Below are 103092 nucleotides of genomic sequence, written 5' to 3'. Positions count from 1 at the left end.
AAGGTCGCCCTGGTGGCTTGCATGCGCAAGCTGCTGACCACGCTCAATGCCATGGTCCGGTCCGGAAAACCTTGGGACAAATCGCTTCACGGCGCTTGACTCGGAAGACGGTTACTCAGTGCTGCCACCGCGCGTACTCTTTCAGGGGCAAGAAGGGCCGCATTCCAGGCCAAGACAGCTCCGAAATCGTGGCCCACCAGCACACTTTGCTTTTCGCCCAGAGCATCGAGCAGACCCTGGATGTCAGCGACCAGATTCCTGATCGAGTAATCCGCCAGGCTTCCTGAGCCGCCGGTTCGCCCGTAGCCACGCAAATCGGGCGCCACTGCTCGATAACCTGCTTGAGCCAACGCAGGCAGTTGATGGCGCCATGAGTACCAGAGTTCAGGGAATCCGTGCAGCAACAGAACCAGTGGCCCAACCCCTTGTTCCACATAGTGCATGCGAAGGCCGTTGACATCGGCAAAGGCGCTCTTCCATGGCCCAGCCGGCACTGGATCGGCCATCTCTTGCTCCTGTGCATGGCACGCGCCGTAGGCGGCAAGGCCCAGCAAGGCCGCCAGGGTGCGACGGCGGACGCGAGCGTAGGGTAGGTGGCGGAGATGACTTGGCACTTTTCCTCCTGATGACGATGGAAAGGGACCAGGGACTGAGGGGCCCAATGTTTGGTGTCACTCGAGCGCAGGGAGGGCAAGCTTGGCGTTCGGTTCTCCCAGAGCCAGCCACATATGAACCTTCGACCTGTCACCCCTGGGTGTGGCGATGGCCATTGGCTCGACGCCGAACTGCAGGAAGCCGCAACGTTCGTACAGGCGGATGGCCGGTGAATTGCCCTCGGTGACCGTGAGCGTGACAACGCGGATCTCAGAGCGATCCCTGGCTGCAGCGAGCACAGCTCGGGTCAGCATCGCACCGGCACCAAGACCACGAGAGGATTCGTGGACGAACATGCCAACGAGTTTTGCCTTGTGCCTTGTCTTGAGTCGGGTGTTGAACTCGGCCGCTACGGTACCCATGAGCCTGCCATCCTGGAATGCACCGAAAACCAGGCTTTGTCCGCTGGGGTCGGCGATGCGCTTGAGCCACCACGCATCGGGCTCTGCAGCGCGCTCTTCAGGGGTAGACGTGAATGCGTCTGGGGCTGTGGCATAAGCGTGAAGCATGAGTTCGCGATAGCGCGGTACATCCGAAGCAACAAGCTGTGCGACGTGCATGGGGGTGCGACCTCACGGCTGGGTTCAACGGCGCCTGCGCCGCAGTCTTCTTGGCAGTCTATCGTTCACGCGTCCGCTCAACGAGGTTCTCGGCACGCGTCCGGCTCTGGCGCAAAGTCGCCTGGGCGGTGGGGGCAGCTGAGCCGGCATGGATTCAGCGGGCGTGGCAGGGCGTGGAATCAAAAAAGACCGCCGGGGATTCGATTGGCGCATCGTGGTGCCCGCAGCCGCCAATTCAAGCCGCCTAGAATTTCCCGGATGGGTGCGCCGTCCAGATTTCTCCCTCTCCTCCACGAAGGCGCCTGCGGCGTGCTGAGCCAACGCCATACGCCATGAACCGGTCTGCCAAAGCCACCCCACCCCATCAGCCCCTGCCCGAACGCCTGCGCCCGCGCACGCTGGGGGAGGTGGTGGGGCAACAGCATCTGCTGGGCGAGGGCATGCCGCTGCGCATCGCGTTTGAATCGGGTCGGCCGCATTCGTGCATCCTGTGGGGGCCGCCGGGCACGGGCAAGACGACGATTGCGCGGCTGATGGCCGATGCGTTCGATGCGCAGTTCATCGCCATCAGCGCGGTGCTGGGCGGCGTGAAGGACATCCGCGAGGCCGTGGAGCGCGCCACGCTGGCGCGCGACGGGCTCACGCAGCAGCAGACCATCGTCTTCGTGGACGAGGTGCATCGCTTCAACAAGAGCCAGCAAGACGCCTTCTTGCCGCATGTGGAAAGCGGCCTGTTCACCTTCATCGGCGCGACCACCGAGAACCCTTCGTTCGAAGTCAACTCCGCCTTGCTGTCGCGTGCGGCGGTGTATGTGCTGCAGTCGCTGACCGAGGACGACCTCAAACAGATCGTGGCGCGCGCGCAGGCCATCGATGCGGTGCCGGCGATCGAAGACGCGGCGCTGGATCGGCTGATCGCCTATGCCGATGGCGATGCGCGTCGCCTGCTCAACACGCTGGAAACCCTGGCCGTGGCGGCAGGCGCTGAAAAGCTTCAGCGCATCGACGATGCCTGGCTGCTGCGCGTGCTGGGCGAGCGCATGCGCCGCTACGACAAGGGCGGTGAACAGTTCTACGACACCATCAGCGCGCTGCACAAGTCGGTGCGCGGCAGCGACCCGGACGCCGCGCTGTACTGGTTCGTGCGCATGCTCGACGGCGGCGCCGACCCGCGCTACATGGCGCGCCGCCTGGTGCGCATGGCCAGCGAAGACATCGGCCTGGCCGATCCGCGCGCGCTGCGCCTGGCGCTGGACGCGGCGGAAACCTACGAGCGCCTGGGCACGCCCGAAGGCGAACTCACGCTGGCGCAATGCGTGGTGTATCTGGCCATCGCGCCCAAGTCCAACGCGGTCTACCAGGCCTACAACGAGATGCGCGCCTTCGTGAAGAAGGACGGCACGCGGCCCGTGCCCATGCATCTGCGCAATGCGCCCACCCAGCTGATGAAGCAGCTGGACTATGGCAAGGGCTATCGCTATGCGCACGATGAAGAAGGCGGCTTCGCCGCGGGCGAGCGCTATTTCCCGGAGGGCATGACGCCACCGGCCTTCTATCGCCCGGTAGAGCGTGGGATGGAGATCCGCATCGCCGAGAAGATGCGCGAGCTGCGCCGGCTCAACGAGCAGGCCGATCCGGACTGAGCGCGCCGCTGCCGCCGCATCAGCCGCATCGCACCGGCCCGCGGCTGGGCCGCAATCCCCCGTATGTGGTGCATGCATGCCCGCATGCACAGAAGAGGCGCACCGTCACGGGAAAACCCGCCCATCGCCTGCACCAAAGCGGCTCAAAGCCGTGCCTAAAATTCCGCCCACTTCGGCCCGCAGCCACCATGCTGGCGGGTTTTTTGCTACATGAGGCTCAAGTGCCCACCCGCGCACTGGCTGGTAGGAACGCCGCTCAACCGAGCGCACATGGAAGGGAATTTTCTTTATGGATATCTTGCTGCAGCAGATCATCAACGGTCTGGTTCTCGGCAGCATGTACGCCTTGATAGCCTTGGGCTACACCATGGTGTACGGCATCATCAACCTCATCAATTTCGCGCATGGTGAAGTGCTCATGGTCGGGGCTCTGACGAGCTGGACCGTGATCGGCTGGATGCAGGAGTCCATGACGGGATCGCCAGGCTGGCTGATCCTGCTGCTGGCGCTGATCATTGCCTGCGTCGTCGCCGCGACGCTGAACTTCGTGATCGAGAAGGTGGCCTACCGGCCCCTGCGCAACAGCCCCAAGCTGGCGCCGCTGATCACAGCCATCGGGATGTCCATCCTGCTGCAGACGCTGGCCATGATCATCTGGCGGCCCACCAACAAGGCTTACCCCACGCTGCTGCCCAGCGAGTCGATCAAGTTGGCCGGTGCCTCCATCTCGCCCACGCAGGTGATGATCCTGGTGGTCACGGCGATCTCGCTGCTGATCCTGATGTGGCTGGTCAATTACACCAAGCTGGGCCGCGCGATGCGTGCCACGGCCGAGAACCCGCGCGTGGCGGCGCTGATGGGCATCCGCCCCGACACCGTGATCTCCGCCACCTTCATCATCGGCGCCGTGCTGGCCGCCATTGCAGGCGTGATGTACGCCTCCAATTACGGCATCGCGCAGCATGCGATGGGCTTCATTCCGGGCCTCAAGGCCTTCACGGCGGCCGTGTTCGGCGGCATCGGCAACCTGGGCGGAGCGGTGGTCGGCGGCATCCTGCTGGGCCTGATCGAGGCCATCGGCGCGGGCTACCTGAGCGACGTGACCGGCGGCATCCTGGGCAGCCAGCACAGCGACATCTTCGCGTTCATCATCCTGATCCTCACGCTCACGGTGCGCCCCTCGGGGCTGCTGGGTGAGCGCGTGGCGGACCGTGCCTGAGGAGATACCCCATGCCGGACATCAAGAAACTCGTCGTCTTCCTGGTCGCTGCTGTGGCACTGGTGGCGCTGCCGCTGGTGCTGCAGACCCAGGGCAATGCCTGGGTGCGCATCGTCGACATCGCGCTGCTCTATGTGCTGCTGGCGCTGGGCCTGAACATCGTGGTGGGCTATGCGGGCCTGCTCGACCTGGGCTACGTGGCCTTCTTCGCCATCGGTGCCTACCTGTTCGCGCTGCTGGGCTCCACGCAGCTGACCGACAACTTCGCCGCCTTGAAGGCGATGTTCCCCAACGGCTTCCACACCTCGCTGATCCTGGTCATTCCGGCGGCGCTGGGTGTGGCGGCCCTGCTGGGCATGCTGCTGGGGGCGCCCACGCTCAAATTGCGTGGCGACTACCTGGCCATCGTGACGCTGGGCTTCGGTGAAATCATCCGCGTGTTCCTGAACACGCTGGACCACCCGTACAACATCACCAACGGCCCCAAGGGCATCACCTCCATCGACTCGATCAAGTTCTGGGGGCTGGACTTGGGCCGGCCGCTGAAGCTGGGCGACTTCACGATCTCGTCGGTGTCGCTGTACTACTACCTGTTCCTGGTCCTGGTGGTCTTCACGGTCATCATCTCGTACCGCCTGCAGAACTCGCGCGTGGGCCGCGGCTGGATGGCGATCCGCGAGGACGAGATCGCCGCCAAGGCCATGGGCATCAACACGCGCAACATGAAGCTGCTGGCCTTCGGCATGGGCGCGAGCTTCGGCGGCGTGGCGGGTGCCATGTTCGCGGCCTTCCAGGGCTTCGTCTCGCCCGAATCCTTCAGCCTGATGGAGTCGGTGATGATCGTCGCGATGGTGGTGCTGGGCGGCATCGGCCACCTGCCGGGCGTGATCCTCGGCGCGGTGCTGCTGGCGGCGCTGCCCGAAGTGCTGCGCTATGTGGCCGGCCCGCTGCAGGCCATGACCGGCGGCCGCCTCGATGCGTCCATCCTGCGCCAGCTCTTCATCGCGCTGGCCATGATCATCATCATGCTCACGCGCCCGCGCGGCCTGTGGCCCTCGCCGGAGCACGGCAAGTCGCTCAAGAACCGCAAGGCGCCCGACCCAGTGCCCGGCTCCACCCAAGCCATCGAGCCCGGCGTGGACACGCCGGCCGACGAGATCGCCGGCGGCGCGAACCGTCCGATGTCGATCAACCCCTGAGCGGACGGAGCACCAAGAACATGGCAGACACCATCCTCCACGTCAGCGGCATCTCCAAGCGCTTCGGCGGGCTGCAGGCCCTGTCCGACGTGGGCATCAAGATCCACCGCGGCCAGGTCTATGGCCTGATCGGCCCCAACGGCGCCGGCAAGACCACCTTCTTCAACGTGATCACCGGGCTGTACACGCCCGACAGCGGCACCTTCGAGCTGGCCGGCAAGCCCTACCAGCCCACGGCCGTGCACGAAGTGGCCAAGGCCGGCATCGCGCGCACCTTCCAGAACATCCGCCTCTTTGCCGAAATGACGGCGCTGGAGAACGTCATGGTGGGGCGCCACGTGCGCACGCACTCGGGCATCTTCGGCGCGGTGTTTCGCACCGGCGCCTTCAAGGCCGAAGAAAAGGCCATCGCCGAGCGCGCCCACGAACTGCTGGAATACGTGGGCGTGGCCAAGTACGCCGACTACAAGGCCCGCACGCTGAGCTATGGCGACCAGCGCAGGCTGGAGATCGCGCGCGCGCTGGCCACCGACCCTCAACTCATCGCACTCGATGAACCCGCAGCCGGCATGAACGCGACCGAGAAGGTTCAGCTGCGCGAGCTGATCGACCGCATCCGTCGCGACGACCGCACCATCCTGATCATCGAGCACGACGTGAAGCTGATCATGGGCCTGTGCGACCGCGTGACGGTGCTGGACTACGGCAAGCAGATCGCCGAAGGCACGCCCGCCGAGGTGCAGAAGAACGAGAAGGTGATCGAGGCGTACCTCGGCACCGGCGCACATTGAGAAAAGGCCACGCATGGCACAGACACTGTTGAAAGTCAGCGGCCTGAAGGTCGCTTACGGCGGCATCCAGGCCGTCAAGGGCGTGGATTTCGAGGTGCAGGAGGGCGAACTGGTCTCGCTGATCGGCTCCAACGGCGCCGGCAAGACCACCACCATGAAGGCGATCACGGGCACCCTGCCCGCGCTGGAGGGTCAGATCGAGTTCCTGGGCAAGAGCATCAAGGGCCGCGGCGCCTGGGACCTCGTCAAGGAAGGTCTGGTCATGGTGCCCGAAGGGCGCGGCGTGTTCACGCGCATGACCATCACCGAGAACCTGCAGATCGGCGCCTACATCCGCAACGACAAGGCCGAGATTGCCAAGGACATCGAAAAGGTGTTCGGCATCTTCCCGCGCCTGAAGGAACGCGCCACGCAGCTGGCCGGCACCATGTCGGGCGGCGAGCAGCAGATGCTGGCGATGGGCCGCGCGCTCATGGCGCGCCCCAAGGTGCTGCTGATGGACGAGCCCACCATGGGCCTGTCGCCCATCATGTGCGACAAGATCTTCGAGGTGGTGCAGAACGTCTACGAGCAGGGCGTCACGGTGCTGCTGGTGGAGCAGAACGCCAGCCGCGCACTGCAGCTGGCCAACCGCGGCTATGTGATGGAGTCGGGCCTGATCACCATGAGCGGCGACGCCAAGGTGATGCTCAACGACCCGAAGGTGCGCGCGGCCTACCTGGGCGAATAGGCGCTTTCCTGCGCATCCATCAGGCCGTGGCCGCCGCAAGGCGCCACGGCCTTTTCTTTCTTGGCAAGCAGAGGCCTACTTCCGCACTGCCTCGATCTGCGCCACGATGCGCACGGACTTGCTCATGCCCATGTTCACCGCATAGTCCAGGCCGAAGGCCGTGCGGTCGATGGTGGTCTCGAAGTCGCCGCCGCAGACTTCGGCCTTGAGCATGGGGCTCTGGTAGCAGTTGAACTGCCTGGCCGTGAAGGTCACGTTCTGGCTCTTGCCCTTGAGCGTGAGCTGGCCTGTCACGCTGCGCACCTTGTCGCCTTCGAAGACGAACTGGTTGCCCTTGAAGGTGGCGGTGGGGAATTTGCCGGCGTCGAAGATGTCGGCGCTGAGCAGGTGCTTGTCGAAGTCCGGCGTGCCGGTGCTCACGGAGCCGATGTGGAAGGTCAGCTCGAACTGGCCCGTCTTGGCCTTGCGGTCCAGCTCGATGAAACCTTCCTTGCGGTCGAAGCGACCGCGGTTCATGCTGGCGCCGAAGTGGTCGATCTCGAAGGTGGCGAAGGTGTGGGTGGGCTCCACTTCATAGCGCACGGTCTGGGCTTGGGCGCTGCCAAGGCCCAGCAGGGCGGCGCAGGCCAAAGTGACGGAGGCGAACGAGGGCAGGGTGGCGAGCTTCATGATGGCGACGCTGAAAGCAAAGCTGGCCATCTTGCCCGCGGATGCTGTCAATGCCCTGCAGCCTCCCCACAGGGTCTCAGGCTTTGGCGCTGACAGCGGCGCAAGCTGTGCGCCTTCACGGCAGGTTCTCCCTGAAGATCACCTGGCTGCGCGTGCTTTCCACGCCTGACAGCGGCGCGCGCCCTTCGCGCACGTTGACGAAGATGCGCACCGCGCTGGCCAGCGCAGCCTGCGGGCTCTGGGTGATGACCGCGTCCATGCTGCCGTCGATCAGCAGGGCGCGCGTGTCGGGCGTGAGGCCGTGGCCGATGAACACCACCTTCTGGTCGCGGCCCGCGTCCTTGAGCGCGCGGGCCACGCCGTCCGATGCGCCGCCGATGTTGTAGATGCCGGCAAGCGCCGGGTGCTGCTCCAGCAGCGAACGCGCCTGCAGGTAGTTCTGCTCCGAATCGTCATGGCCTTCGCGCAGGCCCACCACTTCGATCTGCTCGAACATCTCGGACAGCACATGCAGGAAGCCGGCCTCGCGCTCCTCGTGCGCGCGGTAGCTGCGGCTGCCCGCGATCAGCGCCACCTTGGCCGGGCGCTGGCCGATGAAGCGGCCGATCAGGTAGCCCGCCGTGCGGCCGGCCGCACGGTTGTCCAGCCCCAGGTAGGCCGTGCGGCCTGAGTTGGACAGGTCCGAGATCAGCGTCACCACGGGCACGCCGGCCGCCACCAGTTCGCTCACGGCCTCGCGCACGGCCGGGTGCTCGAGCGCCATCAGCGCGATGCCGTCCGCACGCTCGCCATGGCGGCGCAGCGCCGCGGCCAGTTCGTGGGGATTGAAGCTCTCGATGAACTCGGTGCGGCAGCGCACGTTGAAGGGCGTCCAGTGCTCCTGCGAGTAGTGGACCATGTCGCCCAGCATGCGGATGAAGCGGTTGTTGCCCGCGGGCAGCAGAAAGCTCAGCCGCATGGGGCGCGGCGCGGCCGCAGGCCCGGGCGCCCCGCCATCCTCGGCACCGGCCGTGGCCGGCAGGTATTCCAGCTCGGCCGCCGCGCGCATCACGCGCTGCACGGTGCCGGCCCGTACACCTGCGCGGCCGTTCAGCACGCGGTCCACGGTGGCGGTGGACACCCCGGCCAGGCGGGCGATGTCGGGAATGCGAGGGGCCTTGGGCATGATTAAATCAATCAAAAACAATCAAATGAGTGACTGGTCATTTGATGGGTTGGCCGATACTATCACTCGCAGTTCGATGGATCTATCCATCAAATTTAATCAGGGTTAACCCTCGAAAGAGCGGTTCCCGCTGAAGGAGACATGCGATGCCCCTTGACCTTGGTCCCACCCGGCCCGGCGTGCTGCCACGCGCTGTGGCGGGCGGCGGCCGTCGGCCAGGCTGAGGCATCCGCGACCACGCATCCATGGGCTACGACTTCGACTTCGCCAGCGTGCTGGGCGCCTGGCCCCAGTTTCTGGAAGGGGCCTGGCTGACCATCCAGCTGTCCTTCCCCGCCACCGTGATCGGTTTCGTGATGGGCACGCTGTGCGCCATCGGCCGGCGCAGCAGCGTGCGCTGGCTCAGCCAGGCCTGCGGCGCCTATGTGGAGGTGATCCGCAACACGCCGCTGCTGGTGCAGGTGTTCCTGGTCTTCTTTGGCCTGGCCACCTTGGGCTGGAAGGTGCCGGCCTTCACGGCCGCGCTGGTGGCGCTGGTGATCAACGTGGCGGCCTACTCCTGCGAAATCATGCGCGCGGGCATGGACTCCATCCACAAGGGCCAGCTCGAAGCGGCCGAATGCCTGGGCCTCACGCGCCGGCAGGTGTACTGGCACGTGATCCTGCGCCCGGCGATGGAGAAGGTGTACCCGGCGCTCACGAGCCAGTTCGTGCTGCTGATGCTGGCCACGTCCATCACCTCGCAGATCTCGGTGGAGGAACTCACGGCCATCGCGGCGCGCGTGCAGTCCGAAACCTTCCGTCCCTTCGAGGCCTACATCCTCGTGGCCGTGGCCTACCTGGGCCTGTCGCTGCTGATGCGCCTGGGCCTGTGGCTGTTCGGCCTCGCGGTTTTCACACGCAAGCGCCGCCTGGCCGCTGCAGGAGGGGCACGCGCATGATCGACGGCGGCCTGAACATCCATCACCTGCAGTTCCTGCTCGTCGGCGCGCTGTGGACGATCTGCCTGTCCGTCATCGCCTTCGTGGGCGGCGGGCTGGCCGGCGGCGTGATCGCGCTGGCGCGCATCAGCCCCGTGAAGGCCGTGCGCTGGCTGGCCATCGGCTGGATCCAGCTGATCCAGGGCACGCCGCTGCTGGTGGTGCTTTTCGTGTGCTACTTCGGCCTGTCCATCCTGGGCCTGGAGCTGCCGGGCCTGGTGGCCGCGAGCATCGCGATGATCGTCTACGTCAGCGCCTACATGGGCGAGATCTGGCGCGGCTGCATCGAATCGGTGCCGCGCACGCAATGGGAGGCGGCCGAGTGCCTGGCGCTGTCGCGCACCCAGCGCATGCGGCTGGTGGTGCTGCCGCAGGCCATCCGCATCGCCACGCCGCCCACGGTGGGCTTCATGGTGCAGATCGTCAAGAACACCTCGCTGGCGTCCATCGTCGGCTTCGTCGAGCTGGTGCGCGCAGGCCAGCTCATCAACAACTCCATCTTCCAGCCCTTCCTGGTCTACGTGCTGATCGCGGTCCTGTACTTCGCCATGTGCTATCCGCTGTCGCGCTGGAGCCGCCGGCTGGAGCAGCGCCTGAACTTCGGCAGCCGCGCCACCCCTTCCGCGAACGAGGCATGAGACAAGAAGCCCCTATGAATCCCATCGTCGAACTCACGGACGTCCACAAGCGCTTCGGCAGCAACCATGTGCTGCGCGGCGTGTCCTTCGCCATTCCCAAGGGCCAGGTGGTGGCCATCATCGGCAAGAGCGGCTCGGGCAAGAGCACCGCGCTGCGCTGCATCGACCGGCTCGAGGTCATCGACAGCGGCAGCATCAAGGTCTGCGGCCATGCTGTGCATTCGCCCGATGTGGACCTGCGCAAGCTGCGCCAGGACGTGGGCATCGTGTTCCAGAGCTACAACCTGTTCCCGCACCTGACGGTGGAGCAGAACATCACGCTCGCGCCCAAGGCCGTCAAGGGCCTGGCGGGCGCCGAGGCCAAGGCGATCGCGCAGCGCACGCTGGTCCAGGTGGGCCTGGCCGACAAGGCGCAGGCCTACCCGGAGCAGCTCTCCGGCGGCCAGCAGCAGCGCGTGGCCATCGCACGGTCGCTGGCCATGCAGCCGCAGGTGATGCTGTTTGACGAGGTGACCTCGGCGCTGGACCCGCAGCTCACGGGCGAGGTGCTGCGCGTGATCGAACAGCTGGCCCAGGGCGGCATGACCATGGTGCTGGTGACGCACGAAATGGAATTCGCCGCGCGCGTGGCCGACACCATCATCTACATGCACGAGGGCAAGGTCTGGGAGACCGGCCCCGGCGACATGCTGCGTAACCCGCAGACCGCCGAACTGCGCGACTTCCTCTCGCACGGCCTCTGAGCTCTTTTCTTGAATCGAACACCACCAGGAGACATCTGCATGACCGCTTCCCGCATCCTCCGCCGCACGCTGCTGGCCGCCACCGTGGGCGCGCTGTGCCTGCCGGCCATGGCCGAGCTGGCCGACATCAAGGCCGCCGGCAAGATCCGCATCGGCATCGACCTGAGCGCGCCCTTCTATGGCTACGTGGACGACAAGATGGCGCCCGCCGGCTCCGACGTGGAAGCCGCGCAGCTGCTGGCCAAGGACCTGGGCGTGCAGCTGGAGATCGTGAACACGACCAACTCGGCGCGCATTCCGAACCTGCTGTCGAACAAGGCCGACCTGATCATCTCCTCGCTCTCGATCACGCCCGAGCGCCAGAAGGCCGTGGACTTCTCCATTCCCTATGGCGCCATCCAGGCTGCCGTGGGCGCGCCCAAGAGCCTGAAGATCAGCAGCATCGAGGACCTGGCCGGCAAGAGCGTGGCTGTCACGCGCGGCGGCCCGCAGGACAAGATCGTGACCGAGCGCGCGCCGCAGGCCAAGGTGGTGCGCTTCGACGATGAAGCCGCTTCCATCACCGCAGCCGCCAGCGGCCAGACCGACATCGTGGCCATCACGCCGCCGATCATCGCGGCCATTGCCAAGCGCAGTCCGCAGCGCGAGTTCGAGGTGAAGTTCATCCTCCAGTCCTACCAGCTGGGCGTGGCCATGCGCAAGAACCAGCCCGAGCTGCAAGGCTGGGTCAATGGCTGGATCAAGACCAACCTGGCCAACGGCAAGCTCAACGCCATCCACGTCAAGCACGCCGGCGTTCCGATCCCGAAGGAAATCGTCGACGGCGCCAAGTAAACCCCGCCGGTCCGCTCTTCTCTTTCTTCCCGCATGCACCTGCATGCCTTCGGGCATGCGGGCAGGGCGCTGCTGCGCCCGCGCGGCGGCAAGGCGCAGGCGGATCGACCCATTCACACAAGGAAATCTCTCATGAGCCGTCATTTCGGCGCCATCCGCCAACTGGGCTATGTGGTCCACGACATCGAAGCCGCGATGGACTACTGGAGCCGCACGCTGGGCGTGGGCCCCTGGTTCTACAACCCGCGCGTGCCCATCGTGAACTACGAATACCGCGGCGAGAAGCACGAGCCGCACAACTCGGTCGCGCTGGCCAACTCGGGCTATGTGCAGGTCGAGCTGATCCAGACGCGCAACGACGTGCCCTCGATGTACCGCGATTTCCTGCAGGCCGGCCGCACCGGGCTGCAGCACGTCGCCTACTGGACCAGCGACTACGACGCCGACCTGGCGCGCCTGCTCAAGGAAGGCTTCAAGCCCGTGATGAGCGGCGAGGTGGGCGAGCGCGGCCGCTTTGTCTACTTCGACACCGAGTACCACCCCGGCACCGTGATCGAGCTGTCGGAAGTGGCCGGCCCCAAGGGCCGCATGTTCGACCTGATCCGTGCGGAGTCTGAAACGTGGGACGGCAAGACCGCCCCGGTCCGCCCCTTCCCCGACCTGAGCAAGATTTAAGAGGGCAACCCCCAGGCCGCTTCGCGGCTCCCCCTTCTGCTGCGCGAAGGGGGCGCACCCGACGGCCGGGCAAAGCCCGTTCCGTGGGTGCCCTGAGGGCATCGCGGTGCGCGCCAACCGGGCTCGGTGGCCGCACTTCATGGGCATTCGAAAGAGCAAGATGGATTCAACACGCATTCACGCCAGCTACCTGATCGAAACCCCGCTCGCGCCCGAGGCCGTGGCCGAGGTGATGGCGGGCGAGCAGTCCTGCGGCACCTTCAAGCGCGTGGAAGGCGAGACCGACGCACTGCGTGCACGGGCCCGCGCGAACGTGGAGCGCATCGAGCTGCTGGAAGCGGTGGCCGCACCCAGCCTGCCCAACGCGCTGCTGGAGCGCCAGGGCAACCCCGGCCCGTGGCAGCGCGCGCGCGTGCACCTGTCCTTCCCGGTCGCGAACATCGGCGCCAACCTGCCCACCCTGGCCGCCACCGTGGCCGGCAACCTCTACGACCTGGGCGAAAGCACGGGCATGCGGCTGGAGACGCTGCAGGTGCCGGCCGCCTACCGCCAGCGCTTCGAGCTTCCGCGCCAGGGCATCGCCGGCACGCGCGCGGCCACGGGCGTGGCCAGCGGCGCGCTGGTGGGCACCATCATCAAGCCCAACGTGGGTTTCTCGGCCGCGCAGACAGCCGAACTGGTGGGCCGCCTGTGCGCGGCCGGCGTGGACTTCATCAAGGACGACGAGGTCTGTGCCGACCCCGACCACGCGCCGCTGGCGCAGCGCGTGCCCGCCGTGATGGCCGTGGTGCGCGAGCACCAGCAGCGCACCGGCAAGCATGTGATGGTGGCCTTCAACATCACGGACGAGGTGGATGCGATGCGCCGCCATGCCGACCTGGTGCAGCGCGAAGGCGGCAGCTGCGTGATGGCCAGCCTCAACTGGTGCGGCTATTCGGCCATCCAGGCGCTGCGCCGCCACACGCCGCTGGCGCTGCACGGCCACCGCAACGGTTTCGGCGCGCTGTCGCGCCACCCGCTCTTGGGCATGGGCTACCAGGCCTACCAGGTGCTGTGGCGCCTGGCCGGCGTGGACCACATGCATGTGCATGGCCTGGAAGGCAAGTTCTCGCAGTCCGATGTCGAAGTGATCGAAGGCGCGCGCGATTGCTACACGCCCTTGGCCGAGGGCCTGGACGACACCGTGATGCCGGCCTTCTCTTCGGGCCAGTGGGCAGGCACCGTGCCGGCCACCTGGGCCGCGGTGCAGCGCGACGACCTGCTGTTCATGTCGGGCGGCGGCATCCTGGCGCACCCTGGCGGCGCGGCAGCGGGCGTGGCCAGCATCCGCCAGGCCTGGGCCGCGGTGCGCGCAGGCCAGTCGCTGCAGCAGGCGGCGGCCCGGCATGCCGAACTGGCGCAGGCACTGGCCTTCTTCGGCCGGGGCTGAAGGCCACGACATGCCGGACGCGCCCGCCATCCTCTACTACGGCGACGACTTCACAGGCGCCACCGACACGCTGGGCACGGCCGCGCGCGCCGGCCTGCGTGCGCTGCTGTTCCTGCGCCTGCCCGATGCGGCCCAACTGCAGGCGGCCGGCGCGCTGGATTGCGTGGGCGTGGCCGGCGCAGCGCGCGCGATGAGCCTGGCCGAGATGCAGGCCGAGCTGCAGCCCATCGCGCAGCTCTTTGCGCGCCTGGGTGCGCGCGTGCTGCACTACAAGCTGTGCTCCACCTTCGACAGCGCCCCCGAAGTGGGCAGCATCGGCGTGGCGCTTCAGACCTTGCGCGCGGGTCTGCCGGCCGGCACGCGCACGGCCCTCGTCGGCGGCCAGCCGGACCTGGGTCGCTATTGCCTGTTCGGCAACCTCTATGCACGCGCGGGCAGCACGGGCGAGGTCTTTCGCATCGACCGCCACCCGACCATGAGCCGCCACCCGGTCACGCCCATGCACGAGGCGGACCTTCGGCGCCACCTGGGCGCGCAGGGCCTGCACGATCTGCGACTCGCGCCCTGGCTGCTGCACACGGGCGAAGGGGCTGCGCTGACGCAAGCCTGGGACGCAGCTGCCCATGCCGACGGCCTGCTCTTCGACGTGCGAGACAACGAGGACTTGCAGCGCATCGGTGCGCTGCTGTGGCGCGCGGCGCAGCAGGCGCCCGTGCTGGCGGCTGGCGCAAGCAGCGTGGTGCAGGCGCTTGCGCCTCAGCTGGTGCAGCACACGCCCACCGCGCAAGCGCTTGCGCCCGCCACTTCACCAGTGTTTGCGATGGCCGGCAGCCTCTCCCCCGTGACGGCCGCGCAGGTGGCGGCCGCGCAATCCTTTGAACAGGTCTGGGTCGACCCGCAGGCGCTGTGCACCGACGCCGCCTTCCTGCAAACGCAGGCGGCTGACATGGCCGCGCGCCTGCAGGCTGGGCGCCATGTGCTGGCCTGCACTGTGCGGCCAGGCCAATCACCCGCGGCCGACACGGGCGTGAGCGGGCGCGAGCTTGCTTTGGCTGGCGGCCGGCTGCTGCGCGCCGTGTTGCAGCAAGCGCCGGATGTGCGGCGCGTGGGCGTGGCGGGCGGCGACACTTCCAGCCACGCCGTGCAGGCGCTCGACGCCTGGGGCCTGTCGTACCGGGCGGTGGTGTCCACGGGCGTCTCGCTGTGCCGGCTGCACAGCGACGATGCGCAACTCGACGGACTGGAGATCGCCCTCAAGGGCGGCCAGATGGGCGCGCCCGACTTGTTCGAGCGGCTGTTGCACGGCTCCTGAAAACGCAGCGCCCATGAAAAAACCCGCCAGCGGCGGGTTTCTTCTTTGGGAGCCGTTGTGGGGCTCAGGCCGCAGCCAGCATGCGCGCGTCGTTGGCGGCGCTCAGGCGGTCGGCGTGCATCCAGGCGCGGCGCAGCACGGCGGGCGAACGCGATTCCTCGGGAATCAGCAGGTAGCTGCGCTCACGCATCTGCGTGCCCAGCGCGATCTGGCTGGTGATCACGGCCATCGGGATGGCCAGCAGCAGCGGCAGGCCCACCGGCAGCAGCCACATCAGCGCGCTGGCGTCGATGGCGGCCACACCCAGTGCCAGAGCAGCGATCACGCCGCTCATCGGCAGCAGGCGGGCGGCGGCTTCACGCCACGGCACGGCAGCGGCTTCCCGCGGAGGCGACTTCCAGTCCAGCTTGATGCCGGTGAGCGCCACCACCACGAACAGCGAGTGGGCCAGCATGCGAACCGGGGCCTGCACGATGGCCATGCCGGCTTCCAGCACCGCGCTCTTGAGCAGGGCGCCCACGCCACCGTACTGCTTCTGTTCGCCCTTCATCAGCACGGCCGCCAGGCCCAGCACGCGGGGCAGGAACAGCAGGCACAGGGTCCACAGCCACAGCGCGGCCAGTTCCATGGGCATCACCATCCAGTGCGAGATCAGGCTCGAGCCCGACAGCCACAGCGCGGTGCCCAGCGTGAGGAAGGCCAGCCACAGCGGCGCGGAGACATAGGCCATGGTGCCGGTCACGAACATGGCGCGGTGCACCGGGGCGATGCCGGGCTCGGCCATCAGGCGGGCGTTCTGCAGGTTGCCCTGGCACCAGCGGCGGTCACGCTGCAGCTCGGCCAGCAGGTCCGGCGGTTGCTGCTCGTAGCTGCCGACCAGGTCGGACACCAGCCACACGTGGTAGCCGGCGCGGCGCATCAGGGCGGCCTCGACGAAGTCGTGGCTCATGATGCCGCCGGACATGCCGCCCGTGCCCTTGATGGGGGCCAGCGCGCAATGCTTCATGAAGGGCTCGACGCGGATGATGGCGTTGTGGCCGAAGAAGTGCGATTCACCCAGCTGCCAGAACTGCATGCCCAGGGTGAACAGGCGGCCCGTCACGCGGGCGCCGAACTGCTGGGCGCGAGCGTGCAGGGTCACGTGGCCGATGGCCTGGGTGGCAGTCTGAATGATGCCGGCCGAGGGGTTGGCTTCCATCAGCTTGACCATGTTCACCAGGCATTCGCCGCTCATCACGGAGTCGGCGTCGAGCACGACCATGTAGCGGTAGTCCTTGCCCCAGCGGCGGCAGAAGTCGGCCACGTTGCCGGCCTTGCGGTGCGTGCGGCGGGTGCGCAGGCGGTAGTAGACCTCGACCTGTGGCTGGTTCAGATGCTCGGCCAGCGCGGCACGAAGCTCTTCCCAGGCGGCACGCTCGGCCTTGGCGATCTCGGGGTTGTAGCTGTCGGACAGCACGAACACGTCGAACTTTTGCGCGTGGCCCGTGTTGGCCACGGATTCGCAGGTGGCGCGCAGGCCGGCGAACACCGTGGAGACGTCCTCGTTGCAGATGGGCATCACGATGGCGGTGCGCGCATCGGGGTTCATCGGGTGGTCTGCCACCTGCTTGGCCGACAGGGCGTGCTTGTCGCCGCGCACGGAGACATAAAAGCCCATCAGTGCGGTGACGAAACCGGTCACCACCCAGCCCGACAGCAGGCCGTACAGGGCGATCTGGCCCCATTCCAGCAGCTTGTTGTCGTAGTTGGGCTGCACCTGCGCGAACAGCGTGGAAGCCAGCACCGTGCTGAGCACGGCCAGCAGCGTGAAGATGGCGCGGCGCTGCTTGGCGGCGCGCTGCCATGCCTGCTGCGGGAACTGCTGGCCGGGCACGGCGTCGTGCTTGTTGCCGGCGCCCATCTTCAGGAGGGCAGCGGTACCCAGGCTGTTCCAGAAGCCGCGCCAGGGGCGGGGCGTCATGGAGCCACGGTTGATGGGCGGTGCGGTGACCGAGTTGGGATGACGCTCTTCGCGCAGCGTGCTGCGCTGGGAGGCCACGGGGGTGATCTGGTGCAGGGTCATGGCCGGGTCCTCAGGCGTTGGCGTGCAGTGCCGGCGTTTCGCCGATGGTCGGAAGGCGCTTGAACACGCTGTCCGACGCACTGCCATGGCCAGCGGCCAGGGCAACGGGAGCGCCGCCCAGGGGGCGGGCGCGGGTCACGGAGTTCTGCTTGTGCCGCAGGCTGTCACGCTGCGGGCGCAGTGCGAAAGAAGGGCGAGAGAGTGTGTTCATGCCAGCTATAGGGCAAACCCCGTGCCAGCATGATTAATCTGTTTTAAATCAACGGCTTGTGTTGATTTTTGGTGGTGACTTGGCGGCTCTGTCGCCGCTCCGGACTCAAATGTGGCCGATTCTGTCGCCTAAGCCCGACAAGCCCACCGGCCCACCTGACCAAGCTCAATGAAATCAAGCACTTAGCCCTGTCGCTACTCGGCGACAGGCTCGGCACCCCCGGCGACACCTTCCCCCTTGAAGTGACCCGGTGTGAGTGCGTGCTTCTGCAGCAGGCGATAGAACTCGGTGCGATTGCGATCGGCCAGCCGCGCGGCGTCGGCCACGTTTCCGTCCGTCAATTTCAGCAGGCCGACCAGGTACTCGCGTTCGAAGCGCTCCTTGGCCTGGGCATAGGTCTGCACTTCCACCGTGGCCACGCGCAGGGCGCGCTGCACCAGCGCCAGCGGGATCAGCGGCGAACTGGACAGGGCGCACACCTGCTCCACAACATTGAAAAGCTGGCGCACGTTGCCGGGCCAGGGCGCGGTGGTGAGCGCCTTGAGCGCCTCGGGCGCAAAGCCCGACAGCCGCTTGCCGTACTTGCCGGCCAGCTTGTGCAGGAAGTGGTTGGCCAGAAGCGGGATGTCCTCGCGCCGGGCCGACAGCGGCGGCAGGGTGAGCGTGACCACGTTGAGCCGGTAGTACAGGTCTTCGCGGAACTGGCCGGCTTCCATGGCCGCTTCCAGGTCGCGGTGCGTGGCCGAGATGATGCGCACGTCCACCGCGATGGACTGGGCCGCGCCCACGGGCCGCACCGCGCGCTCCTGCAGCACGCGCAGCAGCTTGACCTGCAGGGCCGGCGGCATGTCGCCGATCTCGTCGAGCATCAGCGTGCCGCCGTCGGCCTGCTGGAACAGGCCCTTGTGGTTGGCATGGGCGTCGGTGAAGGCGCCCTTCATGTGGCCGAACAGCTCCGATTCGAGCAGGGCCTCGGGGATGGCGCCGCAGTTCACGGCCACGAAGGGCTTCCTGGCCCTGGCACTGGCCTTGTGGATCGCGCGGGCCAGCATCTCCTTGCCGGCCCCGCTGTCGCCGCGCAGCAGCACGCTGGCGTCCGACTTGGCGACCATGCGCGCCTCGGCCAGCACCTCGGCCATGCGGCTGGAGCGGCTGACGATCTCGCTGCGCCAGCTTTCGTCACCGCCGGCCGCAGGGGTGGCTGCGGGGGCGCCCAGCGCCAGGGCCTGGGCGATCTTGTCCAGCAGCTCGCGTGCGTCGTAGGGCTTGGTGAGGTAGGTGAACACGCCGCGGGCCGTGGCCTCCACCGCGTCGGGAATGGTGCCGTGCGCCGTCAGCAGGATCACCGGCAGCGTGGGGTGGCGCTTGCGGATCTCGTCGAAGAGCTGCAGGCCGTCGCGCCCGGGCAGCCTCACGTCGCTGAGCACCAGGCGCGGATGCTCGATCTCCAGCTGGGTGAGGGCCGATTCGGCCGAAGTGACGGCCGTCACCTGATAGCCCGCGCCCGTCAGGCGCAGCGACAGCAGGCGCAGGATGTCCGGGTCGTCGTCCACGACCAGGATGCGGGCGCCGGTGGCGGCGGGCTGGGTGGGCGTGCTGGTGTTCATGGGCAGGATCAATGCGGCGGCGGCGCGCCGCGAGGGGTGCTGCCGTTGGCGGGGGCCGGGCGGCCGAAGCTGCGTTCGATGGCGCGCAGCGCCTCCAGCCGGTCGGTGAGCTGGTCGATGCGGCGCTGCGCCTCCTTGACCTGCTGGGCCTGGCGGTCGCGGTCTTCCTCCACGCGGCGCTGTTCCTGGTAGCGCGCCGCCAGCAGGCGCGCCAGCGGCTGCAGCGCCAGGCCTGCTTCGCTGTTGTCGCTGGCCACGCGCTGCATCAGGCCCAGCGCGCGCGCCAGGTCTGGTGCGTTGCGCGTCTGCGCGAGTGCAATGGCGTGCTGCATCACCAAAGTGGGGTTGGCGCCGGGGGCCGAAGCCGCATCGCCCAGGCGCGCAATCTCGGCGCTCAGGTCGGCTGGCGAGAGGCTGCGCACGCGGTCGGCATGCGCCAGCATGTTGCTCAGCGGGCCGGGTGCGCGCGGCTGCATCTGCGTGGCGGGTGCCTGCGGTTCGGCCTCCACGGGGCGCAGCGCGGGCGGTGCTGGCGGCGCGGGTTGGGCGGCGGGTGTGGCCGCCGCAGCAGGTGGGGTCGTGCCGGTGTTGGGGGCGGTGGCCGGCAGGGTGCAGGCGCTCAGCAGCGCGCTGGCCGACAGCAGCAGACCAAGGTTGCGGGCCTGGGGGGGCAGGCTGAAAAATCGTTGGGACATGTGGGAGGGATTCAGACGGAGTCGCGGCTCAGCTCGAGCGCGGCAACTCGATGCGAAAGTGCGCGCCGGGGCCGTTGGGGTCGTTCGGCAGCAACTCGATGCGGCCCCCATGGGCCGCAATGTACTCCTGCACGATGGACAGGCCGATGCCCGTGCCCTTGACCGCATGCTCGGGCTGGCGCTCGCCGCGGTAGAAAGGTTCGAACACGCGCTCGCGGTCTTCGGGCGCCACGCCCGGGCCGGCGTCCTGCAGGTCGATGCAGACCGTGTCGGCCGTGGCCGAAACGGTGAAGGCGATGGTGCCGCCGCGGGCCGAAAAGCGGATCGCGTTGGACAGCAGGTTGCCGATCACGGTGCCCAGCTTGGTCGGGTCCACATGCACGGCCACGGGCTCGCCTTCGGCGCGCACCTGCAGGCCCTGGGCCTGCCACTGCAGGCGCTGGGCCTCGATCTGCGATTCGATCAGCGGCAAAAGCGGCGTGCGCTCGCGCTGGAGCTGGCGCGCCTCGAAGGCGGCTGCGTTGAAGCGCAGCAGCGCCTCGATCTGGCTTTGCAGGGCCACAGTGTTCTGCTGCAGGATCTGTGCGACCTCGCGCTGCGCCGGGTTCAGCGCGCCGGTCACGCCTTCCTCCAGCAGCGACACGCCTTCGCGCAGGGCGGCCAGCGGTGTCTTGAGTTCATGCGAGACATGTCGCAGGAAGCGTGCCTTGTCGGCATCCAGCTCCATCAGCCGCAGGCGCAGCCAGTCCAGCTCCTGCGAGACGCGGCGCACGTCCGCCGGGCCGCGGATGTCGATGGGCTCGTCCAGCCGGTTCTCACCCAGGCCGTGGATGGCGCGCTCCAGCCGCTTGAAGGGCCGGGCCAGCCAGATGCCGAAGGCCAGCGCCATCGCCACCGCCAGCGCGCTGGCGGCCACCACCTGCTGCATCAGCCGCCGCTGTGCGCCTTCGAGCCGCTGCGACAGCGCGTTGTTCTGCGCCTCGATCAGGAATTGGGCCTGCTGGGCGATCTGGGTGTTGATGGTCTCGAGCTCGCGGAACTGCATCGCCATCGAGCCCTCGCGCGCCAGCGCCGTGTCGGCCGGGCCGGTGAGCAGCTCCTCGATGATCGCCATCTGCGCGCGCCACAGCTCGGCCGATTGCGGCAGCAGCCCGTTGTCCACCAGGCGCTGCACCACGGCCTGCGCGTCGCGCGAGGCCTCGTTGAAGCGCCGGCGCAGCACCGCGTCGTTGAGCACCAGCGACTGGCGGCCCGAGCGTTCCATGGCCGCGCTGCGCTCGGCCAGCGTCTGGGCCGCGCCCGAGAGCTGCAGCGCGCTGCGCGCGGTGTCGCGGCTTTGCTTCATCAGCTCGTCGTACTGGAACACGGCGCGCAGCGCCACGGCCAGCAGCAAGGCGGTGATGAGCAAGAAGGCGAACAGCAGCAATTGCTGGAAGGAGCCGCGCGCGCGGCTGCGCCCGCGCGGGCGCGGGCCTGCGTGCAGCAGCGGCGCTGCGGCGCTGTCGGGGGCGTGTGCCGTGCTGCTCATCAGACGGGCTGCGGATGGGCCTGCGCGTGCAGCGGCGGGTGGTCACGCACGAGATCTCGCGTCACCACCTCGCCGCGCAGGGTGTGCGAGAGCGAGCGCGTGATCTTCACGTCCACCATCTGACCCACCAGCCGCGGCGGTGCCTCGAAGTTGACGACGCGGAAGCAGTCGGTGCGGCCCATGAGTTCCTTCGGGTCCTTCTTCGACGGACCTTCCACGAGGATGCGCTGCGTGCTGCCCACCATCGCGTCGGACAGGCGCTTGACGTTGTCCTCGATGGTCTTTTGCAGATGCTGCAGGCGCCGGAGCTTGACCTCGTGCGGCGTGTCGTCGTGCAGCGCGGCGGCCGGCGTGCCGGGGCGGGGGCTGAAGATGAAGGAGAAGCTGGCGTCGAAGCTCAGGTCTTCGATCAGCTTCATCATGCGCTCGAAGTCCTGCTCGGTCTCGCCGGGGAAGCCCACGATGAAGTCGCTCGAGAGCGCCAGTTGCGGGCGGATCGCGCGCAGCTTGCGGATCGTGCTCTTGTATTCCATGGCCGTGTAGCCGCGCTTCATCGCCATCAGGATGCGGTCGCTGCCGTGCTGCACGGGCAGGTGCAGGTGGCTCACCAGCTGCGGGATGTTGGCGTAGGCCTCGATCAGGCGCGGCGTGAATTCGTTGGGGTGGCTGGTGGTGTAGCGGATGCGCTCGATGCCCGGGATCTCGGCGATGTACTCGATCAGGAGCGCGAAGTCGGCGATCTCGCTGGTATCACCCATCTTGCCGCGATAGGCGTTCACGTTCTGGCCCAGCAGCGTGATCTCGCGCACGCCCTGTTCGGCCAGGCCCGCCACTTCCACCAGCACGTCGTCCAGCGGGCGGTTCACCTCCTCGCCGCGGGTGTAGGGCACCACGCAGTAGCTGCAGTACTTGGAGCAGCCTTCCATGATCGACACATAGGCCGTGGCGCCTTCCACGCGCGCGGGCGGCAGGTGGTCGAACTTCTCGATCTCGGGGAAGGAGATGTCCACCTGCGGGCGCTTCTCGGCCTCGCGCCGCGCCAGCATCTCGGGCAGGCGGTGCAGGGTCTGCGGGCCGAAGACAACGTCCACATAGGGCGCGCGCTTGATGATGGCATCGCCCTCCTGGCTGGCCACGCAGCCGCCCACGCCGATCTTCACGCCCTTGGCCTTCAGGTGCTGGACGCGGCCCAGGTCCGAGAACACCTTTTCCTGGGCCTTCTCGCGCACCGAGCAGGTGTTGAACAGGATCAGGTCGGCTTCCTCCACGTCCTGCGTGGGGGTGTAGCCCTCGGCGGCGGCGAGCAGGTCGGCCATCTTGTCCGAGTCGTACTCGTTCATCTGGCAGCCGAAGGTCTTGATGAAAACTTTGCGGGACATGGGGTGTACCTCGGGGCGAGGAAATGAGTCGTGGGCCGCGGGGCCTGAACAGGCCGCGCTGGCAAAAAAAGGAGAAAGTGGCAATGGCTGCGCGCGCTGGCGCAGGCCTTACTCGTTGGCGCCGCGCGAAATGAAGGGCCAGAAGTTCAGGAAGGGCGCGCCGCCGGCCGACGCGCGCGCGCCGCTGGCTTCGTCGGGCGTGAGGATCCACACGTCGTTGACCATGCCGGCCGCGTCGCGGCGGTAGTTCACGGCCAGGTACTGGCCGCCCACCGCGCTGGGCACCACCAGCAGGTTGCGCGGATCGCGGATGCGCGCGCCCGGGGCGAGGCGCTCCGCCTTGCCATCGAGTTCCACTTCAGGGAACACACCGAAGGCCATGCGCCCGCGCAGGGTGCCCACAGGGAAGTTGCGCCCACCCAGCGCGGCTTCGTTCTGGGTCTGCACTTGCGCGGCGATGTCCTGGGCGCGGGCCTGCAGGGGCAGCAGCACTGCGGCCAGGGCCAGTGCAAGTGCCAGCAGCAGGTGCGGCCGGACTTTGTGGAAGAGGGGGTTTTGATGCGTGGGGCAGCGGTTCATGGGGTTCATCCAGAGGCTGGCAACCGCGCATTTTAGAAGCTGCCCACTGGCCTCAACCGCCAGCGCGGGCCGGGCTCAGCTCGTGGACTCGTCCAGCACCGTGCCCTGTTGCAGGTGGGCGTCGTCGTTCCAGCCCACGAGGCTGAAGCCCTGCGGCGTCCACAGCAGGCGGTTGACCGTCGCATTGCCCAGCTGCCAGCTGCGCGGCGCCTGCAGCTCCTGCGCGGTGGCGGCGCGATAGAGCAGGTCCATCACGCCGCCGTGGGCCACCAGCAGCACCAGCTGACCCGGGTGGCGGGCCGCGAGTTCGGCCGCCGCCGGCACCACGCGTTCGCGGAACTGGATCAGGCTCTCGCCGCCGCCCGGCGGGGTGAATTCGGGGTCGCGCTGGCGCCAGCGGCGGGCGTCCTCGGGCAGCTCGGTTTCGATCTGCGCGAAGCTGCGGCCCTCGAACTCGCCGAAGGCGCGCTCGCGCAGCCGGACATCGGCCTGCACGATGGGGGGCTGGGGCTGCGCCTGGGCAATGGCCTGCGCCGTCTGCCAGGCCCGCTGGAGGTCGCTGGCGTAGATGGCGCCGATGCTTTCGTCCGCCAGGGCGGCGCCTGCGCGGCCGGCCTGCCAGAGCCCTTGTTCGTTGAGCGGAATGTCCAGATGGCCCTGGATGCGGCCATCGGCGTTCCACGCAGTCTCGCCGTGGCGCACGGCTAGGAGTCGGGTCACCTGCATCGGGTCATTCTAAAGTTACGACTGGCAACAGATTTCAGGGCTTGCCGGCGGGCTTGGGGCCGCCCAGCGGAATGTCCACGCGCCTGTCGCCCGCGGGCGGGTTCGGAAAGCCCTGCAGCGCCGCGCTGAACATCACCGGCAGCACATGCTGGCTGATGTTGTAGGGGCCGTCGTGGCGCGCGCGGGTCTCATAGACCACCGTGTTGCCGGGCAGCTCGCGCATCACCAGGCTGACTTCGCGCAAGTACCAGGGTTGGCGCGGCGGGCCGAAGAAGGGGTCGTTCCAGCCGCCGCCGTACCAGACGCTGCCGTGCCAGCCCCAACCGGGGTACCAGGGGCCGCCCCAGCGCGGGCCCCAGCCGTCGCGCATCCACGGGTCGTCCCAGGGCGAGGCCACGCGCATCACGCGCGCGTTGACCTGCACGCTGTAGCGGGCGGCGGCTTCGTCCTGGCGCAGGCCGGCCGCGGCCAGCGCCGGCGCGGCCATGGCTTCGAGCTCGGTCTGGGCCTGGCGCGCGCGCTCGGATTCGGTCTGCGAGGGCAGGCGCTCGAAGCGATAGCTGGCGCCGGGCGCGAAGCCCTGCAGCCTGGAATGGCTGTTGACCTCGCTGTCCACCACCCAGGAGGTGGCGCAGCCCGAGAGGGCGGTGAAGACCGCCAGAAGGCAAAGGATCTTGAGCGAACGCATGGCTGGCATCCAGGTCTGGCGCCTCGCACGCACGCGTGGTGCAGGGCGCCGGGGCCGTCTTCAGCGCTGGCTGGGGTGCGCGGTGCGCGCGCCTGGCGGGCTGGTGCGGCGATCAGCCGATCTTCACCACCTGCAGTGCCGGCAGGCCGGCGGCAGGCGAGGAAGGCGGCAACTCCGGCGGGTCGAAGGCCTTGTCGCCGTTCTCGTCGGCCACGCCGGTGGGCTTGAGACCCTTGAAATCGTGCAGGGTTCCATCGAGCAGGTGCGAGGGCGCGATGTTCTGCAGCGCGCTGAACATGTTCTCGATGCGGCCCGGGTGCTTGCGCTCCCAGTCGCGCAGCATGTCGCCCACCACCTGGCGCTGCAGGTTTTCCTGGCTGCCGCACAGGTTGCACGGAATGATCGGAAAGCCGCGGTGCTGCGCCCAGCGGACCAGGTCCTTCTCGGCCACATAGGCCAGCGGGCGGATCACCACATGCCTGCCGTCGTCGCTCACCAACTTGGGCGGCATGGCCTTGAGCTTGGCCGCGAAGAACATGTTGAGGAAGAAGGTGGCCAGGATGTCGTCGCGGTGGTGGCCCAGCGCGATCTTGGTGGCGCCCAGCTCATCGGCCACGCGGTAGAGGATGCCGCGGCGCAGCCGCGAGCACAGGCCGCAGGTGGTCTTGCCTTCGGGCACCACGCGCTTGACGATGCTGTAGGTGTCCTGTTCCTCGATGTGGAAGGGCACGCCCACCTGCTTCAGGTAGGCCGGCAGCACGTCTTCGGGAAAGCCGGGCTGCTTCTGGTCGAGGTTGACCGCGATCAGGTCGAAGTGCACCGGCGCGCGGGCCTTGAGCTTGAGCAGGATGTCCAGCATCCCGTAGCTGTCCTTGCCGCCCGACAGGCACACCATCACCTTGTCGCCGGCCTCGATCATGTTGAAGTCGCTGATCGCACGGCCCACCTCGCGGCACAGGCGCTTTTCGAGCTTGTGGGCCTCGCGCTCGATCTTGGCGCTGTTGGCCGTGCCCGCGGGCGCTGCGTCGGCTTCGTCGTTCCAGACGGCACTCATGATGCTCATTTGCTCCTGAAGACTTCCACGCCCACGGCTGCGCAATCGGGGTACACGTCGGGCTTGGCGGTGGAAAGGCGCACGGCCTGCACCTTGGGGTGGTCCAGCAGCTGCGTCAGCAGCTCGTCGCACAGCGTTTCCTGCAGGTGGATGTGGCCCTTGGACAGGCGCTGCGCGATGGTGCGGCGGATGAAGTCGTAGTCCACCACTTCTTCGAGCTCGTCGGCCCTGGGCGTGGACAGCGCCAGCGGCACCCACAGGTCCACGTTGATGATCACGCGCTGCTCGGCGCGCTTTTCGAATTCGTGCACGCCGATGTTGATCCACACCTCGTAGTCGCGCAGGAAGAGACGGCGGCAGTTCGCCAGGAGCGGGTCGGGGGCGGTCATGAAGGCAGGTGTTTCTTGAGCAGTTCGTCGGTCACGAACATGATGTCGCGCGGCAGCGGCACGAGGTGCTGCCCATTGTCGACGCAGACCGTGCTGCCCGTCAGGCTGGGGGTTTGGGCCATGAACAGGCAGGTGGCGGCCACGTCGGCCGGGTCGATGGGGCGGCGCAGCAGGTTGGCGTGGGCGGCCACCGCGAAGTTGTCTTCGGCCTGCGGCCCGCTGGCATAGAGGATGCCCGGCGCCACGCCGCACACGCGCAGCCGCGGCGCCAGCGATTGGGCCTGCAGCGCCACCGCGCGTTCCAGCGCGAGCTTGGAGACGGTGTAGGAGAAATAGTCGGGATTGAGGTTGTAGACCTTCTGGTCCAGCACGTGGATGGCGCAGCACTCGTGGCTGCCGGGCTGGGCTGCCAACTGGCGTGCAAGGTCCAGCGGCGCGATCAGGTTCACGCCGATCTGCGCCATCGCCGCGGCCTCGTCGAAGTCCGCGCCCGTATCGGCCTCGAAGGCCGAGGCGTTGTTCACCACCGCGTGCAGCGGCCCCTGCGCCGTCACCTGCTGCATCAGCGCCTGGCGGCCCTGCGCCGTGGTGATGTCGGCTGCCACGGCCTCGATGGCATGGCCTTCGGCGCGCAGGCGCTGAACGAGGCTTCGGGCCTCGTCGCCCGAGGCGCGGTACTGGCACCACACCTGCCAGCCCGCGCGCGCGAAGGCTTCGCAGATGGCGGCGCCGAGCCGCCGGGCGCCGCCCGTCACGAGCACGGCACGCTGCGGGGAAGGGGGAGCGTTCATGGATGGGTGCAATGGAAGGAAAAGGTGCGGCGCGCCAGAGGGCGGACCGGCGCTTCGATAATGCGGCGATGACTCTGGAGCCCGGCGCGCAAGGCGCCTCCCCTGATGCCACGCCCTCGGACGCGATGGCGCGGATTATCGACGCCGCCCTGGCGCGGCACGACGGCTGGCTGCCCTTCGACCAGTTCATGGCGCTGGCGCTGTACGCCCCCGGCGCCGGCTACTACGCACACGGCAGCCGCAAGTTCGGCCACCTGCCCGGCTCGGGCAGCGACTTCGTGACCGCGCCCGAGCTTTCCGAACTCTTCGGCCAGACCCTGGCCGTGCAGGTGCAGGAGGCCCTGGCCCACAGCGGCACCGACGAGGTCTGGGAATTCGGCGCCGGCAGCGGTGCGCTGGCCGCGCAACTGCTGGGAGCCCTGGGCGATGGCCTGCGGCGCTACACCATCGTCGACCTCTCGGGCGCGCTGCGCGAGCGCCAGCGCGAGCGGCTCGCGGCCTGGGGCGAGAAGGTGCGCTGGGTCAGCGAACTGCCCCAGCGCATCGAAGGCGTGGTGGTGGGCAACGAGGTGCTGGACGCCATGCCCGTGAAGCTGCTGCACCGCGTGCGCGGGGTCTGGCACGAGCGTGGTGTGGTCCGCCCGGTGGGCGCCGCTGACCTGGCCTGGGAAGACCGCCCCACCGACCTGCGCCCGCCGCTGGAGATCGACGGCCCGCAGGACTACCTGACCGAGATCCACCCGCAGGCGCGCGCCTGGGTCGCCACGCTGGCCGAGCGGCTGGCGCGCGGCGCGGCCTTCCTGATCGACTACGGCTTCCCCGAGGCCGAGTACTACCACCCGCAGCGCCACATGGGCACCGTGATGTGCCATCAGGCACACCAGTCCGATTCGAACCCGCTGGTGGCCGTGGGCGACAAGGACATCACGGCGCACGTCGACTTCACCGGCATCGCGCTCGCGGCGCAGGACGCAGGCCTCGCGGTGCTGGGCTACACCAGCCAGGCGCGCTTCCTCTTCAATTGCGGCCTGGGCCCGCGCCTGGACGCCGCCACCCTGGCCGAACGCACGCTGGCCGCCCGGCTGGTGCACGAGCACGAGATGGGCGAACTCTTCAAGGTGCTCGGCCTGGCGGCCGGCGAGCCCTGGGAGCCGATCGGCTTTTCGCACGGCGATCGCAGCCACACGCTCTGAGGGGGCCTAGACCTCATGACCGGCGCCATCACCTTCGGGAGATGGTGTCCGGCGGGACACATTTCTATAAACGGTCGCTTTCTTAACCCAGGAAAGTCAGACATGGCCGTAGATCACGTACAGGTGTTTCAGCTCATTGCCCATTACCAGGCTCGCGCGTCGTCGGAACCGGATCCGATCAAGGTCAACGAAGTCGCCTTCCGCGAGATCCAGCGCTACAGGCAAACCCCGGGTGTCTCGACCCATGAATCGGTCGCTGCGGCAGAGCACTACCTCTTCGCGCGCTTCATGGTCAGCACCGGCACCGTCAGTCGCGATCAGATGGACGCGATGGTCATGGGCTATGACGGCGTCAAGTTCCTCGCGCAACAGACCGAGACCACGGAAAAGTGGATGCGCCACAACCCGGCGAACCCGACCTCCAAGGTGTCCGCCGCCTCGGTGGTGTGGGGCCTCAAGGGTTGCGCCGATGGCGAGGCCGACCGGATCAAGCATCTGCCTGGCGTCAAGGTTCCCACCTGGAATTGGGACGCGATGAAGTTCGGCGGTTTCACGGACAAGGTTGCCAACGTCGGCAGCGCCGTGACCGGCAGCCGCTACTGAAAAAGAGAGGGGAAGGCGCCCGAATGTTCGGGCACGCCCTTTGGGGCATGGGCTCGGGTCTAATCGGTGCATCCCGATCTGCACCGCATCGCCTTGAACACATCTGCCTCCGACCTTCTGCACACCGCCCACGCCCTGGCCGATGCCGCCGCCGCGCAATCGATGGCCTGGTTCCGCCAGCCGCTGGAGGTCATCACCAAGGCGGATGAAAGCCCCGTCACGATGGCCGACCGCGCCGCCGAGACGGCCATGCGCGCCGTGCTGGCCGCCCAGGCCGCGGCCGACGGCATCTACGGCGAGGAGCACGGCCAGGAGCGCCTCGACGCCGAACGCGTCTGGGTGCTGGACCCCATCGACGGCACGCGCAGCTTCATCACCGGCTCGCCGCTGTGGGGCACCTTGATCGCCGCGCTGGAGGCCGGCCGTGTGACGCTGGGCATGATCGACATGCCCGTGCTGGGCGAGCGCTGGATCGGCTTCGACGGCGTGGCCACGCGCAACGGCCAGCGCGTGCGCACGCGCGCCACCACCGAGATCGCGCAGGCCCGCATCGTCACCACCTCGCCCGACATCTTCAATGCCGCCGACTGGCAGGCCTTCGATACGCTGAGCCGCCAGTGCGCGATGCGCCGCTTCGGCGGCGACTGCTACGGCTATGCGCAACTGGCCGGCGGCACCATCGACCTGGTGGTCGAAACGGGCCTGCAGCCCTATGACTACCTCGGCCCGGCCGGCGTCATCGAGGCCGCGGGCGGCGTGGTCACCGATTGGGAAGGCCGCCCGCTGGGCCTGGTGCCCGACTGCCGCGTGATTGCCGCCGCCACGCCCGAGCTGCACCGGGCCGCGCTGGCCGTTTTGCAGCAAAGAAACTGATGCTGCGCTGGCTGCTGGTCGTCGCGCTGGCCCTGCTGCTGATGCAGGGGCTCACGGGCTGGCTGCGCAAGCTCGGCTTCGGCAGGCTGCCCGGCGATTTCGAATTTCGCGCCTTTGGCCGACTGTGGCAGTTGCCGCTGGCCAGTACCGTGGTGCTGAGCATGATCGCGGCCGGCATTGCGCGCCTGCTCTGACTTCTGAACAACGCAAGGAAACCCCGCACGATGAAAGCCTGTGTCGATATCGGTGGCACCAAGGTGGCCGTGAGCCTGGCCGAAACCGGCAGCCGCGAACTGCTGCACCGCCACACCGAGCCCACCGCCAAGGAGGGCGCGAACGACGCAGTGGCGCAGCAGGTGCTGCGGCTGATCGATGCCGCCTGCGCGGCGCAGGGCGTCAGGCGCGAATCGCTCACCGGCGTGGGCGTGGCGGCGCCGGGCCCCTTCGTGCTCAACGGCGGCTGCGTGGAACTCACCACGCCCAACATCTGCGGCGGCATGGCCGGCGTCTCGCGCGGGCTGCCCAACGACTGGGTCACGGCCGCGCTGGAGGCGCCGCTGCGCCAGCATTTCAGGCAGGTGCGCGTGGCCAACGACGCCGTCGCCGCGCTCGAGGCCGAGCGCCGCTGGGGCGCGCTGCAGGGCCTGGATCACTGCGCCTACGTGACCTGGAGCACCGGCGTGGGCGTGGGCCTTTGCGTGGACGGCCATGCGCTGGCCGGCAAGAACGGCAACGCCGGCCATGCGGGCCACAGCTTCGTGGCCGATGACGACAACCACGACGCGCTGTGCGGCTGCGGCAACCGCGGCGACGTGGAGGGCCTGATCGCGGGCAACTCCATCGAACGCCGCTTCGGCCGCACGGCCGCCCAGCTGTTCGCGGCCGTCTCGCAGGGCGACAAGGCCGCGCTGGACATCGCCGAGGGCCTGGTGCGCGTGATGGGCCGGCTGCTCTACAACCTGATAGCGACGCTGGACCTGCAGTGCGTGAGCCTGGGCGGCAGCGTGTTCTGGCACAACCGCGACTGGCTGCTGCCGCGCCTGCAGGCCCAGGTCAACGGCAAGCTGCCGGCCATCACGAGCGGCGTGCAGCTCGTGGCCGCCGGGCTGGGCGACAAGGTGGGCGACTACGGGCCGCTGGCGCTGATGGACTGAGTGCACGCGGGTTTGGCAGATTCACGCGAAATGGCGCAAAATGCGCCAAAAAGGAGTCTGCCATGCCCGCATCCTCTTCCACCTTTGCCTCCGTCAAACTGCCCGTCGCGCTGGTGGACCGCGCCCGCCAGTCGGCGCAGCCGCTGCGCCGTTCGGTGGCCAGCCAGATCGAGTACTGGGCCACGCTGGGCCAGATCGTCGAAAGCACCGGGCTGAGCGTGCAGGAGGCACGTGCCGCGATCGAGGCGCACGAAGCCCAGGAGGCGCAGAAGGCCCCGGCCGATGTGCTGCAGGTGGACGCCATCGCCGCGCGCTTTTTGGCCGTCGAGGCCGACGGCAGCCTGGCCCAGCGCGTGCGTGAGGCCGTGGCCCAGAACCGACGCGGCGCCACCCCGGCCAAGGCGCCGGCTTGAGCGAGCCCGAACGGGCGCGGCGCCCCAGGCGCACCCTGCGCGCGGTGCCGCCGCCGGCCGAGCGTCCGGTCTTCTACCTGCTGGCCGGGCCCAACGGCGCGGGCAAGAGCACGCTCTACAAAGCCCTGGCCGCCAACGGCACGCTGGCGCCCGGACTTGAATTCATCAACGCCGACCTGCACGAGGCCGCGCACCTGCAGCACATCCCCGAACCCCAGGCCCGCTCGGAAGCGGCCCGCGTCTGGGCCGAACAGCGGCGCACGGCCTTGCTGGGCGAGCGGCGCTCCTTCGTGAGCGAGACGGTGTTCTCGCACCCTTCCAAGCTGGCCCTGATTGCCGAGGCCCAGGCCGCGGGCTTTCTGGTGGTGCTGATCGTGGTGGCACTCGATGAGCCGCAGCGGCTTCTGGCGCGCGTGCGCCAGCGCGTGGCCGAAGGCGGCCATGCCGTGCCCGACGACCGGGTGCTGGCGCGCTACCCGCGCACCCTGGCGCTGTTGGCGCAAGCCGTGCGCCAGGTGCCGCTGGCGCTGCTGTATGACTCCGAAGTGGTCGAAGCCGGCACGCACCGGCTGGTGGCGGTCTGCCGTGCGGGCGTGGCCCAGCCCCAGGTGACGCCCCTGCCGGCCTGGGCCGCCACCCTGCTGGCTGCATGACCGGCCCTGCGTGCCGCAGAGCGCGCATCGATTGCGGTCGGGCCTGAGGTGGCGCCGGATTCCTGCGCCACAGGTGGGGATGAAGCACCCATTTGCAGGAATGAGGCGCCGCACTTGCCTAGGATTCAGGCCTTGATCCGCATCCCCCGGCATGGGCTCCCCACATGACGATCCCAAAAAAACTCTCAGAAGCCGAACTCCAGACCTTTCTGGCGCGCGCACCGCACTGGCAGCACAGCGAGGAACGCGGCGGCCTGATCAGCCGCGAATTCCGGTTCGCCGATTTCTCCCAGGCTTTTGCCTTCATGACGCAGATCGCGATGGCGGCCGAGCGCATGAACCACCACCCCGAGTGGTTCAACGTCTACAACCGCGTCAGGATCACCCTGACCACGCATGACGCCTCGGGCCTGTCGGCCAATGACGTTGAAATGGCCGGCCTGGCCGACCGACTGGCCGCTGCCGCACAGCCTTGATTTCGATACCTGCAGACCATGAACTCGAACCCTTCTTCCGTCGTCATGATCACCGGCGCGGCCGGCCATCTGGGCCGCGCGGTGGCCAAAAGCTTTGCCCAAACCGGCGCGCAGCTGGTGTTGCTGGACCGCAGCGTGCCCGCCGAACCCGAAGCGCCGGCCGGCGCCGCGCCGCTGTGGCTGGCCGCCGACCTGGGCCAGGCCGAGCAGGTGCAGGCGGCCGTGCAGCAGGCCGTGGCGCGTTTTGGCCGCATCGACGTGCTGTGCAACCTGGCTGGCGGCTTCCGCATGGGCGAGGCCGTGCATGAAACCAGTGCCCAGACCTGGGACTTCCTCTTCGACCTGAACGCGCGCTCGCTGGTGCACACGGCCCAGGCCGTGGTGCCGCAGATGCTGCGCCAGGGCGGCGGGAAGATCGTCAACGTGGCCGCTTTCGCGGCCCTGCGCGGCGGCGCCAGGATGGGCGCCTATGCGGCGTCCAAGAGCGCGGTGATCCGCCTGACCGAAGCCATGTCGGCCGAGCTGCGCGAGCAGGGCATCAACGTGAACTGCGTGCTGCCCACCATCATCGACACGCCGCCCAACCGGGCCGACATGCCCCAGGCCGACCCCGCGCGCTGGGTCGCGCCCGAAGACCTGGCCAGCGTGATCCGCTTCCTGGCCTCGCCCGAGGCCAGGGCCGTGCACGGCGCGGCCTTGCCGGTCAGCGGGCTCAGCTGAGGACGCGGGGCGCCCTAGAACCTTGCTTCGAGGCCCAAGCGGAACTGCCGCGGCGTGCCGTAGTAGCTGTTGCCCGTGGTCGCGTAGTAGCGCTTGTCGAACACGTTGTTGACGTTGAAGGTGGCCAGCAGGCGCGGCGTGAAGGCGTACTTGAGGAACAGGTCCGTCACGGCGTAGGAAGGCTGCACGAAGCGCACGCGCGCCGGGCCCTGGTTGTCGCTGTAGATCTCGCTTTGCCAGCGCAGCGCGCCGCCCACTGTCAGCCCGTTGCCCACGCCGGCAATGCGGTAGCTGGTGGCCAGCTTGAAGGTGTTCTGCGGCACCTCGGTGCGCAGGCGCGCGCCGGTGCGGTCGCGCGTCATGTTGCGTGCAAAGCCGGCTGACAGCTGCCAGCCGGGCCGCACCTCGCCATTGACCTCGAACTCGAAGCCGCGCGTGCTGGTGCCGGACTTGGCCTCATAGGCCGTCGATCCGTCGGGGGCGAAGGTCTGCGGCACGATCGCCACGGCCAGGTTGTCCTGCTTGGCCTTGTAGATGGCCGCGCTCACGTTCAGGCGCTCGTCCAGCAGGCTGCCCTTGATGCCCAGCTCGTAGCTGGCGCCGGTTTGCGGGTCCAGGAAGTCGCCGTTGAGGGTCTTGTTGTTCTGGGGCTTGAAGATGTCGGTGTAGCTCGCGTAGGTGCTCCAGTCGCGCGCGAAGTCCCACACGATGGCGGCGTAGGGCGTGACCTCGCCGGTTTCGCGGCGGTCGTTGTAGGTGGTGCGGCCGGTGCGATAGGTGGTGGTGCTCTGCGCGCGGCTCCAGTCGGTCACGCGCGCGCCGGCCAGCACGGCCAGCGAATCCAGCGGCTTGAAGCGCAAGGTGCCGTAGACGCTGTTCAGGCGCTCGTCCGAGGTGCCCGAGCCCACGGCGGGGTTGTAGGGGGCCAGCGGGTAGCTGCCGTTCCAGGTGTAGATGTTGGGGATGGCGCCGCTCCAGCCGGCGTGCGTCCAGTTGGTGTAGTTGGGCGTGTTGTAGGTCGAGCGCGAGGCGTCGGCGCCAAAGACCAGGTCGTGCTTGCGGCCCAGCAGATCGAACTTGCCGTTGACCTGCACATCGATGGTGTCCTGGCGCGGGTCCGAACTCCAGCGGCCGGCCCAGATCGATGCGCCGGCGCCCGTGAAGCGGTTGGGGTTGCCGCCGCTGCCGTAGCCCAGCACTTCGTCATAGATGGACCAGGCGCGGATCACCGTGCCCTTGATGCTCCAGTCCGGTGCCAGCTGATGCTCCACGCCTGCGAACAGGCTGGCATAGCGGCGGTACGAGGTGCCCCAGTCGGCGGCTGCGGAATCGGAGACGTCCCAGCGCGTGCGCGTGCCATCGCTGAAATAGGCCGGCAGGCCGCCGCGCGCATGGCCCGTGGCTTCGAAGCGCTGGTACGACAGGCCCGCATGCATGCGCGTGTCGCGCGTGATGTCGGCTTCCACCACGCCATACAGCGCCTGGCGCTCTTCCTTCAGGCGGGCTATGTACGCGTTGTTCTTCTGCGCCGCCGCCACCAGCCGGCCGCGCACGTTGCCGGCGTCGTTGAGCGGGGTGGAGATGTCCACCTCGGCCCGGCGATGGGCCCAGGAGCCCAGCTCGCCGCGCACCGTGGCCTGGAAGGCGCTGGTGGGGCGCTTGCGGATCAGGTTGATGGCTGCGCCGGGCGTGCCCACGCCGTTGATCAGGCCGCTGGCGCCGCGCAGCACCTCCACGCGGTCCACCGTGGCCACGTCGTAGGTCTGGAACATGTCGGTGTAGCCCGAGTTGAGCTGGCGCACGCCGTCGACCATGTAGGTGTCCACACCGAAGCCGCGCGAGTAGATGGGCGAGGTGTCGCTGCCTGTGTTGCCGCCCTGCGCCAGGACCAGGCCGGGCGTCTGGGTGATCACGTCGGTCAGTTGCGTCAGGCCCTGGTCCTCGATGCGCTGGCGCGTGATCACGCTGACCGACTGGGGCGTCTCGCGCGGGGCCAGGGCCAGACGCGTGGCGGTGTTGGTCTGGCGCGTGGTGTAGGAGCCCGTGCCTTCGGTGGTGGCGCTGCGCTCGGCAGCGGCAGAGACGGTGACGGCCGCCAAGGTGGCGGCGGTCGGTGCCGCGGGGCGCACGGTTTCGGGCGCCACACCCGCGGCCGGGGCGGGCACCAGCGTGTAGCCGGCACTGCCTCGCTGCGCGGCCAGGCCCGAGCCGCGCAGCAGTTGGGCAAAGCCCTGGTCCACGCTGTGGCTGCCCTGCAGGCCGTTGCTTTGCAGGCCCTGCACGCGGCCGGCGTCCAGCGCCAGCGCCACGTTGGCCTGCTGCGCAAAGCGCGTCAGTGCCTGCGCCAGCGAGCCGGCCGGCACATTGAAGCTTTGCGCCACGGCGGCGCTTTGTGCGCCAGCCACCAGCGGCTGGCCCAGGCCGGCGGCCAGCGCCAGCCCGACGGCCAGCGCCGTGGCGCGCGGGGTGGGGCGATGCACGGCCGCACGGGCGGCGCGCGAAAGCGGGGAAGGCATGGTCGATTCCTGCAGAGGAGAAGGGTGAGAGAAGAAGGCGTCTGCGGGATATGACGGACCAGCGCGGCGATGCGGAACCGCGGCGCGCAGATAAATTTCCGGGCTGGCTAACCGGCGCGTCCGCGCACGGTGGGCGTCTGCAGGTCGATGGACACCCAATAGTTCGTGAAGCGGCTCATGCGCAGCTGCGGGAAGCTGGCGGCCAACAGGGCCAGCGCGCGCTCGGGCTGGTCCAGCGGCAGCACGGCCGTCACGCGCAGATGGGCCAGTTCGCTCTCGTCAAAGCCCAGCCGGCCGGGGCGGTGCCGCGCCAGCGTGCGCAGGACCTCGGGCAGTGGCTGGTCGATCACCACCAGCTCGCGGCGCAGCCATTCCTGGCGCAGTTGCTGCGCGTCCAGGGTGGTCAGGGGCTGAACCTGGCCCTGGCTCAGGCGCACCTGTTCGCCGGTTTGCACCACCACTTCGGGCGCAGACGCGCCACCGTGCGCCTGCACGGCGGCCGAGGATTCCAGCAGGGTCAGTCGCGTGGCATCGGGCTCGCGCTGCACCAGCAACTGCGTGCCCAGCGCGCGGATGCGGCCCTGGGGCGTGCTCACCAGCAGCGGGCGGGTCGTGTCGGGCGCCACATCGACCAGGATCTCGCCTTGCAGCAGCTGCAGCCGGCGCTGGCGCGCGTCGAAATGCCAGTCGACCGCGCTGCCGCTGCCCAGTGCCACCCGGGTGCCGTCGGGCAGGGTGCGCTGCTCCCACTGGCCTGGCGCGGTGCGCAGGTCGGCGTGGAGGGCCTGGCCCCATTCGCTGCCGAACCAGACTTGCGCCGTGCCCAGGGCCAGCAGCGCCGCCGCTGCACAGGCCAGCACGGTGCGGCGCCGGCTGCGCTGGCTGCGCGTGGCCGTCGCACCCGCGCGCGCGCCGGCCTGCAGCGCCTGGCGGACGGCCGCGGCCTGATCCCCGTCCTCGCGCCAGGGTTGCATCTGGGCCAGCAGCGCTTCCAGTGGCGCGGCGGCGGCGGCATGGCGCGGGTCGGCCTGCTTCCAGTGCGCAAAGCCGGCCTGGGCGCGCGCGCGTTCTTCGGCGTCGTCGGCGTCCAGCGCCACCAGCCATTCGGCGGCCTGCTGGGCCAGCAAGGGCGACGGGGCGGCGGCGGGTGTCATGGGCTCAGGCGTGCTCGGGCGCCAGCGTGGCGCATTGCAGCAGCACCTTCGCCAGGTACTTGCGCACCATACGGTCCGACACGCCCAGCTGCCGCGCGATGTGGGCGTGGGTCTGGCCGTCCAGGTAGTGGCGCATGAAGGCTTCGCCTGCCTTGGCAGGGCTGGCCGCGAGGGCGCGGCTGAGCTGCTCGAGTGTGCGCAGCGCCATGACGGCCATTTCAGGCGCGGGGTAGTGGCCGCCCAGCGCGGCACGTGTGGCCCATTCGGCCTGCCAGGCGCGCTCCAGCGCCTCCCGGCGCGCGCGGTCCACCAGCAGGTGGCGGGCGGTGGTCAGCAGGTAGGCGCGCGGCTCCTGCAGCGCCGGCAGCGCATCGCGCAGGGCAAGCACACGCACGAAGGTGTCCTGTGCCAGATCGGCGGCGTTGTGGGCGCAGCCCAACTGGCGCCGCAGCCAGCTGCGAAGCCACGGATGGTGTTCGGTGTACAGCGCCTCGACGTCGGCAGCCGGGGCGATCTCCGCGGCTGGCATGCAAAGGCTCTCCAGGAGGCACGGGTTCTTTGAGAATACAAATGATAATTTATGTCATTCATTGACGGTGGCGGCTGTGGCGATGGCACCACGCCGAGGGTCCGCCGGGGCCGCGGCTGCCAATGACGAGGTGATCTTGCCCAGGCGGCGCAACCCCGCTTCCAGCGCCGGCGACCAGGGCCAGCCGCAGTTCAGCCGCACGAAGTGGTCGCAGCGCGAGGAGTTGGAAAAGAGCGTGCCCGGGGCCACCAGGATGTGCTCGCGCAGGGCGGCATCGAAGACCCGGTCGGCCGACAGCCGCTCGGGCAGCTCCACCCACAGCTGCAGGCCGCCGGGCGGCAGGTTGATGCGCGTGCCGGCCGGGAAGTGCCGCGCCACGCTGTCGGCCGTGCGTGCGCGCTGTGATCGCAGCTGGTCGCGCAGATGGCGCAGGTGCCGGTCGTAGGCGCCCGTGGCCATGTACTGCCCGGCGGCCCACTGCGAAAGCTCTTCGTTGCTGCGCGTCTGGGTGTACTTGAGCATTTCCACGCGCGCATGCCAGCGCCCCGCGTTCACCCAGCCCAGGCGCATGCCCGGCGCCAGCACCTTGTGCAGCGAGGCGCAATGGATCACGTTGCCGCTGCGGTCAAAGGACTTGAGCGCGGGCGGCACGAGCGGCGCGTCCAGCAGCTCGGTGTAGGTGTCGTCTTCGATCAGCGCCATGCCGTGCTGCTCGCACAGCGCCACCAGCCGCGCCTTGTGGCTGTCGGGCATCACGCTGCCCAAGGGGTTCTGCAGGTGCGGCACCACCACCACGGCCTTGATGTTGCCGTAGGCCCGCACCGCCAGTTCCAGCGCCTCGAGCGACAGCCCGGTCTGGGGGCTGGTGGGGATCTCCAGCGCGCGCATGCCCAGGCTTTCGAGCACCTGCAGCAGGCCGTAGAAGGTGGGCGATTCCACGGCCACCGTGTCGCCGGGCCTCGCGACTGCGCGCAGCGCGAGGTTCAGCGCCTCGATGCAGCCGTTGGTGGGCAGCACCTCGTCGGGCGACAGGCGCATGCCCGCGCGCAGCGCGCGCTGGGAAATGGCTTCCCTGAAGGGCGTGCGGCTGCGCGAGGGGGCGGCCGTGGTCAGCATCTGCGGGCGCTGGCGCAACAGGCGCGAGAGGCTGGCGCGCAGCGCATCGGCCGGGTAGAGCGAAGGCGCGCCGCGCGCCACGGCCAGGTCCAGCTGCACGCCGCCATAGCGGCGGCGCATCACGAACTCAGAAACCTTCTCATGGATGCCCACGTACTGCGCCGGGTCGGGCGCGCGGTCGGTGGCGGGCTCGTCCATGGGCGGCGTGGCCAGGCGCGTGGGCCGACGCACGAAGTAGCCCGAGCGCTCGCGGGCCTCGGCCCAGCCCTCGCTCTCGAGCGTGCGGCAGACCTGCAGCGCCGTCGACAGGCTGATGCCATGCTGCTTCATGAGCGCGCGCAGCGAGGGCAGCCGGTCGCCGGCCTGCAGGGTGCCGGCCTGGATCGCCTGCAGGTAGTGCAGCGCCAGCTGGCGGTAGCGCGGGGAGGAATCCATGGCGGCAATGGTGCGGTCTGCGAGCCGGCCGCAACAGATGCAGTTGGGCGGCAAATCGACCATAACAGATGGGCTGGACGCCGCCCTGTTGCGGCACAGATCGATGGCGCGTGTGCCTGTTGCGCAAGGGGCGGGATTCCTAGCATGAAGCCTTCGGATCCCGCCCTTTCATGCCCTCAGGAGCCTCTGCCATGCAACCCGCTGCCGCTGCCCTTCAAGAAGGCGCTTGTGCCACCACCCGCCTGTCGCCGGGCCAGAGCCTTCGCACCGCCGTGCCCGCCGGCACGGTGCTGTGGGTGCGCGAAGGCCGCCTGCGCATCGACGAGGCGCCGCAGTGGCTGGCCGAGCGCTGCGTGAGCGCCAGCCACACGCTGGCCGCGGGCGAGCAGCATGTGCTGAGCCGCTCGGGCTGGATCTGCCTCACGGCGCCCGCCGCAGGCCCCGTCGCCACGCTGAGCCTGACGCCGCCGTCGGCCCCGCGGCCCGCCGCGCGTGCGCCGTGGTGGCTGGCCGTGCGCCGGCTGGCGGGTTTCTGAAGCCCGGCTTCAGAGGAACATGCCGCCCGAGACTTCCACGCGCTGTGCCGTCATCCAGCGGTTGCCGGGCTGCAGCAGCGCGGCGATGGCGGCGCCGATGTCGTCGGGCAGGCCCACGCGGCCCATCGCGGTCTGGCCTGCGATGGCGGCGTTCAGCTCCTTGTTGTCGCGCACGGCGCCGCCGCCGAAGTCGGTCTCGATGGCGCCCGGGGCGATCACGTTCACCGCAATGCCGCGCGGCCCCAGCTCCTTGGCCAGGTAGCGGGTCAGCACCTCGATGCCGCCCTTCATGCTGGCGTAGGCCGCATAGCCCGGCAGCGCAAAGCGCGCCAGCCCGCTGGACACATTGAGGATGCGCCCGCCGTCGGCGATCAGCGGCAGCAGTTGCTGCGTGAGGAAGAAGGGGCCCTTGAGGTGCACGGCCACCAGCGCGTCGAACTGGGCTTCGGTGGTGTTGGCAAAGCTTTCATGCACGCCATGGCCCGCGTTGTTGATCAGGTAGTCGAACTGCGTGCGCTGCCAGGTGCTAGCCAGCGTGTTCTTCAAGGCGGCGGCAAAGTCGCCGAAGCTGGCGGACTGTGCCACGTCCAGCGGCAGCGCCGCGGCGCGGCGGCCCAGGGCCGTGATCTCCTGCACCACGGCTTGCGCTTCTGCGGCCTGGCTGCGGTAGGTCAGCACCACGTCCACGCCCGCGCGGGCCAGGTGCAGCGCGGCGTTGCGGCCCAGGCCGCGGCTGCCGCCGGTGATCAGGGCGATGGGGGTGGAGGCGGGGGGTGTTGCGTTCGTCATCTCGGTCCTCGGAAAGAAGGGTTGCTTGTTCTTGCGATGGACTGAACTTTATGAATGAACAATGGGCAGATAAAGTCTGCACGAATCGCTTCACTGTTCATTTCTGATTGACAAACAAAGCCGCCATGGACCTGAATGCCCTGCGCATCTACCTGCTGGTGGCCGAGAGCGCCAGCTTCACCCGCGCGGCCGAGCGCCTGGGTCTGACGCGGGCCCGCGTGTCGGCCGTGGTGCAGCAGCTCGAAGCGGAACTGGGCACGCGCCTGCTGGCGCGCACCACGCGCAGCGTGCGCGTCACGCCCGATGGGCAGCTTTTTGCCGAACGCGCGCAGGCCTTGCTGCTCGATTCGGAAGAGCTGCAGGCCCTGTTCCAGCGCCAGCCTGCGGCCTTGCGCGGGCGCCTGCGCGTGGACATGCCCGGCCAGCTGGCCAGCCAGGTGCTGATCCCGCGGCTGCCCGAGTTCCTGTCGGCGCATCCGCAGATCGAGCTGGAGCTCAGCAGCACCGACCGGCGCGTGGACCTGGTGCATGAAGGTTTTGATTGCGTGATCCGCGCGGGCAGCCTGCGTGAATCCGGCCTGGTGGCGCGCCCGCTGGGCTGCATGCCGCAGATCAATGTGGCCAGCCCGGCCTACCTGGCCACTTACGGCGTGCCACGCAGCCTGGAGGATCTGGCGCAGCACCGGCTGGTGCGCTATTCGTCCACGCTGGCCGGCGCGGTGCAGGGCTGGGAGTACACGCAGGATGGCGAGCCGCGCATGCTGCCCATGGCGGCCGTGCTCACCGTGAACAACACCGTGGCGTACGAGGCCGCCTGCCTGGCCGGCCTGGGGTTGATCCAGGCGCCCGCGCAGGGCCTGGGCGAATGGTTGAAGCAGGGCGCGCTGGTGGAGGTGCTGCCCGAGCACCGCGCCGAGCCGCTGCCCGTGACCCTGCTGTACGCGCACCGCCGCCAGGTGGCGCGGCGCGTGCAGGCCTTCATGGACTGGGTGGCTGGCGTGCTGGGCGAGGTGCTGGCACCGCCCTGAAGCGCGCGGCCTCTACCGCTCGGCCGGCGCCTCGCGCAGCGCTTCCAGGAAGCTGCGGCGCCACCAGTGCACGTCCTGCTCGCGCACGCGCTCGAGCAGGCGCTGGTGGCGCACCCGCCGCTCGGCCAGCGGCATCTGCAGCGCCTGCTGCAGGGTCTCGGCCGTGCCGTGGGTGTCGTAGGGGTTGACCAGCAGCGCTTCCTTGAGCTGCTCGGCTGCGCCGGCAAAGCGCGAGAGCACCAGCACGCCAGGGTCGTCAGGGTCCTGCGCGGCGATGTATTCCTTGGCCACCAGGTTCATGCCGTCGCGCAGCGGCGTGACCAGGCCCACGGCCGCGGCCCGGCACAGCCCCGGCACGCGCTTGCGCGCCACCACGCGGTGGATGTAGCGCACGGGCATCCAGTCCAGCTCGCCGTAGTCGCCGTTGATGGCGCCGCACAGCGATTCGAGTTCGCGCCGGATGTCGCCATACGCGTCCACGTCCTCGCGCGTGGGCGAGGCGATCTGGATCAGGGTGGCGCTGCGCCGGTTCTCCGGGTAGTTGGCCAGCAGCTCGCGAAAGGCCTGCACGCGCTGCGGAATGCCCTTGGAGTAGTCGAGCCGGTCGATGCCCAGCAGCAGGCGGCGCTGCGAGTATTCGCGCCGCATGGTCTCGAACATGTCGCGCGATTCCTTGGCCGCGGCCAGCGCATTGAATTCGTCCACATCGATGCCGATGGGGAAGGCGCTCGCGCGCAAGGTCTGGCCCCAGGCGCGGAAATGGTCGCCGTCCAGGGCCTGGCCCTGGGCTTCGTTGATCACGTAACGCCTGAAGTGCTCGACGTCCTGCTCGGCCTGCAGGCCCACCAGGTCGTAGGCGAAGAGCGAGCGCATCAGCCACTCGTGCTGCGGAATGGCCGCGATGGTGATCTGCGGCGGCAGCGGGATGTGCAGGAAAAAGCCGATGCGCTGCCGGCAGCCCATCGCGCGCAGCTCGGCGGCCAGCGGGATCAGGTGGTAGTCGTGGACCCAGAGGATGTCGTCGTCCTTGAGCAGCGGCAGCAGCTTGCGCGCGAAGAGCTGGTTCACGCGCCGGTAGCCGCCGATGTAGTTGGACTCGAAATTGGCCAGGTCCAGCCGGCCGTGGAACACCGGCCACAGTACCTTGTTGCTGTAGCCCAGGTAGTAGCTGTCGTGGTCTTCGCGGCTGAGGTCCAGCGTGGCCAGGGTGACCTTGCCGGCCTGCTGTTTGTGCAGCTCGCCTTCGCCCGTGGGGCCGTCTTCGACGATGGTGCCGCTCCAGCCGAACCACAGGCCGCCGGTCTGCTGCAGCGATTCACCCAGGGCCACGGCCAGGCCGCCGGCCGCGGCCTTGCGCGGATCGGCCACGCGGTTGGAGATGACGACGAGTCTGGACAAAGGGTCTCCTTGGAAAGCGGGTGGATGGGGCGGCGGGCCGGGCTTCAGATGATGGAATCCCAGGGCGCCGAAAGGCGCACCGCCGCATTGATGATCCCCACCATGGAATAGGTCTGCGGGAAGTTGCCCCACATCTCGCCCGTCACCGGGTGCGTGTCTTCAGACAGCAGGCCCAGCGGGTTGCGCGCGGCCAGCATGGTCTCGAAGATCTGGCGCGCCTGCGCCTTGCGGCCGATCTTGGCCAGCGCGTCGATGCGCCAGAAGGTGCAGATGTTGAAGGCGGTCTCGGGCTTGCCGAAGTCGTCGGCCGCTTCATAGCGGCGCATGTAGGGGCCGTCGCACAGCGTCTTTTCCATGGCCTCGACGGTGGAGATGAAGCGCGGATCGCGCGCATCGATCAGGCCCACCTCCACCATCAGCAGGATGCTGGCGTCCAGCTCACGGCCGCCGAAGCTTTCGGCAAAAGCCTGGCGCTCTTCGCTCCACGACTTGGCCAGAATCTCTTCTCGCATGCGCGCCGCATGCCCATGCCAGTAGGCCGCGCGCTCGGGCAGCTCCAGCCGGCGTGCGATCTTGGCCAGCCGGTCGCAGGCGGCCCAGCTCATCAGCGCGCTGCTGGTGTGAACCCGCGCGCGCGTGCGCAGCTCCCACATGCCCGCATCGGGCGTGCCATACACGCGGATCGCCTGCTCGCCCACCGCCTCGAGGTGCGGGAACTCGTCTTTGCCTGCGCGGTGCAGCAGCCGCTGGTCGTGGAAGGACTGGGCCGCGCCGAGCACGATGTTGCCGTACACGTCGTGCTGGAAGTGCTCCTGCGCCTGGTTGCCCACGCGCACCGGACCCATGTCGCGGTAGCCGCCCAGGTGGCCGATCACGGACTCGGGCAGCTCGCGCTCCAGGCCGATGCCGTACAGCGGCTGGATGTGTTCGCCATGCGAGCCGATCACCACGTTCGACAGCCAGCGCAGGTAGTCCTCCATCGTGCCCACTTCGCTGAGCGAGTTGAGCGCGCGCACCACGAAGAAGGCATCGCGCAGCCAGCAGAAGCGGTAGTCCCAGTTGCGCTGGCTGCCCGGCGCCTCGGGGATGCTGGTGGTCATCGCGGCCACGATGGCGCCCGTGTCCTCGTACAGCGAGAGCTTGAGCGTGATGGCGGCGCGGATCACCGCGTCCTGGTACTCCAGCGGAATGGCCAGGCGTTTGCTCCAGGTGCGCCAGTAGGCAATGGTTTCCTGCTCGAAGCGGCGCGCCGTGTCGGCGATGCCGTCGTTCAGCGTCTCGTCGGCGCCCAGCAGGAAGTTGTGCTCGCGCGAGAGCACGAAGGGCTGGCCCGACAGCAGGTGCGAGATGGGCGCATCGCTGTTCAGGCGCAGCGTGAACTCGGGCCCGATGTAGCGGATGTGGTTGCTGCCGCGCGTGATCTCCACCGGCGGCTGCGCCCCCCACTGGAAGCGCGGCTGCAGCCGCACGCGGATGCGCGGCGTGCCCGCGATGGGCCGCACGCGGCGCACCAGGGTCAGCGGCCGGAAGTAGCGCGAGCGGCTGAAAAAGCGCGGTGCGAAGTCCGTGATCTCCAGGCCCTGGCCGCGGCTGTCGAAAAGCTGCGTGCGCAGCACGGCCGTGTTCGGCTCGTACCACTGCCTGGCATGGTCGAAGTCCTCGATCTCGATGCTCCACGCGCCGGCATCCTCGCCCGTGTGCAGCAGCGCGTTGAAGACCGGGTCGCCGTCAAAGCGCGGCAGGCAGCACCACACGATGCGGCCGCGGCTGTCCACCAGCGCGCTGAAGGCGCAGTTGCCGATCACGCCCACATCGAGCGACGGCTTGGCGGGCGGGCCGAAGCCGCTGCCCGGCGGCGGGCCCACGGGCGCGGGCGGCGGCGCGGCTTCCTGGGTGGGCGCGCTTTCGGGTGCATCGGCTGCGCCGGCCAGCGACTGGCCGGCACGGTCTTCGGGCGCTTCGGGGGTGTGGCTCAAGGGATCGTGATCGGGATCGGGCCGGTGGCCGGGGGAACTGCTCATGGGCGGTGTGCGGGCCGGGCTCATCGGCCGGCGAGGGTGGAGGTTGCGGCGGCGCCCTTGCGTTGCACCACCAGCCCATCGCGCGCCTGCTGCAGCCAGTCGAACACGGCCGAGGGCGAGTCCACCCTGGCTTCGGCGCGCGTGGAGCCCGGGCCCACCTTGATGCCCAGCCCGCCGTGCGACTGGACCACGGCAAAGCCGCTTTCGTCGGTGGTGTCGTCGCCGGCGAAGAAGGGCCGGCGGCCTGAGAAGGGCGCTTCCTTCAGGAAGGCGTCGATGGCGATGCCCTTGTTCACGCCCGCGGGCTTGATCTCGACCACGCACTTGCCGTGCAGCAGCTCGAGCGCCGGGTCGGGGCCCACGGCAGCGCCCATGGCGTCCAGGCACAAGTCTTCCAGGTGCGGCGCCAGGCGGTAGTGAAGCGCCACGGCCGCATGCTTGCGTTCCACCAGCAGGCCGGTGTGCTGCGCGGCCAGCGCGTTCGCAGCCTCCAGCACCTTGTGCAGGTCGGCCGGCGGCTGCTCGTGCAGGCCGCCCTCGGCGTCGCGGCGCTGCGCGCCGTGCTCGCCCGCGGTGGGCAGGCGCAGCGGGGCCAGAAAGCGGTCCAGCACATCGACGGGGCGGCCCGAGACGATGGCCACTGCGCCATCGAGCAGGTCATGCAGCTCGATCAGCAGCGGCACCAGCCCCTGGGGCACCTGGACGGCTTCGGGCGTTTCCGCGATCGCCACCAGCGTTCCGTCGAAGTCGAGGAACAGCGCGGCGTCCAGGGATGGCAAAGACGGTTTGTGCATCGCGCCACACCTTAGCAGAGGGGGCGCGCGGGCCGCGTCGGCCAAAGCCGCACATCGCCCAACGCACCGCGGTGCGGCTCAGGGCAGGTCGTTCAGCACCGCCGCGCGCGCGCTGCGGATGGCCTCGCCCACCTGCGGCCCCCGGGCGCCGCGCGCGGCGGCCTCGCGCGCCAGCGCGTCGGTGCGCACGGCCAGCACGCGCGCCAGCGCCTCGCGCAGGCGCGGGCCCGGCGCATAAGGCTGCTGTTCATGGCCGCTGCGGCCGCGCGCATCGCACTCGCAGGCCAGCAGCACCTGGTCGAAGCGCCCGGGCTTGCGGATCGCGTCGCAGCGCTCCAGCAGCCGCAGCAGCGCCATGCCCTGCAGCGGCGCGCTGCGGTGGATGTTGCCGTGCTCGCGCGCCACCACCTCGGCCAGCTCGCGCAGCTCCACCGGCACGCGCCAGCGCTCGCACAGGCCCTTGAGCAGCTCGGCGCTGCGCTGTTCGTGGCCGATGTGGCGCGGCAGCATGTCGGCCGGCGTGTTGCCCTTGCCCAGGTCGTGCGTGAGGCAGGCGAAGCGCACGGCCAGCGGCGCATCCAGGCGCGCGGCCATGTCCAGCACCAGCATCAGGTGGGCGCCGGTGTCCACCTCGGGGTGGTGCGCGGCGGGCTGCGGCACGCCCCACAGCCGTTCCACCTCGGGCAGCAGCACGGCCAGCGCGCCGCACTGGCGCAGCAGCTCGAACATGCGCGAGGGCCGCTGTTCCATCAGGCCGCGCGCCAGTTCCTGCCACACGCGCTCGGGCACCAGGGCCTGGACTTCGCCGTCGCGGACCATCTCGCGCATCAGCTTGAGCGTTTCGGGCGCGACGGAAAAATCGGCGAAGCGGGCGCCGAAGCGCGCCAGCCGCAGGATGCGCACCGGGTCTTCGCGAAAGGCCTCGGTCACATGGCGCAGCACCTTGTGCTGCAGGTCCTGCCGGCCATGGAAGGGGTCGACCAGCGCTTCGACGGGCAGGGGCTGCACATCGGCCAGGGCCGCGGGCAGGGCGATCGCATTGATGGTCAGGTCGCGCCGCGCCAGGTCTTGCTCGAGCGTGACTTCGGGCGCCGCATGCACCACGAAGCCGCGGTAGCCCGGCGCGCTCTTGCGCTCGGTGCGCGCCAGCGCGTGTTCCTCGCGCGTGCGCGGGTGCAGGAACACCGGGAAGTCGCGCCCCACGGGAAGAAAGCCGGCATCCAGCATCTGCTGCGGCGTGGCGCCGACCACCACCCAGTCGCGGTCGCTGCCGGGCCGGCCCAGCAGCGCATCGCGGATGGCGCCGCCGACGAGGTAGGTTTGGGCATCCGGGGCCGGGAAGGTCATGCCGCCGAGTTTAGGCAGCCCATGCGCCGGCCGCGGCGCGCTCGCGTTCAGCGCGCGCTGCGGTAGGGTTCCTCGAAGGCCAGGAAGTCCTGCTCCGCAAGGGCCCCGTCGATCCAGGCCTTGACGCCCGGCAGCGCGAACAGGCGGGTGATGTAGGCATCGACCACGGGCGGCACCGGCAGCGCATAGGTGCGGATGCGCGAGGCCACCGGCGCGTAGTAGGCATCGGCGATGCTGAAGGCGCCGAAGAGCAGCGGCCCGCCATGCGCGGCCAGCAGGCCGCTCCACATCTGCACGATGCGCTGCAGGTCGGCGGCCACGGCCGGCTCCTCGCGCAGCAGGCGCGCACCCACTTCGGGCAGGTGGGCTTCGATGTTCATGCCGCAGTGGTTGCGCAGCGCGCCGAAGCCCGCATGCATCTCGGCACACACGCTGCGCGCGCGGGCGCGGGCATGCGCGTCCTGCGGCCACAGCTGCTTCTCGGGAAAGCGCTCGGCGAGGTATTCGGCGATGGCCAGCGTGTCCCAGACGGCCAGTTCGCCATCGACCAGCACCGGCACCTTCTGCACCGGGCTGACGGCGCCCACCGTGGCCTTGAACTGCGAATCGGCCTCGAAGGAATCGAAGCGCACCATCACCTCCTCGAAGGCGATGCCGGCCTGCTTCATCAGCACCCAGGGGCGCATGGACCAGGACGAGTAGTTCTTGTTGCCGATGTAGAGCTTCATGGCGAGGGCCTTGGAGGGGGGAGGGGTGCGCCGATCCTAGCGCGGGCCTGCCGCGGCGCTGATGCCGCTTTGGCGCGGGATTGATGCGTTCCGGGGCGCTCAGCGCGGCGGCGCCTGCTCGTCGGCGCGCACGATCCTGGGCATCTCTTCCTTCGGCGGGCCGGCCACGCGCTCGATCAGCGTCACCAGGCGCGGGATCAGCGCCAGCACGGCCAGCGCCAGCAGCGCGCTGAGGATGGCCGTGACCTCGCGGCCCAGGCCGCAGGCCATGCCGATGGCGGCCGTCAGCCACAGGCCCGCGGCCGTGGTCAGGCCCTGAACTTCCTGTTCGGCGCGCCGGCCCTGCTTGAGGATGGTGCCGGCACACAGAAAGCCCACGCCCGCCACCAGGCCCTGGATCACGCGGCTCATGTCGGCCGCCACGGTGCCGCTTTGCTGCGGCACCAGCACGAACAGGGCCGCGCCGATGGACACCAGCATGTGGGTGCGAACGCCCGCCGCCTTGCCCTGGTGCTCGCGCTCGAAGCCGAGCATGAAGCCCAGCACGGCCGCCAGCAGCAGCCGGATGCCGATGCGCACCAGTTGCGCCAGATCGGGCACGTCGGAGAACTCGGCGGCGAACACCTCGGTGATCGCCTGCCAGGGCGAGGAGGCCATGCAGCAAAGGCACTGGGCGGAGTCGGAATCGCCGCAGTGTGGCCTGCCGCTGCCACGCGGCGCTGTAGGCGGGCAGCGGGTGTTGGCGGGTGCGCCGTGCCGCTGCGCGCGGCTCAGGCTCCGGCCGCAGGCTGCGGCGCGGCGTCAGGCGCGGCCATGCCCAGTGTTTCGGGCAACTGCGGCGCCGGCCCGTGCCACCTGCGCACCGCGCGCTGGAAGAACAGGCTGTTGGGCACGCGCAGCGTGGTGCCGCCCTGGCCGCCGCCGCTTTCCTCCAGCGTGGTGTAGACCAGGTTGATGTCCTGCACGCGGCCCTTGAGGCCGGGCTTTTCACCGTTTTCCAGCAGTTCGATGGTGTCGCCCGGCCAGAACATGCGGGTGGTGAAGATCAACAAGGTGCAGAAGATGTTCGACAGCACGCTCCAGGCCGCGAAGAAGGCAACCGCGCCCACGGCGGCGAAGCCGGTGAACGCGGTCCACAGCACGGTGCCCGACACGCCCAGGCGCTCCAGGCTCCACAGCAGCGCGCCGCCGTAGATGATGAAGCCCAGGGTGCGGCGCGTGATCATGGCCACGTCGCCGGGCAGGCCGTAGCTGTGCGTCACGCGCAGGATCAGCCGGCGCAGCAGCCGGTACACGCCCCAGGCGGCCAGCAGGATCAGCAGCACCTGCGTGGCGGGAATGATGACCTCCAGCCATTCGGTCATCCAGGCGGGCAGTTGGGCGCGCAGGTTCTGCAGGGTGCGGTTCATGGGCAGGTGGCTGGGACGCAGGGCTCAGGGCTCAGGACTCAGGGCAGGTCCTTGTTGGGCTCGGGCTCGGCGGCGCTGCGCGGCCCCACGTTGCCCAGGCGCTCGCGCAGCGACTGCGGCTGGCCCGTGATGAGTGCGGCGTAGTTGGTGGTGTTGGTCAGCACCTTCTTCACGTAGTCCCGCGTTTCGGCAAAGGGCACGTTCTCGGCCCAGATGGCGGCGTCCATCACCGGGCCGTTGCGCCAGGCGCGCGGGCGGCCCGGGCCGGCGTTGTAGGCGGCCGCGGCCAGCGGCATGGAGCCGTCGAAGTCGTCCAGCGCCAGCTTCAGGTAGGCCGTGCCGATGGTGATGTTGGTGTCGCGGTCGTTGATCTGGCTGGGCGTGAAGCCCGAAAGGCCGATCTTGTTGGCCGTCCAGCGCGCGGTGGCGGGCATGACCTGCATCAGGCCCGAGGCGCCCACATGTGAGCGCGCGTCCATGATGAAGCGGCTCTCCTGCCGGATCAGGCCGTAGACGTAGGCCGGGTCCAGGCCGATGGCGCGGCTCTTGGCGATCACCGCGTCGTGGAAGGGCATGGGGAAGCGCTGCTCGGCGTGGATCACGCCCTTGGTGCGCTCGCTGGTGTTGATGCAGCGGTCCCACACCTCGCGCTGGCAGGCCAGGTCGGCGGCGGCCAGCAGCGCGCGGTCGTCCATGCCGCCGGGCTCGTGCAGTGCGATGCCGTAGTTCCATTCGCGCACGCCTTCGCTGCGCAGGCCCATGCTGATGGCGTACAGGCCGCGCTGCAGCGCGGGGTTGGCGCGCGCGGCGGCCTTTTCCTCGGCCGTCAGCGGCGCCGGCGGCGTGGCGGTCTGCGCGCGCTGGCCCAGGTCTTCCAGCGCCAGCATTTCATAGAAGCCGCGCGTGCCGGCAATGCCCTGCAGCAGCGCGCGGGCCTCCTCGCGCCGGCGCTCGCCGCCTTGCTGCGTGAGGGCGCGGGCCTTCCAGTAGACCCAGGTCGGCTCCTGCTTCGCCTCCGCGCTCATGGCGTCGCAGGCGGCGCTGACTTCCTTCCACTGGCCGGTGCGCAGGGCCGCGCGCACCTTCCAGCCCAGCATGTCGTCGTTGAGGTCGGCGTCCTTCGTGACGTTGGCGAAGTAGCGCCCCGCCAGCGGCGAGAGCTTGCCCGCGGCCTGCTTGCCGATCACGCCCCAGACCCAGTTGCGCTCCTCGGCCGAAAGCATGGGGCCCCATTTGCTGTCGAGTTGGCGCGCGGCGGCCTCGGGGTCGGCCACGGCCATGCGGATCAGGGCCAGCACCACCGTTTCCTTGCGCGCCTTGCTGGCGGCCGAGGCGCTGCCCAGCAGGAACTTGGTCGGGCTGGCGTTGACCTGGTCGAAGGCGGGCAGCGCGTCCGGCGCCACCAGGTTGACGGCCGCGCGCGCGGCGCCGGGGCGGTTGGCTTCCATGGCCAGGCGGGCCTTGATCCAGGCGTCCTGCTCGCGCAGCGCGCGGCTGGCGATCAGCCGCTCGGCCGCCGTGAGGCAGCCGTCGTCCAGATCGCGCTGGGCGTGCCAGTTGTTGCGCACCACGGCCGCGCGCTCGGGCAGCACCTGGCCCGTGCGCAGCGCATCCACCAGCACGGCGTAGCACTGCACCTCGCGGTCGTCGTTCATCCGAAAGGCCGGGTGCAACTGCGCGAATTCGTCCCATAGCCGGCGCTCGCCCAGCAGCAGCAGCCAGTCGTTGCGCAGCCGGTCTTCCTGGTAGCTGCCGGCCCAGCGCGCCAGAAAGGCCTGCACTTCGGCGCTGCCGGCCTCCTTCAGGCGCGATTTGAGTTCCCAGTAGGCGGCCCAGGGCTCCAGCGGGTGCCCGGTGGCCTGCGGCAACAGGGCCGCCAGGCGCGCCTTGTCGCCGCGCGAGAAGGCCTGCTTCATCTGCGTGATCAGCTCGTCGCCCGCGCCCTGTGCGTGGGCCGGCAGTGCTGCCGGGCCGACGGCCAGCACGACGCAGGACAGGAGGGCCGCCAGGCGACCGCGGCGGGGTGCCAAAATGCTCTGGAATCGCATCGAGGGATTATGGACAAAGCACACGGTGAAGAACGAGCGGCAACGGCCTCATTCCTCAAGGGGCAATTGCGCGCTGCGTTGATCGAGCAGCGCCTGAACCTGCCCGACCGGCTGCAGCGCGCCGAGCTGCTGCAGCGCGTGATGCGCATCTGGCTGGTGGGCCGGCCCGACACGGTGATCGGCGCGTACTGGCCGATCAAGGGCGAGTTCGATCCGCTGCCCGCGCTGCACCGCTGGAAGGAAGACGGCGAGCTGTTGGCGCAGCCGCAGCGCCGCCGCATCGGGTTGCCGGTGGTCAACCGCGAGCACAAGACGCTCACCTTCCATGCCTGGTACCCGGGCTGCCCGATGGAAAACGATGCCTACGACATCCCCAAGCCCAAAGACACCGAGCTGATCGTGCCCACCTTGCTCTTCGTGCCCTGCCTGGGCTACAGCGCGGGCGGCTACCGGCTGGGCTATGGCGGCGGCTTCTACGACCGCACGCTGGCGGCGCTGCAGCCGCGGCCCTTCACCGTCGGCCTGGGTTTCGGCCAGGGCTTCATCGAAGAGTTCGAGCCCGAGGCCCACGACCTGCCGCTGGACGCCATCCTCAACGACAACGGCGTGGTGTGGCCGGTGGGCTGAAGCCCGGGGGCTTTCTGCTTCAGGCGCGGATGCCCAGGCGCCGCAGGCCCAGGTCGGCCACGAACAGCGGCCCCACGTAAAGGTATTGCAGGTCTTCGAAGAAGGATGGCTTCTTGCCTTCGATCTTGTGGCCGATGAACTGGAAGATCCAGCCGACCACGAAGAGCGTGACCGACACCACCAGCACCCGCTCGCCCAGCGCATGCACGATGGCCAGCAGCGCGGCCGTCCACAGCAGCATCACCACCAGGAACATCGGCGAGCGCAGCAGCGCGTAGTACACCAGGCTGCCCGCGACGAAGGCATAGGCCGCCCAGGGATGCAGGGCGTGCAGCATGCCCACGATGCTCAGCATGATGGCCGGGATGGCCACGACATGGATGCGTTCGTTGGTGGGGTGCTGGTGGCTCTGGCCGTAGTGGGCCAGCAGACGGTCGATGCGCCGCTGCGCGCTGTGCGGGCGGCTTTCCAGTGGGGCGGCTTGGGTGTCCATGCGCTTGTCTCCTAGGGTCCATCGTGCGGTGCGATGGCTGCGCGGATCATAGGCCTGCGCCGGGCCTGGCGCCTGGCCTTCAGCCGATCAGCGCCTGCGCGAACTCATGGGCGTCGAAGGTCTCCAGGTCTTCCAGCTTTTCGCCCACGCCGATGAAGTACACCGGCACCGGCCCGCCCTTGCGCTGCGCGCCCCAGCGCGCAATGGCGCACAGCACGCCGCCCTTGGCCGTGCCGTCCAGCTTGGTCACGACCAGGCCGGTCAGGCCCAGCGCCTCGTCGAAGGCCTGCACCTGGCTCAGCGCGTTCTGCCCCGTGTTGCCGTCGATCACCAACACCACTTCGTGTGGCGCCGTTCCGTCTGCTTTCGTGACCACGCGCTTGATCTTCTTGAGCTCGTCCATCAGGTGAAGCTGCGTGGGCAGGCGGCCGGCGGTGTCCACCAGCACCACGTCCTTGCCACGCGCGCGGCCGGCATTGACGGCGTCGAAGCTCACGGCGCCGGGGTCGCCGCCTTCCTGGCTCACGATTTCCACCAGGTTGCGGTCGGCCCACACGGCCAGTTGCTCGCGGGCGGCGGCGCGGAAGGTGTCGGCCGCGGCCAGCAGCACCGAGCAGTTGCTGTTGGCCAGGTGCTTGGTCAGCTTGCCGATGGAGGTGGTCTTGCCCGCGCCGTTGACGCCGGCCACCATGATCACGGTGGGCGTGTGGCGCCCCACTTCCAGCGGGCGCTGCAGCGGCCTGAGCACCTCGGCCACCGATTCGACGAGCTGCGCGCGCACCGCGGCCGGCGTGGTGGCGCTGGTGCGCCACACGCGGTCCTTGAGATCCTGCAGGATGTGGGTGGTGGCGGGGATGCCCGTGTCGGCCATCAGCAGCGCGTCTTCCAGCTCCTCGTACAGCGCATCGTCGATCTGCGCGTTCACGAACACGGCCTGGATGCCGCCACCGGTCTTCTTGAGCCCGGTCTTGAGCCGGTTCATCCAGCCTTCGCGTTCGGGGTCGGTGGTGCGCGTGGCCACGGGTGCTGGCACGGCCGGAACCTGTGCCACGACGGGTGCCGCAACAGGTGTTGCAACGGGAGCGGATGGAGGCGCTGCAACCGGTGCATCGGCGACCGCGGGCGTTGCCGCCGGCGCTTTTTTCTTGAAGAAGCTGAACATTCGGGCGTTTCTAGAATCGACAGGATTCTATGAAACACCTCCTCTCGCCACGCCTTTGGGTGGCCGGCGTGGCAAGGCAGACGGTGCTGGGCACCGCGCTGGCCCTGGCCGCACCGGCCTTGCTGGCCCAGGCGCCCGCTGCGCCTGTTTCCTCCTTGCCAGCCGCCGCCGCATCGCGGCCCGTCTGGCAGCCACCCCAACAGTTCCAGCTGGACAACGGCCTGACGGTGATCGTGCAGCCCGACCGCCGCGCACCCACGGCCGTGCAGATGCTGTGGGTGCGCGTGGGTTCGATGGACGAGGTGGACGGCACCACCGGTGTGGCCCATGTGCTGGAGCACATGATGTTCAAGGGCACGCCCTCGCTCAAGCCGGGCGAGTTCTCGCGCCGCGTGGCCGCGCTGGGCGGGCGCGAGAACGCCTTCACCTCGCGCGACATGACCGGCTACCACCAGCAGATCCCCGTCGAGCGGCTGGACGAGATGATGGCGCTGGAGGCCGACCGCTTCGCCCACAGCCAGTGGCCCGACGATGAATTCAGGCGCGAGATCGAGGTGGTCAAGGAAGAGCGCCGCATGCGCACCGAGGACCAGCCGCGCGCGCTGATGGGCGAGCAGCAGAACGCCGTGACCTTCATCGCCTCGCCCTACCGCCGCCCCGTGGTGGGCTGGATGAGCGACCTGGAGGCCATGACGCCGCAGGACGCGCGCGAGTTCTTCCAGCGCTGGTACGTGCCGGCCAACGCCGCCCTCGTGATCGCGGGCGACGTGGACGTGGCCCAGGTGCGCGCGCTGGCGCAAAAGCACTACGGCGCGATCCCGGCGCGCGCCGTGCCTGTGCGCAAGCCGCAGGCGGAGCCCGAGCAGCGCGGCATGCGCCGGCTGGATTTCAAGGCGCCGGCCGAGCAGTCGTATGTCTCGCTGGTCTTTCGCGTGCCGCAGATCGACGCGCAGCAGCTCGACGCGCCCACCGATGCCTGGGCGCTGCTGGTGCTTTCGGCGCTGCTCGACGGCTACACCGGCGCGCGCCTGGGCCGGGCGCTCACGCAGGGGCCCGACCGCGTGGCCGACAGCGCCAGCGCCTGGTATGGCCTCACGGGCCGCGGGCCTCAGCTCTTCGGCCTGACGGGGGTGCCCGCCGCGGGCAAGACCCCGCAGGCCGTGGAAGCGGCCCTGCGGGCCCAGGTCGCGCGCATCGCGCAGGAGGGTGTGGGCGAAGCCGAGCTGGCGCGCGTGAAGACCCAGTGGGTGGCCAGCGAAACCTACAAGCGCGATTCGGTGATGGCACAGGCGCGCGAGCTCGGCAGCCACTGGGTCCAGGGCCTGCCGCTGGACGCGAGCGAGCGCATGATCGAAAAGCTGCGCGCCGTCACCTCGGCCCAGGTGCAGGCCGTGGCGGCCCGGTACTTCGGCGACGACCAGCTGACCGTGGCCACGCTGTGGCCCCAACCCGTGGACCCGAAGGCCGCCGCTGCGCGCGCGCGGGGCTTTGCCGCGCCGGCTGGAGCAATGAAATGAAGGCATGCCAAGCCAAGCACATCAAGCAGGGCCTGCGCGCCCTGGTGGGCGCCGTCGCCCTGGCCTGGGGCGCCGCCGCGCTGGCCGCCGTGCCCATCGAGCACTGGCAGCTGCCCAGCGGCGCCAAGGTCTATCTGGCGGCGACCGACGCACTGCCCATCGTCGATGTGCAGCTCGATTTCGATGCCGGCAGCCGCCGCGACCCCGCCGCGCTCACGGGCCTGGCGGGCGTGACCGCGGGCATGGTGGAGAAGGGCGTGCTGGCGCGTGATGGCGCCTCAGAACTTGACGAGAACCAGCTCGGTGAAGCCTGGGCCGACCTGGGCGCCGAGTTCGGCGTGGGGGCCAGCAGCGACCGCATGAGCTTCTCGCTGCGCACCTTGTCCGATCCGGCGCTGCTGGACCGCGCCGTGGACCTGGCCGCGCGCCAGATCGGCGAGCCCTCCTTCCCCGATGAGGTCTGGACCCGCGAGCGCCAGCGCCTGACGGCCGGCCTGCGCGAGGCGCTGACGCGGCCGGCCACGCAGGCCAGCCGCGCGTTCAGCCGGCTGGTGTATGGCGGCCATGTCTATGGCGCCGAGGCCACCGAAGCCACGCTCGCCGCCATCGACACCGCGGCCATGCGCGCGCGCTACGCGCAGACCATCGTGCCCTGCCGGGCCAAGCTCAGCATCGTGGGCGCCGTGACGCGCGCGCAGGCCGACCAGATCGCCACGCGGCTGCTGGCGCGGCTGCCGCAGCAGGCCTGCCCGGCGCTGCCGGCCGTGCCCGAGGTGCCCGCGCTGAAGAGCGCGCGGGAAGAGCGCATTCCCTTCGCTTCGGCGCAGGCCCATGTGTGGATCGGCCAGCCCGGCTACCCGCGCAGCGATGCGCGGCATTTCGCGCTCAACCTCGGCAACTACATCCTGGGCGGCGGCGGTTTCGTCTCGCGCCTGACCGAGGAAGTGCGCGAAAAGCGTGGCCTGGCCTACAGCGTCTACAGCAGCTTCGCGCCCGGGCTGCAGGCGGGGGCCTTCCGCATCGGCTTCCAGACCCGGCCCGACCAGGCGGCGCAGGCCGTGCAGGTGGCGCGCCAGGTGCTGGCCCGCTTCGTGGCCGAGGGCCCCACCGAGGCCGAGCTGAAGGCGGCCAAGGACAACCTGATCGGCGGCTTCCCGCTGCTGCTGGACAGCAACGCCAAGCTGCTGGGCAACGTGGCCAACATCGCCTGGCACGACCTGCCGCTGGACTACCTGGACACCTGGACGGCCCGCATGAACGCCGTGACGGTGGCCGATGTGAAGGCCGCCTTTGCCGATGTGCTGCAGCCGCAGCGCATGGTCACGGTGATCGTGGGCGCGCCGGCGCCGACACCGACGCAGAAATAGCGCGCGCCGCGGCGCGGCGTGGACTGCCTGCGCGCCGCCACCCGGCTCGGCCCCCGTCCTACGGCCGCACCCGGTCTCAAGGCGACGTCCGCCCTGTTGCGCCCGTCCTAAGGTTGCGTCGTGGGCTGTTCTTCACGCCGTCGGAACCCGCTTCCGGCCCGGAACGGCCCCTCGCAAGCAACCAACTGCCGGCATGCCGGTGTCAAGGAGTGACGCAATGAACAAGGACCAAGTCGAAGGCCGCCTGGACGAAGCCAAGGGCAAGATCAAGTCGGTGGCCGGAAAGGCCGTGGGCAATGAGCGCCTGCGCGCGGAAGGCCAGGCCGACCAGCTCAGCGGCAAGGCCCAGAAGAACTACGGCGACGGCAAGGAAAAGCTCAAGGACGTGGCCGAGCGCGCCATCGACAAGCTCTGAGGCTTCGGCCCCTCAAGGAGAACACCCTCATGAAGAACACCCTGATCCATCAGCACAAGTCCATCCTGCGCGTGTCGGCCCTGGCCGCCGCCCTGGCCCTGGGCCTGAGCGCCTGCCAGAAGACCGAAGACAGCGCCGCCGTGTCGCCCACGCCGGCCCCCACGGCGCCCAGCGTGGCGACCACGCCGGCACCGGCACCCGCGCCCATGACGCCCGCCGAATCGACGCCTTCGACCTCGTCCTCCACCCCCTCCAGCGCCAGCACCGCCGCTTCCAACGCGGGCGAATCGCTCAAGGAGGCCGGCTCCGACGCCAAGGCGGCCGTGCAATCGGCCGGCAATGCCGTGGGGCAGGCGATGGACGATGCCTCGGTCACCGCCCGGGTGAAGACGCAGCTGGCGCGTGACCCCGACATCAGCGCCCTGGCCATCAACGTGGATACCAAGGACGGCGCCGTGACCCTCAACGGCACGGCCCCATCGGCCACCGCCAAGGCCCGCGCCGAGGAAATCGCCAAGGCCGTGGACGGCGTCAAGAGCGTGAGCAACAAGCTGGACGTGAAGGCATCCTGATGATGATGCCTGCGGCGGGCGGCTCGGCCGCCTGCCGCCGCCCGCTTGCCAAGGCCTGCATCGCAGGCCTTTTTGCTGCACGGCTTTTTCAGCGGATCAGCGCTTCTCGCGCCGCTGCCATTACCTGCTGCGTCAGGCCCTGCAGCAGCGAGCAGGCCGCGCGCGCCTGCTGCCAGTGCAGGCGCACGTCCAGCGTGGTGCCAGGCACCAGCTCCACCAGTTCGCCCGAGTCCAGCAGCGGCTGCACCATCTGCTGCACATGCATGCCCCAGCCCATGCCGATGCGGCTGGCTTCGACGAAGGCCTGCGGCGAGGGCAGGGCATGGCGCGGCAGGGCCAGCTCGCGCCGGCACTGGCGCCGCACCCAGCGCGCCTGCAGCTGGTCCTTGCGATCGAAGATCAGGCAGGGTGCCTGGAGCAGCGAGCGCGCGTTCACGCCGTCTGCAAAGTGGCGCGCCATGAAGGCCGGGCTGGCCGCGGCCACGTAGCGCATCGCGCCCAGCGGCCGGCTGTCGCAGCCCGTCGCGGGCGTGGCCATGGCGGTCACGGCCGCCAGCACGGCGCCGCTGCGCAGCCGCTGCGCCGTGTGGTCCTGGTCATCCACGGCCACTTCCAGCAGCACCGGCGCCTCGGCCGCGAAGCGCGCGGCCGCGGGCGCGAACCAGGTCGCCAGGCTGTCGGCGTTGACGGCCAGCGGCAAGGTCACGCGGCGCGGCGCGGGTGTTTGCGCGCGTGCATCGCGCAACGCGGGCAGGGCGCCGCGCAGCTCGTGTTCGAGCAACTGCACCTGGTCCACATGCCGGCACAGCTGCTGCCCGGCCTCGGTGGGGCGGCAGGGCTGGCCCCGCACCACCAGCGCGCAGCCGGCGCGCTCCTCCAGCAGCCGCACCCGCTGCGAGACGGCCGAAGGCGTGACGTGGAGCGCGCGCGCGGCGCGCTCGAAGCGGCCCTCGCGCACCACGGCGGCCAGGGCGGAAAGGGCGGCGTAGTCGAGCATGGTGTCGATGAAGTAAAACTGAATCTGCTTAAGCAAGTTCAGTTTGTCTGAAGGTGCAGCGCGCCGCAAGATCGGCCGCATGACGAGCTTCGACGACTTCGCTTTCAACCAGGGCCTGTGGCTGAGCCTGGGCCTGACGGTGGCCATCGGCGCGCAGAACGCCTTCGTGCTGCGCCAGGGCCTGCGGCGCGAGCATGTGCCGGCCATCGTGCTGTTCTGCACCACGATGGACGCGCTGCTGGTGGCCGCCGGCGTGACCGGCATGGGCCAGGTGCTGGCGCAGCGGCCCGCCTGGGCGCAGGCACTGGCCCTGGCGGGCGCGGCCTTCCTGCTGGGCTACGGGCTGCGCGCGCTGTGGCGGGCCTGCGCGCCTTCGGGTGCTCTGGTGGGTGCGGCGCCCGGCAGCGGCGCGGGCCAGTCGCGCCAGGCCGTGCTGGTGCAGGCGGCGGCCTTCACACTGCTCAACCCGCATGTGTATGTGGACACGCTGCTGCTGGTGGGCAGCGTGGGCGCGCGGCACGAGGGCGCGGCCCGCGCCGCCTTCGTGGCCGGGGCCGGGGTGGCCAGCCTGCTGTGGTTCACGGCGCTGGGCTTCGGGGCGCGCTGGCTGGCGCCGCTGTTTGCCCGCCCGCGGGCCTGGCAGTGGCTCGATGGCGCGGTGGGCCTGAGCATGCTGGCGCTGGGCATGGGCCTGCTGCGCCAGGCGCTGCCTTGATGCTGGCGGGGGTGGAGGGCGGGTGCGGGTGACTTAAGCTCGGCCCATGTCCCGCAAGCCATCCCCCGTTTCTTCTGCAGCGCCGGCCGCTGCGCGCAGCCGGCCGCAGGAAGTGCGCATCATCGGCGGCCAGTGGCGCCGCAGCCGCCTGCCCGTGGCTGACCGCCCGGGCCTGCGCCCCACGCCCGACCGCGTGCGCGAGACCCTGTTCAACTGGCTGGCCAGCCGGGCCGGCGCCAGCGGCGGCGAATTGCCGCAGTGGCATTGCGCCGACCTGTTCGCGGGCACCGGCGCGCTGGGCTTCGAGGCGGCCTCGCGCGGTGCGGCGTCGGTGCTGCTGTGCGAGCAGGATCCGTCGCTGGTGGCCCAGTTGAACGCCACGCGCGAGCGCCTTGATGCGCAGGCGGTGCAGGTGCATCGCGGCGACGGCGTGGCCCGGCTGGAGCGCGTGGCGCCGGCCAGCCTGCATGTGGTGTTCATGGACCCGCCCTTCGACCAGCGCGCGCTGTATGCGCGGGCGTTGAAGGCGGCGCTGCCCGCGCTGCGGCCCGATGGGCTGATCTATCTCGAAGCGGACCAGGCCTGGGGCGAGGAACAGCTCGCGCCGCTGGGCCTGGGGCTGCTGCGCCACCTGCGCGCGGGCGCCGTGCATGCGCATCTGCTGGCGCCGCTGTCGGGTGCCTGACTTTTTGCGCCGCAGCATGGCGTACATAATGCGCCCGGCAGACACCCAGAGACATCCCGGCCACACAGAGGAGGATTCCCATGACAGCCGATGTGATCGCGGTCTATCCCGGCACCTTCGATCCCATGACGCTCGGCCACGAAGACGTGGTCCGGCGCGCCACCCAGTTGTTCTCTCATGTGATCGTGGCGGTGGCGGCGGGCCACCACAAGAAGGCGCTGTTCTCGCTGCAGGAGCGCATCGACATGGCGCGCGAGGTCGCCAAACCCTATGGCAACCGCGTGCAGGTCGAGAGCTTCTCGGGCCTGCTGCGCGACTTCGTGGTGGCGCGCGGCGGCAAGGCCATGGTGCGCGGGCTGCGCGCCGTGACCGACTTCGACTACGAGTTCCAGCTGGCGGGCATGAACCGCTCGCTGATGCCCGAGGTCGAAACCGTCTTCCTCACGCCCAGCGACAAGTACCAGTTCATCTCCAGCACCTTCGTGCGCGAGATCGCCATCCTCAACGGGGAAGTGGACAAGTTCGTCTCGCCCTACGTGCAGAAGCAGCTGGCGGCCAAGGTCAGCGGTCTCGCACGCAGCTGAGCCTTTTTTGAACGCCGGCCGGCCCGTGGGCACCTCGGTCACACCGCGCATGCACGCCCTGGGCGAGGCGGCGCTGCTGTGCGAACTGCCGCCGCCGGCCACGCTGGCCGTGCAGCAGCGGCTGTGGGCGCTGATGCACGAAGCGGCGCAGTGGCCCGGCGTGAGCGAAGCGCTGCCGGGCATGAACAACCTGACGCTGCTGTTCGACCCCGCGCAGATCGACGCCGACGAGCTGGAGCTGCGCGTTCTGGCGCTGTGGCCCGAGCTGCAGGCCCTGCCGGCCGGTGAAAGCCGGCAGGTCGACATTCCCGTGGACTACGGCGGCGAGCACGGCCCGGACCTGCAGGCCGTGGCGCAGCACACCGGCCTGTCGCCGGCCGAAGTGGTGCGGCGCCACAGCGGCGGCGACTACGTGGTCTACCTGCTGGGCTTTCTGCCAGGCTTTGCCTTCATGGGCGGCCTGGCGCCCGAGCTGGCCACGCCGCGGCGCAGCGAGCCGCGCACGGCGGTGCCTGCGCGCTCGGTGGGCATCGGCGGCGCGCAGACCGGCATCTACCCATCGGTGTCGCCGGGCGGCTGGCAGCTCATCGGCCGCACGCCGCTGCAGCTGTTCGATCCGCTGGCGGACCCGCCCACGCTGCTGCGAGCGGGCGACAGGGTGCGCTTCATTGCGCAGAGCGTCACGCTGTGAGCAGCGCATCTTCTTCCTCCGCTGCGGCGCTCACGGTGCTCAGGCCCGGCCTGCTGGCCTCGGTGCAGGACCTGGGCCGCCAGGGCCATCGCCAACTGGGCGTGTGCCCCGGCGGCGCGCTCGACGGCCTGGCCCTCACGCTGGCCAACCGCCTGGTGGGCAATGCGGCTGGCGCCGCGGGCCTGGAGCTGACCCTGGGCGCGTGCGCGCTGCGCTTCGAGCAGGACACGCGCATGGCCCTGGCCGGCGACGATTTCGATGCGCAACTGGACGGCCTGCCCGTGCGGCCCTTGTGGAGCCTGCCCGTGCGCGCGGGCCAGACCCTGGTGCTGGGCGGCGCCAACCGCGCACGCGCCAAGCCGGGCGTGCGAAGCTGGCTGGCCGTGGCCGGCGGCATCGATGTGCCGCTGCTGCTGGGCTCGCGCAGCACCGACCTCAAGGCCGGCTTCGGCGGCCTGCAGGGGCGGGCGCTGCGCAAGGGCGACCGGCTGGGCCTGGGCCCTTCGGCGCTGAGTGCGGCGCAGCGCGCGCAAGCGGCCTTCGGCCTGCGCGAGCCGCAGGGCTGGGACGGCGGCGCGAAGGTGCCGCAGCAGGCCGCGGTCGATGCACCCACCGTGCTGCGCGTGCTGCCCGGGCCCGAGGCCCATCAGTTCGACGCCGCGGCGAAGGCGCAATTCCATGCCGCGCACTGGCGCATCACCCCGCAGAGCAACCGCATGGGCAGCCGGCTCGAAGGACCGGCGCTCAGGCGCGTGGAGGAGGCCGACATGCTGTCTTCGGCCGTGATCCCGGGGACCGTGCAGGTGCCGCCTTCGGGCCAGCCCATCATCCTCATGGGCGACGCGCAGACCACTGGCGGCTACCCGCGCATCGCGGTGGTGATCCGGGCCGATCTGTGGAAGCTGGCCCAGGCGCCGCTGGGCGGGCGGCTGCAGATGCAGGCCGTGGACGCCGCGCAGGCCCTGACGGCCTGGCAGGCGCAGCAGCGGCACCTGGCGCAGATCGAGGCCGCGCTGGCCATGCGCGGCTGGCCCGTGCCTTCGCAGCACGCAGCCTGAACAGGCCCGAGGGCCTGTTAGCGCTATTTCAGGGGTCGCGAAGCTCATCCCAGCCCGCCCATCAAGGCGCGCGACGCCGTGCGTGCATGTGCACGCACAAGGAGCGCAACGCCGAGGGGCGGGCTGCGATGAGCTTCCCTTCGGGTTGCGCCTGGAAGGGGCCGTCTGCGGCGTTGCCCACGCTTGCAAGGCGCAAGCCTTGCTGCGCGCGGGCGCCTTGCATCCAGCCCCTTCCCGGCACAACGCGATCCCCTGAAATAGCGCTAGCAGGCCCTAGACTGGCCCCGAATCTGTTTCGGAGCCTGTTCTCATGCACATAGACCTCAATGCCGACCTCGGCGAAGGTGCCGGCAATGACGAAGCCCTGCTGCAACTCGTGAGTTCGGCCAACATCGCCTGCGGCTGGCATGCGGGCGATGCGAGCACCATGCGCCAGTGCGTGCGCTGGGCACTGGCCAATGGCGTGGCCATCGGCGCGCACCCGAGCTTTCCGGACCGCGAGAACTTCGGCCGCAGCGCCATGCAGCTGCCGCCCGAGGAGGTGGTGGCCAACATGCTCTACCAACTGGGTGCGCTGGCCGCGATTGTGAAGGCCGAGGGCGGGCGCCTGGCCCATGTGAAGCCGCACGGCATGCTCTACAACCAGGCCGTGAAGGAGCCCGAGCTGGCCGCGGCGCTGTGCGAGGCCGTGCGCCTGTTCGACCCTTCGCTCAAGTTCTTTGGCCTGGCCGGCAGCGGCATGATCGAGGCCGCGCGGCGCGCCGGCCTCACGCCGGTGGAGGAGGTGTTCGCCGACCGCGGCTACATGCCCGACGGCAGCCTGGTGCCGCGCAGCCAGCCCGGGGCGCTGATCGAGGACGAGGACGCCTCGCTGGCCCAGACCCTGTCGCTGGTGCGCGAGCGGCGCGTCACGGCCATCGACGGCAGCGTGGTGAGCGTCAACGCCCAGAGCGTGTGCCTGCATGGCGACGGCGCGCATGCGCTGGCCTTTGCGCGCCGCATTCGCGAACGGCTGGCGGCTGAAGGCATTAACGTGCAGCCCCTGGCATGAGCGAGGCCGTAGAGGGCGAACCGGTCATGCGCGTGCTTCTGACCGGCTTCGAGCCTTTCGACGGCGAAGCGGTCAACCCCTCGTGGGAGGCGGTGCGCGCGCTCCAGGGCTGGCAGTTGCCTGCGCTGGCCGGCCAGCATGGGCCGGCGCAGGTGCATGCGCGCCGCATGCCCTGCGTCTTCGGCGCGGCGCTGCAGGCGCTGGATGCGGCGCTGGCCGAATTGCAGCCATCGCTGGTGATCGCCGTGGGCCAGGCAGGCGGGCGCAGCGCCTTCACGCCCGAGCGCGTGGCCATCAACATCGACGACGGCCGCATCTGCGACAACGCGGGCTGCCAGCCCATCGACGTGCCCGTGGTGGCCGGCGCGCCGGCGGCCTATTTCTCCAGCCTGCCGGTCAAGCGCATCGTGCAGGCGGTGCGTGCGGCCGGGCTGCCGGCCGAGCTGTCGAACACGGCCGGCACCTTCGTGTGCAACCACCTGTTCTATGGGCTGATGCACCGGCTGGCGCAGCCCGAGGCGCAGCGGCGCGGCATGCGCGGTGGCTTCATCCACATTCCCTACCTGCCCGAACAGGCGGCACGCCTGCCTGGACCGCCGCCGGCCATGGCCCTGGCCGACGTGATGGCCGCGCTGCGCCTGGCGGTGCAGGCCAGCCTGCTGCCGGGCGCAGACCTGCAGGCCAGCGGCGGCGCGCTGCACTGAAGGCAGGCGCGCCCTTTCTTCAGTCTTCGGTGCGCTCGCCGCCGCGGAACACCTGGCGGATGAAGACCTTCTCGGCTTCGGAGAGCTTGCGGCCCAGCGTGCCGAACACATGCTGCAGCAGGGACTTGTCGACGCCCGCCTCGATGCGGTGCGTGCTGGGGTCCACCATGTCGGCCAGCGGCCGGTCCTGCCGGTCCAGGAACTCCTGCACCGACAGCGTGATGCGCGCCTTGAGTTCCGCATCCAGCGGTTGCTGGTGCCCGCGTCCTTCCTGGCCTGAGAAGGCGGGTGCCGAGGCCGCGCCGGGCACGTAGCGCGCCACGGCCTGCAGCTCTGTGTGGCCCAGGCGGCCCACGCGGTCGGCGCGGGAGGTGATCTCGAAGCTCTGGTGATGGGCCACGCCCGCGGCCAGGTCCTCGATGCCCAGCACGGCGATGCGCACGCCGCGCCGCTGCGCCAGCTCCATGCCCACGGCCAGATCGCTGTCGCCCGTGACCAGCACCGCATCGCAAATCGCGTGGTGCGTGGTCAGCTCGATCAGGTCGCTGACGATCAGCGAGTCCACGCCCTTTTGCTGGCCGCGCCAATCGATGGTGCCGGCGCGGAACTGCACGTCGTCCACCAGCATGATGGCCTTCTGCTGGGCCGTCAGGCCCTGCGCCATCACGCCGTCGTACCAGTAGATGCGCAACAGCTCCTTGGCTTCGAGGTTCAGCGTGGCGCGGGAGCGGTTCAGCAGCGCCTGCATCAGTGCGGCGGGGTCCGGAATGTCCAGATCGGCGCGCGAGCTGCTGGCGCGCTGGCTCAGGATCTCGACCGCCTGGCGCAGCAGGTAGCCGGCGTCGACCATCACGACATAACGATTCACGTCAAAGCTCCAGAAAAAAACTAAGCCCCCTGAAGAGGGGGCAGGCAGAGGGCAGCGGGTAGTCAGGCGCTGCCGGTCAGCATTCTAGGCGCGGGCAGCACCTAGAAAAAAGCCGCGCAGGGCGCGGCTCTTGCGCGAGGCGGCTGCCTCACAAACGCGTGCTCAGGCCCAGGACAGGGCGGCGAGGTCGTTCACGAAAATGGGCATGTCCTTCCACAGGCCCTTGACGCCCTTCTTGGCCACGGTGGGCCACTGGGGCTGGTACAGGAAGCCGTTGGCCGCGTCGTTGGCCAGCATGCGCTGGGCGTCGCCCAGCAGCTTGGCGCGTTCCTGCTCGCTGGCCGTGTTCTGGATCTTGGTGAACAGGTCGTTGAAGGCCTTGGACTGGTAGTTCCAGTAGTAGTCGGGCTTGGTGTAGTTGTCCAGGTCGAAGGGCTCGACGTGCGAGATGATGGACAGGTCGTAGTTGTGGCCGCCGCCGTAGGTGTTGGACAGCCACTGCGCCCACTCCACCTGCTGGATCTTGACGTTGATGCCCACCTTGGCGAGCTGGGCCACGATGATCTCGCCGCCCTGGCGCGCGTAGGGCGGCGGCGGCAGGGTCATGGTCAGTTCCATGGGCAGCTTCACGCCCGCTTCGGCCAGCAGCTTCTTGGCCTTTTCGACGTCGTGCGGGTTGATGCCCGTGGTGTCGACGTAGCCCAGCGCGCCGGGCACGTAGTGGCTGCCGATGGGCACGCCAAAGCCGTCGGCCGCGCCTTCGATGAAGGCCTTGCGGTCCAGGGCAGCGAGGATGGCGCGGCGCACGCGCACGTCGCTGATCTTCTTGTTGTTGATGGCCAGGATGGTCTTGGCGCGCGAGCCGCTGCTGATGACCTGGAACTGCGGGTTGTTGCGGAACTGCGCCACCACGCGCGTGCCGATGCGCGGGAAGGCGTCGATGTCGCCGGCCATCAGCGCAGCGGCCTGCGCGGCCGGATCGGCCACGAAGCGGAAGGTCACGCGGTTCAGCTTGGCCAGCTTGGGGTCGCGGAAGTTGGGCGACTTCACGAGCACGGCCGAGGAGCCCTTGTTCCAGCGGTCCAGCTTGTAGGGACCGGTGCCCACGGGCGCGGTGGCGTTGGTGTCGGCGCTCTTGGGCTCGACGATGGCGGCCGTGGCCTGGCCCAGCACGAAGGGCAGGTTGGGGTCGATCTCGCTGTTGATCACCACCACGGTGTGCTCGTCCGTCACCTGGGTCGACAGCTTGCTGAAGCTGCGCTTGTCCTTGTTGGTGCTCTTGTCGGCCTTGGCGCGGTCCAGGCTGAACTTGACCGTGTTGGCGTTGAAGGGCTCGCCGTTGCTGAAACTCACGCCCTTGCGCAGCTTGAAGGTGTAGGTCTTGAGGTCCGGCGAGACCTCCCAGCTCTCGGCCAGCAGCGGCGTGACGCTGCCGTCGGAGTTGATCTTGGTCAGCGTCTCGAAGATGTTGTACTGCGTGATCTCCGCAATGGCTGCGGCGGCGCCGGCCGTCGGATCCAGGCCCGGCGGCTCCAGCGCCATGCCCAGCACGAGGGCATCCTTGCGGCTCTGGGCCATGGCGGCGGGCACGGCCGTGGCCAGCGCCGTGGCGGCGGCCGAGGTGAGAACGGTGCGGCGGTTCAGCATGTGAGGTCGATCTCCGATGGGCAAAGAGAAGCAGGAGCATGAACAGTGCCATGCGCGCTTCGGTACGGGTGCTTACATGCTAGCGCAGCCGCGCGCTGCGAGGCATCGGGTTTGCAGGCCTGGTTGTCTCGCAGGCTGCAGGAGCTTCCTTGAGCAGCCGCGCTGCGATGGCGCGGTGCGCGCGCGCATCGCTCAGCGGTGCACCACACCTCCGGCAGGCGTCTGCTGCACCGCGTCCAGCAAGGCCCTCGTGTAGGCATGCTGCGCGTTGCTGAACAGCTCCCGCGGCTCGCCGCGTTCCACGATGCGGCCCTTGAGCACCACGCACACCTCGTCGCACAGGTGGTTCACCACCGCGAGGTCGTGGCTGATGAGCAGGTAGCTGATGCCGTACTGCTGCTGCAGGTCCTGCATCAGGTTGAGCACCTGGGCCTGTACCGAGACGTCCAGTGCGCTCACGGGCTCGTCGGCCACGATCAGCTTGGGCCGCGTGATCAGCGCTCGCGCGATGGCGATGCGCTGGCGCTGGCCGCCGGAGAACTCGTGCGGGTACTTGTCCAGGTCGGTGCTGCGCAGGCCCACGGTGGCCAGCGATTCGCCCGCGCGCTCGCGCTGCTCGGCGCGGCTGCCTTCGTCCAGGGCTTCCAGCGGCTCGGCCACGATGCGGGCCACGGTCTGGCGCGGGTCCAGCGAGCCATAGGGGTCCTGGAACACCATCTGGAAGTCGCGCCGCGCACGCCGCAGCGCTGGCGCCGGAAGGCGGTGCAGCTCCTGGCCCAGCAGCCTGATGCTGCCCGAGGTGGGCGTGTCCAGCGCCATCACCAGCCGCGCGATGGTGGACTTGCCCGAGCCCGATTCGCCCACGATGCCCAGGCTGCGGCCGGGCTGCACGTCGAAGCTGACGCCGTTGAGCGCCTGCACCATCGGCGGCGGGCCGAAGATCTTCTCGCGCGGCAGCGGGTAGTGGCGCACGAGGTCGCGTACTTCGAGCAGCGGGGCGCTGTTGGGAGTTGTCGTCGGGCTCATGCCGTCACTCCTTCGGCGGCAGCGGCCACGGCATCCAGGCGCAGGCAGCGCACCGCATGGTCGTGGGCCAAGGTCACCGGTGGCGGCCGGGTGCTCTGGCATTCGTCGATGGTGAAGCTGCAGCGGCCTGCAAAGGGGCAGCCCGGCGGCAGGTCGACCAGTTCGGGCACGCTGCCGCGGATGGTGGCCAGGCGTGTGCCGCGCGGCGCACCCAGCACCGGGCGAGCCGCGAACAGGCCCTGCGTGTACGGATGCGCGCGTTCGGCGAACACGGCCGCCGTGGGGCCGCTTTCCACCACGCTGCCGCCATACATCACCAGCATGCGCTGCACGTTGTTGGCGATCACGCCCAGGTCGTGCGAGATCAGGATCATGGCCATGCCACGCTCCTGCACCAGGCCGTGGATCAGGTCCAGGATCTGCTTCTGGATCGTCACGTCCAGCGCCGTCGTCGGCTCGTCCGCGATCAGCAGGTCGGGCTCGCAGGCCAGGGCCATCGCAATGCCGATGCGCTGGCGCTGCCCGCCCGAGAACTGGTGCGGGTAGGCGTCCAGCTTGGCCTTCGCGTCGGGAATGCCCACGCGCTCGAGCAGGCCCAGCACTTCCTTGCGCGCGTCGGCTTTGGAGAGGCCCTTGTGGATGCGCAGCGGCTCGCCCACCTGCCGCACGATGGTGTGCAGCGGGTTCAGCGCCGTCATGGGTTCCTGGAAGATCATGCCGATACGGTTGCCGCGGATCTGGCACAGCGCGCGGTCGCTCAGGCCGATCAGCTCCTGGCCGTCGAAGCGGATGCTGCCCGTGACTTTTGCATTGCCGGGCAGCAGGCCCATCAGCGACATCACGGTGATGGACTTGCCGCAGCCGGACTCGCCGACGATGCCCAGCGTCTGCCCGCGCTCGAGCGAAAAGGAAATGCCGCGCACGGCCTGTGCCGGCCCGCGCTGGGTCTGCAGGCCGATCTGCAGGTCGTTGACTTCTAGGAGTGCCATCGTGGAATATTCTTCTTGTCGTTCAGCGGGCGCGTGCGAGACGGGGGTCCAGCAGGTCGCGCAGGCCGTCACCCATCAGGTTCAGGCCCAGCACGGCAAAGGCGATGGCCAGGCCCGGCCACACGGCCAGCAGCGGCTGCTGGAACATCAGCGTCTGCGCTTCGCTGAGCATGCGCCCCCAGGAGGGTTGCGGCGGCTGCGTGCCCAGGCCCAGGTAGGAGAGGGCGGCCTCGGCCAGGATCGCGATGGCGAAATAGATGGTGGCCTGCACCAGCAGCACCGTGGACACGTTGGGCAGCACATGCCCGAAGGTGATGGCCCAGGGGCCGCGGCCGCAGGCGCGCGCGGCGGCCACGTACTCACGCGCCCACACGGCGTTGGCGGCCGCGCGCGTCACGCGCGCGAAGATCGGGATGTAGTTGATGCCGATGGCGATGATCGCGTTGACCATGCCCGGGCCGAAGACCGCCGTCATCATGATGGCCAGCAGGATGGCCGGGAAGGCCAGCGAGAAGTCCGTCAGGCGCATCACGATCTCCTCGGTCCAGCCGCGACGCGCGGCGGCCAGCAGGCCCAGCGCCGTGCCGCCGATCAGGCCGATGCCCACCGCGATGATGCCCACCAGGATGGACGCGCGCGCACCCACCAGCAGCAGCGAGGCCACGTCGCGGCCGTAGGCGTCGGTGCCCAGCCAGTGCTGCGCGCTGGGGCCCTGAAGCTTGACCGCCATGTTCATCTCGTACGGCGACCAGGGTGTCCAGACGAAGGACAGCAGCGCGGCCAGCAGCAGCAGAAGCGTCAGCACGCCGCCGATGACGAAGCTGCGGTGGCGCAGCGCGCGCTGCCAGAAGGTCACGGTGGTGCGTGGCGCCGCAGTGGCGGCAAGGGTGGGGGTGCTCGTGTTCATGGTCGTCGCGGGTTCGGTCGCGCTGCTCAGATGTCGGATGCCTTGATGCGCGGGTCGATGACGGCGTAGAGCACGTCCACCACGAAGTTCACGATCACGACAAAGGCGGCCAGCAGCATCACGCAATTGCGCACCACCGCCAGGTCGCGGTTGCTGATGGCCTGGAAGATCAGCCGGCCCAGGCCCGGCAGGTAGAACACGTTCTCCACCACGATGGTGCCCGCCAGCAGTTCTGCGAACTGCATGCCCATCACGGTGATCACCGGGATCAGCGCGTTGCGCAGCACATGCAGCCACAGCACGGCGCGCTGCGTCACGCCCTTGGCGCGCGCGGTGCGCACGAAGTCCTCGCGCATCACCTCCAGCACGGCCGAGCGCGTGATGCGCGCCAGGATCGCCGCCTGCACCACGGCCAGCGAAAGCGCGGGCAGCAGCAGCGACTTGAGGGCGTTCATGCGGTCCTCGGTGCTCTCGCCCCAGCCGTCGAAGCCGCCGGCCGAGAACCACTGCAGCTTCACCGAGAACAGCAGGATCAGCATGATCGCGAACCAGAAGTTGGGGATGGCGATGCCCACTTGCGTCAGGCCCATCAGCCCCACGTCGCCCAGCTTGTTGTGGCGCGCCGCGGCCGTCACGCCCACCACCAGGGCCAGCACCGTCGTCAGCAGCATGGCCATCACGGCCAGCGGCACGGTCAGCGTGAGCCGCTCCAGGATCAGCTCAATCACGGGCGTGCCGTAGGTGTAGCTGTCGCCCAGGTCGCCGGTCAGCAGGCCCTGCACCCAGGTCCAGTAGCGTGTCCAGGCCGGCTGGTCCAGGCCCAGCTGGGTGGCCAGGGCGGCCACGGCTTCCGGCGAGGCATCGGGGCCCATGAGGATCTGCGCGGCATTGCCGGGCAGGATCTCGAGCACCAGGAAGACGATGATGGAGGCGCCGATCAAGGTGCCAACGAGAGTGGCCAGGCGCTTGAGGAGAAACAGGCTCATGAAGACGACAAACGGGATGGGCTGCAGCCCGATGCGGAGCATGGGCCGATGGCATGAACCCGGCGAATCAACGGGGGCGGGCCGCAGCATACCGTGAACCAAGTCACGGGGATCGCATCCGCGTGCCGGGGCGGGCGGACGCTGGTGCCAATGGCAGAGCACGGAACATGCCTGCTGGCCTCGGGGCCTTGGATGCGCGCCATGCAGGGCTGGCCCCCTGAGCGCCGATAATCGCGCCCATGGCCCTCATGATCACCGACGAATGCATCAACTGCGACGTCTGCGAACCCGAGTGCCCCAACGATGCGATCTCGATGGGCGAGAACTTCTATCAGATCGATCCGCACCGGTGCACCGAGTGCGTGGGGCATTTCGAGGAAGCGCAGTGCGTGCAGATCTGCCCGGTGGCCTGCATTCCCGTGAACCCCGCGCACGTGGAAAGCCGGGAGACCCTGCTGCAGAAGTACCAGCGCCTGCAGGCGCTGGAGCCGGCGCCTCAGCTGCCTGCCTCCTGAGCGGAGCCGCGCGAGCTGCCGGCGCTCAGTGCGCCTTGCGCCCCTTGGCCGGGGCAGGCCCTCTGGCCGTGAAGCCTTCGTTCTTGGGCAATCTTCCCTTCTCCACCTTGGGTCGCCTGAGCCGCTGCTGCAGCGGCGCGGCCTTGGCCTCATCGTCCGCCACCCAGGGCGAGCGGTGCTCGATCACCGCAGGCCCGCGCGTCGCTGCCGCCGCTTCCTGGCGTTCGCGCTCGCGCGCCATGGCGTCGGCCTGCTGGCGCGTGCGCTGCGTGCTGGCATCGGCCTCGGCGCGTGCACGCGCCGATGGGGCTTCGTCGGGCGCGATGGCACGCCCGCTGGGGCAGGGTTGATCGCTGTACTGGTTGCCGCAGCGCCAGATGGGCGACGCAGGCTGCTGCGCCTGAACTGCCAGCGGAGCCAGCGCAGGCAGTGCAAGGCACACGATGAACGATCGCAGCGCCCGGCGGCGCTGCGCGGATCTGATGGCATGCATGGCCCCTCCCTGGGTCCGGTGGTGGACGGTTCGCCCTGCTCGGGGGCGCCTGGGCACATGCTTGCGGCAACAGGGCGCCGACGCAAGCCCTCAGGCGGTGTCGGCAGGCGGTGCCAGTGGCGCGGGTGTGGCTTCCGTGCTTTTTGCCGCAGCGGGCGGGGCTTCGCGGCGCGGCGGTTTGGGCCGCGGCGGCTTGCTGGTGTGGATCAGGGCCGTGGCCTTGTCCATCTCGCCACGGGCCAGCGGGGCGGCGGCATGCAGCGTGCGGCTGATGGCGTCGTCGATGGCTTCGCGGTGCTCGCGCAGCGGCTTCTTGAGCACCCAGCTCACCACTTCGCTCTTGCTGCCCGGATGGCCGATGCCCAGGCGCAGGCGCCAGTAGTCGCCCGTGCCCAGCTGGGCGTGGATGTCGCGCAGGCCGTTGTGGCCCGCATGGCCGCCGCCGAACTTGAGCTTGGCCTGGCCGGGCAGCACGTCCAGCTCGTCATGCACCACCAGGATTTCCTCTGGCGCGATCTTGTAGAAGCGTGCGAGTGCAGACACCGACTTGCCCGAGAGGTTCATGAAGGTCTGGGGCTGCAGCAGCCACACCGTCTGCCCTGCAATCTGCGTGCGCGCCACCAGGCCGTGGTAGCCGCGCTCTGGCACCAGTTGAGCCTTGGCGTCGCGGGCAAGGGCATCGACCCACCAGAAGCCGGCGTTGTGGCGGGTGTCTTCGTACTCCGGGCCCGGGTTGCCCAGGCCGACGAACAGTTTGATCATGGGCAGGGATTATCAGGCGCGGTTCCATGCCATCCCTTGTGCGCAGTCGGCTGCAGCAAGGGGCGCCCAAACAAAAAAAGGAGCCCGCTCGGGGCTCCTTTCCGGGGCGAAGAATCCAGAGAGGATTACTTCTTCTTGCCGCCCTTGGCAGGCGCGGCTGCCGGTGCGGGGGCCGCAGCGGCAGGGGCTTCCTCTTCCACCACGGGTGCGACGGCGGTCGCGACCACGGGGTTCGGCTTGCCGTGCAGGATCACCTTGGCGCCCTTGGGCAGCTTCAGGTCGCTGACGTGAACGGTGGCAGCGTTGGTCAGGCCGGACAGATCCACTTCGATGAACTCGGGCAGGTCGGCCGGCAGCACGCTGATCTGGATTTCCGTCATCACGTGGTTCACCAGGTTGTGGTGCAGCTTCACGGCTTCGGACTCTTCTTCACCCTTGAAGTGCAGGGGCACCTTCACCGTCAGGCGGGTGCGGGCGTCCACACGCTGGAAGTCCACGTGCTGCACCAGCTGCTTGAAGGGGTGGTACTGCACGTCACGCAGCAGAACCTTGCTCACGGTGCCGCCCAGGTCCATCTCGAGGATGGAGGCGTGGAAGGCTTCCTTCTTCAGGGCATGCCACAGCGCGTTGTGGTCCAGCTCGACCAGTTGCGGCTGTTGGCCTTCACCACCGTAGACGATGCCGGGCGTCTTGCCGGCATTGCGCAGACGGCGGCTCGCACCCGTACCCTGCTTTGCGCGCTCAAAAGCGACGAATTTCATGTGATTCTCCAGATGGAACCGGCCGCGACCAGCCTGGCTCCGTTTCAACAAAGGCTCCCGAAGGAGCCCACAAAAAAGAAGCGGCGAAGCCTGCTTCTCAAAGACGGTGCAGAGCATCGCGCCGCACCGTCTTCACTGCGATCAGGATCCGGCTTCGCCGGTCCTGTTCGCACTGATCTTCAAACCCATCTTGCGATCTTCAGATCGCAAGATGCTCAAAACAGGTTGTCCTGCTCCGAGAACAGGCTCATCACCGATTCACCCTTGGCAATGCGCTGGATCGTCTCGGCGAACAGGGGGGCCACCGACAGCTGGCGGATCTTGCTGCAGCTGGCTGCCGCGTCGGACAGCGGGATCGTGTTGGTCACGCACACTTCGTCCAGCGCAGTGCCCTGGGCAATGCGTTCCATGGCCGGGCCCGAGAACACCGGATGCGTGCAGTAGGCATACACCTTCTTGGCGCCGCGCTCCTTGAGCACCTCGGCCGCCTTCACCAGCGTGCCGGCCGTGTCGATCATGTCATCCATGATCACGCAGTTGCGGCCATCGATTTCGCCGATCACATTCATCACCTCGCTCACGTTCGCCTTCGGGCGACGCTTGTCGATGATGGCCAGATCGCAGTTGAGCTGCTTGGCCAGCGCGCGGGCGCGCACCACGCCGCCCACGTCGGGGCTCACCACGATCAGGTCTTCGTAGTTCTTGGCGCGCAGATCGCCCAGCAGCACGGGCGAGGCATAGATGTTGTCGACGGGGATGTCGAAGAAGCCCTGGATCTGGTCGGCGTGCAGGTCCATGGTCAGCACGCGGGCCACGCCCACGGTCTGCAGCAGGTTGGCAACCACCTTGGCCGAGATCGGCACGCGCGTGGAGCGCACGCGGCGGTCCTGGCGGGCATAACCGAAGTAGGGGATCACGGCGCTGATGCGTTCGGCCGACGAGCGCTTGAGCGCGTCGACCATGATCAGCAGTTCCATCAGGTTTTCGTTCGTGGGCGCGCAGGTGGACTGCACGACGAACACGTCACGGGCGCGAACGTTCTCGTTGATCTCGACGGTGACTTCGCCGTCGGAGAAGCGGCCCACGCGCGCGGCGCCGAGCGGCGAACCCAGGTGTTGAGAGATTTCTGCGGCCAGGCCCGGATTGGCATTGCCGGTGAAAACCATGAAGTCAGGGTGGTGCGCCTGCATGCTTGCTTCCCGGCGGTCAGAAAGTGGGGCTGGTGACTGCGGCGCTGGGCCGCTGGCCAGATTCTCAAAGAAAAGAATTTGGCAGGGGAAGAAGGATTCGAACCTTCGCATGCCGGAATCAAAATCCGGTGCCTTAACCAGCTTGGCGACTCCCCTACACAGGAGACAGGTCTAGCGACCTGCCACCGATGAACGTCGCGTTCAACCGCACTTGGCTGAACTTCTAGCCCACCCACCCTGCTAGAGGATGGACTGCCAGATTGCTGCAGATTCGTTGCTGCCAACCCGCAGGTGGATTGCGCAGTGACGCGTCTTGCATCAAGTCCATCGCTGCGAACACCGCACTGCCAGATCCGGTCATCCGGGGCTTGAGTCCTTGAGCGCCAAGCCAGTCGAGGGCTTGCGTCACTTCAGGGTTGAGCCTTTGGGCGACTGGCTGCAGATCGTTGTGACCAAAGCGAAAGATCTCTTCAGAGAGCTTTTTGCCTTGCGCCGTATCGTTCTCAGCGAAGCCATAGAGTATAGCGCCAGGTGTGGAACGTTGCAAATCTTCAGCTGAAAAAATTTTGGCAGTGGCCAGCCCGCTGGCCGGCTTGAGCACGGCGAAGCGTGCCGCAGGCAGCTCGACGGGGGTGATCTGCTCGCCCACGCCTTCGACCCACGCATTGCGCCCGCGCAGGAAGAAGGGCACGTCCGCGCCCAGCGTGAGGCCGATGCGCTCCAGCCTGGCCAGCGGCAGATGCAGGCCCCACAGGCGGTTGAGCGCAAGAAGGCAGGTGGCCGCGTCGGAGGAGCCGCCGCCCATGCCGGCCTCGGCAGGGATGCGCTTGAGCACGCCGATGTGGGCGCCCTGGCCTGGTTGGGCGAAGCCCTGCAGCGCACGGGCGGCGCGCAGCACCAGGTCGTCGGGGGGCAGCGCAGGGCCCAGGTCTTCGCGGCTCAACTGGCCGTCGCTGCGCAGTTCCACATGCAAGGTGTCGCACCAGTCGATGAGCATGAACACCGACTGCAGCAGGTGGTAGCCGTCATCGCGCCGGCCCGTGATGTGCAGGAAGAGGTTGAGCTTGGCGGGCGCGCTGAGCTCGTACAGCGCCTTCATGGCGCGTCGGTGGCCGCAGGCGCGGGCTCGAAGACCAGGCGCAGATCGGCCCTGGGCAAGGGCGATTCACGCACGGCCTGCAGCCGGCCCTCGTTCACGCGATCCAGTTGGGGGCGCCAGCCGGGCACGGGCGTGGCGCGGCCGGCCAGCCAGCCGAACAGGGCATCCACCGGCAGCGCGGCGCCGGTCAGTCGCGTCAGCAGGATGTCGATGGAGGCTTCGCGTTGCACGCGGCGTCCGTCGTCGAGCGAGGCCTGGCCGGGTGACCATTGCAGCAGGCCCAGCGTGTTGCCGATGGGCGTGCTGAGCTTGAGTTCGCCCCGGCCCGGCGCGCCGCGCAGTTCAAACACGGCGGCGAAGGACTGCGGCGGCTCGCTGTCGACGCGCAATGACAGGCGCCCGCTCCAGTAGCCGCCTTCTGCAGCGTCAGGTTTGCGGGCCGGCGCTGACGTGCCGCAGGCGGCCAGCAAGCACGGCAGCGAGGCCGCTGCGAGCAGCCAGCGCCTGCGTGCGGGGCCGACTTCCTCGGGGGCCAGGTCGCAGGGCCGCTCGTGCATGCCGCGCATCATGGCGACACACGCAGGCGCTTGAGCGTCTCCTGCAGCGTTTCATTGTCGGCATCGGCCAGCTTGGCCTGCTGCCAGATCGTGACCGCGCGAGCACGGTCGCCGCGTGCCCACAGCACCTCGCCCAGGTGAGCGGCGATCTCGGGATCGGGGCGCTTGCGGTAGGCCGCCTCGAGGATGCGCAGGGCCTCGGCCGTGTTGCCCATGCGGAACTCGACCCAGCCCAGGCTGTCGGCGATGAAGGGGTCTTCGGGGGCCAGTTCCAGCGCCTTGCGAATCAGCGTGCGTGCCTCGTCCAGGCGCAGGTTGCGATCGGCCAGCGAGTAGCCCAGCGCGTTGTAGGCATGGGCGTTGTCGGGCTGCAGCGTGATCACGCGCCGCAGGTGGCGCTCCATCTCGTCGTTGCGGCCCAGCTTCTCGGCTGCGAGGGCCAGGTCGTACAGAAGCTCGCTGTCTTCGGCATCGGCCTTGTGGCCTTCGTTGAGCAGGTCGTAGGCGGCCTGGTGCTGGCGCGCTTCGCGCAGCAGCTGCACCTGCGCCATGAAGCGCTGCTTGCGTTCGGCGACCGTGCGCGCGGGCAACTGCTGCAACAGCGCCCGAGCTTGTGGCAGTTGACCCTGCCGGCCCATCAACAGGGCGCGGCGCGTCTGGGCCTGGAAGAGCTCTTCCTTGTCCTCGATGCGCGAAAGCCATTGCTCGGCCGCGGCGTAGTCCTTGCGGCGTTCGGCCAGCTGCGACAGCTGCAGATAGGCCTGCGCCATGCCGCGACGGCGCTCGTCGGCATCGCTCGCGGCGGCGGCCAGTTCCAGGTAGCGCTGCAAAGAAGCCTGGGCTGCCGCGTCGTCGCGGGTCTGCCCCTGCAGGGTGCCCAGCATCAGCCATGGATCGGGCTGCGCGGGGTGGGCTTCGGTCACGGCCTTCAATTGCGCGGTCGCTTCGTCGTAGCGCTGTGCGCCGACCAGCCAGCGCGCATAGGCCACGCGGGCTTCGGGCAGCGCTTCCTTGTCCTGCAGGTAGCGCTTGACCAGCGCCTCGGCCTGCGGGCGTTTGGCGTCCATCAGGTCCAGGGCCAGCACGACGGGGCCGTCGGCCTTGGGGTCGGCGGCGGCGCCGCGCTCGGCCGCAGCCAGCGCGCCGTCCAGGTCGCCGCCCAACTGCCGCACGCGGCCGACCGTGGTCCAGGAAAGCGCGGCCGTGATGGGGTTGCGCAGATCGTCCTCAAGCGCCTGCTCGACCACCTGCGCGGCGAGCTTTTTGTCCTGGGCGCGGCCGTAGTTGCGGGCGATCACCGTCAGCAGCACGGGGCGCTCGATGACCGGCGTGGCCGCCAGTTCGGCGCGCAGCGGCTGCACCGTTTCCGCCAGGCGGCCCAGGGCGATCAGCACCTGCAGTTCCAGCCTGCGTGCATCGCGTGAATCAGGAACGGCCTGCTGCCAGGCGCGCGCGGCTGTGAGCGCCGATTCGGGCGAGCGGCCCGCGATGGCCGCCTCGGCCGCGCGCTGGAACAGCTCCGGCTCGCCGGAGCGACGCGCGGCTTCCAGCAGCAAGGCGAAGCTGTCCGCGGGATCGCCGTTGCGTGCACTGATCTCGCCCAGCAGCACTTCGTAGAAGAGCTGGGCGGTCATGGCGGAGGGGCGCGCCGGCGCAGGCGCATCGACCTTGGTGCCGGGTGCCGGTGGCACAGGCCCTGCGGGCGGCGCGGGCTGTGCCTGTGCCAGTCCTGCTACCAGGGTCCACATGACCAGGGCCGCACGCTTTCTGCGAGGCTTGAAACTCATCAATCCATAATAATGCAAGGCCCGTTGCCGCCCGGCCAGTCGACCTTGAGGGCCTGCGGTGCTTGCGGCCTCTTTTGCGCCCCTGGCTCGCATGTGTTTTCGATGGCGGCGGCCGCCCTCCAAGCGCCATGCCTGAACTCCCCGAAGTCGAAGTCACCCGCCGCGGTTTTGCCGATCGCATCGCCGGCGCGCAAGTGCAGGCCGTGCGTGTCGGCAAGCCCTTGCGCTGGGCGCTGGCGGTGCCGCCCGAATCGTTGGTCGGGCGCCAGGTCATCGGTGTGCGGCGGCGCGGCAAGTACCTGCTCGTCGACCTGGACCAGGGTCTGCTGCTCCTGCACCTGGGCATGTCCGGCAGCCTGCGCTTCGACCTCGAACTGCCGCCGCCGGGCGCCCATGACCATTTCGATCTGCAGACCTCGGCAGGCACGCTGCGCCTGCACGACCCGCGCCGCTTTGGTGCCGTGGTGCATGTGAGCGACGAATCCTCCCTGCTGGCGCGCAAGCTGCTGGGCCGCCTGGGCATGGAGCCTCTGGGCGAGCACTTCGATCCGGCTGCCTTCCATGCCGGGCTGCAGCGCCGGCGCGCGCCCATCAAGCAGGTGCTGCTGGCTGGCGACGTGGTGGTGGGCGTGGGCAACATCTATGCGTCGGAGGCCTTGTTCCTGGCGGGAATCCGCCCCACCACCCTGGCGGCGCGCATCTCGCGGCCCCGCGCCGCGCGGCTGCATGCGGCGGTGCGCGACGTGCTGGGCCGCGCCGTGGAGCGTGGCGGCAGCACGCTGCGCGACTTTTCGGGGGTGGACGGGCAGGGCGGCTACTTCCAGCTCGAAGCGATGGTTTACGGCCGCGCCGGCCAGCCTTGTCGCGTGTGCGGCCAGCCGATCCGCCTGCTGCGCCAGGGCCAGCGCGCCACCTACTTTTGCGCGCAATGCCAGAAGGCTTGATGCGCAGAGTCGGTGGTCACACACTTGGGCAGTGACCTGTTATATTTTGAAACACCGCCACACGGACGCATCGTGAGCCGCTCCTTCGATCAGCAATTCGACCAGCACGGGGCCTGGCGCCGGAACTTCGCCCATCGGCTGAAGTGGCTGGGCAACTGGCTGCGCGACAACGACCTGCTCGACACCGCAGTGGCCGAGCGCCTGCGCGAGCTGGAGACGCAGATGCGTGCCAGCAAGGTGCGCGTGGCCTTCGTGGCCGAGTTCTCGCGCGGCAAGTCCGAGCTGATCAACGCCATCTTCTTTGCCGGCTACGGACGCCGCGTCATGCCGGCCAGCGCCGGGCGCACCACCATGTGCCCCACCGAGCTGGGCTATGACCCCACGCTCGCCCCCAGCCTGCGCCTGCTGCCCATCGAAACCCGGCTGGAAACCGGCTCCCTGAATGCCTGGCTGCGCAACACCGAGCGCTGGACCGAAATTGCGGTGGATGTGGACGATGCCGAGCATCTGGCCGCCACCATGCAGAAAGTGGCCGAGGTGATGTGGGTGCCCAGGGAGCAGGCCAAAGCCCTGGGCTTCTGGCATGACGACATGCCTCAGGACAACCCCGTGGTCGATGCCCAGGGCCGCGTGGAGGTGCCGCGCTGGCGCCATGCGGTGCTGAACATGCCTCATCCGCTGCTCGAGCAGGGGCTGGTGATCCTCGACACCCCCGGCCTCAACGCGATCGGCGCCGAGCCCGAGCTGACGGTGAGCCTCATTCCGCAGGCCCACGCGGTGGTTTTCATCCTGGGCGCAGACACCGGCGTGACGCGCTCCGACCTCTCCATCTGGCGCGAGCATCTGACGACGGAGGGCGATCCGAGCGAAACGCGGCTGGTGGTGCTCAACAAGATCGACACGCTCTGGGACTCGCTGAGCCAGCCGGGCCAGATCGATGCGCAGCTGGAGCGCCAATGCGCCAGTGCGGCCCAGACGCTGGGCGTGTCGCGCGATCGCGTGCTGCCGGTATCGGCCCAGAAAGGGCTGCAGGCCAAGGTCGAGCACCAGAGCGCGCTGCTGCGTGCCAGCCGCCTGCCGGCGCTGGAGGCGGCCCTGGGCCAAGGTCTTCTGGGCCGGCGCGAGCAGGTGCTGCGCCAGGCCGTGAACACCGGCGTGAGTGCGCTGCGCGCAGAGGCCGCGCGCGTGCTCCAGGTGCGCCAGCGCGACCTGGCCGAGCAGGTGCTCGAGCTTCAGGGCCTGCGCGGCAAGAACAGCGGCGTGCTGCGCCACATGCGCGGCCGCATCGAGCAGGAGCAGGCCGACTTCGAATCCAGCAATGCGCGCATCCTGGCGCTGCGATCCATCCAGGCCAAGATGCTGCGCCAGGTCCATGCCGTGCTGGGCGTGACCACCTTGCGCGAGGACATGGGCCGGCTGGCGCAGGCGTTGCGCGCCTCGGGCCTGAAGCTGAACGTGAAGGCCATCTATGGCAGCACCTTCGATGCCCTGAGGCAGAACCTGCGCGAGGTCCACGCCTCGCTGACGGAAATGCACAGCATGCTCAACGCCACGTTCCGGCAGCTCAACGCCGAGCACGGCTTTTCGCTGCAGGCGCCACCGGAGCCCGAACTGGCCGAGTTCGAGGCCGAGCTGGGCCGCATCGAGCAGAGCCACCTGCACTACCTGGGCGTGGGCAACATGCTGCGCCTGGTGCAGGCCGAGTTCTGCGACAAGCTGGTGCGGGCCCTGGCCAGCCGCGTGCGCGCGGTCAACGAAGCTGCCGTCCATGAAATCGACCGCTGGGGCAAGTCGGCCCGGGCGCAGCTGGACGTGCAACTGCGCGAGCGGCGCCGCAGTTTCGTGCGGCGCCTCGAATCCCTGGAGCGCATCCAGTCGGCCACCGGCAACCTGGACGAGCGCCTGGCGGAAATCGAGGCCCAGTCCCAGGCGCTCCAGTCGCTGCAGCAAAGGCTCGATGAACTCACGGGCCTGCTGACCAGCGCGGAGCCCGGCCCATCCCCTGCCGGCTCGGCGCCCGGCGAGTTGCGCGTCGCGTGACGGCGCGCCCTCCGGCGGACGACGTGCACACGCACGCCGCCGCACTGGCTCCTGCCTTTGCGCCTGCGCTCATCGCCTGGCAGCGCAGCCACGGCCGCAGCACGCTGCCCTGGCAGAACACGCGCGATCCGTACCGCGTGTGGCTGTCCGAAATCATGCTGCAGCAGACGCAGGTCGTGACCGTGCTGGGCTACTACGCACGCTTCCTGGAACGCTTTCCTGCTGTATCGGCGCTGGCAGCCGCCAGCGAGGACGAGGTGCTGGGTTTGTGGAGCGGCCTGGGCTACTACAGCCGCGCGCGCAACCTGCACCGCTGCGCCCAGGACGTGGTGGCGCGGTTCGGCGGGCGCTTTCCGGCATCGGCGCAGGAATTGCAGACCCTGCCTGGCATCGGCCGCTCCACGGCGGCCGCCATTGCGGCCTTCTGCTTCGGCGAACGCGTGGCCATTCTGGACGGCAACGTCAAGCGTGTGCTCACGCGGGTGCTGGCCTATGAGGCTGACCTTTCGCGCAGCGCCAACGAGAAGACACTGTGGGATGCGGCACAGCAGATGCTGCCTGCGCCTGCCGCGGGCGAGGCGTCGGGGGCGGACGACACCATGGCGCGCTACACCCAGGGCCAGATGGACCTGGGTGCGACCGTGTGCCTGCCGCGCCAGCCGCAATGCCTGATCTGCCCGGTGCAACGCCTGTGCCGCGGCAGCGCGGCCGGCAACCCCGAGCGCTACCCGGTGCGCGAGCGCCGGCTGCGCCGCAGCGCCCAGAGCCTGTGGCTGCTGCTGGCGCGCCGCGACGATGGCGCCGTATGGCTGCACAAGCGGCCCGCCAAGGGCATCTGGGCCGGCCTGCACAGCCTGCCGGTCTTTGACAGCGAGGAGGCGCTGCAGGCCGCGCTGCCGCCGCAGGCCTGGGCCGCGGCGGTGATGCAACCAGCCTTCGTGCACGTTCTCACGCACAAGGACCTGCATCTGCACCCCGTGCGCGTGGCGGCGCGCGCCGATCTGCAGGGCCTGCCGCCGCTCGATGGCTCGGGCCGCTGGGTCTCGGCGCAGGAATGGCCCGGGCTGGGCCTGCCGGCGCCGGTGCGGCGCCTGCTCGAAGACGAGCATTGAGCAGACGGACGGCGCGACGCCCGGGTTCTGCGCGAACCCCGCGGCACGCCGCGATCAGTCGGTGTCCAGCTCGCGGTGCCGCTTGAGTGCGGCCCAGCGCTCGCCGAAGGCGCGCGCCAGTTGCTCGACCAGAAAGACCGAGCGGTGCTGGCCGCCCGTGCAGCCGATGGCCACCGTCACGTAGCTGCGGTGGTCATCGGCCAGTGCCGCCAGCCAGTGGTTGAGGAACTGCTCGATGTCGGCATACATCTGCGCCACTTCGTCGTGCGCCCGCAGCCAGTCGACCACCGGCGTGTCGCGCCCCGTCAGCGCACGCAGCTCGGCCACATAGTGCGGGTTGGGCAGCATGCGCACATCGAACACGTAGTCCGCGTCCAGCGGCAGCCCGCGCTTGAAGGCGAAGGACTGGAAGACCAGCGTCAACTGGCGCTGCGGCGCGTTCAGCAGCGCCTTGATGTAGGTGCGCAGCTGCGCCGGCTGGATCAGGCTGGTGTCGATCACGTCTGCGCCGTCGCGCAGGTCGGCCAGCAGCTCGCGTTCGAGCTCGATGGCCTGCACCAGGGCGCGCTCCTGCTCGGGCGCGTCCACGCGGCCTTCCTGCCTGGACAGCGGGTGGCGCCGCCGGGTTTCGGAAAACCGCCGCACCAGCGCTTCGGTCGTCGAGTCCAGGAACAGCGAACGCAGCGCGATGCCTTCCTTGCGCAGGTTGGCCAGCTGCAGAGGCAGGCCGGGCAGCGAGACGCCGCTGCGCACGTCGATCGCCACAGCCACGCGCCGGGCGCGCTGGGCGGTCTGCAAGGCCAGGAAGGAGGCCAGCAGCTCGGGCGGTAGGTTGTCGACGCAGTAGTAGCCGGCATCTTCCAGCGCATGCAGGGCCACCGACTTGCCGGAGCCGGACATGCCGGTGATGAGGACCAGATCCAGCGTCATGGGTGGGCCTTGGCTTTGCGGCGCGGCGTGTCGGCTGCGGCAGCAGGCTGCGGCGCCAGCAGCTCGCGGGCATGGGCCAGCGTGGTGGCCGAGATGCGCTCGCCGCCCAGCATGCGCGCGATTTCTTCGGCTCGCTCCTCGGCCAGCAAGGGCTGTACCGAGCTCTCGGTGCGCGGCGCCTGGCCTGGCGCTTCAACGGCAGCGCGCTTGGCCACGCGCAGGTGATGGTCGGCGCAGGCGGCCACCTGGGGCAGGTGGGTCACGGCCAGCACTTGGCGGTCGCGGCCCAGTTGCTGCATCAGCCGGCCCACGGTTTCAGCCACCGCGCCACCGACGCCCGAGTCCACTTCGTCAAAAATCAGTGTCTGCGCATTGCCCAGCCGGCTGGTGGTCACCGCAATGGCCAGCGCGATGCGCGAGAGTTCTCCGCCGGAGGCCACCTTGCCGATGGGGCGCGGCGTGCTGCCTGCATGGCCGGCCACCAGGAAGTTGACGTCCTCCAGGCCCGCGCGGCCGGGCTGGGCAGCGGGCTGCAACTGCACGTCAAAGCGGCCGCCCTGCATGCCCAGGCCCTGCATGGCCTGGCTGATGGCCTGGGCCAGGCGCGGCGCGGCCTGCGTGCGGCGCGCGCTCACGGCCTGGGCCGATTTGCGCCAGCTCTGCTGGCTGCGCTGTTCGGCGGCTTCCAGCGCTTCCAGGTCGGTCTGGGCGTCCAACTGCGCCAGCTCCCCTTGCCATTGCGCGAGCAGTGCGGGCAGGTCTTCGGGCTGGCGCTTGTAGCGCCGCGCCAGCGACATCCACTGGCCCATGCGTTCGTCGAGCGCGGCCAGTTGTTCCGGGTCGGTGTCGGTGTGGCGCAGATAGGCCTGCAGCGAATGCGCCGCGTCCGAGGCCTGCGCCACGCTGGAGGCCAGCTCCTCGATCAGCCCCTGGAACTCGGGCTCGAGGTGGCGCTGGTTCTGCAGCAGCTCCAGCGCCTTGTTCAGCGCGCCCAGCGCGCCGCTGTCCTCGTCTTCCAGGGCCGCATGCGCGCCCTGGGCCGCATCGATCAGCCCCTGCGCGTGCGAAAGCCGCGTGTGCTGGGTCGACAGCTCTTCCCATTCGGCTTCACGCGGGGCCAGCTTGCCCAGCTCGCCAATCTGCCACTGCAGCCGTTCGCGCTCGCGCTGCAGCGAATCCTGCGCGCGGCGCGCGTCTTCCAGCGCCTGCAGGGCCTGGCGCCAGCGCTGCCAGGCGGCTTCCATCTCGCTCACGTCCACCCCGGCATAGGCGTCGAGCAGGCCGCGCACGGCCTCGGTTCGCGTGAGGCTTTGCCAGGCGTGCTGGCCATGGATGTCCAGCAACTGGTCGCCCAGCTCCCGCAACTGCGTGGCCGTGGCCGGCGCACCATTGATCCAGCCGCGGCTGCGGCCCTGCAGATCCACGGATCGGCGCAGCAGCAGCGTGTCATCGGCGGTGAAGCCGCCTTCCTCTAGCCAGGCGGCCAGGGCGGGATCGGCATCGAACTCGGCGCTCACGTCCAGGCGCTGCGCGCCCTCGCGCACGGCGCCCGGATCGGCGCGGTTGCCCAGCACCAGCTGCAGCGCATCGATGAGGATGGACTTGCCGGCGCCGGTCTCGCCCGTCAGCACCGTGAAGCCGGCCTGCAGGTCCAGCTCCAGCGAACGGACGATCACGAAGTCCCGCAGGGTGATGCGGCGCAGCGCCATCTCAGTGGCGCCCGGCCGCCCGAAGGCACTGAGGCACCCCCTCGGGGGGCAGCGGACCTCGCGAAGCGGGGGAGCGTGGGGGCTGTTTCATTTCAGTGGCGCCCGGCCGCCCGAAGGCACTGAGGCACCCCCTCGGGGGGCAGCGGACCTCGCGAAGCGGGGGAGCGTGGGGGTAGTTTCATTTCAGTTGTCTCCCTTGTTCCAGTGCATCTTGCGGCGCAGCGTGTCGAAGTAGCTCCAGCCGCGTGGATGCAGAAAGCGCACATGGAAGTCGGAGCGGCGCACCACGATGCGGTCGCCCTGGCGCAGGGAGGCAAGGGATTGCATGTCGAAGTTGGCGCTGGCGTCGCGGTCGTTGACCACCTCGATGGTCACTTCTTCGGCGTCGGGCAGCAGGATGGGGCGGTTGGACAGGGTGTGGGGCGCGATCGGCACCATGATCCAGCCCGGGATGGACGGATGCAGCAGGGGCCCACCGGCCGACAGGGCGTAGGCCGTGGAGCCTGTGGAGGTGGCGATGATCAGGCCGTCCGCGCGCTGGTTGGCCACGAAGGCCTTGCCCACAGACACGCGCAGTTCCACCATGCCCGAGGTGGCGCCGCGATTGACCACCACGTCGTTCATGGCCACGGCCTCGAACACGGACTGGCCGTCGCGCATCACGCTGGCCTGGATCAGGCTGCGGTGGTCCTCGTCGTACTCGCCGGCCAGCATGGGGCGCAGCGCGTCCTGGTATTCATCGAGCGCGATGTCGGTGATGAAGCCCAGGCGGCCCCGGTTGATGCCGATCAGCGGCACGCCAAAAGGCGCCAGCTGGCGGCCGATGCCCAGCATGGTGCCGTCGCCGCCCACCACGAGGCCGAGGTCGCATTGCTCGCCGATCTCCTCGACGCTCATCACGGGATGGCGGCAGGCGCGCGGCGGCACGGCTGCGTCGCCGCAGCCTGCGCTGCTTTGCTCCAGCACCACCTCACATCCTTGCGCGCTCAGGAAGTCGCCGATCTCGTCCATCACGGGATCGTGCGCGCGCGCGCCCTGCGGCTGGTACTTGCCGATAAGGGCGACGCGGCGAAACACAGAAGTCATGCGCAAATTAAAACATCTTTGCTTGACCAGCCGGTGGCCACAAGGCGTGCCTGAACAAGGCCATCCCGCTCCTAAAATCGTGCCATGCTGGATGACCGTGCCAAGTTGCTGCTCAAGACGCTGGTTGAGCGCTACATCTCCGATGGAACGCCCGTCGGTTCGCGCACCCTCTCGCGTGCGCCGGGGCTGGAGCTGTCGCCGGCCACCATCCGGAATGTGATGTCCGACCTGGAGGAGCTGGGCTTGATCGCCAGCCCGCACACCTCGGCCGGCCGCATTCCCACGGCGCGCGGCTACCGCCTGTTCGTGGACACCATGCTCACCGCGCAGCGCACCCAGTTGGCGGCGCCCAGCCTGCCGGCCGACCAGCCGCAGAAGGTGATCGCCAACGCCGCGCAGATGCTGTCCAACCTGTCGCAATTCGTCGGCGTGGTGATGGCGCCGCGCCGCGCTGCCGCCTTCCGGCAGGTGGAATTCCTGCGGCTGTCGGAGCGGCGACTGCTGGTGATCATCGTCTCCACCGATGGCGATGTGCAGAACCGGGTGATCTTCACCGACCGCGACTATTCGCAGTCCGAGCTGGTGGAGGCAGCGAACTATCTCAACGCCCACTACAGCGGCCTGTCGATGGAGCAGGTGCGTGACCAGTTGCAAGGCGAGATGGAAACCCTGCGCGGCGAAATCGCCACGCTGATGCAGGCAGCCGTGCAGGTCAGCACCGAAGCCATGAGCGCGGCGCAGGAAGAGGTGATCATTGCCGGCGAGCGCAACCTGCTGGCCGTGAGCGACTTCTCCAGCGACATGAGCCAGCTGCGCCGGGCCTTCGAGCTGTTCGAGCAGAAGGCGCAACTGCTGCGCCTGCTCGATGTGTCGAGCAAGGCCGAGGGCGTGCGCATCTTCATCGGCGGCGAAAGCCAGGTCGTGCCTTTTGAAGAGCTGTCGGTGGTCAGCGCGAACTACGAGGTCGATGGTGAGGTGGTCGGCACGCTGGGCGTCATCGGCCCCACGCGCATGCACTATGACCGCATGATCCAGATCGTGGACATCACTGCGCGCCTGGTGGGCAATGCATTGAGCCAGCCCAAGGGATAACAGGGCAAATCCTGGTATAGAATCGTGGGCTTCGCACAGGGCCGTTAGCTCAGTTGGTCAGAGCAGGGGACTCATAATCCCTTGGTCGCTGGTTCAAGTCCAGCACGGCCTACCAAGCACGCTGAAAAGCATTGCTGACGTCCCTGAAGAATTCAAAAAGAAAAACAAGAAAATCTAGAGGAGTGCTCAAAAGCACGCTATACTAGATAGCTTAGCGGCTGTAGCTCAGCTGGATAGAGTACTTGGCTACGAACCAAGGGGTCGTGGGTTCGATTCCTGCCAGCCGCACCAAACGGATAGCCCCGGAACAGCAATGTTCCGGGGCTTTTTCCTTTCTGCGCCTTCAGCCCTGATGAGGGATTTCTGAGGGACTCACCTTTCCGGGCAATCGGTATGAGCAAGGCCTTTACCAAGGAAAGCGACGGCGAAGAGGACGACCTCGACGCCGGGCTGCCGCCCCTGCCGGCGGGCAGCAAGAACTACATCACGCCGGCCGGCTACGCGCGGCTGCGCGCGGAGCTGCTGGACCTGATGGACAACGAGCGGCCCAAGGTGGTGGAGGCCGTGCATTGGGCGGCCAAGAACGGAGACCGTTCAGAAAACGGCGACTACCTCTACGGCAAGAAGCGACTGCGCGAAATCGACCGCCGCATCCGCTTCCTCACGCGCCGGCTGGAGATTGCCGAGGTCACCGACCCTTCCGTGCATCACGGCGGCGATCAGGTCTTCTTTGGCGCCACCGTCACTTATGCGGACGAAGAAGGTGCCGAGTCCACCGTGACGATCCTGGGCATCGACGAGGCAGTCAGCGCGCAGTCCCAGGTGAGCTGGGTGTCGCCCGTCGCGCGCGCGCTGCTCAAGGCGCGCGTGGGCGATCTGGTGCGCCTGGTCACGCCGGCCGGCGCGCGCGAGATCGAGGTGCTGGCCGTGAGCTACCCCGTCCCAGCAGCCTGAAGCTGCCGCCTGTGCGCTCAGGGGGCCGGAAGAATGCGCGCCGCCTTGAGCACGGAGGGCGTGCGACGCGCGGCGCGCAGCACGTTGTCCAGATGCGAGCGGTCCTGCACGGCGACGACGAAGCGCAGGTCGATCGAGTCCTGTGCTGCGTCTTCGGGCATTTCGACGTGCGTGATGTCTGCTTCCGCGCCCGCCAGCGTGGCGGCGATGCGGGCCAGCACGCCCTTGTCATTGCGCACGGTCACGCGCAGCGCGGTTTCGAACGGTCGCAGCGGCTCGTCCGACCACTCCACGGTGATGAAGCGCTCGCTGTCCTTGTGGTGCAGGCGCTGCGCCACGCCGCAGCTGTCCACATGCACCACCAGCCCTTCGCCGTGGCCCAGGTATCCCACGATGGGGTCGCCCGGGATGGGGCGGCAACAGGTGGCAAAGCGCACCGAGGAGTTCTCGCTGCCGTCCAGCGTCACGCCGCCCTGCGACACCGACTCATGTGCGGTGAAGCGCTCGCGCGTGAGCATGAGGGCGTCGGGGCGCTCGCCGCGCTCGGCCATCAGCGCCATCAGCCGCTTGGCGACGATGGTCGCGATGCGCCGGCCCAGGCCGATGTCCGTCAGCAGCTCGGCGCGGCTGCGGTTGCCCGTGAAGCGCAGCAGCTTGTCCCACAGCGGCTGCTGCTCGGTGCTGTCGTCGGGCAGCCGGGCCAGGCCCTCGGCGCGCAGGGCCTGGGTCAGCAGCTTCTCCCCCAGGCCTTCGGACTCGGTCTGCTCCAGCGTCTTGAGGTAATGACGGATCTTGGAGCGTGCCCGGCCCGTGCGCACAAAGCCCAGCCAGGCGGGGTTGGGCGTGGACACCGGCGCGGTGATGACTTCCACCACGTCGCCGTTGTTGAGTTCGGTGCGCAGCGGCACCTGCTCGCCATTGATGCGGGCGGCCGAGGTGTGGTCGCCGATGTTGGTGTGGATGGCGTATGCGAAGTCCACCACCGTGGCGCCGCGGGGCAGGGCCATGATCTCGCTCTTGGGCGTGAACACATAGACCGCGTCGGGAAAGAGGTCCACCTTCACATGGTCCCAGAACTCGGCGGCGTCGCGCGTTTCGTCCTGGATGTCCAGCAGCGACTGCAGCCACTTGGCACTCAGCCGTTCGGCCCCGGTATCGCTGGTCTCCGAAGCCTTGTAGAGCCAATGCGCGGCCACGCCCGACTCGGCGACGAGGTGCATGGCTTCGGTGCGCAGCTGGAATTCGACGTTCACGCCCGAGGGGCCGACCAGCGTGGTGTGCAAGGACTGGTAGCCGTTGAGCTTGGTGATGGCGATGTGGTCCTTGAACTTGCCCGGCAGCGGCTTGTACAGCTGGTGCAGGATGCCCAGCGCGGTGTAGCAGGCCGTGATGGTGGGCAGGATCAGGCGAAAGCCGTAGATGTCCGTGACCTCGGCGAAGCTCAGGTGCTTCTCATCCATCTTGCGGTAGATGGAGTAGAGCGTCTTCTCGCGGCCCGCGATCCGGATCTGCAGGTCTGCGTTGGCAAAGGCCGCTTCCACGTCGCGCTGCACCTTGTGGATCAGGTCGCGCCGGCGGCTGCGGGCCTTGGCCACGGCCTTGCCCAGGATCGCATAGCGCCAGGGCCGCAGATGCCGGAACGACAGGTCCTGCAGCTCGCGGTAGGTCTGGTTCAGACCCAGGCGGTAGGCGATGGGGGCGTAGATCTCCAGCGTCTCGCGCGAGATGCGCGACCACTTTTCACGCGGCGCATCGGACAGCGTGCGCATGTTGTGCGTGCGGTCGGCCAGCTTGACCAGGATCACGCGCACGTCGCGCGCCATGGCCAGCAGCATCTTGCGAAAGCTCTCGGCCTGGTTTTCCTCGCGGGTGTTGAACTGCAGCTTGTCCAGCTTGGTCAGGCCGTCCACCAGCTCGGCCACCGAGGCGCCGAAGCGCTCCACGAGGTCGGCCTTGGTGACGCCGCAGTCCTCCATCGCGTCGTGGAGCAGGGCGGCCATCAGGGCCTGGGCATCGAGCTTCCATTCCGTGCACTGCGCGGCCACCGCAATGGGATGGGTGATATAGGGCTCGCCGCTGTTGCGCAACTGGCCCAGGTGGGCTTCGTCGGCAAAACGGTAGGCGCGGCGCACCAGCTCCACGTCTTCCGCGCTCAGGTAGTCCAGCCGATCCAGAAGCGCGGCAAAGCTGGCCGCAGCCGCATTCAGGGCTGCAGGCCGACCCGATGGCAGGCTGCTTGCCGAAGGTCTGGACTCAGGTTGGACGACCGCACTCATGGTTGTGACTTTAGCAAGACAGTTGCATGTCCCGCTCCGGGCACAAAAAAAGCACCGCAAGCGGTGCTCTCTTTTTGTGCGGCCAGCAGCCGTTCAGGCGCGGCCGGCAGTGCGTGCGAGGCAATCAGCCGGGCACCTTCTTGAGCATTTCCAGGCCGATCTTGCCGTCGGCAATTTCGCGCAGCGCAGTGACGGCCGGCTTGTTCTTGCTTTCGATCTTGGGTGCGTGACCCTGGCTCAGCATGCGGGCGCGGTAGGTGGCCGCCAGCACGAGTTGAAAGCGGTTGGGGATCTGCTCCAGGCAGTCTTCGACGGTGATGCGGGCCATGGCTATCTCTTTCTCGGTGCGATGGATCAGGAAATGTTCAGTGCCGCGAAGGTGTCGGCACGGGCGCGGCGCTGGGCGACGTAGCGCAGGCGTTGCGCGTGAACGATGGCCTTGAGGTCAAAGAGCGCGCGCTCGAAAAGCTCGTTGATTATAACGAAGTCGAACTGGCTGGCCTGGGCCATCTCCTCGGCGGCATTGGCCAGGCGCAGGTCGATCACGTCGGGCGCATCCTCGCCGCGCCGCTCCAGGCGCGAGCGCAGCTCTTCCCAGCTGGGCGGCAGGATGAAGATCAGCACTGCGTTGGCAAAGGTCTTGCGGATCTGCAGCGCGCCCTGGAAGTCGATCTCCAGCAGCACGTCGGCGCCTTGGGCGACGCGCTCCTCCACGGCTTTCTTCGAGGTGCCGTAGCGGTGCCCATGCACGTGCGCCCATTCCACGAAACCGTCGGCGGCGACCATCGCATCGAACTCGGCCGCGGAGGTGAAGAAGTATTCGCGGCCATGCTTTTCCTGGCCACGCGGCGGGCGCGTCGTGTGCGACACCGAGGGCTGAACGGCCGAGTCCAGCTCCATCAGCGCCTTGACCAGGCTGGATTTGCCGGCGCCGCTGGGCGCCGCCACGACGAAGATGTTGCCGGGGTATTCCATGTCGGCCCTCTTTCTTATTCGATGTTCTGCACCTGCTCGCGCATCTGCTCGATCAGCACCTTCATGTCCACGCCGATGCGCGTGAGTTCCAGTGCCGCAGACTTAGAGCCCAGGGTGTTGGCCTCGCGGTGCAGCTCCTGGATCAGGAAGTCCAGGCGCTTGCCGATCTCGCCGCCCTGCGCGAGCAGGCGTTCGATCTCGTCGAGGTGGGCGCTCAGGCGCGTCAGCTCTTCTGCCACGTCGATGCGGATGGCGAAGGCCGTGGCTTCCGCCAGTGCGCGGTCCTGGGCGGTGTCGGCGCTGGCCTGATTCGCCACCAGGCCCATGGCTTCGTTCCAGCGCTCCAGGAAGCGTGTGCGCTGCTGCTCCACCAGCCGCGGAATGATGGGCGCGGCCTGCTGGGCGAGGGCGCGCAGGCCTTGCAGGCGTTCCTGCAATGTCAGGACCAGCCGCTCGCCTTCGCGAGCGCGGGCATCGAGCAGGCTTTCCAGCACGCGGATGGCAAGCGCGGGCGCATCGAAGTCGGCGGCCGAGGCGGGGCGCGAGCCTTCCTGGGCAGCCAGCCGCAACACGTCCGCCACGCTCAGCTCGGCGGCCTGCGGCAGCCAGGCCTTGATCGCGTCCTGGGCGGCATTGAGCCGCTGCAGCAGTCGGGGCGAGGGCTCGCCCATGCCGCTCGCGCTGCCGTTGTCGATGGCCGCCCGCAGCTCGACCTTGCCGCGCTTGAGGTGCCGGGTCAGCAGCTCGCGCAGCGCGGGCTCGTGCTGGCGCAGCTCTTCGGGCAGCTTGAAAGTCAGGTCCAGGAAGCGGCTGTTGACGGCCCGGATTTCCAGGCCCAGACGGGCGCCGGACGCCTCGCGCGCATCGCCTTCGCCGGGGCCGGCCGCGGGGGCGCTCTGGCCGCTTGCGTAGCCGGTCATGCTGTAGACTGCCATGAAGCCTCGCTGTCCTTACTCGGGTTTCGTTTGCCCCTGTGCCCCAAGGCACATTGCGCTTGTGGCGCGTGCAAGGGATCGATCCGGCCAGCGCTCGCGTGCCGTTGCTGCTCCCCCGCCTTCGGGCGAAACTCCCGATTATGTCAAAGGTCAAACCGTCGCCTCTGCCCCCCGACACGGTGATAGGCGGATACCGCGTCGTGCGCCGCCTGTCGGCTGGCGGCTTCGGCGTGGTCTACCTGGCGGTCGACAAGAGTGGGCAGCAGGTCGCCATCAAGGAATACCTGCCTTCGTCGCTGGCCACCCGCGCCCCCGGCGAACTGGCGCCGCAGGTGCCGCCCGAGAAGCTGTCGCTGTACCGGCTGGGCCTCAAGAGCTTCTTCGAGGAAGGCCGGTCGCTGGCGCAGATCTCGCACGCCTCGGTCGTGAGCGTGCTGAATTTCTTCCGCGAGAACGAAACCGTCTACATGGTGATGAACTACCTGGACGGCGCCACGCTGCAGGACTTCATCGTCACCGCGCGCGAGCTCAAGAAGTCCAAGGTGTTCCGCGAGTCCACGATCCGCTCGCTGTTCGACGAGATCCTCCGGGGCCTGCGCGTGGTGCATCAGCACAAGATGCTGCACCTGGACATCAAGCCGGCCAACATCTTCGTCACCGATGACGACCGGGCCGTGATGATCGACTTCGGCGCCGCGCGCGAGGTGCTGTCCAAGGAAGGCAACTTCATCCGCCCCATGTACACGCCCGGCTTTGCCGCGCCCGAGATGTACCGGCGCGATTCGTCGATGGGCCCCTGGACCGACATCTACGCCATCGGCGCCTGCATGTACGCCTGCATGCACGGCTACCCGCCCAACGACGCGCCGCAGCGCATCGAAAAAGACCGCCTGTCGCTGTCGCAGTCCCGGCTTCGGGGCATCTACTCCGACGACCTGATCGAGGTGGTGGAGTGGTGCATGGCGCTGGACCCGCTGTCCAGGCCGCAGTCGGTGTTCGCGCTGCAAAAGGAACTCAGCCGCGAGGGCGAGCGCCGCTACACGCGCCTGTCGGTCAGCGAGAAGATGCGCCTGTCGCTGGACAACATGCGCGCGGCCGACAAGAAGCCGCTGCCCAAGGTGGCGGCGCCCACGACCCGGCCGAACTGAGAGATGCTTTCCATTCCTCGCATCCATCAAGGGGCGTTTCAATGAAGTTCTCCGTCTTCCAGGTCAGCCGCAAGGGCGGCAGGCCCAAGAACGAGGACCGCATGGGCTACTGCTACACGCGCGAATCGGGCCTGTTCGTGCTGGCCGACGGCATGGGAGGGCACCCGGAGGGCGAGGTGGCGGCCCAGCTGGCGCTGCAGACCATCGCTGCGCTGTACCAGCGCGATGCGCGGCCGGGGCTCAAGGACGTGAAGTCCTTCCTCGCGGCGGCCGTGATGAGCGCGCACCAGCAGATCATGCGCTATGCCAGCGCCAAGGCCATGCTCGACACGCCGCGCACGACCGTGGTGGCCGCGGTGCTGCAGGACGGCCTGGCCACCTGGATCCACTGCGGCGATTCGCGCCTGTATGTGGTGCGCGAGGGCAGGCTGCTCACGCGCACGCGCGACCATTCGCATGCCGAGCGACCACGCCCGCACGGCAGCACCGAGCCGGTCAACCGCAACCTGCTGTTGACCTGCCTGGGCTCGCCGTGCACTCCGATGTTCGAAATTTCCGAGCCGCTGGTGCTGCAGCAGGGCGACCGGCTGATGCTCTGCTCGGACGGCATCTGGGGTGTGCTTGACGACGAACTGATCGCGCGCACGCTGGCCAGCCGCGCCGTTTCTGATGCGGCGCCCGAGCTGGTCGAGATGGCGCTGCGCCGGGCCGGGCGCACCGGCGACAATGCGACGCTGGTGGCCGTCGAGTGGGAAACCCCCGACGGCGCGGGCGGCCGGGGCATCTCGACGGACCACATCAGCGACGACGTCTTCGCCTCCACCATCCAGGCAGGCATGCCCTCGGATGGCGAGATCGACGACCTGGACGACGACGCCATCGAGCGCTCCATCGCCGAGATCAACGAAGCCATCCGCCGCTCGGCAGCGCGCCGCGGCTGAGCGGCCGCCCTGCATCGCTTCCTGTCCTCCGCCCGGCTCGGTGACCGCTGGCGGCCTTCACTTCTTCCTGTCTTGCACTCTGGATCGATCATGAGCTCTTTCACCCGTAGCGCCGGCCGTGCCGCCGATCAGTTGCGCGCCATCCGCATCACCCGCGGCTTCACCATCCACGCCGAAGGCTCGGTGCTCATCGAGTTCGGCCAGACGCGCGTGCTCTGCACCGCCTCGGTCGAAGAAAAAGTGCCGCCGCACAAGAAAGGCAGCGGCGAAGGCTGGGTGACCGCCGAATACGGCATGCTGCCGCGCGCCACCCACACCCGTGGCAGCCGCGAGGCGGCCAAGGGCAAGCAGAGCGGGCGCACCCAGGAGATCCAGCGCCTGATCGGCCGTTCGATGCGCGCGGTATTCGATCTGCGAGCGCTGGGCGAGCGCACCATCCACCTCGATTGCGACGTGCTGCAGGCAGACGGCGGCACGCGCACCGCGGCCATCACGGGCGCCTTCGTGGCGGCGCAGGACGCCGTCAACAAGCTGATGGCGCAGGGCCTGCTGGGCGCATCGCCCATCAAGGACCATGTGGCTGCCGTGTCGGTGGGCATCGTCGAAGGCCTGCCGCTGCTGGACCTGGAGTACACCGAGGACTCGGCCTGCGACACCGACATGAACGTGGTCATGACCGGCGCCGGCCATTTCGTGGAAGTGCAGGGTACGGCCGAGGGCGCGGCCTTCACGCGCGAAGAGATGAACCAGTTGCTGGCCCTGGCCGAGAAGGGCATCGGCGAACTGGTGGTGGCGCAGCGCGAGGCGCTGGCGCAGGCCTGAGGACATGTCCATGAAGCTGGTCCTGGCCTCCAACAACGCAGGCAAGCTGGCCGAGCTGCAGCAGCTTTTTGCGCCGCTGGGTGTGGCGCTGGTGCGCCAGTCCGAGCTGGGTGTGGGCGAGGCCGAAGAGCCGTTTCGCACCTTCGTCGAGAACGCGCTGGCCAAGGCGCGCCACGCCAGCGCCGCCACCGGCCTGCCGGCCATCGCCGATGACGCGGGCCTGTGTGTGGATGCCTTCGGTGGCCTGCCCGGCGTGGACACGGCCTACTACGCCACGCAGTTCGGCTATGCCAAGGGCGATGGCAACAACGTGCGCGCGCTGCTCGAGCAGATGCAGGGCCAGACGCAGCGCCGCGCGGCGCTGGTCAGCACGCTGGTGGCGCTGCGCAGCGCGCAAGACCCCGAGCCCCTGATTGCCGTGGGCCGTGCCGTCGGGCAGATCACCAGCGAGCCCATCGGCGAGAACGGTTTCGGCTTCGACCCCGTGATGTTCCTGCCCGAGCTGGGCCGCACCTTCGCGCAGCTGAGTGCGCAGGACAAGAACGCCCGCAGCCACCGGGGCCAGGCCGCGCGCGCCATGCTGGCGCTGATGCGCGAGCGGTGGCTGTCGTGAGCAGCGCGCCCGCGCCAGCCATGCCGCTGCGCCCGGCCGCGCCCGAAGGCGCGCCACATGCGCAGGACGTGATGCACTGGATGCGGCCGGGCACGCTGCACTTCCAGTCGCTGCCGCCGCTGTCGCTGTACATCCACCTGCCCTGGTGTCTGCGCAAGTGCCCCTATTGCGACTTCAACTCGCATGAGGCGCGCCTGGGCGCCGACGGCCTGCCCGAGGCCGAATACATCGACGCGCTGATCGCTGATCTGGATGCCTCGCTGCCCCTGGTGTGGGGCCGGCCCGTGCACAGCATCTTCATCGGCGGCGGCACGCCCAGCCTGTTCTCGCCGGCCTCCATCGACCGGCTGCTGGGCGATGTGCGCGCGCGCCTGAAGCTGGAGCCCGGCTGCGAAGTGACGCTGGAAGCCAACCCCGGCACCTTCGAGCGTGACCGCTTCCGCGCCTACCGCGCGGCCGGGGTCACGCGCCTGTCCATCGGTGTGCAGAGCTTCAACGATGCGCATCTGCAGGCGCTGGGCCGTGTGCACGACCGGGCCCAGGCGATTGCGGCGGTGGAAGAGGCCGCCCAGGCCTTCGAGACCTTCAACCTCGACCTCATGTACGCGCTGCCGGGGCAAGACATTGCCGGCCTGGACGCCGACCTGGACCAGGCGCTGGCGCTCGCGCCACCGCATCTGTCGGTCTACCACCTCACCATCGAGCCCAACACCTTCTTCGCCAAGCACCCGCCCGCGCTGCCCGAGGACGACATCGCCTACGCCATGCTCGACCGCATCACCGAGCGCACCGCCGACGCGGGGCTGCAGCGCTACGAGGTGTCGGCCTATGCGCGGGCCGGGCACCGCTGCGCCCACAACCTCAACTACTGGCAGTTCGGCGATTACCTGGGCCTGGGTGCCGGCGCGCACGGCAAGCTGAGCTTCGCGCACCGCGTGCTGCGCCAGGTGCGCTTTCGCGAACCGCGCCTGTACATGGAGGCCGCGCGCGCGGGCAACGCCGTGGCGCAGGCGCAGGAGGTGGGCCGGGCCGACCTGCCCTTCGAATACATGCTCAACGCCCTGCGCCTGCGCGAGGGCTTTGCGCTGGCGCAGTTCAGCGAACGCACCGGCCTGGCCGTCAGCGCCATCCAGCGGCCGCTGCAGGAGGCCGAGCGCAAGGGCCTGATCGAGCGCGACCTGCACCGCGTGTGGCCGACGGCGCGCGGGCTGGATTTTCTGAGCGACCTGCAGGGCCTGTTTCTGCCTGATGGCGACTGAAAGCCGTGAATGGCGCCCCAGGGCCTGCTAGCGCTATTTCGCGACCCCTGAAGTAGTGCTAGCAGGCCCTAGAATGCGCCGCCCGGAGACTTGGGTGAGTGGTTTAAACCAGCAGTCTTGAAAACTGCCGACGGGCAACCGTCCGTGAGTTCGAATCTCACAGTCTCCGCCAGTCATGGCCGCACCCGTGTTCGCACACGCACTGCGCCGAGCCAACCCGGTTTGCCCTCGATGCCTGATTCCCGTTCGTCCCCGGTCTCTGTTGCGCTGGTCGGCATGCCCGGCAGCGGCAAGTCGGCCCTGGGGCGGCGCCTGGCACAGCGGCTGGACTGGCCCTTCGTCGATCTGGACCAGGCGATCGAGGATCGCGTGGGCTGCTCCATCCGGGAGCTGTTCGAGCGCAAGGGCGAGCCCTTTTTCCGCGATCTGGAGCAGCGCGTGATTGCCGAGTTTTCTCAAGGCCCGGTGGCCTCGGTGATCGCCACCGGCGGCGGCGCCGTGCTGCGCACCGAGAACCGCGAGACGCTGCGTTCGGGCCCTTGCGTGATCTACCTCTGGTCCACGCCCGAGGCGCTGTACCGCCGGCTGCGGCACGACGTGAAGCGCCCGCTGCTGCAGGTGGCCGACCCGCTGGCGCGCCTGCGCGACCTGTACGAGCAGCGCGATCCGCTCTACCGCGAAGTCGCCGGCTCGGTGGTCGACACGGGGCGCGCCTCCGTCAACGCGCTCACGCGCACCCTGCACGGGCTGCTGGTGGAGCAGGGCATCGTGCCGCCAGACGGCGCAGGCGCCGCTGCGCAGCCGCCGCAGCTCTGAGCCCCGTTTCGCCCGGTGCCGCCCTCGTGCGCACAGGGCCGCCCACTACACTCGCGCCATGGCTTCGCCCTCTCTCGCCGCTTCTTCCTTGCGCATCGATCTTGCCGAGCGCAGCTACCCCATCCTGATCGGCAGCGGCCTGCTGTCGGACCCCGCCAGCTACGACGATCTGCCCGCCGCCAGCATGGCGCTGGTGGTCAGCAACACCGTGGTGGCGCCGCTGTATGCCAATGCCGTGGTGCAGGCGCTGCGCGGCCGCTTCAAGACCGTGCACGTGCTCGAACTGCCCGATGGCGAGGCGCACAAGGACTGGCCCACGCTCAACAGCATCTTCGATGCCCTGCTGAGCCATGGCGCAGACCGCAAGACGGTGCTGTTCGCGCTGGGCGGCGGCGTGGTGGGCGACATGACCGGCTTCGCCGCGGCCTGCTATATGCGCGGCGTGCCCTTCGTTCAGCTGCCGACCACGCTGCTGGCGCAGGTGGATTCGTCGGTGGGTGGCAAGACGGCCATCAACCACCCGCTGGGCAAGAACATGATCGGCGCCTTCTACCAGCCGCAGCGCGTGCTGTGCGACCTGGACACGCTGCGCACCCTGCCGCAGCGCGAGGTGGCCGCGGGCCTGGCCGAGGTGATCAAGTACGGGCCCATCGCCGACATGGCCTTCTTCGACTGGATCGAGGCCCACATCGACGCGCTGGTGGCGCGCGACGGCGCAGCCCTGGCCCATGCCGTGCGCCGCAGCTGCGAGATCAAGGCCGAAGTGGTGGGCCAGGACGAGCGCGAGTCGGGCCTGCGCGCCATTCTCAATTTCGGCCACACATTCGGCCATGCCATCGAGTCCGGCCTGGGCTACGGCCAGTGGCTGCACGGCGAGGCCGTGGGCTGCGGCATGGTCATGGCCATCCGGCTCTCGCAGCGCCTGGGCGGCGTGGATGCGGCCTTCGCCGAGCGGCTGATCGCGCTCATTGCGCGGGCCGGCCTGCCCACGCGCGGCCCCGGTCTGGGTGCCGAACGCTACCTGGAACTGATGCGCGTGGACAAGAAATCCGAAGGCGGCGAAATCCGCTTCGTGCTCATCGACAGGCCCGGCTCCGCCGTGATGCGCGCGGCCCCCGATGCGCTGGTGCGCGAGGTGCTGGCCGAGTGCTGCGATCCGGCCTGAGCGGCGCCGCCTGGCGATGAGCCGCGCCCCGTACGCCAGCGACCCGGCCGTCTCGCGCGGCCGGCGCCACCCTGAAGCGGCGGCGCCCACGCGCGATGCCTTCCAGCGCGACCGCGACCGCATCGTCCATTCCACGGCCTTCAGGCGCCTGGTCTACAAGACCCAGGTCTTCCTGAACCACGAGGGCGACCTGTTCCGCACGCGGCTCACGCATTCGCTGGAGGTGGCGCAGCTCGCGCGTTCCATAGCCCGCCCGCTGGGCCTGAACGAAGACCTGGTGGAAGCCATCGCCCTGGCCCATGACCTGGGCCACACGCCCTTCGGCCATGCGGGCCAGGATGCGCTGAACGACTGCATGAAAGACCACGGCGGCTTCGAGCACAACCTGCAGAGCCTGCGCGTGGTCGATGCGCTGGAGCGCCGCTATCCGGCCTTCGACGGGCTGAACCTGAGCTTCGAGACGCGCGAGGGCATCCTCAAGCATTGCTCGCGCGCCAATGCCCAGAAGCTGGAGTCGCAGGAGCCCGGCGGCGTGGGCCGCCGCTTCCTGGAGCGCACCCAGGCCAGCCTGGAGGCGCAGCTGACCAACCTGGCCGACGAGATCGCCTACAACGCGCACGACATCGACGACGGCGTGCGTTCGGGCCTGCTGCGCCTCGAGGCGCTGTCTGAAGTGCCGCTGTTCGAAGACTTCCGCCAGCAGACCCTGGCCGAGCATCCGCAACTGGACACGCGCCGCCTGTTGTACGAAACCATACGCCGCATGCTCAGCGCGCAGGTCTACGACGTGATCGACACCACGCGCGCGGCGCTGCAGGCTCACGGCATTGCCGATGCGCAGGGCGTGCGCCTGGCGCCGCCCCTGGTCGGCTTCAGCGAGGGCATGCGCGAGAAGTCGAGCGTACTCAAGCGCTTCCTGTTCGCGCAGCTGTACCGGCACCCGCAGGTCATGCAGACCACGGGCCGTGCCCAGGAGGCGGTGCGCGACCTGTTCGCGGCCTACGCGGCGCGCGAACTGGCGCTGCCCGCCCACTACGAAGCGTGCGAAGACCGCCATCGCGCCGTGGCCGACTACATCGCCGGCATGACCGACCGCTTCGCCATGCGCGAGCATGAGCGCCTCACGGGGGGCCGATGGCTGGCCTGAAGGCGGCGCCGGTGTGGGCGGTGGTGGCCGGCGGCGTGGCGGCGGCCCTGCATGTGGGCAAGCTGCCGCCCGCGCTGCCGGCGCTGGAACAGGGCCTTGGCCTGGGGCTGGTGGCCGCGGGCTTTCTGCTGTCGCTGGTGCAGGCCGCGGGCATGGCACTGGGGCTGCTGGCGGGGCTGGCGGCCGATGGCCTGGGCCTGCGCCGCTGCATGTTGATCGGCCTGGGGCTGCTCACGCTGGCGGGTGCGGCCGGCGCCGTGGCGGCGCCCGCGATCGACCCCGTGGCCTGGCTGCTGGGCTGCCGCGTGCTGGAGGGCGTGGGTTTCCTGCTGGCGGTCATGCCCGCGCCCGGCCTGATCCGCCGGCTTGCGCCACCCGGCATGGAAAAGCGTGCGCTGGGCCTCTGGGGCGCCTACATGCCCGGTGGTGTGGCCCTGGGCCTGTTGCTGGGGCCATGGCTGATCGGCGCCATGGGCTGGCAGCCCTGGTGGTGGGCCGTGGCCGCGCTATCGGCGCTGGCCGCGGCGCTCATCGTGCTCACGGTGCCAGCCGATCCAGCGCAGCCGGCAAAGGCAGCAGAGCCCGGTGCCTGGCGCGCACGGCTGGGCGCCACGCTAGGCGCTGCCGGCCCCTGGAGCGCGGCACTGGCCTTCGGCCTCTATTCGGCGCAATGGATGTCGGTGATCGGCTTTCTGCCCACCATCTACGTGCAGGCGGGGCTGGCTGCGGGTGCCACGGCCGCGCTCACCGCGCTGGCCGCGGCCCTGAACATGGTGGGCAACGTGATGGCTGGCCGGCTGCTGCAGGCCGGCTGGCCGCCGCTGCGCCTGCTGTGCCTGGGTTTTGGCTGCATGGTGCTGGGCAGCGCGGCCGCCTTCGCGCAGTGGCAGGGCAGCGGCCTGCCGCCCGCGCTGCGCTACCTGGCCGTGTGCCTGTTCTCGATGGGCGGCGGCGCGGTGCCGGCCACCTTGTTCATGCTGTCCGTGCGGGTGGCGCCGGGGCCGCAGACGGTGTCGACCACCGTCGGGCTGATGCAGCAGATCTCGTCGCTGGGCCAGTTCGCGGCGCCGCCCGTGGTGGGCTGGATCGCGCAGCGCGCGGGTGGCTGGCAATGGACCTGGGTGTTCACGCTCGCCTGCTCGGCCCTGGGCGTGCTGGCGGCGCTGCGCCTGCGCCGCGCCGCGGAGGGCGCCGCATGACGCCGCTGCAGACGCTGGAAGCGCAGGCCCTGGCCGACACCACGCGCTGGCTGGAACGCGCGGTGATCGGGCTGAACCTGTGCCCCTTTGCCAAGGCGGTGCATGTGAAGGGGCAGGTGCATTGCCGCGTCTGGCTGGACGATGATGCGGATGGCCTGATGCAGGCGCTGCTGGAAGAGGCCCAGACCCTGCGCGAGCTGCCGGCCGAGCAGCGCGACACCACTTTGCTGATCGCGCCGCTGGCGCTGGCGGACTTCCTGACTTTCAATGACTTCACTGCGCGCGCCGAGCGCCGCCTGCGCAAGGCGGGACACGAAGGCGAGCTGCAGTTGGCCAGCTTTCACCCGCAATTCCAGTTTGCGGGCACGGAGGCCGAAGACATGGGCAATGCAAGCAACCAATCTCCCTACCCGACGCTGCACCTGCTGCGCGAGGCCAGCATCGAGCGGGCCGTCGCGGCCGTGCCCGAAGCGGCCGACATCTATGAACGCAACATCCGCACGCTCGAGGCGCTGGGCGCCCAGGGCTGGCGCGCGCTGGACGTGGGCGCGCACATGACGACGACGGACCGCGACGCAAAGGCACGCCCATGAGCCGCCCGCACGACAAGAAGAAAAAGGGCGCGAGCCCGGCCGATGCCGCCACCGAAGCCCTGGCCGACGCGCTGCAGCCGGGCCAGTCGGTCGAGCTGCTCAAGGAGCTGCACATCCTCACGCGCGAGGGTCGCCTGAACCAGGATTCGCGGCGCAAGCTCAAGCAGGTGCAGCACCTCTACCAGTTCATCGAGAAGCTGCTGGCGGAGCTGCCCGAGCAGGGTGCCCATGCCACGGTGGCCGACCATGGCGCCGGCAAGTCCTACCTGGGCTTCATCCTCTACGACCTGTTCCTGCGCCACCGCAGCGATGCATGGGCCTACGGCATCGAGACCCGCGAGGAGCTGGTGCAGCGCTCGCAGGAATTGGCGCAGCGCCTGGGCTTCGAGCGCATGCGCTTCCTGCCGCTGTCGGTGGCCGAATCCACGCAGTCGGAGGCGCTGCCCGCACGCATCGACATGGTCACGGCGCTGCATGCCTGCGACACGGCCACCGACGACGCCATCGCCTTCGGCCTGGCCAAGAAGGCGCGCTTCATGGTGCTGGTGCCCTGCTGTCAGGCCGAAGTGGCGGCCAGCCTGCGCCAGCACAAGGCGCTGGCCCTGGCGCGCACGCCCCTGGCCGAGCTGTGGCGCCACCCGCTGCACACGCGCGAAGTGGGCAGCCAGCTCACCAACGTGCTGCGCTGCCTGTACCTGGAAGCGCAGGGCTACCAGGTCACCGTGACCGAGCTGGTGGGCTGGGAGCACAGCATGAAGAACGAACTCATCATTGCCCGCCACACCGGCCAGCGCAAAGCCAGCGCGGCGCAGCGCCTGCAGGCGCTGCTGGGCGAGTTCGGGCTCGAGTCGCTGGCCCAGAGCCGTTTTCCGCTGTAGCACCCGCACCCGCCGCGCGGATCGTCCATGGCCCGACTGCCCCGCCTTGCCATCGCTGGCCAGCCCCATCTGGCGCTGCAGCGGGGCAACAACGGGCAGCCGGTGTTCATCGACGCGGCGGACCGCGAAAAGCTGCTGACCCTGGCGACCGAGCTGGCGCCGCGCGCGGGCGTGCAACTGCATGCCTATGTGCTGCTGGATGATGAGTTCCAGTGGCTGCTGACGCCCACGCGCGATGATTCGCTGCCCCTGTGGATGCAGGGCGTGGGCCGCAGCTACGTGCGCTATTTCAATGACCGCCATGGCCGCCGCGGAACCTTGTGGGAGGGGCGTTACCGCGCCACCGCGCTGCAGCCCGAGCGCTGGCTGCTCAAGGCCATGGTGGCGCTCGACCTGGCGCCGGTGCAGGCCGGCCTGGTGGGCGAGGCCGCGGCCTGGCGCTGGGGCAGCCTGGGCCACTACCTGGGGCGGCGCCAGGAGCGCGGCCTGACGCCGCCGCTGGCCTACTGGGCCCTGGGCAACACGCCCTTCGCCCGCGAGGCGGCCTACGCCGATTTGGTGCGCGAGGGCCTCTCGACGAGCGAAGCCGCCCAGTTGCGTGACAGCGGCTGGCGCGGCTGGGTGCTGGGCGACGAGGCCTTTGTGGCACGGCTGCAGCAGCAAAGCCCCCGACGCCTGCACAAGGCGCGCGCAGGCCGGCCCCCCAGTTCGGGCCGGCAGACATCAGCGGATTGATCGCAACTGCCTGTCAGGGCTGAACTTTCGGACGATTTTTTGATCTGTCCCTAAATAATTCTCGACAAAAATAATCAGAAAATAATTGGAATCTGACCCCAATTAAATACTTTGGCATTGTTCCTGCAAAGCCCTATGCTCGGGCTCCCCCGTGAAAACCCCCAGAGGAACGTGCCCCATGACGACGGCAGCCGAAATCGAATATCTCCAGCAGCACGGCCTGTACTCCAAGGCGCAGGAGCACGATGCCTGTGGCGTCGGCTTCGTGGCCCATATCAAGGGTGAGAAGCGGCACGACATCGTGACCCAGGCCCTGAAGATCCTGGAGAACATCGACCATCGCGGCGCCGTGGGTGCCGACAAGCTGATGGGCGACGGCGCAGGCATCCTGATCCAGATCCCCGACGCGCTGTACCGCGAGGAAATGGCCAAGCAGGGCGTGAACCTGCCGCCCGCGGGCGAGTACGGCGTGGGCATGATCTTCCTGCCCAAGGAGCACGCCTCGCGCCTGGCCTGCGAGCAGGAGATGGAGCGTGCCATCAAGGCCGAAGGCCAGGTGCTGCTGGGCTGGCGCGACGTGCCGGTGAACAAGGACATGCCCATGTCCCCCACGGT

The 103092-nt window shown here is 69.1% G+C and carries 106 protein-coding genes, 4 tRNA genes and 1 pseudogene (1 of these 111 only partly in view); 58 read left to right on the top strand and 53 right to left on the bottom strand.

Going from position 1 to position 103092, the window contains the following annotated elements; genetic code table 11:
- Positions 1-99, top strand: a pseudogene (locus tag PGB34_RS04560) (IS110 family transposase); the annotation flags it as partial.
- Here the strand turns inward: PGB34_RS04560 and PGB34_RS04555 are convergent.
- On the bottom strand, positions 87-506 hold the full coding sequence (locus tag PGB34_RS04555; RefSeq protein ID WP_271426868.1) for an alpha/beta fold hydrolase: 420 nt from the start codon (positions 504-506) through the stop codon (positions 87-89). The pseudogene PGB34_RS04560 and the gene PGB34_RS04555 sit on opposite strands and share 13 nt — an antisense overlap.
- A gap of 165 nt (positions 507-671) precedes the next feature.
- A complete protein-coding gene (locus tag PGB34_RS04550; protein WP_271426867.1) occupies positions 672-1214 on the bottom strand; it encodes a GNAT family N-acetyltransferase in 543 nt (180 codons plus the stop codon).
- A gap of 332 nt (positions 1215-1546) precedes the next feature.
- Here PGB34_RS04550 and PGB34_RS04545 point away from each other — a divergent pair, with 332 nt between their 5' ends.
- The 5 genes from PGB34_RS04545 to PGB34_RS04525 all read left to right on the top strand — a co-directional run bounded on the left by PGB34_RS04545 (position 1547) and on the right by PGB34_RS04525 (position 6796).
- Positions 1547-2857 (top strand): replication-associated recombination protein A, encoded by a 1311-nt coding sequence (locus PGB34_RS04545; protein ID WP_271426866.1) that lies wholly within the window; start codon positions 1547-1549, stop codon positions 2855-2857.
- A 289-nt stretch (positions 2858-3146) separates the two neighbouring features.
- Positions 3147-4076: a branched-chain amino acid ABC transporter permease gene (locus PGB34_RS04540; RefSeq protein ID WP_271426865.1), complete on the top strand. Its 930-nt coding sequence runs from the start codon at positions 3147-3149 to the stop codon at positions 4074-4076.
- A gap of 11 nt (positions 4077-4087) precedes the next feature.
- A complete protein-coding gene (locus PGB34_RS04535; protein ID WP_271426864.1) occupies positions 4088-5275 on the top strand; it encodes a branched-chain amino acid ABC transporter permease in 1188 nt (395 codons plus the stop codon).
- 20 nt (positions 5276-5295) lie between these two features.
- Positions 5296-6066, top strand: coding sequence for an ABC transporter ATP-binding protein (locus PGB34_RS04530; protein ID WP_271426863.1), 771 nt, complete (start codon positions 5296-5298; stop codon positions 6064-6066).
- A 13-nt stretch (positions 6067-6079) separates the two neighbouring features.
- Positions 6080-6796 carry an ABC transporter ATP-binding protein gene (locus PGB34_RS04525; RefSeq protein ID WP_271426862.1) on the top strand — a complete coding sequence of 239 codons (717 nt, stop codon included), beginning with the start codon at positions 6080-6082 and terminating at the stop codon, positions 6794-6796.
- 75 nt (positions 6797-6871) lie between these two features.
- On the opposite strand, the gene PGB34_RS04520 is transcribed toward PGB34_RS04525, so the two are convergent.
- On the bottom strand, positions 6872-7465 hold the full coding sequence (locus PGB34_RS04520; RefSeq protein ID WP_271426861.1) for a YceI family protein: 594 nt from the start codon (positions 7463-7465) through the stop codon (positions 6872-6874).
- 115 nt (positions 7466-7580) lie between these two features.
- Positions 7581-8630: a LacI family DNA-binding transcriptional regulator gene (locus PGB34_RS04515; RefSeq protein WP_271426860.1), complete on the bottom strand. Its 1050-nt coding sequence runs from the start codon at positions 8628-8630 to the stop codon at positions 7581-7583.
- A 245-nt stretch (positions 8631-8875) separates the two neighbouring features.
- Between PGB34_RS04515 and PGB34_RS04510 the strand changes: the two genes are divergently transcribed.
- The 7 genes from PGB34_RS04510 (at position 8876) to PGB34_RS04480 (ending at position 15241) form a co-directional block, all read left to right on the top strand.
- Positions 8876-9571, top strand: coding sequence for an amino acid ABC transporter permease (locus PGB34_RS04510; protein WP_271426859.1), 696 nt, complete (start codon positions 8876-8878; stop codon positions 9569-9571).
- Entirely contained in the window at positions 9568-10248 is a 681-nt protein-coding gene (locus tag PGB34_RS04505; protein WP_271426858.1) for an amino acid ABC transporter permease, read from the top strand. Before PGB34_RS04510 ends, PGB34_RS04505 begins: the two co-directional genes overlap by 4 nt.
- Before the next feature lie 14 nt (positions 10249-10262).
- A complete protein-coding gene (locus tag PGB34_RS04500; RefSeq protein WP_271426857.1) occupies positions 10263-10991 on the top strand; it encodes an amino acid ABC transporter ATP-binding protein in 729 nt (242 codons plus the stop codon).
- Positions 10992-11030: 39 nt separating this feature from the next.
- Complete coding sequence (locus PGB34_RS04495; protein ID WP_271426856.1) at positions 11031-11825, top strand: transporter substrate-binding domain-containing protein; 795 nt, start codon at positions 11031-11033, stop codon at positions 11823-11825.
- Between the two features lie 132 nt (positions 11826-11957).
- Entirely contained in the window at positions 11958-12500 is a 543-nt protein-coding gene (locus PGB34_RS04490) for a VOC family protein (RefSeq protein WP_271426855.1), read from the top strand.
- 160 nt (positions 12501-12660) lie between these two features.
- The gene (locus PGB34_RS04485) at positions 12661-13929 is read left to right on the top strand and encodes a ribulose-bisphosphate carboxylase large subunit family protein (protein ID WP_271426854.1); all 1269 of its coding nucleotides are present in this window, start codon (positions 12661-12663) and stop codon (positions 13927-13929) included.
- 10 nt (positions 13930-13939) lie between these two features.
- Complete coding sequence (locus tag PGB34_RS04480) at positions 13940-15241, top strand: four-carbon acid sugar kinase family protein (RefSeq protein WP_271426853.1); 1302 nt, start codon at positions 13940-13942, stop codon at positions 15239-15241.
- Positions 15242-15305: 64 nt separating this feature from the next.
- On the opposite strand, the gene mdoH is transcribed toward PGB34_RS04480, so the two are convergent.
- The 12 genes from mdoH to PGB34_RS04420 all read right to left on the bottom strand — a co-directional run bounded on the left by mdoH (position 15306) and on the right by PGB34_RS04420 (position 26950).
- A complete protein-coding gene (mdoH, locus tag PGB34_RS04475) occupies positions 15306-17303 on the bottom strand; it encodes a glucans biosynthesis glucosyltransferase MdoH (protein WP_271426852.1) in 1998 nt (665 codons plus the stop codon).
- 10 nt (positions 17304-17313) lie between these two features.
- Positions 17314-17442, bottom strand: a complete 129-nt coding sequence (locus tag PGB34_RS04470; RefSeq protein ID WP_271426851.1) for a hypothetical protein — start codon at positions 17440-17442, stop codon at positions 17314-17316.
- Between the two features lie 266 nt (positions 17443-17708).
- Positions 17709-19121, bottom strand: coding sequence for a sigma 54-interacting transcriptional regulator (locus PGB34_RS04465; protein ID WP_271426850.1), 1413 nt, complete (start codon positions 19119-19121; stop codon positions 17709-17711).
- Between the two features lie 8 nt (positions 19122-19129).
- Positions 19130-19816 carry a hypothetical protein gene (locus PGB34_RS04460; protein ID WP_271426849.1) on the bottom strand — a complete coding sequence of 229 codons (687 nt, stop codon included), beginning with the start codon at positions 19814-19816 and terminating at the stop codon, positions 19130-19132.
- Positions 19817-19844: 28 nt separating this feature from the next.
- A complete protein-coding gene (locus PGB34_RS04455) occupies positions 19845-21344 on the bottom strand; it encodes a sensor histidine kinase (protein WP_271426848.1) in 1500 nt (499 codons plus the stop codon).
- A complete protein-coding gene (miaB, locus tag PGB34_RS04450; protein WP_271426847.1) occupies positions 21344-22723 on the bottom strand; it encodes a tRNA (N6-isopentenyl adenosine(37)-C2)-methylthiotransferase MiaB in 1380 nt (459 codons plus the stop codon). The genes PGB34_RS04455 and miaB overlap by 1 nt, the downstream gene beginning before the upstream one ends.
- Before the next feature lie 108 nt (positions 22724-22831).
- A complete protein-coding gene (locus tag PGB34_RS04445; RefSeq protein ID WP_271426846.1) occupies positions 22832-23302 on the bottom strand; it encodes a hypothetical protein in 471 nt (156 codons plus the stop codon).
- A gap of 75 nt (positions 23303-23377) precedes the next feature.
- Positions 23378-24028 (bottom strand): histidine phosphatase family protein, encoded by a 651-nt coding sequence (locus PGB34_RS04440; RefSeq protein WP_271426845.1) that lies wholly within the window; start codon positions 24026-24028, stop codon positions 23378-23380.
- Between the two features lie 34 nt (positions 24029-24062).
- The gene (locus PGB34_RS04435) at positions 24063-24716 is read right to left on the bottom strand and encodes a DUF4136 domain-containing protein (protein WP_271426844.1); all 654 of its coding nucleotides are present in this window, start codon (positions 24714-24716) and stop codon (positions 24063-24065) included.
- Between the two features lie 112 nt (positions 24717-24828).
- A complete protein-coding gene (gene ttcA / locus PGB34_RS04430; RefSeq protein ID WP_271426843.1) occupies positions 24829-25770 on the bottom strand; it encodes a tRNA 2-thiocytidine(32) synthetase TtcA in 942 nt (313 codons plus the stop codon).
- Positions 25771-25775: 5 nt separating this feature from the next.
- Positions 25776-26159: a dihydroneopterin aldolase gene (locus tag PGB34_RS04425; RefSeq protein WP_271426842.1), complete on the bottom strand. Its 384-nt coding sequence runs from the start codon at positions 26157-26159 to the stop codon at positions 25776-25778.
- On the bottom strand, positions 26156-26950 hold the full coding sequence (locus PGB34_RS04420; protein ID WP_271426841.1) for an SDR family oxidoreductase: 795 nt from the start codon (positions 26948-26950) through the stop codon (positions 26156-26158). Before PGB34_RS04420 ends, PGB34_RS04425 begins: the two co-directional genes overlap by 4 nt.
- 125 nt (positions 26951-27075) lie before the next feature.
- Between PGB34_RS04420 and PGB34_RS04415 the strand changes: the two genes are divergently transcribed.
- The 9 genes from PGB34_RS04415 to PGB34_RS04375 all read left to right on the top strand — a co-directional run bounded on the left by PGB34_RS04415 (position 27076) and on the right by PGB34_RS04375 (position 33035).
- A complete protein-coding gene (locus tag PGB34_RS04415) occupies positions 27076-28143 on the top strand; it encodes a class I SAM-dependent methyltransferase (protein ID WP_408647829.1) in 1068 nt (355 codons plus the stop codon).
- Positions 28144-28245: 102 nt separating this feature from the next.
- On the top strand, positions 28246-28746 hold the full coding sequence (locus PGB34_RS04410; RefSeq protein WP_271426839.1) for a hypothetical protein: 501 nt from the start codon (positions 28246-28248) through the stop codon (positions 28744-28746).
- 93 nt (positions 28747-28839) lie between these two features.
- Positions 28840-29619 carry an inositol monophosphatase family protein gene (locus tag PGB34_RS04405; RefSeq protein WP_271426838.1) on the top strand — a complete coding sequence of 260 codons (780 nt, stop codon included), beginning with the start codon at positions 28840-28842 and terminating at the stop codon, positions 29617-29619.
- Complete coding sequence (locus PGB34_RS04400; RefSeq protein WP_271426837.1) at positions 29619-29813, top strand: DUF2905 domain-containing protein; 195 nt, start codon at positions 29619-29621, stop codon at positions 29811-29813. The genes PGB34_RS04405 and PGB34_RS04400 overlap by 1 nt, the downstream gene beginning before the upstream one ends.
- Positions 29814-29843: 30 nt before the next feature.
- Positions 29844-30773 carry an ROK family protein gene (locus tag PGB34_RS04395; protein ID WP_271426836.1) on the top strand — a complete coding sequence of 310 codons (930 nt, stop codon included), beginning with the start codon at positions 29844-29846 and terminating at the stop codon, positions 30771-30773.
- Between the two features lie 62 nt (positions 30774-30835).
- Positions 30836-31186, top strand: coding sequence for a TA system antitoxin ParD family protein (locus tag PGB34_RS04390; RefSeq protein ID WP_271426835.1), 351 nt, complete (start codon positions 30836-30838; stop codon positions 31184-31186).
- The gene (locus tag PGB34_RS04385) at positions 31183-31839 is read left to right on the top strand and encodes a zeta toxin family protein (protein WP_333909008.1); all 657 of its coding nucleotides are present in this window, start codon (positions 31183-31185) and stop codon (positions 31837-31839) included. The genes PGB34_RS04390 and PGB34_RS04385 overlap by 4 nt, the downstream gene beginning before the upstream one ends.
- Before the next feature lie 170 nt (positions 31840-32009).
- A complete protein-coding gene (locus PGB34_RS04380) occupies positions 32010-32315 on the top strand; it encodes a 4a-hydroxytetrahydrobiopterin dehydratase (RefSeq protein WP_271426905.1) in 306 nt (101 codons plus the stop codon).
- A gap of 18 nt (positions 32316-32333) precedes the next feature.
- Complete coding sequence (locus PGB34_RS04375) at positions 32334-33035, top strand: SDR family NAD(P)-dependent oxidoreductase (protein ID WP_271426834.1); 702 nt, start codon at positions 32334-32336, stop codon at positions 33033-33035.
- Between the two features lie 14 nt (positions 33036-33049).
- Here PGB34_RS04375 and PGB34_RS04370 read toward each other — a convergent pair whose 3' ends face one another.
- From PGB34_RS04370 to PGB34_RS04355, 4 genes are all read right to left on the bottom strand, one after another.
- Positions 33050-35551, bottom strand: a complete 2502-nt coding sequence (locus PGB34_RS04370; RefSeq protein ID WP_271426833.1) for a TonB-dependent siderophore receptor — start codon at positions 35549-35551, stop codon at positions 33050-33052.
- Between the two features lie 107 nt (positions 35552-35658).
- The gene (locus PGB34_RS04365) at positions 35659-36705 is read right to left on the bottom strand and encodes a FecR family protein (protein WP_271426832.1); all 1047 of its coding nucleotides are present in this window, start codon (positions 36703-36705) and stop codon (positions 35659-35661) included.
- A gap of 4 nt (positions 36706-36709) precedes the next feature.
- Positions 36710-37234 carry a sigma-70 family RNA polymerase sigma factor gene (locus PGB34_RS04360; protein ID WP_271426831.1) on the bottom strand — a complete coding sequence of 175 codons (525 nt, stop codon included), beginning with the start codon at positions 37232-37234 and terminating at the stop codon, positions 36710-36712.
- A 54-nt stretch (positions 37235-37288) separates the two neighbouring features.
- Positions 37289-38785, bottom strand: a complete 1497-nt coding sequence (locus tag PGB34_RS04355) for an aminotransferase-like domain-containing protein (RefSeq protein ID WP_271426830.1) — start codon at positions 38783-38785, stop codon at positions 37289-37291.
- A gap of 191 nt (positions 38786-38976) precedes the next feature.
- Between PGB34_RS04355 and PGB34_RS04350 the strand changes: the two genes are divergently transcribed.
- Entirely contained in the window at positions 38977-39321 is a 345-nt protein-coding gene (locus PGB34_RS04350) for a hypothetical protein (RefSeq protein ID WP_271426829.1), read from the top strand.
- A gap of 9 nt (positions 39322-39330) precedes the next feature.
- Here the strand turns inward: PGB34_RS04350 and PGB34_RS04345 are convergent, their stop codons facing one another.
- A complete protein-coding gene (locus tag PGB34_RS04345; protein ID WP_271426828.1) occupies positions 39331-40110 on the bottom strand; it encodes an SDR family NAD(P)-dependent oxidoreductase in 780 nt (259 codons plus the stop codon).
- Positions 40111-40235: 125 nt separating this feature from the next.
- On the opposite strand from PGB34_RS04345, the gene PGB34_RS04340 reads away from it, so the two are divergent.
- The gene (locus tag PGB34_RS04340) at positions 40236-41138 is read left to right on the top strand and encodes a LysR family transcriptional regulator (RefSeq protein WP_271426827.1); all 903 of its coding nucleotides are present in this window, start codon (positions 40236-40238) and stop codon (positions 41136-41138) included.
- 12 nt (positions 41139-41150) lie between these two features.
- Here PGB34_RS04340 and otsA read toward each other — a convergent pair whose 3' ends face one another.
- The 8 genes from otsA to PGB34_RS04300 form a co-directional block, all read right to left on the bottom strand.
- The gene (otsA, locus tag PGB34_RS04335; protein ID WP_271426826.1) at positions 41151-42536 is read right to left on the bottom strand and encodes an alpha,alpha-trehalose-phosphate synthase (UDP-forming); all 1386 of its coding nucleotides are present in this window, start codon (positions 42534-42536) and stop codon (positions 41151-41153) included.
- A gap of 44 nt (positions 42537-42580) precedes the next feature.
- The gene (locus tag PGB34_RS04330) at positions 42581-44557 is read right to left on the bottom strand and encodes a glycoside hydrolase family 15 protein (RefSeq protein ID WP_271426825.1); all 1977 of its coding nucleotides are present in this window, start codon (positions 44555-44557) and stop codon (positions 42581-42583) included.
- Positions 44558-44577: 20 nt separating this feature from the next.
- The gene (otsB, locus tag PGB34_RS04325) at positions 44578-45351 is read right to left on the bottom strand and encodes a trehalose-phosphatase (RefSeq protein WP_271426824.1); all 774 of its coding nucleotides are present in this window, start codon (positions 45349-45351) and stop codon (positions 44578-44580) included.
- Between the two features lie 78 nt (positions 45352-45429).
- Positions 45430-46698, bottom strand: coding sequence for a multifunctional CCA addition/repair protein (locus PGB34_RS04320; RefSeq protein ID WP_271426823.1), 1269 nt, complete (start codon positions 46696-46698; stop codon positions 45430-45432).
- Between the two features lie 47 nt (positions 46699-46745).
- The gene (locus tag PGB34_RS04315) at positions 46746-47426 is read right to left on the bottom strand and encodes a glutathione S-transferase family protein (RefSeq protein WP_271426822.1); all 681 of its coding nucleotides are present in this window, start codon (positions 47424-47426) and stop codon (positions 46746-46748) included.
- Positions 47427-47525: 99 nt separating this feature from the next.
- On the bottom strand, positions 47526-48083 hold the full coding sequence (locus PGB34_RS04310) for an MgtC/SapB family protein (RefSeq protein ID WP_271426821.1): 558 nt from the start codon (positions 48081-48083) through the stop codon (positions 47526-47528).
- Between the two features lie 113 nt (positions 48084-48196).
- Entirely contained in the window at positions 48197-48835 is a 639-nt protein-coding gene (locus PGB34_RS04305; protein ID WP_271426820.1) for a mechanosensitive ion channel family protein, read from the bottom strand.
- Positions 48836-48873: 38 nt separating this feature from the next.
- Positions 48874-50883, bottom strand: a complete 2010-nt coding sequence (locus PGB34_RS04300) for a lytic transglycosylase domain-containing protein (protein WP_271426819.1) — start codon at positions 50881-50883, stop codon at positions 48874-48876.
- Positions 50884-50892: 9 nt separating this feature from the next.
- Here PGB34_RS04300 and PGB34_RS04295 point away from each other — a divergent pair, with 9 nt between their 5' ends.
- A complete protein-coding gene (locus PGB34_RS04295; RefSeq protein ID WP_271426818.1) occupies positions 50893-51510 on the top strand; it encodes a 5-formyltetrahydrofolate cyclo-ligase in 618 nt (205 codons plus the stop codon).
- 19 nt (positions 51511-51529) lie between these two features.
- On the opposite strand, the gene PGB34_RS04290 is transcribed toward PGB34_RS04295, so the two are convergent.
- Positions 51530-52003 carry an Mpo1 family 2-hydroxy fatty acid dioxygenase gene (locus PGB34_RS04290; protein ID WP_271426817.1) on the bottom strand — a complete coding sequence of 158 codons (474 nt, stop codon included), beginning with the start codon at positions 52001-52003 and terminating at the stop codon, positions 51530-51532.
- A gap of 79 nt (positions 52004-52082) precedes the next feature.
- Complete coding sequence (gene ftsY / locus PGB34_RS04285; RefSeq protein ID WP_271426816.1) at positions 52083-53165, bottom strand: signal recognition particle-docking protein FtsY; 1083 nt, start codon at positions 53163-53165, stop codon at positions 52083-52085.
- 29 nt (positions 53166-53194) lie between these two features.
- On the opposite strand from ftsY, the gene PGB34_RS04280 reads away from it, so the two are divergent.
- The 4 genes from PGB34_RS04280 to PGB34_RS04265 all read left to right on the top strand — a co-directional run bounded on the left by PGB34_RS04280 (position 53195) and on the right by PGB34_RS04265 (position 57036).
- Positions 53195-54682: a M16 family metallopeptidase gene (locus PGB34_RS04280; protein ID WP_271426815.1), complete on the top strand. Its 1488-nt coding sequence runs from the start codon at positions 53195-53197 to the stop codon at positions 54680-54682.
- Positions 54679-56049, top strand: a complete 1371-nt coding sequence (locus PGB34_RS04275; protein WP_271426814.1) for a M16 family metallopeptidase — start codon at positions 54679-54681, stop codon at positions 56047-56049. Before PGB34_RS04280 ends, PGB34_RS04275 begins: the two co-directional genes overlap by 4 nt.
- A gap of 217 nt (positions 56050-56266) precedes the next feature.
- Positions 56267-56464, top strand: a complete 198-nt coding sequence (locus tag PGB34_RS04270) for a CsbD family protein (protein WP_271426813.1) — start codon at positions 56267-56269, stop codon at positions 56462-56464.
- Positions 56465-56493: 29 nt separating this feature from the next.
- A complete protein-coding gene (locus PGB34_RS04265) occupies positions 56494-57036 on the top strand; it encodes a BON domain-containing protein (protein ID WP_271426812.1) in 543 nt (180 codons plus the stop codon).
- Between the two features lie 88 nt (positions 57037-57124).
- Here the strand turns inward: PGB34_RS04265 and PGB34_RS04260 are convergent, their stop codons facing one another.
- Positions 57125-58033 (bottom strand): LysR family transcriptional regulator ArgP, encoded by a 909-nt coding sequence (locus PGB34_RS04260; protein WP_271426904.1) that lies wholly within the window; start codon positions 58031-58033, stop codon positions 57125-57127.
- A gap of 79 nt (positions 58034-58112) precedes the next feature.
- Here PGB34_RS04260 and PGB34_RS04255 point away from each other — a divergent pair, with 79 nt between their 5' ends.
- The 7 genes from PGB34_RS04255 (at position 58113) to pcp (ending at position 63521) form a co-directional block, all read left to right on the top strand.
- Positions 58113-58748, top strand: a complete 636-nt coding sequence (locus tag PGB34_RS04255) for a LysE/ArgO family amino acid transporter (RefSeq protein WP_271426811.1) — start codon at positions 58113-58115, stop codon at positions 58746-58748.
- 46 nt (positions 58749-58794) lie between these two features.
- Positions 58795-59433 carry an RsmD family RNA methyltransferase gene (locus PGB34_RS04250; protein ID WP_271426810.1) on the top strand — a complete coding sequence of 213 codons (639 nt, stop codon included), beginning with the start codon at positions 58795-58797 and terminating at the stop codon, positions 59431-59433.
- Positions 59434-59513: 80 nt separating this feature from the next.
- Entirely contained in the window at positions 59514-60017 is a 504-nt protein-coding gene (gene coaD / locus PGB34_RS04245) for a pantetheine-phosphate adenylyltransferase (RefSeq protein ID WP_271426809.1), read from the top strand.
- A 49-nt stretch (positions 60018-60066) separates the two neighbouring features.
- Positions 60067-60708, top strand: coding sequence for a 5-oxoprolinase subunit PxpB (gene pxpB / locus PGB34_RS04240; protein WP_271426903.1), 642 nt, complete (start codon positions 60067-60069; stop codon positions 60706-60708).
- A complete protein-coding gene (locus tag PGB34_RS04235; RefSeq protein ID WP_271426808.1) occupies positions 60705-61766 on the top strand; it encodes a 5-oxoprolinase subunit C family protein in 1062 nt (353 codons plus the stop codon). Before pxpB ends, PGB34_RS04235 begins: the two co-directional genes overlap by 4 nt.
- A gap of 310 nt (positions 61767-62076) precedes the next feature.
- Complete coding sequence (gene pxpA / locus PGB34_RS04230) at positions 62077-62817, top strand: 5-oxoprolinase subunit PxpA (RefSeq protein WP_271426807.1); 741 nt, start codon at positions 62077-62079, stop codon at positions 62815-62817.
- Entirely contained in the window at positions 62814-63521 is a 708-nt protein-coding gene (gene pcp, locus PGB34_RS04225) for a pyroglutamyl-peptidase I (RefSeq protein WP_271426806.1), read from the top strand. Before pxpA ends, pcp begins: the two co-directional genes overlap by 4 nt.
- Before the next feature lie 19 nt (positions 63522-63540).
- On the opposite strand, the gene PGB34_RS04220 is transcribed toward pcp, so the two are convergent.
- From PGB34_RS04220 to PGB34_RS04195, 6 genes are all read right to left on the bottom strand, one after another.
- Positions 63541-64389, bottom strand: coding sequence for an NYN domain-containing protein (locus PGB34_RS04220; RefSeq protein ID WP_271426805.1), 849 nt, complete (start codon positions 64387-64389; stop codon positions 63541-63543).
- Between the two features lie 162 nt (positions 64390-64551).
- The gene (locus PGB34_RS04215; RefSeq protein ID WP_271426804.1) at positions 64552-66036 is read right to left on the bottom strand and encodes an ABC transporter substrate-binding protein; all 1485 of its coding nucleotides are present in this window, start codon (positions 66034-66036) and stop codon (positions 64552-64554) included.
- A 192-nt stretch (positions 66037-66228) separates the two neighbouring features.
- Entirely contained in the window at positions 66229-67062 is an 834-nt protein-coding gene (locus PGB34_RS04210; RefSeq protein ID WP_271426803.1) for an ATP-binding cassette domain-containing protein, read from the bottom strand.
- Positions 67059-68051, bottom strand: a complete 993-nt coding sequence (locus PGB34_RS04205) for an ABC transporter ATP-binding protein (RefSeq protein WP_271426802.1) — start codon at positions 68049-68051, stop codon at positions 67059-67061. Before PGB34_RS04205 ends, PGB34_RS04210 begins: the two co-directional genes overlap by 4 nt.
- Positions 68052-68073: 22 nt before the next feature.
- A complete protein-coding gene (locus PGB34_RS04200; RefSeq protein WP_271426801.1) occupies positions 68074-68958 on the bottom strand; it encodes an ABC transporter permease in 885 nt (294 codons plus the stop codon).
- Positions 68959-68984: 26 nt separating this feature from the next.
- Positions 68985-69944, bottom strand: coding sequence for an ABC transporter permease (locus PGB34_RS04195; RefSeq protein WP_271426800.1), 960 nt, complete (start codon positions 69942-69944; stop codon positions 68985-68987).
- A 239-nt stretch (positions 69945-70183) separates the two neighbouring features.
- On the opposite strand from PGB34_RS04195, the gene PGB34_RS04190 reads away from it, so the two are divergent.
- Entirely contained in the window at positions 70184-70459 is a 276-nt protein-coding gene (locus PGB34_RS04190) for a YfhL family 4Fe-4S dicluster ferredoxin (RefSeq protein WP_271426799.1), read from the top strand.
- A gap of 25 nt (positions 70460-70484) precedes the next feature.
- Here PGB34_RS04190 and PGB34_RS04185 read toward each other — a convergent pair whose 3' ends face one another.
- The 8 genes from PGB34_RS04185 to PGB34_RS04150 all read right to left on the bottom strand — a co-directional run bounded on the left by PGB34_RS04185 (position 70485) and on the right by PGB34_RS04150 (position 77108).
- Positions 70485-70952: a hypothetical protein gene (locus PGB34_RS04185; protein ID WP_271426798.1), complete on the bottom strand. Its 468-nt coding sequence runs from the start codon at positions 70950-70952 to the stop codon at positions 70485-70487.
- Between the two features lie 90 nt (positions 70953-71042).
- Positions 71043-71714, bottom strand: coding sequence for an aminoacyl-tRNA hydrolase (pth, locus tag PGB34_RS04180; protein ID WP_271426797.1), 672 nt, complete (start codon positions 71712-71714; stop codon positions 71043-71045).
- A 125-nt stretch (positions 71715-71839) separates the two neighbouring features.
- Positions 71840-72475, bottom strand: coding sequence for a 50S ribosomal protein L25/general stress protein Ctc (locus PGB34_RS04175; RefSeq protein ID WP_271426796.1), 636 nt, complete (start codon positions 72473-72475; stop codon positions 71840-71842).
- Positions 72476-72690: 215 nt separating this feature from the next.
- A complete protein-coding gene (locus PGB34_RS04170) occupies positions 72691-73665 on the bottom strand; it encodes a ribose-phosphate pyrophosphokinase (RefSeq protein WP_271426795.1) in 975 nt (324 codons plus the stop codon).
- A gap of 79 nt (positions 73666-73744) precedes the next feature.
- Positions 73745-73821: transfer RNA gene (locus PGB34_RS04165), tRNA-Gln, on the bottom strand.
- A 67-nt stretch (positions 73822-73888) separates the two neighbouring features.
- Positions 73889-74764: a 4-(cytidine 5'-diphospho)-2-C-methyl-D-erythritol kinase gene (gene ispE / locus PGB34_RS04160; RefSeq protein WP_271426794.1), complete on the bottom strand. Its 876-nt coding sequence runs from the start codon at positions 74762-74764 to the stop codon at positions 73889-73891.
- Positions 74761-75321, bottom strand: a complete 561-nt coding sequence (locus PGB34_RS04155; RefSeq protein WP_271426793.1) for a lipoprotein insertase outer membrane protein LolB — start codon at positions 75319-75321, stop codon at positions 74761-74763. Before PGB34_RS04155 ends, ispE begins: the two co-directional genes overlap by 4 nt.
- Before the next feature lie 8 nt (positions 75322-75329).
- Entirely contained in the window at positions 75330-77108 is a 1779-nt protein-coding gene (locus PGB34_RS04150; protein ID WP_271426792.1) for a tetratricopeptide repeat protein, read from the bottom strand.
- Between the two features lie 128 nt (positions 77109-77236).
- Between PGB34_RS04150 and mutM the strand changes: the two genes are divergently transcribed.
- From mutM to mutY, 3 genes are all read left to right on the top strand, one after another.
- Entirely contained in the window at positions 77237-78052 is an 816-nt protein-coding gene (gene mutM / locus PGB34_RS04145; RefSeq protein ID WP_271426791.1) for a bifunctional DNA-formamidopyrimidine glycosylase/DNA-(apurinic or apyrimidinic site) lyase, read from the top strand.
- Between the two features lie 72 nt (positions 78053-78124).
- On the top strand, positions 78125-80092 hold the full coding sequence (locus PGB34_RS04140) for a dynamin family protein (protein ID WP_271426790.1): 1968 nt from the start codon (positions 78125-78127) through the stop codon (positions 80090-80092).
- A 23-nt stretch (positions 80093-80115) separates the two neighbouring features.
- Entirely contained in the window at positions 80116-81204 is a 1089-nt protein-coding gene (gene mutY, locus PGB34_RS04135; protein WP_271426789.1) for an A/G-specific adenine glycosylase, read from the top strand.
- Between the two features lie 54 nt (positions 81205-81258).
- Here mutY and rapZ read toward each other — a convergent pair whose 3' ends face one another.
- The 3 genes from rapZ to PGB34_RS04120 all read right to left on the bottom strand — a co-directional run bounded on the left by rapZ (position 81259) and on the right by PGB34_RS04120 (position 84929).
- Positions 81259-82134, bottom strand: a complete 876-nt coding sequence (rapZ, locus tag PGB34_RS04130; protein WP_271426788.1) for an RNase adapter RapZ — start codon at positions 82132-82134, stop codon at positions 81259-81261.
- The gene (gene recN, locus PGB34_RS04125; RefSeq protein ID WP_271426787.1) at positions 82131-83843 is read right to left on the bottom strand and encodes a DNA repair protein RecN; all 1713 of its coding nucleotides are present in this window, start codon (positions 83841-83843) and stop codon (positions 82131-82133) included. Before recN ends, rapZ begins: the two co-directional genes overlap by 4 nt.
- A 183-nt stretch (positions 83844-84026) precedes the next feature.
- Positions 84027-84929, bottom strand: coding sequence for an NAD kinase (locus tag PGB34_RS04120; RefSeq protein ID WP_271426786.1), 903 nt, complete (start codon positions 84927-84929; stop codon positions 84027-84029).
- An 84-nt stretch (positions 84930-85013) separates the two neighbouring features.
- On the opposite strand from PGB34_RS04120, the gene hrcA reads away from it, so the two are divergent.
- The 4 genes from hrcA (at position 85014) to greB (ending at position 86975) form a co-directional block, all read left to right on the top strand.
- Complete coding sequence (gene hrcA / locus PGB34_RS04115) at positions 85014-86021, top strand: heat-inducible transcriptional repressor HrcA (RefSeq protein WP_271426785.1); 1008 nt, start codon at positions 85014-85016, stop codon at positions 86019-86021.
- A gap of 38 nt (positions 86022-86059) precedes the next feature.
- A tRNA-Ile gene (locus PGB34_RS04110) sits at positions 86060-86136 on the top strand.
- Between the two features lie 99 nt (positions 86137-86235).
- A tRNA-Arg gene (locus tag PGB34_RS04105) sits at positions 86236-86312 on the top strand.
- A gap of 102 nt (positions 86313-86414) precedes the next feature.
- Complete coding sequence (gene greB / locus PGB34_RS04100; RefSeq protein WP_271426784.1) at positions 86415-86975, top strand: transcription elongation factor GreB; 561 nt, start codon at positions 86415-86417, stop codon at positions 86973-86975.
- A 17-nt stretch (positions 86976-86992) separates the two neighbouring features.
- On the opposite strand, the gene PGB34_RS04095 is transcribed toward greB, so the two are convergent.
- From PGB34_RS04095 to PGB34_RS04080, 4 genes are all read right to left on the bottom strand, one after another.
- Positions 86993-89251 (bottom strand): RelA/SpoT family protein, encoded by a 2259-nt coding sequence (locus PGB34_RS04095; protein WP_271426783.1) that lies wholly within the window; start codon positions 89249-89251, stop codon positions 86993-86995.
- 124 nt (positions 89252-89375) lie between these two features.
- Positions 89376-89579 (bottom strand): DNA-directed RNA polymerase subunit omega, encoded by a 204-nt coding sequence (gene rpoZ / locus PGB34_RS04090; protein WP_225781112.1) that lies wholly within the window; start codon positions 89577-89579, stop codon positions 89376-89378.
- Positions 89580-89605: 26 nt separating this feature from the next.
- Positions 89606-90226, bottom strand: a complete 621-nt coding sequence (gmk, locus tag PGB34_RS04085) for a guanylate kinase (protein WP_271426782.1) — start codon at positions 90224-90226, stop codon at positions 89606-89608.
- 14 nt (positions 90227-90240) lie between these two features.
- Positions 90241-91161 carry a YicC/YloC family endoribonuclease gene (locus tag PGB34_RS04080; protein ID WP_271426781.1) on the bottom strand — a complete coding sequence of 307 codons (921 nt, stop codon included), beginning with the start codon at positions 91159-91161 and terminating at the stop codon, positions 90241-90243.
- Positions 91162-91301: 140 nt separating this feature from the next.
- Between PGB34_RS04080 and PGB34_RS04075 the strand changes: the two genes are divergently transcribed.
- The 14 genes from PGB34_RS04075 to PGB34_RS04010 form a co-directional block, all read left to right on the top strand.
- Complete coding sequence (locus PGB34_RS04075) at positions 91302-92309, top strand: serine/threonine protein kinase (RefSeq protein WP_271426780.1); 1008 nt, start codon at positions 91302-91304, stop codon at positions 92307-92309.
- 41 nt (positions 92310-92350) lie between these two features.
- Positions 92351-93250, top strand: coding sequence for a PP2C family protein-serine/threonine phosphatase (locus PGB34_RS04070; RefSeq protein ID WP_271426779.1), 900 nt, complete (start codon positions 92351-92353; stop codon positions 93248-93250).
- A 90-nt stretch (positions 93251-93340) separates the two neighbouring features.
- Positions 93341-94072 (top strand): ribonuclease PH, encoded by a 732-nt coding sequence (gene rph / locus PGB34_RS04065; protein WP_271426778.1) that lies wholly within the window; start codon positions 93341-93343, stop codon positions 94070-94072.
- Between the two features lie 10 nt (positions 94073-94082).
- Complete coding sequence (rdgB, locus tag PGB34_RS04060; RefSeq protein ID WP_271426777.1) at positions 94083-94685, top strand: RdgB/HAM1 family non-canonical purine NTP pyrophosphatase; 603 nt, start codon at positions 94083-94085, stop codon at positions 94683-94685.
- A 20-nt stretch (positions 94686-94705) separates the two neighbouring features.
- The gene (hemW, locus tag PGB34_RS04055; protein ID WP_271426902.1) at positions 94706-95944 is read left to right on the top strand and encodes a radical SAM family heme chaperone HemW; all 1239 of its coding nucleotides are present in this window, start codon (positions 94706-94708) and stop codon (positions 95942-95944) included.
- A gap of 84 nt (positions 95945-96028) precedes the next feature.
- A tRNA-Ser gene (locus PGB34_RS04050) sits at positions 96029-96116 on the top strand.
- 59 nt (positions 96117-96175) lie between these two features.
- Entirely contained in the window at positions 96176-96760 is a 585-nt protein-coding gene (locus tag PGB34_RS04045; RefSeq protein ID WP_271426776.1) for a shikimate kinase, read from the top strand.
- 58 nt (positions 96761-96818) lie between these two features.
- Positions 96819-97925: a 3-dehydroquinate synthase gene (aroB, locus tag PGB34_RS04040; RefSeq protein ID WP_271426775.1), complete on the top strand. Its 1107-nt coding sequence runs from the start codon at positions 96819-96821 to the stop codon at positions 97923-97925.
- Positions 97926-97941: 16 nt separating this feature from the next.
- Positions 97942-99072, top strand: a complete 1131-nt coding sequence (locus PGB34_RS04035; protein ID WP_271426774.1) for a deoxyguanosinetriphosphate triphosphohydrolase — start codon at positions 97942-97944, stop codon at positions 99070-99072.
- Positions 99060-100271, top strand: coding sequence for an MFS transporter (locus PGB34_RS04030; protein WP_271426773.1), 1212 nt, complete (start codon positions 99060-99062; stop codon positions 100269-100271). Before PGB34_RS04035 ends, PGB34_RS04030 begins: the two co-directional genes overlap by 13 nt.
- Positions 100268-100864: a DUF1415 domain-containing protein gene (locus PGB34_RS04025; protein ID WP_271426772.1), complete on the top strand. Its 597-nt coding sequence runs from the start codon at positions 100268-100270 to the stop codon at positions 100862-100864. Before PGB34_RS04030 ends, PGB34_RS04025 begins: the two co-directional genes overlap by 4 nt.
- Positions 100861-101742, top strand: a complete 882-nt coding sequence (locus tag PGB34_RS04020; RefSeq protein WP_271426771.1) for a class I SAM-dependent methyltransferase — start codon at positions 100861-100863, stop codon at positions 101740-101742. The genes PGB34_RS04025 and PGB34_RS04020 overlap by 4 nt, the downstream gene beginning before the upstream one ends.
- 27 nt (positions 101743-101769) lie before the next feature.
- Entirely contained in the window at positions 101770-102477 is a 708-nt protein-coding gene (locus tag PGB34_RS04015) for a transposase (protein ID WP_271426770.1), read from the top strand.
- Between the two features lie 178 nt (positions 102478-102655).
- A protein-coding gene (locus PGB34_RS04010) for a glutamate synthase-related protein (RefSeq protein ID WP_271426769.1) crosses the window boundary here: on the top strand, positions 102656-103092 show its beginning. The gene runs 4300 nt beyond the window's last position; only the first 437 of its 4737 coding nucleotides appear in the window; it begins with the start codon at positions 102656-102658; its stop codon lies beyond the right edge, outside the window.

This window comes from Xenophilus arseniciresistens (assembly GCF_028023875.1).
In the GTDB taxonomy this organism is placed as follows: domain Bacteria; phylum Pseudomonadota; class Gammaproteobacteria; order Burkholderiales; family Burkholderiaceae_C; genus Xenophilus; species Xenophilus arseniciresistens.
The sequence above is the reverse complement of the archived record's forward strand: the minus strand, read 5'-3'. Positions and strand labels throughout refer to the sequence as shown.

Excerpts from the sequence above, each read along its gene's own strand:
- otsB (WP_271426824.1), bottom strand. The coding sequence starts at position 45,351 with ATGCACAAACCGTCTTTGCCATCCCTGGACGCCGCGCTGTTCCTCGAC.
- PGB34_RS04350 (WP_271426829.1), top strand. The coding sequence starts at position 38,977 with ATGCAACCCGCTGCCGCTGCCCTTCAAGAAGGCGCTTGTGCCACCACC.
- pxpA (WP_271426807.1), top strand. The coding sequence starts at position 62,077 with ATGCACATAGACCTCAATGCCGACCTCGGCGAAGGTGCCGGCAATGAC.
- PGB34_RS04190 (WP_271426799.1), top strand. The coding sequence starts at position 70,184 with ATGGCCCTCATGATCACCGACGAATGCATCAACTGCGACGTCTGCGAA.
- PGB34_RS04505 (WP_271426858.1), top strand. The coding sequence starts at position 9,568 with ATGATCGACGGCGGCCTGAACATCCATCACCTGCAGTTCCTGCTCGTC.
- PGB34_RS04075 (WP_271426780.1), top strand. The coding sequence starts at position 91,302 with ATGTCAAAGGTCAAACCGTCGCCTCTGCCCCCCGACACGGTGATAGGC.
- PGB34_RS04295 (WP_271426818.1), top strand. The coding sequence starts at position 50,893 with ATGGACAAAGCACACGGTGAAGAACGAGCGGCAACGGCCTCATTCCTC.
- PGB34_RS04270 (WP_271426813.1), top strand. The coding sequence starts at position 56,267 with ATGAACAAGGACCAAGTCGAAGGCCGCCTGGACGAAGCCAAGGGCAAG.
- PGB34_RS04315 (WP_271426822.1), bottom strand. The coding sequence starts at position 47,426 with ATGAAGCTCTACATCGGCAACAAGAACTACTCGTCCTGGTCCATGCGC.
- PGB34_RS04440 (WP_271426845.1), bottom strand. The coding sequence starts at position 24,028 with ATGCAGGTGACCCGACTCCTAGCCGTGCGCCACGGCGAGACTGCGTGG.
- rph (WP_271426778.1), top strand. The coding sequence starts at position 93,341 with ATGAGCTCTTTCACCCGTAGCGCCGGCCGTGCCGCCGATCAGTTGCGC.
- mutM (WP_271426791.1), top strand. The coding sequence starts at position 77,237 with ATGCCTGAACTCCCCGAAGTCGAAGTCACCCGCCGCGGTTTTGCCGAT.
- PGB34_RS04360 (WP_271426831.1), bottom strand. The coding sequence starts at position 37,234 with ATGCCAGCCGCGGAGATCGCCCCGGCTGCCGACGTCGAGGCGCTGTAC.
- PGB34_RS04305 (WP_271426820.1), bottom strand. The coding sequence starts at position 48,835 with ATGAACCGCACCCTGCAGAACCTGCGCGCCCAACTGCCCGCCTGGATG.
- PGB34_RS04340 (WP_271426827.1), top strand. The coding sequence starts at position 40,236 with ATGGACCTGAATGCCCTGCGCATCTACCTGCTGGTGGCCGAGAGCGCC.
- PGB34_RS04355 (WP_271426830.1), bottom strand. The coding sequence starts at position 38,785 with ATGGATTCCTCCCCGCGCTACCGCCAGCTGGCGCTGCACTACCTGCAG.
- coaD (WP_271426809.1), top strand. The coding sequence starts at position 59,514 with ATGACAGCCGATGTGATCGCGGTCTATCCCGGCACCTTCGATCCCATG.
- ttcA (WP_271426843.1), bottom strand. The coding sequence starts at position 25,770 with ATGAGTGCCGTCTGGAACGACGAAGCCGACGCAGCGCCCGCGGGCACG.
- PGB34_RS04540 (WP_271426865.1), top strand. The coding sequence starts at position 3,147 with ATGGATATCTTGCTGCAGCAGATCATCAACGGTCTGGTTCTCGGCAGC.
- PGB34_RS04255 (WP_271426811.1), top strand. The coding sequence starts at position 58,113 with ATGACGAGCTTCGACGACTTCGCTTTCAACCAGGGCCTGTGGCTGAGC.
- PGB34_RS04310 (WP_271426821.1), bottom strand. The coding sequence starts at position 48,083 with ATGGCCTCCTCGCCCTGGCAGGCGATCACCGAGGTGTTCGCCGCCGAG.
- PGB34_RS04480 (WP_271426853.1), top strand. The coding sequence starts at position 13,940 with ATGCCGGACGCGCCCGCCATCCTCTACTACGGCGACGACTTCACAGGC.
- PGB34_RS04030 (WP_271426773.1), top strand. The coding sequence starts at position 99,060 with ATGGCTGGCCTGAAGGCGGCGCCGGTGTGGGCGGTGGTGGCCGGCGGC.
- PGB34_RS04395 (WP_271426836.1), top strand. The coding sequence starts at position 29,844 with ATGAAAGCCTGTGTCGATATCGGTGGCACCAAGGTGGCCGTGAGCCTG.
- PGB34_RS04320 (WP_271426823.1), bottom strand. The coding sequence starts at position 46,698 with ATGACCTTCCCGGCCCCGGATGCCCAAACCTACCTCGTCGGCGGCGCC.
- PGB34_RS04365 (WP_271426832.1), bottom strand. The coding sequence starts at position 36,705 with ATGACACCCGCCGCCGCCCCGTCGCCCTTGCTGGCCCAGCAGGCCGCC.
- PGB34_RS04035 (WP_271426774.1), top strand. The coding sequence starts at position 97,942 with ATGAGCCGCGCCCCGTACGCCAGCGACCCGGCCGTCTCGCGCGGCCGG.
- PGB34_RS04265 (WP_271426812.1), top strand. The coding sequence starts at position 56,494 with ATGAAGAACACCCTGATCCATCAGCACAAGTCCATCCTGCGCGTGTCG.
- PGB34_RS04515 (WP_271426860.1), bottom strand. The coding sequence starts at position 8,630 with ATGCCCAAGGCCCCTCGCATTCCCGACATCGCCCGCCTGGCCGGGGTG.
- PGB34_RS04375 (WP_271426834.1), top strand. The coding sequence starts at position 32,334 with ATGAACTCGAACCCTTCTTCCGTCGTCATGATCACCGGCGCGGCCGGC.
- hemW (WP_271426902.1), top strand. The coding sequence starts at position 94,706 with ATGCCGCTGCGCCCGGCCGCGCCCGAAGGCGCGCCACATGCGCAGGAC.
- PGB34_RS04200 (WP_271426801.1), bottom strand. The coding sequence starts at position 68,958 with ATGAACACGAGCACCCCCACCCTTGCCGCCACTGCGGCGCCACGCACC.
- ispE (WP_271426794.1), bottom strand. The coding sequence starts at position 74,764 with ATGAAGGCGCTGTACGAGCTCAGCGCGCCCGCCAAGCTCAACCTCTTC.
- PGB34_RS04370 (WP_271426833.1), bottom strand. The coding sequence starts at position 35,551 with ATGCCTTCCCCGCTTTCGCGCGCCGCCCGTGCGGCCGTGCATCGCCCC.
- PGB34_RS04045 (WP_271426776.1), top strand. The coding sequence starts at position 96,176 with ATGCCTGATTCCCGTTCGTCCCCGGTCTCTGTTGCGCTGGTCGGCATG.
- pcp (WP_271426806.1), top strand. The coding sequence starts at position 62,814 with ATGAGCGAGGCCGTAGAGGGCGAACCGGTCATGCGCGTGCTTCTGACC.
- PGB34_RS04170 (WP_271426795.1), bottom strand. The coding sequence starts at position 73,665 with ATGCAGGCGCACCACCCTGACTTCATGGTTTTCACCGGCAATGCCAAT.
- PGB34_RS04465 (WP_271426850.1), bottom strand. The coding sequence starts at position 19,121 with ATGAACACCAGCACGCCCACCCAGCCCGCCGCCACCGGCGCCCGCATC.
- PGB34_RS04490 (WP_271426855.1), top strand. The coding sequence starts at position 11,958 with ATGAGCCGTCATTTCGGCGCCATCCGCCAACTGGGCTATGTGGTCCAC.
- PGB34_RS04555 (WP_271426868.1), bottom strand. The coding sequence starts at position 506 with ATGGCCGATCCAGTGCCGGCTGGGCCATGGAAGAGCGCCTTTGCCGAT.
- rdgB (WP_271426777.1), top strand. The coding sequence starts at position 94,083 with ATGAAGCTGGTCCTGGCCTCCAACAACGCAGGCAAGCTGGCCGAGCTG.
- pxpB (WP_271426903.1), top strand. The coding sequence starts at position 60,067 with ATGCACGCCCTGGGCGAGGCGGCGCTGCTGTGCGAACTGCCGCCGCCG.
- PGB34_RS04175 (WP_271426796.1), bottom strand. The coding sequence starts at position 72,475 with ATGAAATTCGTCGCTTTTGAGCGCGCAAAGCAGGGTACGGGTGCGAGC.
- PGB34_RS04345 (WP_271426828.1), bottom strand. The coding sequence starts at position 40,110 with ATGACGAACGCAACACCCCCCGCCTCCACCCCCATCGCCCTGATCACC.
- PGB34_RS04300 (WP_271426819.1), bottom strand. The coding sequence starts at position 50,883 with ATGCGATTCCAGAGCATTTTGGCACCCCGCCGCGGTCGCCTGGCGGCC.
- PGB34_RS04290 (WP_271426817.1), bottom strand. The coding sequence starts at position 52,003 with ATGGACACCCAAGCCGCCCCACTGGAAAGCCGCCCGCACAGCGCGCAG.
- PGB34_RS04445 (WP_271426846.1), bottom strand. The coding sequence starts at position 23,302 with ATGAACCGCTGCCCCACGCATCAAAACCCCCTCTTCCACAAAGTCCGG.
- PGB34_RS04195 (WP_271426800.1), bottom strand. The coding sequence starts at position 69,944 with ATGAGCCTGTTTCTCCTCAAGCGCCTGGCCACTCTCGTTGGCACCTTG.
- PGB34_RS04525 (WP_271426862.1), top strand. The coding sequence starts at position 6,080 with ATGGCACAGACACTGTTGAAAGTCAGCGGCCTGAAGGTCGCTTACGGC.
- hrcA (WP_271426785.1), top strand. The coding sequence starts at position 85,014 with ATGCTGGATGACCGTGCCAAGTTGCTGCTCAAGACGCTGGTTGAGCGC.
- PGB34_RS04120 (WP_271426786.1), bottom strand. The coding sequence starts at position 84,929 with ATGACTTCTGTGTTTCGCCGCGTCGCCCTTATCGGCAAGTACCAGCCG.
- PGB34_RS04495 (WP_271426856.1), top strand. The coding sequence starts at position 11,031 with ATGACCGCTTCCCGCATCCTCCGCCGCACGCTGCTGGCCGCCACCGTG.
- PGB34_RS04080 (WP_271426781.1), bottom strand. The coding sequence starts at position 91,161 with ATGGCAGTCTACAGCATGACCGGCTACGCAAGCGGCCAGAGCGCCCCC.
- gmk (WP_271426782.1), bottom strand. The coding sequence starts at position 90,226 with ATGGAATACCCCGGCAACATCTTCGTCGTGGCGGCGCCCAGCGGCGCC.
- PGB34_RS04415 (WP_408647829.1), top strand. The coding sequence starts at position 27,076 with ATGGCGCGGATTATCGACGCCGCCCTGGCGCGGCACGACGGCTGGCTG.
- PGB34_RS04205 (WP_271426802.1), bottom strand. The coding sequence starts at position 68,051 with ATGGCACTCCTAGAAGTCAACGACCTGCAGATCGGCCTGCAGACCCAG.
- aroB (WP_271426775.1), top strand. The coding sequence starts at position 96,819 with ATGGCTTCGCCCTCTCTCGCCGCTTCTTCCTTGCGCATCGATCTTGCC.
- PGB34_RS04550 (WP_271426867.1), bottom strand. The coding sequence starts at position 1,214 with ATGCACGTCGCACAGCTTGTTGCTTCGGATGTACCGCGCTATCGCGAA.
- PGB34_RS04215 (WP_271426804.1), bottom strand. The coding sequence starts at position 66,036 with ATGCTGAACCGCCGCACCGTTCTCACCTCGGCCGCCGCCACGGCGCTG.
- PGB34_RS04425 (WP_271426842.1), bottom strand. The coding sequence starts at position 26,159 with ATGACCGCCCCCGACCCGCTCCTGGCGAACTGCCGCCGTCTCTTCCTG.
- PGB34_RS04260 (WP_271426904.1), bottom strand. The coding sequence starts at position 58,033 with ATGCTCGACTACGCCGCCCTTTCCGCCCTGGCCGCCGTGGTGCGCGAG.
- greB (WP_271426784.1), top strand. The coding sequence starts at position 86,415 with ATGAGCAAGGCCTTTACCAAGGAAAGCGACGGCGAAGAGGACGACCTC.
- PGB34_RS04210 (WP_271426803.1), bottom strand. The coding sequence starts at position 67,062 with ATGAGCCCGACGACAACTCCCAACAGCGCCCCGCTGCTCGAAGTACGC.
- PGB34_RS04420 (WP_271426841.1), bottom strand. The coding sequence starts at position 26,950 with ATGAACGCTCCCCCTTCCCCGCAGCGTGCCGTGCTCGTGACGGGCGGC.
- PGB34_RS04250 (WP_271426810.1), top strand. The coding sequence starts at position 58,795 with ATGTCCCGCAAGCCATCCCCCGTTTCTTCTGCAGCGCCGGCCGCTGCG.
- PGB34_RS04150 (WP_271426792.1), bottom strand. The coding sequence starts at position 77,108 with ATGAGTTTCAAGCCTCGCAGAAAGCGTGCGGCCCTGGTCATGTGGACC.
- PGB34_RS04410 (WP_271426839.1), top strand. The coding sequence starts at position 28,246 with ATGGCCGTAGATCACGTACAGGTGTTTCAGCTCATTGCCCATTACCAG.
- PGB34_RS04520 (WP_271426861.1), bottom strand. The coding sequence starts at position 7,465 with ATGAAGCTCGCCACCCTGCCCTCGTTCGCCTCCGTCACTTTGGCCTGC.
- PGB34_RS04485 (WP_271426854.1), top strand. The coding sequence starts at position 12,661 with ATGGATTCAACACGCATTCACGCCAGCTACCTGATCGAAACCCCGCTC.
- PGB34_RS04460 (WP_271426849.1), bottom strand. The coding sequence starts at position 19,816 with ATGTCCCAACGATTTTTCAGCCTGCCCCCCCAGGCCCGCAACCTTGGT.
- ftsY (WP_271426816.1), bottom strand. The coding sequence starts at position 53,165 with ATGTTCAGCTTCTTCAAGAAAAAAGCGCCGGCGGCAACGCCCGCGGTC.
- miaB (WP_271426847.1), bottom strand. The coding sequence starts at position 22,723 with ATGTCCCGCAAAGTTTTCATCAAGACCTTCGGCTGCCAGATGAACGAG.
- pth (WP_271426797.1), bottom strand. The coding sequence starts at position 71,714 with ATGATCAAACTGTTCGTCGGCCTGGGCAACCCGGGCCCGGAGTACGAA.
- PGB34_RS04500 (WP_271426857.1), top strand. The coding sequence starts at position 10,263 with ATGAATCCCATCGTCGAACTCACGGACGTCCACAAGCGCTTCGGCAGC.
- mdoH (WP_271426852.1), bottom strand. The coding sequence starts at position 17,303 with ATGACCCTGCACCAGATCACCCCCGTGGCCTCCCAGCGCAGCACGCTG.
- PGB34_RS04535 (WP_271426864.1), top strand. The coding sequence starts at position 4,088 with ATGCCGGACATCAAGAAACTCGTCGTCTTCCTGGTCGCTGCTGTGGCA.
- PGB34_RS04015 (WP_271426770.1), top strand. The coding sequence starts at position 101,770 with ATGGCCCGACTGCCCCGCCTTGCCATCGCTGGCCAGCCCCATCTGGCG.
- PGB34_RS04390 (WP_271426835.1), top strand. The coding sequence starts at position 30,836 with ATGCCCGCATCCTCTTCCACCTTTGCCTCCGTCAAACTGCCCGTCGCG.
- PGB34_RS04545 (WP_271426866.1), top strand. The coding sequence starts at position 1,547 with ATGAACCGGTCTGCCAAAGCCACCCCACCCCATCAGCCCCTGCCCGAA.
- PGB34_RS04095 (WP_271426783.1), bottom strand. The coding sequence starts at position 89,251 with ATGAGTGCGGTCGTCCAACCTGAGTCCAGACCTTCGGCAAGCAGCCTG.
- PGB34_RS04070 (WP_271426779.1), top strand. The coding sequence starts at position 92,351 with ATGAAGTTCTCCGTCTTCCAGGTCAGCCGCAAGGGCGGCAGGCCCAAG.
- rpoZ (WP_225781112.1), bottom strand. The coding sequence starts at position 89,579 with ATGGCCCGCATCACCGTCGAAGACTGCCTGGAGCAGATCCCCAACCGC.
- PGB34_RS04455 (WP_271426848.1), bottom strand. The coding sequence starts at position 21,344 with ATGAGCAGCACGGCACACGCCCCCGACAGCGCCGCAGCGCCGCTGCTG.
- PGB34_RS04025 (WP_271426772.1), top strand. The coding sequence starts at position 100,268 with ATGACGCCGCTGCAGACGCTGGAAGCGCAGGCCCTGGCCGACACCACG.
- PGB34_RS04155 (WP_271426793.1), bottom strand. The coding sequence starts at position 75,321 with ATGCACGAGCGGCCCTGCGACCTGGCCCCCGAGGAAGTCGGCCCCGCA.
- PGB34_RS04330 (WP_271426825.1), bottom strand. The coding sequence starts at position 44,557 with ATGAGCAGTTCCCCCGGCCACCGGCCCGATCCCGATCACGATCCCTTG.
- recN (WP_271426787.1), bottom strand. The coding sequence starts at position 83,843 with ATGGCGCTGCGCCGCATCACCCTGCGGGACTTCGTGATCGTCCGTTCG.
- PGB34_RS04435 (WP_271426844.1), bottom strand. The coding sequence starts at position 24,716 with ATGCGTTCGCTCAAGATCCTTTGCCTTCTGGCGGTCTTCACCGCCCTC.
- PGB34_RS04400 (WP_271426837.1), top strand. The coding sequence starts at position 29,619 with ATGCTGCGCTGGCTGCTGGTCGTCGCGCTGGCCCTGCTGCTGATGCAG.
- rapZ (WP_271426788.1), bottom strand. The coding sequence starts at position 82,134 with ATGACGCTGGATCTGGTCCTCATCACCGGCATGTCCGGCTCCGGCAAG.
- PGB34_RS04020 (WP_271426771.1), top strand. The coding sequence starts at position 100,861 with ATGAGCCGCCCGCACGACAAGAAGAAAAAGGGCGCGAGCCCGGCCGAT.
- PGB34_RS04510 (WP_271426859.1), top strand. The coding sequence starts at position 8,876 with ATGGGCTACGACTTCGACTTCGCCAGCGTGCTGGGCGCCTGGCCCCAG.
- PGB34_RS04530 (WP_271426863.1), top strand. The coding sequence starts at position 5,296 with ATGGCAGACACCATCCTCCACGTCAGCGGCATCTCCAAGCGCTTCGGC.
- PGB34_RS04275 (WP_271426814.1), top strand. The coding sequence starts at position 54,679 with ATGAAGGCATGCCAAGCCAAGCACATCAAGCAGGGCCTGCGCGCCCTG.
- PGB34_RS04185 (WP_271426798.1), bottom strand. The coding sequence starts at position 70,952 with ATGCATGCCATCAGATCCGCGCAGCGCCGCCGGGCGCTGCGATCGTTC.
- PGB34_RS04280 (WP_271426815.1), top strand. The coding sequence starts at position 53,195 with ATGAAACACCTCCTCTCGCCACGCCTTTGGGTGGCCGGCGTGGCAAGG.